Origin of the sequence: Pseudoalteromonas atlantica (assembly GCF_043641955.1) — a bacterium.
GTDB lineage: Bacteria > Pseudomonadota > Gammaproteobacteria > Enterobacterales > Alteromonadaceae > Pseudoalteromonas > Pseudoalteromonas atlantica_A.
Window position 1 is genome coordinate 1 of record NZ_JBHZRV010000009.1, and the last position, 115,343, is coordinate 115,343.

Consider the following 115,343-nt stretch of genomic DNA (forward strand, 5'->3'; position numbering starts at 1 on the left):
GTATCGTACTCAACGTGTGAAGTTGAGATTGTGATACCACGCTCGCGCTCTTCTGGAGCGTTATCGATTGATGCGAAATCTTTAGCAACACCGCCGTATACTTTTGCAAGTACGTTAGTGATTGCTGCAGTTAGGGTTGTTTTACCGTGGTCAACGTGGCCGATTGTACCAACGTTTACATGCGGTTTTACGCGTTCAAACTTTTCTTTTGCCATCTTAAAAAATTCCTATAAAGAAATTAAAGGTCGAGCTCGTTATTGAGCCAAACCAAGCTAAAAATTACTTAAGTGCGAGCTGCAATTATTTTATCTGCAACATTTTTCGCGGCTTCAGCGTACTTCAAAAACTCCATAGAGTATGAGGCACGGCCTTGTGTTGCAGATCGCAGATCAGTTGCATAACCAAACATTTCAGAGAGCGGAACTAAAGCGTTAACTTGTTTAAGTCCACCGAGTGCCTCTTCCATGCCTTCGATCATGCCGCGACGACGGTTTAGGTCGCCAACTACATCACCCATGTTTGCTTCAGGAGTGAGTACTTCAACCTTCATCATTGGCTCTAAAAGTACAGGGTTTGCATCAAGTGCGCCCTGCTTCATTGCCAAAGAACCTGCTATTTTAAATGCCATTTCATTCGAATCTACATCATGGAATGAACCATCATATAAAGTCGCTTTAACGCCAAGTAACGGGTAGCCTGCCAGCACACCTTGAGCCATTTGCTCTTGGATGCCTTTGTCTACCGCAGGGATGTATTCTTTAGGAACAGAGCCACCTACGGTTTCGTTAACGAACTCGTAAATTGGGGCTTCATCATCCGAAATATCCATCGGTTCAAGTTTAAGCCAGACGTGACCATATTGACCACGACCACCTGATTGACGTACGAACTTCCCTTCTACCTTAACGGTATCACGAATAGCTTCACGGTAAGAAACCTGCGGCTTACCAACGTTACATTCAACACTGAATTCACGTTTCATACGGTCGACAATGATATCGAGGTGAAGTTCACCCATACCAGAAATTATAGTCTGGCCTGACTCATCATCAGTTTGTACGCGGAAAGATGGGTCTTCAGCCGCTAGTTTACCTAGTGCGATAGCCATCTTGTCCTGGTCAGCGATTGTGCGAGGCTCAACCGCAACAGAGATTACTGGTTCTGGGAATTCCATACGCTCAAGCGTAATTTTAGAATTCGGATCACACAGTGTCTCACCTGTTGTAACGTCTTTAAGACCAATAGCCGCCGCGATATCGCCTGCGTGGACTTCTTTGATCTCTTCACGTGAGTTTGAATGCATCTGAACGATACGACCAAGGCGCTCACGCTTACTTTTTATTGGGTTGTAAACCGCATCACCCTGTTTAACAGTACCAGAGTAAACACGGAAAAAGGTTAAAGTTCCAACGAACGGGTCTGTTGCAATCTTAAAAGCAAGTGCAGCAAACGGTGCATTGTCATCAGCAGGACGTTCTTCCTCAGTGCCATCTTCAAGGATACCTTGAATTTGTTTCACTTGTGTTGGTGCAGGCATATATTCAATAACGCCATCAAGCACAGCTTGAACGCCTTTATTTTTAAATGCGCTACCACAAGTCATTGGGACGATTTCGTTTGCTAATGTACGCTGACGCAAAGCTGCTTTTATTTCAGCTTCACTCAGGTCTTCACCTTCCAAATACTTATCCATTAGTTCTTCAGAGGCTTCAGCAGCACTTTCAACTAAATGAGAGTGCCATTCTTCAGCGAGCTCTTGAAGATCTGCCGGTATTGCCTCATAAGAGAAAGTCATCCCCTGGTCTTCAGAATTCCAGTTGATCATTTTCATTTTTATGAGGTCAATTACACCTTTAAAGTCGTCTTCAGCGCCAACTGGCAGCTGAATTGGAACAGGCGTTGCTCCAAGACGAGATTTCACCTGGCTAACAACCGTTAAGAAGTCGGCGCCCGTGCGATCCATTTTGTTTACGAAGATCATTCTCGGAACTTCGTATTTGTTCGCTTGACGCCAAACTGTCTCAGTTTGCGGCTGTACACCCGATGAAGCACAAAGAACAACTACCGCACCATCAAGTACACGTAAAGAACGTTCTACTTCGATAGTGAAATCTACGTGTCCTGGAGTATCAATTATATTGATACGATGGTCGTCAAATTGCGCGTCCATCCCTTTCCAGAAACACGTTGTCGCAGCAGAAGTGATTGTGATACCACGCTCTTGTTCCTGCTCCATCCAATCCATAGTTGCGGCGCCATCATGCACTTCACCGATCTTATGAGAAAGACCCGTGTAAAACAGAACACGTTCTGTTGTGGTGGTTTTGCCTGCATCTACGTGAGCAACAATACCGATATTGCGGTAGCGCTCAAGTGGAGTTGTACGTGCCATATGATCCTCTTAAAGGTTAAGGGCAGATTACCAACGGTAATGAGCGAATGCTTTATTCGCTTCAGCCATACGGTGAACGTCTTCACGTTTCTTAACCGCAGTGCCTTTGTTGTCAGCAGCGTCAACGATTTCTTGAGCTAAACGTAAGCCCATAGATTTTTCGCCACGCTTACGTGCAGCGTCTACTAACCAACGCATACCTAATGCGTTGCGACGTACTGGACGTACTTCAACTGGTACTTGATAAGTAGAACCACCAACACGGCGAGATTTAACCTCTACCTGTGGGCGGATGTTATCAAGTGCAGTTTCAAAGATTTCAAGGTGCGATTTGCCTGATTTCTCAGCAGCCACATCTAGCGCACCGTAAACGATTTTTTCAGCAGTAGATTTCTTGCCGTCTAACATTACGATGTTAACGAATTTTGCAAGAAGTTCCGATCCGAACTTAGGATCTGGAAGAATTTTACGTTGACCTATTACGCGTCTTCTAGGCATTTTGTATCTCCGGTTTATTCAGGTTTGCTCTTTCGAGACAATAACCCAAAACAATAATTAATAATATTTAGTGCTTGGCCTTACTAACGGAATACAATTAGCCCTTAGGGCGTTTTGCACCGTATTTAGAACGAGCTTGACGACGGTCGCTTACGCCTGCACAGTCAAGTGCACCACGTACAGTGTGGAAACGCACACCTGGTAAATCTTTAACACGACCACCACGGATTAGGATTACACTGTGCTCTTGAAGGTTATGACCTTCACCACCGATGTATGAAGTTACTTCGAAACCGTTAGTTAAACGTACACGGGCTACTTTACGTAACGCCGAGTTTGGTTTCTTAGGTGTAGTTGTATATACGCGAGTACATACACCACGCTTTTGCGGACACGCTTTAAGCGCAGCTGAGTTACTTTTAGTAACCTTGCTACGACGTGGCTTACGCACTAGCTGGTTAATAGTTGCCATTTAAATAGCTCCTGAAATTAAAATTACTACTGAAAAAATAAAAAAATCCGCCCTTTTTACAAGCTCGTAACAAACGCGCAGGTAAATGGGTGGCGGAATTTTAATGAGCAAAGTTTAACCTGTCAACATAAACCGTTAGCAAGGCAGCAGATAACTGCCTTGCTAAAATCTAATCTATTGATTAGATTAAGTTTATTGATTTCCAGATAAATCAGCGTTTAAAGCGTCTGTTAGTGCTTGAGTCGCCTCTTCTGCACTTACTGTTTGCTCTTCAACAACTAAACTTTGCTTACGACGTGCCATACGCTCTTGGTGATACGCAAAACCGGTACCGGCTGGGATCAAACGACCCACTATTACGTTTTCTTTCAGACCGCGAAGTTCATCGCTCTTACCATTTACAGCGGCTTCTGTTAGGACACGAGTTGTCTCCTGGAACGAGGCTGCCGAGATGAAAGATTCTGTGGCTAGTGATGCTTTAGTGATACCCATTAATTGGATTTCATATTTAGCAGGTAACTTGCCTTGAGCTTCTAAGTCGCGGTTTGCGATATTAACGCGTGCCACTTCAATTTGCTCACCGGCTAAGAATTCACTATGACCGCCGTCAAGGATGGTACATTTACGGATCATCTGACGGATAATTGTTTCAATGTGCTTATCATTGATCTTAACGCCTTGCAAACGGTAAACCTCTTGCACTTCGTTAACGATGTAGTTAGCAACATGAGTCACACCACGTAGGCGTAAGATGTCGTGTGGTGATTCTGGACCATCGGCGATAACCTCACCTTTAGACACTTGTTCACCTTCGAACACGTTAAGTTGACGCCACTTAGGAATCATTTCTTCGTAATGATCGCCTTCAGGTGGAGTAATAACTAAACGTTTCTTACCTTTAGTCTCTTTACCGAAGCTAATAGTACCAGTGATTTCAGCTAAGATAGCTGGCTCTTTTGGTTTACGCGCTTCAAATAAGTCGGCTACGCGTGGTAGACCACCCGTGATATCACGAGTTTTCGAACCTTCTTGCGGGATACGTGCTAACACGTCACCAGGGTTTGCCGTTACGCCGTCTGTTACTTCAATCGTGGTGAATGAAGGAAGACGAGTTTCTTGCAAGCCACGCTCTTCACTTTCGATGATAAGCTTCGGCTCTTTCGCATTCGCTTTAGCAAGATCTTTAACAACAATACGAGTTAAACCGGTTAATTCATCAGTTTGAGTCTCTGTATTCGAGTCATCGATATCGCTGAACGATACTTTTGATTTATGCTCAAGAACGATTGGGTGACTATGCGGGTCCCAAGTAGCAACAATGTCGTTACCTTGAACTTCAGCATTATCTTGAACTGTTAATACCGCACCGTAAGGTACTTTATAACGCTCTTTCTCACGGCCATGACTATCGATGATAGTGATTTCCGTTGAACGTGAAGTAATAACAATCTTACCGTCTGTATTTAATACATACTTAGCATTGTGCAGTTTTAATGTACCGTTAGTTTTAACTTGTACGTTATTCTCTGCTGACGCTCTTGATGCCGCACCACCGATGTGGAATGTACGCATCGTAAGCTGTGTACCCGGCTCACCGATTGATTGTGCTGCAATAACACCGACCGATTCACCTGCATTGATGATATGACCACGTGCAAGGTCACGACCATAACACTTAGCACATACACCAAAATCGTTATCACACGTGATAACTGAGCGTACGCGAACTTCGTCAACTGAATGCTCTTCTAGAAGGTCACACAGTTTTTCATCAAGCATGATATTACGTTCAACAAGTACAGTGTTAGTACCTGGAATAACGATATCTTCAGCAACAACACGACCTAATACACGTTCGCGAAGTGCTTCTACAACGTCACCACCTTCGATAAGCGGTTTCATTGTTAAGCCATCTTCTGTGCCACAATCGTCTTCGTTGATTACCAAATCTTGTGCAACGTCTACTAGACGACGCGTTAGGTAACCCGAGTTCGCTGTTTTCAGTGCTGTATCGGCAAGACCTTTACGCGCACCGTGCGTTGAGATGAAGTACTGAAGTACGTTTAGACCTTCACGGAAGTTAGCCGTGATTGGCGTCTCGATGATTGAACCATCTGGACGTGCCATTAGACCACGCATACCTGCTAGCTGACGGATCTGAGCGGCACTACCACGAGCACCTGAGTCTGCCATCATAAACACTGAGTTAAATGATGGTTGCTCTTCTTCTTCACCTTTCGCATTGATAACCGTGTCTTTTGACAAGTTGGCCATCATTTCACGTGATAAGTTTTCATTTACACGTGACCAGATATCGATAACTTTATTGTACTTTTCACCAGCCGTTACAAGACCTGATTGGAATTGTTGGTTGATTTCAGTTACTTCAGCTTCTGCTGCTTCAATGATTGATGCTTTAACTGGCGGGATAACTAAGTCATCGATACCAATTGAAACACCAGACTTCATCGCGTAGTGGAAACCGGTGTACATAACTTGGTCAGCAAACACAACAGTGTCTTTTAGACCTAGACGACGGTAACACTCATTTAATAAGCTAGAAATCTGCTTTTTACCTAATGCTTGGTTGATTGAATCAAACGGCATACCTTTAGGTAAAATAAGAGACAAAATTGCACGACCTACAGTGGTATCAATAATAGTAATAGTATCTTCTACTACACCATTTTCGTTCTTCACTGATTGGCTAATACGAACTTTTACGCGAGCGTGAAGTTCAGCATTGCCACTACGGTATGCTTTTTCTGCTTCTTTTGGATCTTTAAATACAGTACCTTCGCCTTTCGCATTGATGCGATCACGAGTCATGTAGTAAAGACCTAATACAACGTCCTGTGAAGGAACGATGATTGGCTCACCGTTAGCAGGCGATAAGATGTTGTTTGTCGACATCATTAGCGCACGTGCTTCAAGCTGTGCTTCAATCGTTAACGGTACGTGTACCGCCATTTGGTCACCATCGAAGTCGGCGTTATAGGCCGCACATACTAATGGATGCAAATGAATCGCTTTACCTTCGATAAGCACAGGCTCAAACGCTTGGATACCCAAACGGTGAAGTGTTGGTGCACGGTTAAGTAATACTGGATGTTCACGAATTACTTCGTCTAATACATCCCATACTTCCGGAACTTCACGCTCTACCATTTTCTTAGCAGCTTTGATTGTCGTAGCCATGCCGCGACGCTCTAATTTGCCATAGATAAATGGCTTGAATAGCTCAAGTGCCATCTTCTTAGGAAGACCACATTGGTGAAGCTTAAGTGTAGGACCCACTGTGATTACAGAACGGCCAGAATAATCTACACGCTTACCAAGTAAGTTCTGACGGAAACGACCTTGCTTACCCTTGATCATATCAGCAAGAGATTTAAGCGGACGCTTGTTAGAACCTGTAATTGCACGACCACGACGACCGTTATCAAGTAGCGCATCAACCGCTTCTTGTAACATACGTTTTTCGTTGCGTACGATAATGTCTGGTGCTGCTAAATCTAATAGACGCTTAAGACGGTTATTACGGTTAATAACACGACGGTAAAGGTCATTTAGATCTGAAGTCGCAAAACGGCCACCATCTAGTGGTACTAATGGACGTAAATCAGGTGGCAATACTGGAAGTACTGTCATGATCATCCACTCAGGATTATTACCTGATTGGTGGAACGATTCCATTAGTTTAAGACGTTTAGTGATCTTCTTGCGCTTAGTTTCAGAGTTAATTGTTGGTAACTCTTCACGCATTTCAGCAATTAATTGCGCAAGATCGAGTTCACGAAGCAAGTCTAATACTGCTTCAGCACCCATCTTCGCTTCAAACTCATCACCGTGCTCTTCAAGTGCATCTAGGTATTCTTCTTCACCTAATAGTTGACTACGCTCAAGCGTTGTCATACCAGGCTCAGTTACTACGAATGATTCGAAGTAAAGAACACGTTCAATATCACGAAGCGTCATATCAAGCATTAAGCCGATACGTGACGGTAATGATTTTAAAAACCATATATGTGCAACTGGGCTCGCAAGGTCGATGTGACCCATACGATCACGACGCACTTTAGTGAGTGTTACTTCAACGCCACACTTTTCACAGATCACACCACGGTGTTTAAGACGCTTATATTTACCACATAAGCATTCATAATCTTTCACTGGTCCGAAAATACGGGCACAGAATAAGCCATCGCGCTCAGGCTTGAAAGTACGGTAGTTAATAGTCTCAGGTTTCTTTACTTCACCGTATGACCATGAACGAACCATGTCTGGTGAAGCAAGACCAATGCGAATTGCATCGAATTCTTCGGTCTTATTTTGTTGCTTCAGAAACTTAAGTAAGTCTTTCACCTTAGCTCTCCTGTCGGAGTTAATCTTGAGGACGGGTGTTCTCGTCCCTACATTCTATTCGGCCGTAACAGATGCTACAGGCTAGCTGTAGCACCTAATTGGCTTAATTTTCTTCCAACTCGATGTTGATACCCAGTGAGCGGATTTCTTTCAACAATACGTTGAACGATTCTGGCATACCTGGTTCCATTTTATGGTTACCATCAACGATGTTTTTATACATCTTAGTACGACCGTTCACGTCATCCGATTTCACTGTTAGCATTTCTTGTAGAGTGTAAGCAGCACCGTAAGCTTCAAGTGCCCATACTTCCATCTCACCAAAACGCTGGCCACCGAACTGTGCTTTACCACCCAGCGGCTGCTGAGTAACAAGGCTATAAGAACCAGTTGAACGCGCATGCATTTTGTCATCAACTAAGTGATTCAGTTTCAGCATGTACATGTAACCTACAGTTACTTGACGTTCAAACTGATCGCCAGTACGGCCATCATAAAGTGTAACCTGACCACTTCTTGGGTAGCCACCTAACTCAAGCATGTCTTTGATTTCGCTTTCTTTCGCGCCATCAAATGCAGGAGTAGCAATTGGTAAACCACCTTTTAAGTTTTCAGCTAAACGACGGATTTCGTCATCAGAGAAGCTAGCAATGTCTACTTTTTGGCGACAATCACCAATTTCGTAGGCTTGCTTGATGAATTCACGTAGCTCATGAAGCTCACGCTGCTCTTTCATCATTTCTTCTAGACGTTCACCGATACCACGCGCAGCTAGACCCATATGTGTTTCAAGGATCTGACCGATGTTCATACGTGATGGTACACCTAGTGGATTCAATACGATATCTACCGTACGACCTTTAGCATCGTATGGCATATCTTCTACTGGTACGATAGTCGAGATAACACCTTTGTTACCGTGACGACCCGCCATTTTATCACCCGGTTGGATACGACGTTTAACAGCAAGGTATACTTTAACAATCTTAAGTACGCCTGGCGCTAAGTCATCACCTTGGGTAATTTTACGACGTTTGTTTTCAAACTTCTTATCGTATTCAGCTTTAAGCTCATCGTACTGTGCAGCTAGTTGCTCAAGTTCAGCTTGCTTGTCTTCTTCAGCAAGGCTTTGAGTTAGTAGCTTCTCAGCATTAAGTGTCGCTAATTGTTCTTCGTTTTGACCAGCAGCTACAAGTAACTTGCGAGCGCGGTCTAGAACGCCTGCTTCAAGAATACGGAATTCTTCATTAAAGTCTTTTTTCGCATCACGAAGTTGCATTTCTTCAACTTCTAGCGCGCGCTTGTCTTTTTCAACACCGTCACGGGTGAAAACTTGCACGTCAATTACAGTACCAGTTACAGAGTTTGGTACACGTAATGAGCTGTCTTTAACGTCAGACGCTTTTTCACCGAAGATAGCACGTAGTAGCTTCTCTTCCGGTGTTAATTGCGTTTCGCCTTTCGGAGTCACTTTACCTACTAGGATATCGCCGCCTTTAACTTCAGCACCGATATAAACAACGCCTGATTCATCAAGCTTGCCTAGTGCAGATTCACCGACATTCGGGATATCTGCTGTGATCTCTTCAGGACCTAACTTTGTATCACGGGCGATACACTGTAGTTCTTGAATGTGGATAGTCGTTAGACGATCTTCTTCAACTACGCGCTCTGATAGTAGGATTGAATCCTCGAAGTTATAACCGTTCCATGGCATGAATGCCACGCGAAGGTTTTGACCAAGGGCTAAGTCACCTAAGTCAGTCGAAGGACCATCTGCTAACACATCGCCACGAGTAACCGGTTCACCAACCATACAAGTTGGTTTTTGGTTAATACATGTATTTTGGTTAGAACGGGTGTATTTAGTTAAGTTGTAGATGTCGATACCCGCTTCACCAGGGATGCGTTCTTCTTCATGTACATTAACAACGATGCGACTTGCGTCAGCATACATTACTTCACCACCACGTTTTGCAACAATCGTAACACCAGAATCTTTCGCTAGTGTTAACTCTATACCAGTACCTACTAACGGTTTATCCGCTTTAAGTGTTGGTACTGCTTGACGTTGCATGTTTGAACCCATCAATGCGCGGTTAGCATCATCGTGTTCTAGGAACGGGATAAGTGCGGCCGCTACAGAGATCACCTGTTGTGGTGATACATCCATATATTGCTGGTCCATGCGACCCATAAAGGTTGATTCACCTTTGTGACGACATGGGATTAATTCATCAACAAACTCATTGGTTTCAGTTAAGTTTGAGTTCGCCTGTGCGATAACAAACTGACCTTCTTCAATGGCTGATAAGTAATCAACTTCATCAGTTACAACACCATCTACCACTTTGCGGTAAGGTGTTTCTAAGAAACCATAGTCATTAGTACGTGCGTACGTAGACAATGAGTTAATTAGACCGATGTTTGGACCCTCAGGAGTCTCGATTGGACATACGCGACCATAGTGAGTTACGTGAACGTCACGTACTTCAAAGCCAGCGCGTTCACGTGTAAGACCACCCGGCCCTAATGCAGAAATACGACGTTTGTGCGTTACTTCTGATAGCGGGTTATTTTGGTCCATGAACTGTGATAACTGAGACGAGCCGAAGAACTCTTTAACCGCTGCCGAAATCGGCTTAGCGTTAATTAGATCTTGTGGCATGATCGCATCTAGGTCACCTAAGCTTAAACGCTCACGTACAGCACGCTCAACACGTACTAAGCCTACACGGAATTGGTTCTCAGCCATTTCGCCAACACTACGGATACGACGGTTGCCTAAGTGGTCGATATCATCAACATCGCCTTGACCGTTACGAATAGCAATTAATACTTTCATAACAGACACGATGTCTTCTTTGCTTAATGTGCCAGGGCCTGTGTCAGTGTCATAACCAACACGGCTATTGAACTTCATACGACCTACAGTTGATAAGTCATAGCGTTCTTCTGAGAAGAATAAGTTCTCAAATAAGGCTTCAGCCGCGTCTTTCGTCGGTGGCTCGCCTGGGCGCATCATGCGATAAATTTCTACAAGTGCTTCTAAACGGTTAGTGCTTGAATCGATACGTAAGGTATCTGAAATGTATGCACCGCTGTCAACTTCGTTGATATATAAAGTATCAATCTTAGTGTGACCCGCTTTTACAAGCTCAGCCATTACTTCAAGTGTTAGTTCGTCATTAGCGGTTGCAATGATTTCACCCGTTGACTCGTCAACGTAGTTCTTTGCAATAACACGGCCAATAATGTACTCATGTGGTACTTCTAACTGAGTAATGCCTTTTTTCTCAATGCTCTTGATATGACGCGCAGTAATACGACGGCCACTTTCAACCAGCACATCACCGTCTTCACCTTTGATATCAAAGGCAGCGGTTTCACCACGTAAACGTGAAGGCACAAGTTCCATAAGAACTTTACCGTCAGTTACTTCAAATGCAGTGGTTTCGAAGAACATCTCAAGGATTTCTTCAGTCGTGTACTCAAGTGCACGTAAAATGATAGACGCCGGTAATTTACGACGACGGTCAATACGTACATATAAGTTATCTTTTGCATCAAACTCAAAGTCTAACCACGAACCACGGTAAGGAATTACACGTGCGTTATATAGTACTTTACCCGATGAGTGAGTTTTACCGCGGTCGTTATCAAAGAATACACCAGGGCTACGGTGTAGCTGAGAAACGATAACACGCTCTGTACCATTGATTACAAAGGTACCGGTATCGGTCATGAGCGGAATTTCGCCCATGTAAACTTCTTGCTCTTTAATGTCTTTAACTGTGCCTGGAGCTTCTTTGTCCATTACTACAAGACGCAATTTTACGCGAAGTGGAGCAGAAAAAGTCACACCGCGAATTTGACATTCTTTTACATCGAATACTGGCTCACCAATACGATAACTTACGTATTGAAGCTCAGAATTTCCCGAGTAGCTTTTGATTGGAAACACTGATTGGAAGGCTGCTTCCAAACCGTGATCGCCATCAGCGTCCGGGACTAAGAATTTTTTAAACGATTCTAACTGCGTCGACAGTAAGAAAGGTATATCCAATACTTGTGGACGTTTACCAAAATCCTTACGGATACGTTTCTTTTCAGAATAAGAGTAAGCCATGGGGTTCCTCAGCTTGCTGATCTTTGACCCGACCTGTTCTTGTAAGAACAGACTTAACTGGCATCTATGCCAAGATGTACAACATTTAATTGTTGTTCCGACAGACTCCCATTTCAACACTAGCAAACTATAAAGCGTTGAAATTAAAGAGAAAATCAGATTTTATTTGAGCTATAGGAATACATAACTCTATAGCGCAAAAAGGCCGGTGATTAAATAATCACCAGCCCTTGCCTGATTTCTCAGACAGCGAACCTAGCGCGAGCTAGATTACTTAACCTCAACTTCAGCACCAGCTTCAGTAAGGTCTTTAGCAAGCGCTTCAGCTTCTTCTTTAGAGATACCTTCTTTAACTGGAGTTGGAGCAGCTTCTACAAGAGCTTTCGCTTCTTTAAGGCCTAGGCCAGTTGCGCTACGTACAGCTTTGATTGCCGCAACCTTGTTAGCGCCAGCGCCAGTAAGGATTACGTCAAATTCAGTTTTCTCTTCAGCAGCTTCAGCAGCAGGACCTGCTACCATAGCAGCTGCAGCAGTTACGCCGAATTTTTCTTCCATTGCTTCAACAAGAGCAACAACGTCCATTACTGACATTTCAGCAATTGCGTCAAGGATTTGGTCTTTAGTTACAGACATTACAAATTTCCTAATAATTAACGGACTCAAAGGTCCAAAAAAATTTTACACCGAAAGAAAGTTTAAACAGCTTAAAATTAAGCAGCTTGCTCTTCTTTCTGTACGCGTACTGCTTCAATTGTTTTACACAATTTGCCAGCAGACGCTTCTTTCATAGCGCTCATTAAGCGTGCAACAGCTTCGTCGTATGTAGGTAAAGTTGCAAGCATGCCTGCATCTACTACATTGCCTTCAAAAGCGGCCGTTTTAAGCTCAAATTTCTCATTCTTTTTCGCGAAATCTGAAAAGATACGCGCAGCAGCACCAGGGTGCTCTGATGAGAAAGCGATTAAGCTTGGACCAACGAATGAATCAGAAAGGCACTCAAAATCTGTTCCTTCAAGAGCACGTTTTGCTAAAGTGTTACGGACAACTTTCATCCAAACACCCGCTTCGCGAGCTTCTTTACGAAGGGCAGTAATTGCACCAACTGTTACACCACGAGAATCTGCAACAACTGCAGATAGAGCACCAGTGGCTGCTTCGTTGACTTCAGCAACAATTGCTTTTTTGCCTTGAAGATTTAAAGCCATGGGTGTTACTCCTGGTTTAATGGGTCACCGTTTATCGGCTTCCCTGTTTTACTCTTCCCCATCAATAAAGATGGAGATGCTTTTTACGGCGAGAGCCAGAAGGATTAGGAAAAATCTATCTGGGGATTCACACCGTCTACGTAGGATATTAAGGCCTAAGCCCCCTACGGTCTTGGACGGAAGCCCAATTTATCGCTTTGCCCGAAGGCGCACCGAAATTATGGACTTCAACCCGAATTCTTTACATTGTTGAACAATCAAATTATTCAACAAAATGGCGCGAAATTATAGTACAAATTTCACGCCATGTAAACACTTATTAAGCTACAGTTGTGCTTAATGTGTTTTGGTCAACAGCAACACCTGCGCCCATTGTTGTAGAGATGGTTACTTTCTTAACGTAAACACCTTTTGCTTGTGAAGGTTTAGCCTTCTTAAGCGCAACAATAAGAGATTCAAGGTTTTGTTGAAGTTGCTCAGCTGTGAAATCAACCTTACCAATAGTAGTATGGATGATACCATTTTTGTCATTGCGGTAGCGCACTTGACCAGCTTTAGCATTTTTAACTGCTTCTGCAACGTTAGGTGTTACAGTACCAGTTTTAGGGTTTGGCATTAGACCACGTGGGCCTAAGATTTGACCTAGTTGACCAACAACACGCATAGCGTCTGGTGATGCAACAACAACGTCAAAGTTCATCTCGCCTTTCTTAACTAGATCAGCAAGATCTTCCATACCTACAAGTTCAGCACCGGCTTCTTTCGCAGCTTCTGCGTTAGCGCCTTGTGTGAATACTGCAACGCGAACGTCACGACCAGTACCGTTAGGTAGTACAGTTGCACCACGAACGTTTTGATCAGATTTACGAGCATCAATACCAAGGTTAACAGCAACGTCAACACTTTCTACGAATTTAGCTGTCGCTAACTCTTTTAAAAGAGCAACTGCTTCGTTGATTTCGTAATCTTTAGTTACTTCCACTTTCTCGCGGATAGTACGCATACGTTTAGTTAATTTAGCCATGTTCTTAGTCCTCTACGTTCAAGCCCATCGCACGCGCAGAACCTGCGATAGTGCGAACCGCAGCGTCTAAATCAGCCGCTGTTAGATCAGCTCGTTTAGTCTCAACGATTTCTTCAAGTTGAGCACGAGTAACCGTACCTACTTTTTCAGTGTTAGGACGGCCTGAGCCTGATTTGATGCCTGCAGCTTTCTTAAGTAAGTAAGCAGCCGGTGGCGTTTTCATGTCGAACGTAAATGAACGGTCGCCGTAAACAGAGATCACTACAGGAACTGGAGCGCCTTTTTCGATAGATTCTGTACGTGCGTTAAACGCTTTACAGAATTCCATGATGTTTACACCGTGTTGACCTAGTGCTGGACCTACTGGAGGACTAGGATTAGCCATACCAGCAGCAACTTGTAGCTTGATTAGAGCTTCAACTTTCTTAGCCATTATAAATACCTCATTAGGTGGGTCTTAGCCTTGTGCGCGCGAGGACGCGTACTCTAGCGGCTTCCCAGTTTAAAAATTGGTTTCGTACTTTTTGTAATCAATTCAAGAAACTCTATCCCTGAATACAAAAAGGCCGCTGATTATAAGTTAATCAGCGGCCTTTTTCAAGTACTATGCAAAGTAATAAATCACTTCGCATAAACTATCTAATTTTTATTACTTATCTTGTTCAACTTGACCGAATTCAAGGTCAACTGGCGTAGAACGACCAAAGATAAGTACAGAAACTTTTACGCGACTCTTTTCGTAGTCAACAGCTTCAACCACACCGCTGAAGTCAGCGAATGGACCGTCAACAACACGAACCACTTCACCTGGTTCAAACAATGTAGCAGGTTTAGGTGCTTCAGCGTTCTCTTGTAAGCGATTAAGAATACGATCAGCTTCTTTAGAACTGATTGGCGCTGGGCGGTCAGATGTACCACCGATAAAGCCCATAACACGTGCTGTGCTGTTCACTAGGTGCCAGCTTGCATCGTTCATATCCATTTGTACTAGTACATAACCTGGGAAGAACTTACGCTCAGATTTACGCTTTTGACCAGCGCGCATCTCAACAACTTCTTCTGTAGGTACTAATATTTCACCAAAACTGTCTTCTAAACCTTCAATCTTGATATGTTCAACAAGGGTTTGTGCAACACGCTTCTCATAACCTGAGAAAGCCTGTACTACGTACCAACGTAGTTTCTTTTCGTTGTTCTCATCCGACATGGGATCAGATCTCCAATCCAGTTAAAAAGCCTACTGCGCGGAATAAAATGCCATCTAATCCCCAAAGGATAAGTGCCATAATCACAGTTGCTACCATTACAATAAATGTCGTATGGGTAGTTTCTTGGCGCGTCGGCCACACTACTTTACGTACTTCAATACGCGCTTCTTTTGCAAAAGCAAGGAAGGTACGTCCTTTTTCTGTTACTGCTGCAATGCCTAAACCGGCAGCAACTGCAATAACAACACCAATAGCACGTAATAACACAGACTGATCTGCGTACATATAATTACCAACTACTGCGCCTGCAAGTAGCGCAATTGCCACAAGCCACTTTACTGAATCCATCCCACTTGATGGCGTTTCTACATTCGTGCTCATAATATTATTACCTTAACTACAGACACAACAACCCTACACTACGGCAGGGTTAATCCATTAAAATCTAAACTTAAAAACAGACTTATTTAAACCGATTTTTAACCTAAGACTTTACCCACTCACAAGAAAATTGGCAGGGGCGGAGAGATTCGAACTCCCAACCGTCGGTTTTGGAGACCGCTGTTCTACCAATTGGAACTACGCCCCTGCAAAGTGGATGCCTATTATACTTACGCAATTCATTAACACAAGAGTAAAAGATACCCATTAACTAAAATCTCACCTCATATGAAGTAAAACAATCTTAACTTTAATTAAAAATCAGTTTATGCTTGCTTCAATTAAGGGAACAATAAAAGCGGAAGGGAATCTGTGTCGATAGGTAAAATCATCATTTATGCTGTGATCATAAGCTTTAATGTTTTATTTCCAACCCAATCTAATGCCCAATCCCTTCACTTAGACACTTACTCTACTGAGCAAGGTTTAACACAAAACTCAATCACCTGTGCCATCAACGACAAGCGTGGATTTCATTGGTTTTCCACTCAAGGCGGCCTTAATCGTTTTGATGGCTATGACATAAAACGCTTTAAATCATATCCGATGGACCCGTTAAGCCTTTCCGGGAATTGGATCACAGCATGTGGACATACTAAAAATGGTACCCTTTGGGTTACAACAGCGACACAAGGACTCAGTCTTTTAGATACGCAAACAGGGCAATTTAGCCATATTAATCAAAGCACTGAACTTGCAATTAAAGATAACCGCATTTGGTCAGCAACCGTAGATACAAAGAATACCCTATGGATGGGCCATGAGGATGGCAATTTAACGCAACTTAATATTGAACATAAAACTGCCAATTTTTTTAATTATACCCATCCCGATGCAGGCAATGTAATTTTTAGAGATATAATCACTGGTCATGGCAGCAACATTTGGATTGCTAGCAATGTCGGTTTAATTAAATTTGATAAAAAAACAACACAGTTTGTCCATTATCCTAAGAGCATGCAATCCCTCTGGCGCTTAAAAACCACGCCCAACGGACAGCTATTAATAGCCAGTAAAACTGGCTTGAGTACGTTTAATCCAACGACCGAACAGTTTAAAGATATAGCACAACTAAGTGGTACTTGGATAACAGATATTATGTTCGATAATGAACAAAATCTATGGCTCTCAAGCTATGGAAAAGGGCTTTTTTATCAACCCCATTCTAATAGTGTAAACAATCATTTTGAGCAATATAGGCACTCAGCAAAACAGCAAAATGGCTTAGCAAGTGATTATCTACTTACCTTATACCAAGACCCTCAGAATATTATTTGGATCGGCACGGATGGTCACGGCATCCAACGCTATGATGCATCTCAAAATCAGTTTAACCACCAACAACACCAAGAATCTATAGCCACATCTATAAGCCATAATTTTGTACGTGCTTTATTAAAAGATTCACAAGGTCGGCTATGGGTCGGCACTCGCTCGGGCCTTAATAAGCAAACAAAACACGGATTCATACGCTATACAAAAGATGAAAATGAGCCTTCAAGCTTAACCAATAATAATATTTTTAGCCTCTTTGAGGATGCTAAGCAACGCGTGTGGATTGGTACTTATGGTGGTGGATTACTTCGATACAATCCGCAAAGTGATAACTTTGATGTATTCACAATGCAAAGTCACCAGTTGAGCAGTAATAATATTTACGCCATTACCGGTGATGCTGAGAGTAATTTGTGGCTAGGTGGCAACCAAGGACTCACCCGCTTTAACCCAGACACCTTAGCCGTTAAGCATTTTCAGCATAGTAAAGCGGCCAATAGCTTATCCAACAATACGATTTTTACCCTGCTGTATGACAAGTATGCTAACGCAATATGGGCAGGCACCCGCGTTGGCTTAAATAAATTGCAATTAACGAACGAGCAATTTACCCATTATAAAGCGAATAGTGATACTGCCACTAGCCTGAGTCATAACATGGTCACGTCTATGCACCTTGAGAATGAAAATACGCTTTGGGTAGGCACCATGGGAGGGTTAAACCGCCTTGATAAAAAGACGGGAGTTTCAAGCAGCATCTCAGAGCAAAATGGTTTGCTCAACGATAATATTTTCGCTGTTAAACAAGATAAGCAAGAACGCTTGTGGCTTTCGAGCAATCAGGGGTTAACACGATACGACCCTAAAACAGGGCAAATGCAACATTTTTTACCCAGAGATGGCATCCAACACAACTCATTTATTCTTGGTGCTGCATACCAAGCCGGTGATGGCGAGTTACTCTTTGGCGGGATAAACGGCTTTAACCAATTTTATCCTCGTGAACTATCACGCACCAAGGCAACGCCTGAGCCAATTCTGACAGAATTACTAATTAATAACCAAGCTTCACCAATAAAAAGCTATGCGAGCGAAAATAAAACCAAACTCATTAGTTATACCAACAACCTTACTTTTGATAAGGGTGTAGGGGTAATCGGTTTCACATTTTCAGCGCTAAACAGTAATTCCTCCCCTGATCTTTATCAATACGCGTATAAACTTGTGGGATTAGACAAGCAACTTTTATTTACCGACGCAAAGCAGCGATACATCAACTATTCCCAACTTCCCGCAGGCAGTTACCAGTTGCAATTAAAAGTAAAAGACCAGCATGGAAAGTGGAGTAAACCAAAGGAGCTGATAAACCTCACTATTGTGCCTCCATGGTGGCAATCAACATTTGCTTATATTATTTATACAAGCATGAGCATTTTAATTATCTGGTTAATCATTCATTCAATGTATCGGGCTAAAATTGCAGAACAAAAAAACAAGCAGGCCCAAGAGCTTAATAAACTAAAAAGTGAATTTTTAGATAATATAAGTCACGAATTAAAAACCCCGTTGAGCTTAATTATTGCCCCTTTAGAGTATTTACAAACACACTTTCAAGATAATGCAGCCCAAGTTTATTTATCTACAATCAAACGTAACAGTCAGCACTTACTTACGTTAATAAATCAATTATTACAGCTTAGCCAACGCCCCAGTGCGGCTTTAAACACGGTTTCACCCTACCCAATCTCAACCATCTTCGAACAACTGGTTGAAGACTTTAATATGCTCTTTGTTAAAAAGCAGATTACCTTTTCTATAAAAAAACAAACATCCAATGATTTATTTATTAATGTAGAACCACAGCATACCCTATCTATTATTGGCAATTTACTTAGTAACGCACTCAAGTACACACCTAATCACGGTAGCGTAACAATTACCTTGTCTGAAAATAATCAAATGGTACAAATTAGCGTGCAAGACACGGGTATTGGCATTGAAAAGCATCAACAAGAGAAAATATTTGAGCGATTTAACCGAGTCAATGCAGACAACAATGGTTGTGGTATTGGCTTAGCACTCGTTAAACGACTCACTGAGCAATACAATGGCTCAATAAGCCTTAACAGCGAAAAAACCAAAGGTAGCTGCTTTACGGTGTGTTTACCACTGGTAAAAGCCATGCCACTGCACACGGTAGAGTCTGTAACTGCTATTAACTCGTCACAACATAAAAAAATCCTCCTCGTTGAAGATAATGAAGACATGAGACAACTACTAGTGTCACTGTTTTCACCTAACTACATCTGTATAAGTGCACAAAACGGCGAGCAAGGTGTGATGCTGTGTAAAAGCGACATGCCCGATTTAGTCATTAGCGATGTGATGATGCCTATCATGGATGGCTATGAATTACTCAATACGCTTAGAACCAATATGGCAACAAGCCATATTCCTGTGTTGCTGCTTTCAGCTAAAGCAGATACCCAAAGCCGACTAAAAGGCCTTGATTTACTGGCGGATGACTTTCTAAGTAAACCCTTTGAACCAAAGCTACTTCTGGGTAGAGTACAAGGGTTATTAAATATTAGAGAAGTGCTAAATCGTCATTTGTCGTTGCAACTGTCGAGCCATGAAGAAACGAGTACGAGCGATTCATCGTTTATACAAAACAAAGACTATTCGTTCACTGAGCGATTAAAAAACATTGTTCATAAACATTACCAGCAAGAAAGTTTTACGGTTGAGCTACTGGCTGAACATATGCACATTAGCTCGCGTGCCTTACAGTTAAAGATGAAAGCTATTTTTAATTTAACCCCCACAGACTACATCCGCAATATTCGTTTGGCTCAAGCTGAAAAACTGCTTTTAGAAACAGATCTCGCTGTTGGGTTAATTGCAGATAAAGTCGGCTTTAGTTCGCAAAGCTATTTCGCACGATGCTTTAAAACTAAACACCAGATAACACCAAAGCAGTTTCGCGATAACAATAAAAAAACAGCAACATTTTCGCCTATGTGATGAAACCGTTCGCTTAAGTACTATTTTTAACCAGCTGATTTAAATAAATTAACCTTAATTAAAACGTGCACACTTCTTCGCACTATATTAAGGAAAATAACATGCTAAAAACCACAAAAACGATTCTGTTGAGTTCTTTATTAATAACTGGGCTAGCGGGCTGTCAAAGCACATCAACCAAAGTAACTTCAGAGCAAAACTCTCCGGATATAAACGAAGTCGCTAAGCAGCAATACAACGGCCCAAAAGCCCGAATTGCTGTTGCACGCTTTACTGATAAATCAAATGACTCACGATGGTGGCGTAAAGAATTAGGTGAAGGAATGGCAGATCAACTGACCACCGCACTTGTCAGTACTAACCGTTTTATTGTATTGGAGCGCCAAGCATTAGATGCTGTCCTTTCAGAGCAAGATTTAGCAGTATCAGGCAGAGTGAGCGCACAATCAGGCGCTGCTTATGGCCAAATTGAAGGCGCTGAAATTGTTGTCGTTGCAGCGGTTACCGAGTTTGATGATGATAATTCTGGTGCAAGAGTGGGTTCAGGCGGTTTTATTGGCGATGTGTTTAGCTCTGTTTCAGCTGGCTTTTCTGGGTCGCATATGGCCATTGACCTACGTTTAATTGATACGCGCACTTCACGTATTCTTGCTGCAACCAGCGTTGAAGGTGGCAGCAAAGATTTCGATTTTACCAGCGCAGCAACTAATTTTGGTGGCGCATTGGTTGGTGGCAGCCTTAGTGGTTGGTCAGACACACCAAAAGAAAAAGCACTGCGAGAAGTAATAATCAAAGCGGTGGAGTTTTTAGAAACTAAGGTCCCAGATACCTACTATCGATATAATCAAAACAACACGCTTGCAGCTGGTTATAACGCACCACCACCGCCAAAGGCAGCCAGTAAAAAAGTAGCACCAGCTGCTGTGGTTGTTGATGTGCCGAATCACAGAATGCCACATTATGAAAAAATGGACTTAGCAATGTCTCGCATGAATCTTGTTTGTTTAGGTTATTTAAGAAACCAGCCACATTATGAAGAGTTTGAAACGCAAGATGTTGAATACGACCGTCAAACAGTTATTGCCTTGCGTGAATATCAACAAGAAAAGCAATTAACAGTAACAGGCCTTGCCGATGAAGCAACGAAAAAGCACCTTGATGATTCAAAGTGCATTGCTAAAACGCAAAAGTCAGGACTTGAAAGCTTAGGTAGCATATTTCAGATTGACTAAATTTAAATCAAAAAAAGCGGCTATCCCCTAGCCGCTTTTAATCCACTCGTAATAACTCACCGCGATAAAAATCACACAGTAACCATATTTGTTCAAATTGATGGTTTTTTGGGAAAGCTATTTTTTTGATTGTTGTTTCAAAGTCACTTCTATTCCAGATGGTGCTGGCGTTACGAATTAGCAACCAGGTGCGTTTTGAGTAATAGCGCTTAGTGGCTTTTTGTTTGAGCAATCGTCCTAGTGCTGATTGCAGTCGGTGTTCACTGGGCTGTTGTGCCATGTCAGCTAAGTCACATTGCATTTGTATCGATAATGGCCGGCCTAATACGGCCATTGCCTCGGTTTCGCTGGCGTATAAATGCGCTACTTCTATATCGAGCTGCTCATTTGCTTGATAGCAACTTACATCAGGTCTATTCGGTTCATTATGCCAAATGTGGCGCATATGGATACCGGTTTGCTGTTCGTAACAGCGTAAAAATAACTTAGCAGCCCCATGCTCAAGGGCTACTTTTTCGCGTTCACTGTCACGCTTCATTTAGTACGTTATACACTTGGCTTAATAAACTCGAAGCGCCGAATCTGAATGTTTCCGGGTTTAAGTAATCAGGCCCCATAATATCACTCGCTAGGTGTAAGTAATCACTGGCGTCACTCACCGTTTTAACGCCGCCAGCAGCCTTAAACCCAACCACTTTATTTGAGGCTTTAATCGCTTCTAGCATTACTTTTGTTGCATCAAGCGTCGCGTTAACTGCCACTTTACCGGTGCTGGTTTTAACAAAGTCAGCCCCGCCAGCAATCGCAATTTCTGTTGCTAACTTAATTAACTTTGGTGTTTTAAGCTCACCTGATTCAATGATCACTTTTAATTTTACATGCTCAGGGCATACCGCTTTACTGGCTGTTACATATTCTAGCGCTTTAGCATCATCGCCAGCTGCTAACGCTTTGTAAGGCAGCACCAAGTCAATTTCGTCAGCGCCACGCTCAATGGCAGCTAAGGTTTCGTTAATCACATCACTTAACGCACCATCACCAGATGGAAAGTTGGTTACCGTGGCTACTTTAATGTGGTTTAACTCACGTTGTGCCAGTAATACTTTTGCATCGTCAACAAATTCACTATACACACACACAGCAGCTGGCGTACCCAGCAAAGGCTGGATACTTGCCACTAATTGCGCGATCGTCTGAGTGGTATCAGTGTCATTAAGCGTTGTTAAATCCATAAGGGCAACAGCGCGCGCTGCATCTTTATGTTTTTCATTCATGAATTTACCGCTCTACTCGTATCTAAATTAGTGATCTATATTAGCAAATTATCATAATCTAGCTATATATCATAACTAATCACCATAAGCAGAACAATCCGCTTGAAAGTAGCCGCAATCCCTTGTTAACTAAGCCTTAGGCCAAATTAACACACCCTATATAACTTTTGGTTATATAAACTGGGTTTTAATTATTTTTTACTTCGCTGTACGCGCTATATTCTGCGTTTCTATTAAGCATATATGCTATGACAGTTGTTAAGAGGTGTGACTACAATGCAATATTTACCTATCTTCACCAAGCTAGATAATAAACCCGTACTGGTTGTGGGTGGTGGAGAAGTTGCATTACGCAAATGCCGTGCATTTTTAAAAGCACGCGCCAGTGTAACCTTAGTTGCGCCTTGGTTTTGTGATGAATTAAAAGAGCATGCACAAAACAATGAAGTAACGCTTATCGACGCTTACTTTGAGGAGTCACACCTTGAAGGCAAAATGCTGGTTATCGCAGCTACAGATAATGATGCTGTAAACAACAACGTGTTTGAACTGGCTAATGCAAAAAATGTATTTGTTAATGTGGTGGATGATCAACCTAAATGCACGTTTATATTTCCTTCTATTGTTGACCGTGACCCGATCACCATCGCTATTTCAAGCGCTGGGACAGCCCCAGTACTTGCTCGTCGTTTACGTGAAAAGCTTGAAACACTCATTCCGCAGCATATTGGCCCGTTAGCAACCTTAGTAGGTGGTTTTAGAGACAAAGTTAAACAACGCTTTAAACACTTTGCCGATCGCCGTCAATTTTGGGAAGGCGTATTTGATTCATCCGTGGTTAGCAAAGTTCAAAGTGGTGATACGCAATCAGCCATGGCGCAATTAGAGCAACTACTTGATGCCAAACCAGAACCTGAAGGCGAAGTGTACGTGATTGGTGCAGGCCCAGGTGATCCAGAATTATTGACTTTAAAAGCACTCCAATTGATGCAGCAAGCTGATGTAGTGGTATACGACTACTTAGTGTCAGACGAGATTATGGAACTGGTTCGTCGTGATGCTGATTTAGTCTGTGTCGGTAAACGCTTGGGCGATCACAGTGTAGCCCAAGAAGATACCAATCAAATGCTGGTCGATTTTGCCAAACAAGGTAAAAAAGTATGCCGCATTAAAGGCGGTGACCCGTTTATTTATGGCCGTGGTGGCGAGGAAGTACAAGTGTTGGCTGCTAATCAAGTGAGCTACCAAATTGTACCCGGCATTACCGCAGCCGCAGGTTGCAGTGCTTATGCAGGTATTCCATTAACTCACCGTGACCACGCCCAAGCCATTCAGTTTGTTACCGGCCACTGTAAAAAAGATGGCCAAGAGCTCGATTGGCAATCGCTTGCTAAGCCAAATCAAACCTTAGCAATTTATATGGGAGTGATTAAATCACCACATATTCAAGCGCAGCTACTTAAACATGGCCGTGGCGCAGATACACCTGTCGCAATTATTGAAAACGGCACACGTAAAAACCAACGTGTAGTAACAGGAAAACTAGGTGAATTAGCCGACTTAATTGAAAGTCACAGTATTATTTCACCTGCATTACTGATTATTGGTGAAGTGGCCTCTTTACATGAGCAGCTTCATTGGTTTGGTGAAAAAGCACAAACCAGCAGCTTTGCACAGCCGCTAACCGACGTGGCATAAGAACAGATTTTTATCACTTTAAATTTTTAACTTTAATCATTTTAGTAGGACGACTAACAATGGCTTTAACTCACCTTCAGCAATTAGAAGCTGAAAGTATCAAAATCATGCGCGAAGTCGCCGCTGAGTTTGAGAACCCAGTTATGCTTTACTCTATCGGTAAAGATTCATCGGTGCTTTTACACTTAGCGCGTAAGGCTTTTTACCCAGGTAAAATTCCATTTCCACTGCTCCATGTTGATACCGACTGGAAGTTTAAAGAAATGATTGAGTTTCGTGACCGTTTGTCAAAAGAGTACGGCTTTGACCTAATCGTTCATAAAAATCCTGAAGGCTTAGCTATGGGCGTAGGTCCATTTACTCATGGCTCAGGTAAGCATACAGACATCATGAAAACTCAAGGTTTAAAGCAAGCACTTGATAAGTATGGTTTCGATGCAGCCTTTGGTGGCGCGCGCCGCGATGAAGAAAAATCACGTGCAAAAGAGCGTGTGTACTCGTTCCGTGACAAACACCACAGATGGGACCCTAAAAATCAGCGCCCAGAACTGTGGAACACGTATAACAGCCAAGTAAACCCAGGTGAAAGTATTCGTGTATTCCCACTGTCTAACTGGACCGAACTTGATATTTGGCAATACATCTATCAAGAAAACATCGACATGGTTCCGCTATATCTAGCTAAAGAACGCCCGGTTGTAGAGCGTGATGGCACCTTAATTATGGTTGATGACGAACGCATGCCGCTTGCTGATGGTGAAGTACCACAAATGAAGTCAGTGCGTTTTCGTACATTAGGCTGCTACCCGCTAACGGGGGCTGTAGAGTCAACAGCCAGCACATTAACTGAAATTATCGAAGAAATGCTGTTATCAACATCATCTGAGCGTGAAGGTCGCGTCATTGATCATGATTCAGCAGGTTCAATGGAAAAGAAAAAACGTGAGGGCTATTTCTAATGTCTACTAACACTAACGACACGATTAACGAAGTAAGAGAAATTGGCATCGACGCCTACCTTGCTCGCCAACAAGATAAAAGCTTATTACGTATGTTGACCTGTGGCAGCGTAGATGACGGTAAATCAACCCTGATTGGCCGCCTGTTACACGACAGTCACCAAATTTATGAAGATCAGCTAGCAGCCCTTCATAAAGATAACGAAAAAGTAGGTAACGCAGGTGAAGAACTTGATTTAGCACTACTTGTTGATGGCCTGCAAGCAGAGCGTGAGCAAGGCATTACCATTGACGTAGCGTATCGTTATTTTTCGACCGCTAAACGTAAGTTTATTATTGCTGACACCCCAGGGCACGAGCAATACACCCGCAACATGGTAACCGGCGCATCAACCAGTGATGTAGCTATTATTCTTGTTGATGCGCGCTATGGTGTACAAGTACAAACTAAGCGTCACAGCTTTATTTGTGATTCATTAGGCATTAAACAGTTTGTTGTAGCGATTAACAAAATGGATATCGTTGATTTTGACGAAACCGTTTATGAGCGCATCAAAGCGGATTACCTAAAGTTTGCTGAGCAATTGAATGTATCTAACATCAAGTTTGTACCTATGTCGGCGCTTAAAGGCGATAACGTGGTTACTCGCTCTGCACACACACCATATTACACTGATAAGCCGTTACTTGAGTTACTTGAAGACTCACCAGCTGCTGAAACAGACACAGGCTTTGAAGCGCGTTTCCCAGTGCAATATGTAGTACGTCCTAATTTAAACTTCCGTGGTTTCCAAGGTACATTAACTTCAGGCAAGTTATCTGTTGGCGATGCAGTTAAAGTATTACCATCAGGTAAAACATCAAGTATTAAAGAACTGGTAACGTTTGATGGTAACTTAGACACAGCAGAGGCTGGTCAAGCCATTACTATCTCGCTAAATACTGAAATAGATATTAGCCGTGGCGATGTGATTGTTCCTGCTGATTCTACTGTTGCAGTGACAAACCAAGTACAAGCAAAGTTAGTATGGATGCACGAAGCACCATTAGTGCTTGGCAAAAGCTATAACTTTAAGTTAGGCAGTAAAAATACCTCTGCTATTGTGAAAAAGATTGATCACACCATTGATGTGAACACCCTTGAGCATGGCAGCGCTGACAGCCTACAACTTAATGAAATCGCAATTGTAACGCTTGAGCTAACAGAAACCATTTTAGCTGATGAATATCACAACAATCACGAAACGGGCTCGTTTATTTTAATCGACCGTTTATCTAACTTAACCGTTGCAGCAGGCATGGTAGAGCAAGCACTTGCCAGCCAAGAGCAAAGCGGTGACTTTAGTGATTTTGAAGTTGAATTTAATGCTTTAGTACGCAAGCACTTCCCACATTGGCAAGCGCTTGATATTTCAAAGCTTAAATAACTAACTTTGCCTGTTAAGGACATTTAAAGCATGTATCAACAGCTAGTATTAACAGGCATTATGCTTACTTTAGTCGGATGCCTTTTTGGCACTCGACTAAAGCCAGCATGGCTTTTTGTCGGTGCCATTGGCACCGCCTATTTAGCTGGCCTGATTGAGCTTGAAGACATGTTGGTAAACTACGCCAACCCTTCCCTTATTACTTTGGTTTTATTAGTTTTAGTTTCTATCGCGGTAGAAAAAACCACGCTAGTGCAAAAATTAGCCCAGTCACTTTCAAAGGGTAGCTTAACCAACTCAGTGACAAAACTTGGCCTCTCAACCGCCTTTTTATCATCATTTACTAATAATACAGCGGTGGTTGCGTCATTAATTACCGCAATTAAAGACAGTCCAACCCATTCTCCGTCAAAGCTGTTATTACCTTTATCGTACACCGCCATATTAGGTGGCACGATTACCTTAATTGGTACTTCAACAAATTTAATCGTCAATGGTTTTGCCGTTGATGCGGGTATGGCACCGCTGGGCTTTTTCGATTTTACTTTAGTCGGCTTGGGCGCACTGAGTGTTGGCCTTATCACTATTTTAGTGATGCTAAAATACTTACCCGACAACGGTAAGAACGATCAAGAAGTCGTCCCCTTCTATCTTGAAGGTAAAGTAGAGCCAGGCTCAAAACTGATTGGTAAAAGCGTAGAAGAAAACGGCCTACGCGACCTTAAAGATTTGTTCCTCGCCGAAATTTTACGTGGTGATAGACGCATATGCGCGGTAACCCCGCAACAAGTAATTAAATCTGGCGATGTATTGCTGTTTGTTGGCGATATAAAATCAGTCCCGCTACTGACGCGTTTTGATGGCTTAAAAGTGGTGCATGATAAGCACGAAAAAGACGTAGAACACCTCGTTGAAGTGGTTGTAAGTCAATCATCTAAATTTATTGGCAAAACGGTCAAAGAGATTCGTTTTCGCGAGCAATTCCACGCCGCTGTTATCGCAATTCGCCGTGGTCACGACCGTTTGCAAGGTGGCCTTGGTAAGGTGCAGCTACAAGCCGGCGATTCGCTTATTCTTGCGCCCGGCAAAGACTTTTACACCTTACCTAATTTAAAGCGCGAGTTTGTGTATATTTCAGGGCTTGATTTACAAACCCACCTTGCGCCAAAACAATCTAATTTAGTGCTGGCTAGTTTTGCAGCCGTATTAGGCTTAAGCATTTTTGGTATCGTGCCACTTGTTAAAGGCTTGTTGGTTTTGCTAATCGGTTTAATGCTCACAGGTACAATAAGACTGAACGAAGTAAAGCGCCGTTTTCCTATCGAGTTACTAGCAGTAGTGGGCAGTGCCATTGGCCTTGCCAAACTCATGATCGGCACAGGCCTAGCAGGGCAAATATCTGACGCAATGTTTTATGTCCTCGGTGACTTTGGCCCCTATGGTGCGTTTATCGCCATATTTATAATGACGGTGTTATTCACTGAGCTTATTACAAACAATGCGGCTGCAGCTTTATCATTCCCCGTAGCTTACGCTTTGGCGGTTGGCTTTAATGTAGACCCACTGCCGTTTATTATGGCCGTGGCGTTTGGTGCCTCAGCCAGCTTTATATCGCCGTTTGGTTATCAAACTAACTTAATGGTTTACAGCGCGGGCAACTACCGGCTAAAAGATTACGTATTAATGGGTTTACCGCTTTCTATTATTTATTCAATAACGGTATTAACCCTAATTCCGCTGGTATTCCCGTTTTAACCAGCGTTACTCAAGATTCTATAAGAGAGTATTAAAATGGATGAGAATATTGTTTGGCACAATTATGCCATTACTAAATCACAGCGTAGTGAGCATAAAAGCCATAAACCCGCTATTTTATGGTTTACCGGTTTTTCTGGCTCAGGCAAAAGCACCGTCGCAAACGCCCTTGAAAGCGCACTTAATCAACAAGGTATTCATACTTACCTGCTTGATGGTGACAACGTGCGCCATGGCTTATGTAAAGACTTAGGCTTTAGCGACGAAGACCGCATAGAGAATATCCGCCGCGTTGGTGAAACCGCCAAACTCATGGTTGATGCCGGCCTATTGGTACTCACCGCATTTATTTCACCGTTTCGGGCCGAGCGCGATATGGTCAGAGAATTAGTGGGTGATGGCGAGTTTATTGAAGTGTTTTTAGACACACCATTGGATGTCTGTGAAAGTCGCGACCCTAAAGGCTTGTATAAAAAAGCCCGCGCGGGTGAAATTAAGCATTTCACAGGGATTGATTCAGATTATCAAATACCTCATTCACCTGAAATAATATTAGATACCAGTAAAAACACCCTAGACCGATCGGTGCAAGAGCTGATAGCGTATCTAAAACAACAGCAAATTATTAAAGGTTAAGTCATGAACCAAACGGAACTGCTAGAAGAAGTATTGATCCTCGCCCGCCAAGCCGGTAACGCTATTATGGGGATTTACGAAAAGGACTTTAATGTTGAGTACAAGGCGGATGAAAGCCCAGTAACCGACGCCGATCTAGCAGCCCACAAAGTGATTGCCAATGGTCTAAAACACTTAACCCCAGATGTGCCAGTACTTAGTGAAGAAAGCGCTGATATCAGCTGGGATGTACGTCAAACATGGACTCGCTATTGGTTAGTTGATCCAATTGATGGCACAAAAGAGTTTATTAAAAAGAACGGTGAGTTCACAGTAAACATCGCACTTATCGAAAACGGCAAACCCACGTTAGCCGTGGTTGATGCCCCTGCTCTTGGGGTTTCTTACCTCGCAGCAGAGGCCATCGGCGCATTTAAAGACAAAGGCGATGAACGCATAGAGCTTAAGGTGACCACTAAAGCAAATAAAGGCTTAATTCGTGTTGTCGGCAGCCGCTCACACCCATCTCCTGATTTAGCTGAATTTGTAAAACGATTTGACGACGTTGAAATGGTATCAAAAGGCAGTTCACTAAAACTGTGCTTAGTTGCTGAAGGCAGCGCTGATATTTACCCACGACTCGGCCCAACCTGCGAATGGGACACCGGTGCCGGCCACGCCATTGCTGAAATCGCCGGTGCAAAAGTCACTAAACTCGACGGCAGCCCGCTGTTATATAACACCAAAGATGAATATTTGAATCCGTATTTTATTGTGAGTGCGGTAGAAGAATAAGCGCTTTTAACTGAGTTGAGTGTTGAGACGTAGGCTGGGTAGAGCGAAGCGAAACCCAGCGTTCTAGAGCTTAGTGCTGCAAAAAGGTTTAAAGGATTCTTTTGTAGGTCGGGATTTACCCCGTCACATTTTTCATGCTAAAGCCTGACCTACAAGATAAAAACCGCAAGTCCAAATCCCCGCAGGAAATGGTTCAGCCACGAAAAGCTTTCCGCGTTAAAGTTTCTCGTGCATGCCTCATAACTGTACCTTAAAATGAAAATTCAAATTAATTATAAGGAACAATAATGACGACTGTTGAACAGGCGATTGAATCGGCATATCAAACGCAAATCACTCATTTATATAATGCACTTAGCCATGCTGTATTAGCTGCTAATGGGGAACCAAGTGAAATCAATGCTGCTGAGGTAAGCTTTAAAAAAGGCTTAACTTTTGCTGCGGATATTAGAGCCCGCGCACTTGCTGCGGCGCAATAAGCTGCACTGCTAATGAGCATTTACTTGAATGCTCATTGCTCATAAGCTCTGAGTTTACTATAAAGCCACCTTACCCATTCTGTTGATACAAACTGTATTTCGCCTACTAATTTTGAGTAAAAACTGTCAAGTGAAAGTAAGAAAGCCCATTGAACAATCGAGACACTTTATTGAGTAAGTTAGCAAAAGAATAAAACAGGCTATTTAGCGCTACCTTGTAAAACCAATCAAAGTAAACTAACCTAAAAAACAATTACAAACAATAGCTTATGTGTTGGCGTTAATATGATTGATATAGTGGAAGGTAAATTGAAGAAGCTCTCATTTTTAATAATCTTAGGTGTTTTAATTTATGTCTTTTTACAGCTTACAGGGTTGTTAGATAACAATAGAGACGAAGTTGTTTCAGAAGATAAAAAACGTAGTCACGCCACAACGTTAGAGGTTCGCGAAAAGGTTGCTGATAAGCCACTCTCAAAAGATAAGCCGAATACCGATGACAAAAAAACAGAAATACATCAGAAGATTTTAAACTTAAAAAATATGCCTGCACTTCAAAATGGCAGAGCAGCAGAAGCAATTGCACTCAAAAGCTATATGTTGCGTAAGGCATATACTGATGAAGATCATCTAGCATTTGCAAAGGCTATGCCTGATATAGTCCTTGGACACCCTATTGACGTTAATAGTGACTTATATAAAGGTGTTTTACCAGAGCTTGAAAAAGCTGAGGTTAATACTCATTGTGGTTATCGAAAACGTTCTCTTAGTCGTGACATTAGAACATACTGTGTAGATGATATCGTTTTAGAGAAAGTAGATGAACAGGATAAGGTATTTGCACATTATTTTCTCACCGATGAATTATATAACTCAGGCCTGTTCAGAATATGGTATGAGAATTTAGAAGCGTCATCAGGGCAAAAAATGAAAGAGTTACTCCCTGTAACAGGTGAGCTTTATGGGCTTCATGATAGAGGAAAGTGCTCTAAAAACTTTTGTTTTATTGAAGGCCGATTAGACACGGAGGTGATTAATAGCATAACAAATTACAGCCCTGAGTGCTTAATAAGGTTTGTTTCGACCTCTTTAAGAAAAGCCAAAGATAAAACTGTCTATGAAGTTAAATGTGTATAAGTTAATTGAGCTTTTAGAGAAAATGAACTGTCGCGAACGAAAATTGAAACCACGAATAAAATAATCGCTCAACCCTTTTCTCACTTACCGGCGATTTATCTCAAATTGTTTGTTTATCGCAGTTATTCAGGCATGTTATAAATTAACTAGCCTAAAAATAAAACAATTATGCACCTTACTAAACAACTCATGCTTTGCGTAATCTTGCTGGCCACACTTGTGTTAAGCCCCTTAGCTAAGGGGAATGACGTGCCGACTATTTTATCAATGAAAGAGCGCGCTGCGTTTATCGATAATATCACCGAGCTCAGGGTTAATACATTAATGCCCAGCTTAATGAAACAACACAACATTGATATGTGGCTGCTTATTAGCCGTGAATACAACGAAGACCCGATACTAAAAACCATGCTGCCTGCAACGTGGTTATCGGCAAGGCGCACCACCATTTTACTGTTTGCCAGAAATAAGCAAGGCGGTGTTGATGCCTACGCTATTGCCCCTTATAAAATAGGTAATGTATTTACAAAGGGCTGGGATAAAAAAGCGCAACCAAACCAATGGCAAGCGCTTAATGACATAATTGAACGCTACAAGCCAAGCAACATCGCACTAAATACCTCTAATGATTGGGGTCATGCGGATGGTTTAGTGCTTGGCGATTACAATAACTTAATGGCCAACTTACCCAGTGCTTATAAAAATAAAATAATATCAGCAGAGCCGCTTGCTGTTGCTTGGTTGGAGCAACGCATTCCTCAAGAAGTAGAAATGTATAAGCACATAGTGGCGATTGCGCATGCGATTATTGCTGAGGGCTTTTCCAGCAAAGTTATTACGGTAGGCAAAACAACCAGTGACGATTTAGTCTGGTGGTTTAGAGAACGCGTAAGAGAACTTAAACTACAAACATGGTTTCACCCCAGTATTGCAATACAACGCGCCGACAGTAAATCATTCGATCACGAAGATAGCTTTACCAATGGCTATGCCGATAATGTGATTCAAGCAGGTGATTTACTGCATGTCGATTTTGGTATTACGTATTTGCGCTTAAACACCGACACACAACAACATGCCTATGTGTTAAAACCTAACGAAACACGAGCTCCAGACTACCTTGTCGATGCGTTAAAAAAAGGCAATAAACTACAAGACATTTTTACCGCTGAATTTAGTGAAGGTAGAACAGGTAATCAGGTATTAAAAGCCGCTCGCGAAAAAGCCATTGCACAGGGCTTAAAACCTACTATTTATACGCACCCGCTTGGCTATCATGGCCATGCAGCAGGCACTACATTAGGTATGTGGGATTCTCAACAAGGCGTGCCGGGAGATGGCGATTATCCACTGCATTTAAACACCGCTTATTCAATTGAGCTTAACAATGCTGTGTTTATCAAACCATGGAATAAAGAAATTAGAATTATGCTAGAAGAAGACGCCATTTTCGATAAAACCGGCGTATTGTATTTAAATGGTCGACAAACCGAATTACTGCTTGTCGATTAAGAGCATTTTTAGCCGTTGATGGTTAGGTCTTTTTCAAGCAAAAGTCACAAAAAAGACCTGCCATTCTCTGCCACTTAATTTAGTTAATATAAAAGAGAAACATGCGTTAGCCGTTAAACGTGTACTCACGTTTTATTTCTACCACTTGCACACTGTATGACTCATACCATTTAGAACGGCCAATACCTTGAGCTAGCGCATGCTCTGGATCACGCTTCCAATTTTTGATTGCTTCTTCACTTTCCCAGTACGAAATTGCAATTTCTTGATCGCCCTCTGTCACAGCAACAAAATCCAAGCAACCGTACTTTTCAAATGCAAGCTCTCTCATTTTTGTTACTGTTTTACCGTATTCATCATCCTGAATTCCCGGTTTTGCCCTAAATATGACTGCGAACATAGATACTCCTTCGTTGTATTCACTGTGACTGATGTTTGCCCTAGCGGGTAAGACTCAATAAAAAAAGCCAGTGCGCAAATTTTCATGTACTGGCTTTTTATTAAACATAATGAGTCATTAACTACAGGGTTTCATCTAGCCACTTAAAGAATTCACGTTGCCATACAATCCCGTTTTGCGGTGTTAGCACCCAGTGGTTTTCTTCAGGGAAGTATAAAAAGCGGCTCTGCAAGCCACGTAATTTGGCGGCCTGAAAAGCGGCAATACCTTGCTCTAGCGGTACACGGTAATCTTTTCCACCGTGAATCACAAACATCGGGGCATCCCACTTATCTACATAGCTTACTGGGTTAAACTGACCGTATGATTTTTTAGTCGCGGCATTTTCTTCCCAGTATGCGCCGCCTAATTCGTTATTTACAAAAAATAACTCTTCAGTTGTGCCGTACATGCTACGTAAATCGAAAATTCCACAGTGGGCAATAAAGGTTTTAAAGCGGCCGTCGTGGTTACCTGCTAAATAAAATGCAGAGTAACCGCCATAACTTGCGCCAATTGCACCAATGCGAGACGTATCTATATAGGATTCTTTTGCTACATCATCAATGGCATCAAGGTAATCTTGCATTACCTTACCACCCCAATCTTGGCTTATGTCTTCATTCCATTGAACTCCATGACCCGGCATACCACGGCGATTAGGTGCTACCACAATATAACCTTGCGAGGCCATTACTTGGAAGTTCCACCGAAAAGAGTAAAACTGCGACAGTGCAGACTGAGGGCCACCTTGTAAATACAATAAAGTTGGGTATTTTTTGCTTTTATCGAAATTAGGCGGGTAGATAACCCACGTCAGCATGTCTTGGCCGTCTTTGGTTTTTACCATACGTTTTTCAACATTAGGTAACTCAAGGTTAGCATAAAACACGTTGTTCTCTTTGGTCAATGCAACAAGTTTTTTGCTCTTTAAATCAAGTCGGTAAATTTCTCTTGCGGCATTCATGCTGTTACGCGTAATCACTAATTGATTGTCTAACACCGCAACAATGCTGTTTACATCAAACTGGCCATTGGTAAGTTGTTTTATTTTCGGCTTGGCTTTGGTTTTCGTATTTACAGAGACTTGAAATAGCTGAATTGTGCCATCAGTTGGCGCCACAAAATATATGTGCTTACCGTCATGGCTCCATTTAAAGCTGTTTACTGTGCCATCCCAGTGCGCTGTTAAGTTAAATTCACGGTTTTTAACTTTAACAATGATATCGTTCTTATCCGCTTCATTGCCTGGCTCATCCATTTGCAACCACGCTAAATGACCTTTTGGTGAGAACGCAGGGTATTTATCATAGCCTAAGTTACTTTGTGTTATGTTTGTGGTTTTTTTGCTAGCAAGGTTATAACGATAAATATCGGTATTGGTGCTTTTTACATACTCAGTGCCTGTGAACTTTTTGCTCACATAGTAAATATTCTCACCTTTTGGGCCCCAGGTATAATCAGCAGCTCCACCAAATGGTGACGTTGGACTGTCGAACGCCATTCCCTTCATGATGTCGACTTTTTCTTCGCTTTTTAAATCTTGATAAAATACATGTTTAAAGCTGCCGTCCTTCCATGTATCCCAATGGCGATAGTTTAAATCATCAAACACATATGCATTAGCCTGACCAAGCTCTTTATATCTATCGGATGCTAATACGTTTTCTAGTTTCACTTTTTCATGAAACAGTTTTTTGCTGCCATCAGGGGATACACTGCGATCAATCAAAAGACCTTGGTAGGCTTCTAATAACTGAGATTCACCGCCTTTAAGTGGCACTTGGTAAACTTTGCTATTGAAGTCGTTGTTTTCAACACTCGGCGTGGTCACTTTATAAATTACATGGGTTTTGTCTTGATTTAAACCCAGCGCACTAACGCGCTTTACTTGCCAAAGCTTTTCTGGGGTCATTACTTCGCTGGCATATGCGCCCATACTGACCGCTAATCCCAAGCTTACAGATAACATTGTTCGCAACATGGCGAAACTCCTTTAAAAATTAGACTCGATCATGCTACATAAAATAGGCACAAGTTAAAAGAAAGTAGCGATTAACTGACTTCCACCATTTTATAACCCCCAAACTTGGGATGCTGACAGCGCTATAGACAAAACCAGTCCTATAAAAGCCAAGAAATTATAAAACTTCCAATGCCCTTTATGCTTTTTTAAAACTTGATAGAAAGTAAAAATAAAACCTGTAATAGAAGCCAATACCAGTAATACCAACTTTTGCATTAATGGTGACCATATAACATTTCCAGCCCCGATATGATGGTTAAAAAAAGCGGCAAACCACAACAACAGCAGAGCTATAAATAAAAGATAGTACTCTTTCAGCCCAAATCGGCTTTGAGAAGCGCCACAAAACGGGCAAAAATAAGCGGCAGATTTACCTGCCCCAACTATTTTAGGTAAAATTTTGCTTTTACACTTTTTACACGTAGTCATAAAACACGAATGTCTTTGAAGTTATTTGCTAAACTAAGCAAAAAATACAGTTAAACTAATCTGCGCGATACGCGAGGCCAACTGTTAGTTTTATTTGGCCCTGAGAATACGAACCATCTACCTTTAATTAGCTACAGGCTAATTTTGTTTGTTGTTTACAAGCCTGTTCAGCTTGCTCAATAGACTCACCACCAATGCAAAAATCTAACCTTAAGACTCTCTTTTCTGAAGCCGTCTCTGTTGCTGCAGGCACCCACTTCCATTTTTTCAACATTTTGCGAGAATATTTACCTATGTGTTTTTTAGGCAAAGCATTAATAACCTCAACATTTTCGGTTTTACCAGAGTCAGAGATATTAAAGGCCAAAACAGCGCAGCCTCTTATTCCAGAGCGAGCTAGCTCGACTGGGTATTTAGGTGTATTTTGATTTGCCCGTTGCCAAATAAAGTCACTGGTAGGGTCAACATCTGTAACCTGTATGTCTGCATAAGTAGTTTTATTTTTAGCTACAGCACCTGTACTGGCAAAGGCAACGAATAAAGGGATTAATAACGAAACTTTCATATACACTCCATTGTTGGGATATCCATATAACAACCTACCCTATCTCATTTTGATGATTGATAACAACACCCTGCGCCAGTTAATAGTGCCATCAGACAACAGCACGGTTTATAGCACCAAAGGCTGTGACGCAGGTAGCTTTCACCTTAAACTCATCACTAAGAGACAATAATACAATAGGAACGCCAAGCCAATGACGCCCCCTTTAAGTGCTTTACTTGAAAAATATCGTCTGAGTGAAATACACTGGAACGCCTAGGGTATTGGATTTGGCAGGAATAAAATCTTGTTTTGACATCGCTTTAACTCCCGCATAATCCCAAATACCTGCAGGTACTGACTCGATGATTTCTGGGTCAAATGTATTGCCATTGGAGTCTATGAGAAAACGTAAAGTAACATGCCCTTCTTCAAGCTTTTTTGGGGCCCGTTTTAGAGGTAAATTAAAACTAAAACTTTTATTTTTTAGTACCCAGTATTGACGAACGTTATCATTTGTTACTTCAACTGGCTCTTGGTTTAAAACGACTTCCGGGGTTGAAGTACATCCTAAAACCAAAATTGAAAAGAAAATTAGCGAGAGTGTTTTCATAAAATATCCCTATATGTTTAATTAAAATGAGTACATAACCATGTTGTCTGCGACATTTGCCGTTTTATAAACGGATAAATATTCATATATGACAATACATTAACATTATCTATTAAATGCAATTTTGTAAACAATTAGTTACCCAATGTTCAGGCTGTATAAGTTCAAATAGACATAAAAATGGGAAGGAGCTGTCATATTGGACAAAAACGTCATAACCCAAACTGACTGCATAAATTACAATAATTAGTGACTGTGAGATTATCGCTCATATAGCAGCGTATGATTAACTCAAACTAGTAAAGCTATATGAGCAGATATGATAATTAAGGCACGCTGTGTCCTGTAGAGCCCTGCCAAATACGGTACCACTGTTCGCGGTTAAGTTTTAACTGCTTGGCGGCTACTGCCGATTCAATACGTTTGATATTACCTGTACCGAGTACTACCGATGGCGCGCTTGGGTGCATTAGCAGCCATGCGTACACCACTTGATCAATCGAACTTGCGCCAATTTCACTCGCTACTTGTTCAAGCACATGGCGTAAACGTATCGCTTTCTCATCGCTGTCTGAAAATAGACGCCCGCCAGCAAGCGGTGACCAAAACATGGGTTTAATATCAAGTAGCTGGCATTGATCTAAAGTACCATCATCAAGGGCTTTCATTTCATAGGGTGAGCATTCAATCTGGTTAGTCACCAATTCAAAGTCTAAACGCGACTGTAATAAACTTAGTTGTGAAGGGGTAAAGTTAGAAACACCAAATTCCAGCACATCACCATTTTGCTTTAGGGTATTAAAGGCGTGTGCCATTTCATCGGCATGCATTAAATAATCTGGGCGATGAATAAGCAATACATCTAAGCGGTCTGTATTAAAATGCTTAAGTGATTGCTGCGCAGAGGCAATAATGTGCTGTGCACTTGAGTCGTAGTGGTTGGCTTTACCCTCAAGGCCTAAACTAGGAAAAGCTGGTTTAATACCACACTTAGTAATTATTTTAATTTCATCACGAATGCTTGGCTTAAGTGCCAAAGCTTTACCAAACTCAGCCTCACAACCATATTGCCCGTAGATATCGGCGTGATCAGTGTCTGTTACACCTGCTTCAATCGCTTGCTCAAGAAAAGTTAAACATTGCTGCGGTGAGATATTCCAATCTAGTAACCGCCAAAATCCAAGAACTAATTCATCTATTTTTCGTTCAGAGCTGGTCATTATTTCTGCCTCATTCCATTTATTATTCAATTAACTCCCATACGTTAATAGGTTGTTACACTATTATCATGTACAGATACTGATTATGCTTTATTCTACCTACATAATAAGGTATTAATAGCCTTAAGATTTGTACCTAAATGTCCAATCCACCTCAAGATGCAGAGTGCAGCGTTTACAGGGGCTTGGGTATAAAACACTTAATAAAGGAATAATAATAATGAAATCAACCAATGCCCTATCTGCGTGTGTCGATATTTTTATCACACCGACTAAAGCCTTCAATGGCCTAAAAGAAGCCAAAGGTTGGTCTTGGCTTGCGTTTGCGCTGATTATAACGGCACTTGTTGCCAGTAGTTATTTGTTTTACAGCAAAGCTGATCCGCAATTTCTCTTAGAACAACAAGTCGCCGCGGCCACGGTTGATGCCACCATTGGCGAAAAGAAGATGATTCGTCAAAGTATGGAGCAAGGTATAGATAACCAAGTTTGGTTTGCTATTGGTGGAGGTATTTTCGGTATTATTATTATCAACGCACTTATTTCTGGATATTACTTATTAGTGTCAAAACAAGACCCTGAAGCAAATTACGGCTATGGTGCATGGTATGGCTTTGGTTTGTGGACCATGATGCCCATGATTATTTCAAGCTTAGGTGTCATCGCATTAGTGTTGACGGCAAGCACAAATGAACTTTCAATCAATTTATTTAGTTACGCTTCTGTAAACCAATTAATGCTTGGCTTAGAACTAGGTCACCCGTTTTATACCATGACTGAAAGTTTAAATATTTTTAGCCTTTGGGGCATTGCCTTAGCAGCTATTGGCTTAACGTGCTGGACTAATTTTAGCTTCAACAAAGCACTCCTTTTTGCAGCTCTGCCAAGCGTTGTAATCTACGGAATATGGACTGTAATAGCCCTCGTTTAAAGTGCGTGGGTAATTAGCGTTACCCACAAAACACACGGAAATAACAATGAAAAAAGCCATTATCATCACCCTTGCGATTGCTGCGTTTGTTGCCTTAATTGTGTCAAAGCAAATCACTGGCAGTAAAGACGCGCCAGAAGTTAATATCGCACAGGTTGAACAAGGTAGTATTGCCGACTCTATTTTAGCCTCGGGTAACTTAGTGTTTAATACGCAAGTACAACTGCGTTCTGAAGTAACTGGTCGCGTAGACAAAGTGTTTGTAGAAGAAGGCCAAAGTGTGAAGCAAGGCGATATTTTAATGCGCCTTGATACCACCGCATTTGAATCTGAAGTCAATCGTAATAAAGCGGTTTTACGTGCCAGCGAAATTGAAATTAAGCACAGCAAAACACGCCTCAAAAATATTGAACGACAATTAAAACGTCAAAAAGAACTCTACGATGTTGGCCTTGCCGGCCAAGAAGTGTATGAAAACCTGCAAAATGCCCGTGACCTTGCCAAAATTGATATAGAAGCCCGCGGTGAAGCCTATAACCAAGCTAAAGCTTCGCTCTCTATTGCAGAAGATAGACTCAGTAAAAGCGTTTTTCGCGCACCAATGAGTGGTTTGCTGGCCTCGGTTAACATTAAAGAAGGCGAAACCGTTATAGCGGGCACCACCAATATTATTGGCTCTGACTTAATGCTGGTTGCCGATCCGAGCGCTATTTTGGCAGAGCTCAGGGTTGATGAAACCGATATTGCTGGCATCAAACTTGATCAACACACCGATATTTATGCCGCTGCTTATCCAAATCAACCCTTCACAGGCAAAGTGATTAACATCGGCACATCGGCTAAAAACCAGCCTGGTTCTCAGGGATTATCGTTTCGTGTAAAAGTGCTGCTTGATAACACCGACAGACAACTTTATGCCGGCATGAGTTGCCGTGCGGAAATTGCGACGAGTATTGCTGTGGATGGTTTAAAACTCCCCATAGAAGCAGTGCAAAAAGAGGGTGATAAATTTTTTGTATGGCGCTTAAACGACGATAACACAGTCAGCAAAGCGTATGTCGAAGTGGGAATTTCATCCGACATAGAGCAAGCCATCACCAAAGGCTTAACTAAAGATGAGCGCGTTGTTATTGGCCCTGCTCGTCCAGTCAGTAAGTTAAAAGAAAACGACACTGTAAAAGTAAAGCAGCCTATTAATGAGGATGCGTAATAATGTCGGCGGTTATTAGGCTTGAACACATAAACAAACAATACAAAATGGGTGAGCAAATATTTAAAGCTCTCGATGATGTAAACGTTGTTATTGATGAAAACGAATATGTAGCGATCATTGGTCCGTCCGGCTCAGGTAAATCTACTTTAATGAATTTACTCGGCTGTTTAGACACCCCAACCAGTGGCGATTATTTTTTAAAAGATAAACTCGTAAAAAGCATGACTGAGACGGAGCTAGCCCATCAGCGCAATGAGAGCGTGGGGTTTATTTTTCAGAGCTTTAATTTATTGCCACGTGCCTCTGCACTTGAGAACGTGATGCAACCGCTGGTGTATCGTTTTATCCCTGCTAAGCAGCGTAAACAAAAAGCACTTGAAGCTCTCAAGCGTGTAGGCCTGGGTGATAAAGTTGATCATCTATCAAGTCAGTTGTCGGGTGGCCAACGCCAGCGGGTTGCAATTGCCCGTGCACTAGTAACTAAACCACATATTTTATTAGGTGATGAACCTACCGGTAACCTCGATAGCAAAACCACCACCGAGATCATGGCGTTATTTGATGAGCTGCATAACGAAGGCCACACCATTATTTTAGTAACTCACGAGCAAGACATTGCCGATCATTGCCAGCGAGTAATTCGTTTAGTAGATGGAAAAGTGGTTAGTGATGTGCGCAAAGGTGAAGGAGACAAACAACATGTTTAAATCTGCCATTGCGATAATGGAAGGCACTAAAGCGGCACTCATGGCTATTAAAGCCAACGCCATGCGCAGCGCTTTAACATGCTTAGGTATTATTATTGGGGTAGCTGCAGTAATAACTGTGGTTGCGGTAATGCAGGGTTTTACCAAACAAATAAACGATCAGCTTGCTGATATGGCACCTGATGTTACCTCTATCAAACCATTTACCAGCATTGAACAAGAAATGGTGGGGAAAAATGCAAAGCTCACCTACAGCGATTTTTTAACCTTAAAAGCTCGGGTAAAAGAAGCGGAAACTTTTACTGCACTTATGTTTACTTGGCGTTTTTCTGGTGGCGCTGAGTACGGTAATAAAAGTCATTCATCACGCGTGATGGGCACCGAACAAGATTATCAAAAAGCATACCGCACATTCCCCGAACTCGGTCGTTTTATTCGCGCTGAAGATGACGAGAAACGCCGCCGCGTTGCCTTTATTGGCCCTTCAATTATCGAAAAATTAAACCTCCCTGATAACCCCGTAGGTGAATACATAAAACTGGGTGGCGAATGGTTTAGAATCATTGGCGTGGCTGAAAAGCAAGGCAGTTTACTGGGATTTGATCAAGACGATTATATTAATATTCCTATCAGTACCATGAGCGCACTTGAAGGGGCTAGCAGTACCAGCAACGTACAAATTATGTTTAGATTAAAAGAAAGCAGTGACGAAGAGTTAGTGCTTGCCAAAATTACCCGTATTCTGCGTCAACTACATAAGTTAGAAGACGGTGAAGAGAACGATTTTGAGTTTGAAACCGCAGAAAAAGCCCGCGCCAATGTCGATAAGTTCACTGGCAGTGCAACCGCTATCACCGCGGGTATTGTGGGTATTAGTTTAGTCGTAGGTGGCATCGGTGTTATGAATATTATGCTGGTATCGGTTACCGAACGTACCCGTGTTATTGGCACATTAAAAGCACTTGGCGCAACACCTGGGTTTATCATGCTGCAATTTTTAGTTGAAGCGGTGGTGTTATCGCTCTTTGGTGGGTTAATTGGTCTGGCGATTGGCTATGGCGCTGCGGCGCTTATTTCGCTCTCGGTGCCGAGTATGCCTGATGCCTATATACCTGGTTGGGCTATTATGTTGTCGTTTGGTTTTACGTCATTAATCGGTATTGTATTTGGCTTAGCCCCCGCTATTAAAGCTGCAAGGCTAAACCCTATTGACGCACTACGCTACGAATAATTATTGCACGCTATAAGGTACCTTAGCACAGCTGACCTCTACAGTTTTAGGGTACCAAATAGGGCCTAAGTCGTTTACTACTAACTCGGCCAAGCCATTAGTAAATGATTTATATGTCTGTACACTTTGCCACTGCGAGTCAGGGCAAACTTCAGATAAATTAACCGCGTCAGAACCTTCATATAATGCAGCTGCAAAGTTATGATGCCATTGCTCACTTTTATGGTTATTGGCTAAATCATCATACTCGCCATTATCAAAGTGAATATTTGTGCATCCGGTTAAAACCAATATCAATAGGCACAACGTAAACAAGCTTAGATTTTTCATATTCCTTCTCCTGCAGCAAAATGCTCAGCGCACCAAACCTTAATGGTATGCGGCGCATAAATACCTAAAGTCACCAACTCTAACGCTCCGTCAGTAAATGTTTGTTGTGACTGCATTTGGACAACAGTTTGATCGCCACATACTTTTTTAACATCAACACGCTCTTCACCGACTAGCCCCCACATAAAAAATGGGCGGCTATCTTGGTAACTTGGCTTTGAACTCAGCTTAGTGATTTGCTGTGGTTGAATTGTTACCGACGAGCAAGCACTGAGCACAAGTAACGCTGAACAAGTTAATAACGCTCTCATTGTTATATCCTTTTATGTATTGATTAAGAGCTGTAAGTGTATATTCAAAATGTTCACTAAAAGGTAAGAAACTGTTATAACTTTGTAGGCAAATAGTAGACTTTTTTACATGGACTTAATCAGGTAATGGTTATCTTAAAATGGTATCTACGTTAACTAAAAATAAGACTCCTCAATGTTCAAGAATATGCATTACCTACATCGGCTTTGCATTACCTTGTTCGTATTATGTAGCCAATTTAGTCACGCAAGTGAAATCGATAAAGAGGTTAACCACCTCATCAAGCTTATTGCACAAAGCAATACCCTATTTATTCGTAATGGGGATAAGCACACCAATAATGAAGCCGCAGAGCACTTAACCATGAAGTACCACAAAAGGGTAAGCGTTATGCCAAAACAGCGGATGACTTTATAGAAAATTTAGCAAGTAAGGAAAAGGCCCCGCAAGAGGCCTTTTGTATTTATAGTGCTTTGATATTATCTCCGCTTTTCTTGTCTATTAATTTGATAAATGGGTCAACACCAGCAAATTTAGGTAACTCTTTTACCTTTAATGTAATGGTATTTTCACCTGTTTTAATCTCGTGTTTTTGCATGTAAATAACAGTATCCCCTTCCTGAATTTCATTTGGATCTGCGCTAAACAAAGCAACATCGATCATTTGCGCTAATGGAATATCTTCTTCATTTCCTTCACCATCAGCATGTTTTTTCGCTGCTGAGATTGTTAGCGTAATGATATGCTCGCCATCAACAGATTTAGCCTCTTGAACATCAACTTCACTGAGCTTTAACTCATACAATGTAATGGCATTAAACTGATCTTCAATGAATGCTTGCTCTTGCTCACTCGCCCCTTGCTTTAGATAGGCAATAAAGTCTAACGTAGTAGGGTAACGCTCTTGCGCATATTGGTAATCTTGTAAAAACGCTCGTAAAACGGCATTTAAACGTTGTTCACCTAACAGATCATGGATGGCCATCATAACTACAGACCCTTTGTTATAATGGATGTATTGCTGCCATACTGTACGAGCAAGAGTCCTCTCCTCATAAGGCTCAGTCGTTCGTCCGAGCAAATAACGATCGAGCTCATACTTTAAAAATTTACGAAGATTGTTTTCACCGTATCTCTCTTTCATCACCATAATTGCTGCATATTGAGAGAGCATTTCAGATAATATATTCGACCCCTCAACGTTCGCACCAATCACCTGATGTGCCCACCACTGGTGTGCTAATTCATGGGCGGTAACGTAGTAAGGAAGATTAATGTTATCAGGATCGCGTATATCGGTAATAAATCCCAAATTTTCAGAGAATGGGACTGTATTAGCAAAACTCTGCGCAAAACCACGATAGCGAGGATACTCTATAATACGCATTTGCTTATGCTGATAGGGACTAAACTCTTTGGAAAAATAATCTAAAGAATCTTTAGTAGATTGAATCATCGAATCTACGTTCCAAGCATGATCTTTGTGATGATACACCTCAATATTTACACCATTGTGCTGCTCTTTTTTCACCTCAAGCTCCATAGAGAGCAAGGTGTAAAAATGTAACATAGGTGCATCCATTTCGTATACAAACGTAGTACGGCCATCTTTAGTACTTTGTGATTGCAAGTAACCTGGAACCATCGCAACTTGCGACTCATCGGTAGTAATTGTGGCAGCAAAGCTAACATAATTATCCGCAAATAAAGGCTGAGCATGGTATTGCGTTTCTTCAATTTTATTGCCGCGTTTTAACTCTGGTAAACCTCTTTGACGACGCTCATTTTTATCTTGCAATTGTTTACCAAAGGAATAACCAAAGGTTGGAAACAGTGCAGTGTTATCTATAAATGTACCGTTATATAAAAGTTGTTCATCACTACCTCTATCTACGAAACCTTTAGTATAGCGCTCTACGCTCATTACAATTTCACGGCTTTCATTTGGTTGCATTGGCTCTGTAAACTCTAACCATGCATGACGATGCTGCTCATTTAACTCGCCCAGTTGCGCACCATCTACCTCAACACTCCAGTTATGAGTATGATTAGGCTTATTGACTAATACACCTGTAATCGGTTGCTGCGATTTGTTTTCTACTTGCATAACTACGCTTGCATTAATACGTCGCTCTTGAGGGTAGATATCTGCAGTAACAACAACATCTGTTGGTATAGGGACAGCCGCATCGGCAAATTGACCAAACTCACGTTCATATTGCTCTTTCAAGTCTTCACGCTGATCACTAGTAATAAATGGGTTAATCACTGTTGTGTTGTAGTAAATATAACTGCCTGCGCCTACAAAAATAAGTGCACCGCACACTATAATCACTTTACCTGAGTTACCTAGCTGATAGCCAATTAGCTTTACGCGTGCTTTTAAACCCTGCCCAGCCCCACGCGGCCAAAGTGCATAGCTAAGTGCGGCAATGATCACACTAAAGCCAAACCAGTATAAGTTATACCAATGCACTGCCGTTAAAAAGTGGCCGTATCCATTAATATCTGAATAAGGCGCATATGGAGTGGCACCTATTTTAAACATTTTATGCTCAAAGCCATAGTTACTCATAACCTGAGTAGTAATAAAGTACAGTACATATAACCCCATACCGACGTATTTATTAGGGCTAATTACTTGTAATAAAAAAGCAAAGCCGCCTTGAAAAATAAGCATGAGTACAAATAAATAACCAAGCCTGATTACATATTGTGCAATATCAAAGTTCTCCATACCCATAATCATTTGATAAAACAGTGTCACCAAAGAGCCAAATGCACATAACAATAATAAAACAGCACTCAGAGCTACATATTTAGAGCCCCAGAACACCCAATTTACAACAGGGTAAGCATCAACAATGTCTGCCACACGTGATTCACGATCGTGCCATACAAGTTCACCGCAATAATAAACCAGTACAATAATCATCAATACGCTAAAGCTTTCTTGAATTAGCTCAACCATTCTAAAAGTAACTGGCCAAACATCAGTTCCGTATGCACCCATTGAACCTACTAACGCAGGAATTAATGTCGCTAAAGATAAAATAAGCAAAATACCAAACGAATAGCTTTTTATAACTTGTTTGACCTCAAAAACAGTCCGCGTTAAAAACTGCGACCATGCATTACTTCCCGTCGCCTTTGCCTTTATATTAAAACCAAGAGCAGTTGCAGAATTAGTATTACTATCTTTATTGGCCCTGCCTTTCACTTTTTGCTTTTGCATTAAGTGGTGGGATGTATTTAGCACTGTGGTTGCTAATGCCACCAAAGCAACACCGACCCAAATTAATCTATTGTGTAATAGCTGATCAGTTAACGTAATTTGCATCACGTTGCGATCAGCTATTGTCCAATATTCCATTTGGATTCCCATAGCAGACAGAGCAAACATATCTAAATAAGCTGAGATTTCGCGATATTGAATATCAGAGAAGATATTCGATCCAACCAAATAACTAATAAGTAAGGCAACGGCGACTAGATACAGTGCCACCATGCTGCGAAAGCGCATTGCTACAGCATTGATTAATGAAGAGATAACAAATAAAGAAGGAACAGCAATATAAAAGAAAGGTACTAAATAATAGCTTAGTTTATTTTCACCAACCATTTCACTATCTAACCAGCCCATTAAACTACCAAAACCACTGCCAATCCACACTCCCAACATAGTAGTTGAAAATACCAATAGAGTGACCAAATAAGCCCCGATAAATCTGCCCGCTCTATACTGGGCGATGTTTAGTGGCTTACTCAAAACTAATTCGTTGAGTTTACTCACGTCATCACGAATAGCGGAGCTACCGACAAAATTAACCACTAAAAAAATAGCAAATACAGACATAATCGCAATGACTTGCAAAATTGCGTAAGGAGAATTTACATTTACATTACTGCTTCCACCTATTTGCACAGTGTCAGAAACAGACGCCATAAAAGTAAGGAAAAACAAAATAAGAGACGTTATATAGAAAGAAGGCTGACGCATAAAATAGCGCAGCTCAAATTGCAACATTTTAAACAACATGATCAGTATCCTTATGCTGCTTTATTGCGATGTTTATGCAATGTTGAAAAATAGACATCTTCTAAATCAGCGGGCTTTGCTTCAAAACCTTGCGGGGCGTCGTCAGCAAATACGCTGAGTAATGTTTTGCCTGCAAATAAACGTTTTGCGATCACAGGTAATGACTTTTCGAGTTCGACAGCTTCGGCCTGACTCATCGCCTTGTGCCATATTTTGCCCTGTAGCGTATTAGTCAGCTCAATTGGATTGCCTTCTAGCAAAATTTGTCCACTTGCTAACACAGCCATATTTGGGCAAAGCTCAGATACATCTTCAACTATGTGGGTTGATAAGATCACTACTTTACTTTCACCTAAACCAACTAATAAATTATGAAAACGATTGCGCTCTTCAGGATCAAGCCCTGCCGTTGGCTCATCTACAATCAGTAAATCAGGGTCGCCTAATAAAGCTTGTGCAATACCAAAACGCTGACGCATCCCGCCCGAAAAACCACTCACCGCATTTTTTCTGTGGTCGTATAAATTAGTTTGCGCGAGCAACCCTTCAACGGCCTCTTTACGCTCAGCTTTGTTGTTTAAGCCTTTTAAAATAGCCATATGATCAAGTAAGTCATAAGCACTTACGCGTTGGTATACACCAAAATCTTGTGGTAAATAACCTAAACGCTCACGTAAACTTTTTGGCTGTGATAAAACATCAACCCCGTCAAACTCTATACTACCGCTATCTGCTGATTGCAGTGTTGCAATTGTACGCATCAATGAAGATTTACCCGCACCATTTGGCCCAAGTAAACCAAACATCCCTTTAGGAATATTTAGGTCGACACCTTGTAGAGCGTGTACACCGTTGTCATAGGTTTTTGATAACCCTTTTATTGATAGCATTTTTACTTCCTTGAATTGTAAGTATTATTTTTGTACTGCTTTATAGCACAATAAAAATGGGAACATAAGTTATTAACTAGTTAACTTTGTAAAAATAAATAAACGGAAATTCACTCTAATAACACTTGATTAGAAGTAAGCCTCTCGGTATAAAAGCCAAACACTCTAAAAATAAGAAGCGAAAAGCCATGCAGCAACACGACAAACAACCTCTTAATGACTTTAATGAATACCCACAAGAAATTATGCTTGAACGCGCAAAGGAGTTTTTAACCACTAGCCAGCGTCGTCACAGTATTCGTAACTTTAGCGATCGGCCTGTACCAAAAGAGATTATAGAAACCTGTATCAAAGCCGCAGGGACCGCCCCAAGTGGAGCGAATCATCAGCCGTGGCATTTTGTCGCGATTCATTCTAGTGACGTTAAAAAACAGATTAGAGAGGCCGCAGAAAAATTAGAGCGCTCTTTTTATGAAGGACGCGCGGGCGAAGAGTGGCTTGATGCTCTTAAACCATTAGGTACTGATGCCAGTAAACCTTATCTAGAGCATGCCCCTTGGTTAATTGCTGTATTTAGTCAAAAGAAAGGTGGGTTAAGCACCGATGACAAAAACACCAATTATTATGTGCATGAATCAGTGGGGCTCGCGACAGGCTTTTTAATTCAAGCGCTACACCGAGCAGGCCTTGCAACGCTAACGCACACCCCTAAGCCAATGAGTTTTTTAACCGATATTTGTGGCAGAGACAAAGACAATGAACGCCCTTATATGCTTTTAGTGGCTGGTTACCCCAGTGATGAAGCAACCGTACCAAATCATGCGCTGGTGAAAAAATCACTCGACGAAATAGCCACCTTTATTTAAAAAGAGTCGGCTTATAATCAGCCGCAAGTTTGTCGCCGGGGTTTAGCCCCGCGACAACATGCACGTTTGTACCCTGCACCTCGCCTAAGCGCACAAAGCGACGTTCAACAACATTATTATTAATCACATACACCATATTTAATTGGCCAAACTCATGCACCCAATCAGTTGCAACCATCACACCTTGTTGTGCGTGTAATGGCAATTGTAACTGCGCGTATAATCCAGGCATCAACGTGCTGTCTGACTCTATATCCAAACGAATTAATAAACTGCGTGCGGCGCTGTCTGCTACTGGCACAATTTCAGTCACTATTGCTTCAGTGCTTATATTTAATGTGGGTAAACTGACTTGCAGCATTTGCCCTAATCGCAGCTTAACTGCTTGGCGTTCACGAACATTAAATTCAAGTTGAAGTTGCTGGGGATTATACAAGGCAAGTAGTGGTTTCCCCGGAGTGGCTGTGTCACCGGGTTCGACTAACCGCTCGACCACAACACCCGAAATTGGCGCTTTAATACGGGTAAACTCAAGGGCTACTTGAGCTTGCGTTTGTTGCTGCTGCGCAATCGCTAAATTAGCTGTTGCATTATCGAACTTGGCTTTTGCATCATCAAGATCACTGACCGAGACTAAGCCTTGTGAATATAAATCACTGATGCGTTTAAGCTGTTTCTCAGCTTGTGTTAGCTGCGCTTGAATCGCCTTTATTTGCGCACCACTTTGTGCCAATTGTGCTTTAAAGTCATTTTGTTCCAAACTGATAAGTACGTCACCTCGAGTTACACTATCACCTGCTCGTACATTTAAACGCTCTACCTGCGCCATAACTCGTGATGAAATTTGTGTATTTTGTTTTGAAATCACACTGCCTGGCACCAACTCGTTACGTGCAATGGCTGAAGTATTAACCACAATCACTCGGCCTGCGTAATCAGATGCGGGGATCACTTTATTTCCAGCAGCCTGCTTATCTGAAAAACTCCCAGCCATATAAAGTACTGAACCAATAATCACCACCAACGCGATGATTGAGCCAAACAGTTTTGATTTACCTTGCATGAGCATCATCCTCAGTTGCTTGTGTGTTTGAAAAAACTAAAAAATAAACTAACGGCACGACAAATAGTGAAAAGACAGTCGATGCCACAATGCCAAAGATTATGGCAATCGCTAAGCCACTAAAAACGGGGTCGAGGGTGATCACTAAGTTGCCAAGTAAAGTGGTGCCTGCTGTCAGTAGCACTGGGCGCAAGCGTGTTGTTCCAGCGGCAATTAAAGCATCTTTAATTACCATGCCGTGCGCTCTGGATTGATTGATAAACTCAACGAGAATAAGCGAGTTACGTATAACAATCCCGGCTAATGCGATCATGCCTATCATGGCTGTTGCGGTGAATAAAACCGGTTCTGGAGCACCTGCAATGCTTCGCTCACCAAACTGATTAAGCAGCCAAAAGCCAGGCATTATACCTATCACCGTTAAAGGAATCGCCGACATGATGATCAACGATAAGCTTGCTGATTGTGTTTGAATGCGCAAAATAATAAAGATCGCGGTTAAAGCGAATGCAAATGCAATTCCCATATCACGAAATACATCAATCGTGATTCGCCATTCCCCTTCACCACTAAACGTAACGTGTGTACCTTCGGGTAGTTGCCAAGCTGCGGTGCCACCGTTATTGAAAAAGTGCCTACTTAACCAATCTGTTTGAGTAAACTCATTACTACTTGCATTTAAATCAGCACTTACATCGGCAATAATTTCTGCTGGTGTGCGGCCATTTAGCTCAGCCATGACATAAACGACATCGCGTTGGTCTTTGCGCATAATAGGTTTAGCTACGTTTAATGATGAAAACTCACCGAGCTCTGACAAGGACACTAGCGGACGAGGTGCGCTCGATAATCCATATTCATCCATGGTTTTTGCCAGTTCACGATCACCACGTACTTGCATAGCAAGCAGCGTTGCTAACTGATTTCGCTGCTGATACGGCAACTGCATTTTAATGTCAATTGGTTGCGTTTCACCACTGACGTACATAACACCCACACGCTTACCCGCAGAGGCGATAGACAGTGTATTGGCAATGTCGTCGGTTGACACACCTGATAGTGCCGCTTTTGTTTTATCGCTAATAAAGCGTTGTAAAGGAGCTGGCGCGGCAATACTGGTATCCACTTCCACAACGTGTGGCTCTTGCCTCAAGCGCTCTGCAACATTGCGTGCGGCTTGATGGAAAGTCGCAGTATCAACAAATGCGTCACGGTATACTTCAGCGACAAGGGTGCTTAAAACAGGTGGCCCCGGCGGCACTTCTACGACCTTAATGACAATACCGTTAACAGCGAGAGGTGCAAGTTGTTTACGCAAACGCATGACTATGCCATGCGATTGTTGCTCTCGCTCTGCTTTATCTAATAACAGCACTCTTAACTCGGCCAGATGTGAAGCTTCACGACGGTAATACCCGCGCACCATGCCATTAAAGTCCATACTTGATGGCTGACCAACATAAGCGGCTATTTCGCTCACCTCGTTTAGTTGCCACGTTACAGCCTGCACTTTTCGGGTAACAAGGGCTGTTTGCTCTAAGCTTGTTCCCTCTGGCATATCAATCAGAACTTGCACTTCATTTTTATTATCAAAGGGTAATAGCTTCAGCGGAACCGCGCGCATCACTGGCAATAAAGCACTGATGACAAAAAGGGCTAAGGTTATCCATAGAACGAACTTTGCTCTGCTTTTTGATGCTAACAATGGTGTTAGCATACGCTCATAAATACCCGCTTTTTGTATCACCGCTACAGGCGGTTCAGCCCCCGTCTCTTTTAATAATTTCATGGCAAGCCATGGGGTAACAAAAAACGCGACTATGGTAGAAACCGCCACACTTAACGGAACATTGAATGCCATTGGTGCCATATAAGGCCCCATCATGCCAGTGATATAAGCCAGTGGTATAAATGCCACCATAATGGTCAAGGTAGACATTAACAGTGCACCGCGTATTTCACTCATCGCGGCTACGATTTGTTGCTTTTTATTGCCCTTTTTTTGTAAAAAACGACTGATATTGTCGATGCCCGTTATAGGGTCATCCACCAGCAAACCCAGGGATAAAATCAATGCAAAAAGTGTCACCCTATTAATGGTGTAGCCAAAAGCAAAATCTAAACTCAGGGTAATGCCATAACAAATAGGCACCGCAAGACCCACCACTATCGCGGGGCGCCAGCCTAAAAATACCCCAACAAAAATAACCACTGTAAATACAGCAAACACCAAGCTTGACACTAAGTTATTCACTTTTTCATCTGCCGTTTGGCCGTAATCCCGCAGTGTGGTGTAGTCTATTTCAGGGGGTAAAAAGTCGGCTTTAAGCTCAGTCATCATCTGATGCACGTCGTTAGCAACTGCAACAGCGTTGGTGCCTGCTTTTTTGGCAATACTGAGGGTCACTAATGGCTGATCTTGATTGTCATTAGATTTTGCTAACCACTGATAGTTATCAGGCTCACTTGGCCCATCAAGGACATGAGCCACATCGCTTAAATAAACCGTTTTGCCATTAATGACATTAACCACTAACTGTTCTATTGCGGTTTTTGACCGAAGTACATCTCCGGCCTGTAGCGTTATTTGCTGCGCGACATCGACAACACTGCCAACGTGCGTGAGCTGGTTTGATACGCTTAAGGCATAATATACATCTGCCAACGTTGTTTGATGCGCCGCCAATGCGCTGGCATCTAAGTTAACAGTTAAGGTGCGTGTGCGCCCTGCAATAACTTTTACTTCACTGGTGTTTTCAATACGCTGAAGGCTGTTTGCAATTTCATACGCAAAACGGGTTAACTCAAAATCACTGTAGAGTTTTGGATCTTTACTGAATAGGCCAAGCATCACAATTGGCACGTCGTTCACTTCCACCGGTCTCACTTGCCATGCACTAATAATTGATGCCATGGTATGTTGATAACTATAAAGTTTTGCGTATGTATCTAAAATGGCTTGCTCGCGATCATGCCCCACTTCAAAGCGAAGCGTAACAACGGTGCTATTACTGTGTGTAGTTGAGTAAATATGTTCGACACCACGCAGTTGTGCTAACAGTTTTTCTAGAGGTTGGGTGACTAACCGTGCGACTTGTGGCGCTTCAACGTTCGGAGCCGATACATATATATCAAGCATGGGAACCACAATTTGCGGTTCTTCCTCTCGTGGGGTCTGTTGTAACGCCATAATGCCGAGCAATACAGCCATCACAAAAATAATCACAGGAACACGGCCATTGAGGCTATTTTTTACTGCGCTATCAAGCGTAGACATCATCTTATTCCTTACAAAATAAGCCATATAATGTGGCCAACATCGCTTGCGCATGCTGATCCACTACACGGTAATAAATTGTTTGCCCCTCTCGACGCGTATCAACTATGTTGGCTTTACGCAGAGCTGCTAAATGCTGCGATAAGGCTGATTGTGCTAAAGGGACAGCTTCATTAAGTGCAGATACACTCATCTCTGTATCTTGTAATGAGCACAAAATCATTAAACGGTTTTTATTGGCTAATATCTTTAATAGCTTTTCAGCACGCTCTACATTGTTAGCCATAGCAGCAAAATCGATAGTCATAAGTTCACTCTTATATTCAAAGTACCAAAATAGTATAGGTTGTTATATTAGAAAAGTCTAATATTAGAATTTACTAATGTAGTTTTTTCTAATATATTTATTACATATTCACATTGTGTTGAGGTTAAAATGAAACTAAACGACTTACTCCGCCTTATTGCAGGCATCATGGTTGGCATTTCATTGTTGTTACAACAATTCCACGATCCATTATGGATTTGGTTTACTGTATTTATTGCCCTAAACTTAATTCAGTCAGCATTTAGCAAATGGTGCCCAATGATCACTATCTTAAAAAAACTTGGTTTTGAGGAATAACATGCTTACATCTATCCCTGATTTAATGAAAATAATTACACCCAGCCAACGTCGTATCGAAGCAGAACAAGCAAAGCAAGAGCTTGAGCAAAACCACGGCTTATTAATTGATGTTCGCGAGCCTGCCGAACATGCTACAAAGGCAGCAACGGGTGCAATCAACATCCCACGTGGTTTACTGGAAATGAAGTTAATGGAGATAGAAAAAGACCCTGCACGCCCTATTTATTTGCATTGTGCTAGCGGCGCACGTGCAACACTCAGTGCTGAAGCACTCACGCGTGTTGGTTACGAAAACGTGACGGTTATTACCTGTAAAGCGGATACTATCTGCCAAGTATTTTAATAGCGCAAATGATGAAATCGGCGAACAAAAGGTTCGCCGATTTAACATGATTCCTTTATAAAAACGCTAATGTTGGATTGTTAAAATTACTTAAGTTTGGAAATATATCGACAAGCTCAGAACTTGGTACACCAAACCACTTAGCTAAAGTAGCGAAGTATTGCTCATTTGCAACACTTGGAATTAAGCGCCCTGAGCCAACATCTTGCGGACCATCTAAATGCTGAGTAAGTAACTCACCGTAAATATCCCCGCCTTTGACTGCACCGCCCATCACAATTTGATTACCTGCCCAGCCATGATCAGTACCATCTCCATTTGACGTTAAAGTACGGCCAAAGTCAGACATGGTAAATGTTGTTACATTATCAGCCATATTCAGCTCTTTCATTGCACTATCAAACTCAGCCAGCCCTTGAGCGAGTGTGTTAAGTAATAGTGGATGGGTCTCTAACTGATCATCATGGGTATCAAAGCCACCCATAGAAACAAAAAACACCTGTCTTTGTGTACTCAACCTTGATTGAACACTAATTGCTTTGGCAACCGCTGCTAGCTGCTCTGATAAAGATGTTTCACTGAACACAGTTGAAAATTCAACGCCCGATTCCAGCGCTGCGTTCATTGTTTGGGTATTATTAATCGCTGAATTAAAGCTGTTTGCATATGCAGTCGTCAGAGGGTGCTGAGTATTACCCATCAAACGATTCATAATACTTGTCACATGCTCTGAGCGAGGCTGATAACCACCAAAAGCATTAATTTTACTGATACCGCTTTTGTTCAATGCAAATGCTTTTGTTTGATCGCCCGTTTGCCAAAGGTTAGTTCCATCCAATGAGATATTTGCGGCAAACTGGTCTTGCTGCCCTAAACGCTCTAACAAGCGTGCTCCCCATCCACTGTTTAATGACTGTTTTTCGCGTCCATACATCCATGATGCTTGTTGATCATTGTGTGAGAATAAATGCTTAGGTAGTGCGGTAGTTTTATTTTTGTAGTCATTGTAAGTGGTTGGTGTAAGCAAAGTACCAACACCGCCAACAAACGCTAAATTGGCAGAATCAAATACATTCTTTATTGCACTTAAAGAAGGGTGTAACCCCACCCCACCGGCAAAATTTGTTGGGGTATTTAATGCCACAGGTGAAGCTACCGCAAGGTTTTGTCGGCTTTGTTCGTACAGTACACGTTGCTCACCTTCTAATGGAACGAGCATATTCAGTGAATCATTACCGCCATATAAAAACACACACACCAACGCTTTGTAGTCAGTTAATTGTGCTGTATTTATTGAGCCGGTGAGCGCTTGTAACTGCAAACTTGTCAACGCGGCTGCTGATACTCCACCTTTTAAACATAATGATAAAAATTGTCGTCTATTTAAGCTCATTATATTTCTCCTAATACTGCAGGTTAAATTCAGGTGAAATGGCAATCATATACAGTAAGTACGATACTCTTTCTGGGTACTGGTCATCATCAAAATAAGCGTCTAAATCCCGTAAAGCTTGGCGTGTATGGTCACTCATAGAGCCAGCGTAATACACAACATTGTACTGATCTAGTAATGCCTCAATGCCATTGCTTTGTAGTATGTTCATATCGTTTTGAAGGTAAACATAAATGCTACTCGACTTTAACTCTGTTTGCCTCTCTGCGACACTCCACACTAGCTCAGAGTAGTGCTCGTTCATGGTACCAATTAATGTTGCATCACCTGCAATCTGCAGCTCTGGGGCTTGCAAACCATCAGCACGTAATTGAGCCGGTTGATAATCAGGCCTAAAAAAGTTAAATACCGAAGGTGAGCGCATTGGACCTTGGCCTAACTTGTCAAAGATATCCCACGTTCTGTACTCGTCATCTAATGATCTTGCATCAAGGTTGCGCCAAAACTGTACTACTTTAAGTATTGGTTCTTTAATCTTACCTTGATAGTTTAAAACAGCACCAAAATGGCGCGCTTCATCATCTAAATAAATGGCTTTTACAACGGCTGCTAAATCACCTCTTACCCCCTGACCATTATCATTAAATACGCTAGCAACGCGTTCAACATATTGCGATGTTGGATTAGAGGTTATCAAACGCTGAATAAGTTGCTTAGTAATGAACGGGGCAACATTAGGGTGGTTAAATAAGTTATCGAGTGCGATATCAAGCGATTCTTGAGGTCCATACCCTTGCGGGATAACTTGGCCGTTTAACAACACCTTTTGCTTATTTGAATGGTACTCTGCAAAGGCCTTCATAGGCTTAATGTAATTGCGATTTTTGCGCTTAAATGTTTCATTATCGGCGTATGTCCAACCGGTAAACACCCGAGCAAAACCTTCTATCTCTTCTTGAGAGTAAGTAGCAATGCTATTGCCTTGGGCATCGAGTTTTAACGTGCCATTAAGGTTTAGCTGATCTAACCCGATAGTGAATAGCTGCATTACCTCGCGAGCGTAGTTTTCATCAGGGCGAATGTTAAGTGTTTCATCCGCTTTTTCATTGCCTAAATGACTTAAATACGTTCCCATTACAGGAGAAAGTGTCACCGCTTCAAGCAAGTCCCTGTAATTACCAAATGCATGTTCAAGGAGTAAATCATAGTAGCCAACCATTGCTTCTGGCTCTGAGCGCAAACCATTATTAGCATCAGATACCACCAGAATTTCACTCAATGCAAATGCTACTCGCTGCCTAAGTTGGTCATCACTTCGCATGACCGCCTTCCACCAAGCGTCCACACGATTGATGTAGCCAAACTCATCTTCACCTGGACTTTTTGTTAAGTAATTGCGGTGATATCCGATTGGTAAGGCAATTTGCTGATCAAGCCACTGCTGCTCACTTAGCCCTTGTGCTTGACGTATTTCATTGAGTGTTGGTCCCATACTGCCTTGGTGCAATAATCGCGAACTGGCAAATTGGTCCATGCGATTAAACGCGGTGAAGCGGATACTTTGGGTTACAGCTGCCCCCTGATTATCCGTTGCAGTCACCGTAAAAACATACTCTTTTGGCGTAAAGCTAGACGCTGGGGCAAGATCAAGTGTTATTGAGTTAGCATTGGTAGGCTCAGCAAGCACTACTTGCCCTGCTGTTTGCTGCCATATAACACTTGCAATGCTACCATCTTCATCACTGGCTGTTGCAGTTAATGCAAGCGATTGCCCTTTAGCAACCTCACTAGGAGCGTTGGCAACAGAAATGGAAGGGGGTTTATTTTGCGTGACAACAGGTGCAACTTCGCTTTCGCTGTTACCGCCTCCTCCGCCACAACCACTGATTATACCGGCAATACTGAGTATCAAAAATAATCTATAATGCATATTAGTTCGACACCTCTAAACAAACGACGCCTATTTACAATGTAGCTATGACACCATTAAAACACAAACCAACACTAACAGCCCTAAGGCGTTTGTCGGGTATTTAAACGGCTGAAACGTTAGGCACGCAACAAGCTGTAAGAAAAATAATTACCTGTCTGTTTATTTGGTGCTTAGCTGATTAAAATACATGTTTAATATTTATACGATACGGGGCCGATAACGATCAGGTAAGGGGCTCAAATTGTATTGATACCCCTGCGTTCGTATGGCAGTTAAGGCTGGGAGTGTAGGATGTTTTCAGCTTTTATTTGTCTACTTATACCACTTAGCGATTGAAGTATTTACTTTTTTTCGTCCAGTAGTGTAACCATCATTTGCTCAATATTTTTTACGCTATAAGTTAATGCGCGCAGTAATTCTAACTGACTATCTGGCTCACTATTTTGTACAGTGCTCGGTTGTGAAGACGTTAGGTTATCTTTTTGCGTTAAAATCGCTTCACGAAATTCACTAGCATCAACCACACCCAATAACGATACTAATGCCCCTTGTCCAGATTGCCCCGCCGTTTCAAAGCTCAAGCGGTACAAACCAAATAAGCGCATTAGCGGGCCTTGGCTTAATCCAACATCGGTTATTTTTTCTAGCGGAATCGATTTTTCTACTTTAAAAAATACGCCACGCTTTACCACCAGCTTACGTTCTAAAAGTTCAGCCGACATAGCCGCTAAAATGCGACCACTGACAAGCCAAACAATCAACACAATAATGGGAATTAAAGGGATGCTGACAATACTGATTGTACTTATGCATAGTGCAAACACTAACCAGTAAGACTTTATTTTAGGATCAAATGCGGCAGTTTTTAAAACAGACTCAGACATCATAGTAATTTCCATATTTATTTTTAAATTTAAGATACGCTAAGTCGATGCTGACTGCAATTAGCACATAAAAAAGCCGAGCACCCAAACGGCTCGGCTTTTTAAGTTTATCTTTAAGATTGATTAGTTCTTAGTAATAAGCACTTTAACGTTGTCGCGATCTGGGCCTATCACAGTGAAAGTATAATTACCTTGCTCTGCTATAGAGAGGTTTATATTTGCACCAACCGCTTCTAGAGCAGCTTGTTCACCTATCATCACTACAGGTGACTCACCTGCACCGCCATAATCAATAGTACTCCAATCTTCTGAGGCTATTTTAAATTCATAATCGCCTACAGCTAAGTCGAGTGACGTGCTATACATCGCATTATCTTGATACATCAGTGGATTATCAGTGCCCCATCCGTTCAAACTACCGCGTAAAAACACCTGTGTATCAGCAAACATTTGCGCATCAAATACACTCAAAGTTGGCTCATCTAAGTTACTAGCATCAAACACAAATTGGTAATCACCGTCACTGGCAATATCAATCATCATATTTGCGCCTTTAACAGCGAGTAACTTTGCTTTAGCCACAGTCACAAGCGCATCAGACTCACCAGAGCCAAAATCAATTGTCTCCCAATCCTCAGAGGCTATTTTGAACTCGTAGCTGCCTGCGCTAAGTGTTTTAGTGAAAGTGTAAATACCTTTACCTTGGTACATTAACTCATCACTGGTACCCCATTCATTTAAACTACCTCTTACAAATACTGGCGTTCCTACAAACGGTTCTTCGTTATACACTTTAAGCGTGGGGCTTTCTTTATCACTGGCATCAAATGAGAACACGTACGTTGCATCTATAGCCGCTGTAAAGGTCATATTTGCCCCACTACGTGTTAATGCCTCAGGTTGGTTCTCTAGCACTTCTTTGTCTGCATCAGTGAGCGCACCAAAATCAACAGTTGCCCAGTCTTCAGAAGCTATTTTAAACTCGTAGTCACCCGCAGTAAGTGTAACAGCTACGCGGTATTCACCGTCGCCCATATACTCAAAGCTATCAGCTGTGCCCCAGTCATTAAGACTGCCACGCACATAAACTGTGGTACTACCAAATGGTACAACATCAGGTGCGCCAACCGTTGCATTAGCACTTAAACCTGCGCCTTGTGTATCACCTTGCGGTTTCACAAACACTGCCATCGTGTAAGCTGGCACAGTAAACGTGCCGTCAGTTTCGTTAGCACTAAAACTAACACCAGCCATATTGCTATCTACGCTGTTTTGCAGAGTTGGGTGTAATTCAAACCCTGTTGCTGTTGCAATTGTGTGTGATAGAACTTGCTCTGTCGCATTAATAACAACCACTAAAGCATCAAAGTTACTGTCTAGGTCAGTAAGACCTTGGCCATCATCCAAACTCATTACGATTAAGCCGTGTTGCTGGTTTTTACCCACATTATGAAAACCGACACGGTCGATAACATCTTGTTCAGTTGTTAATCTAAATAACGGACTTGCGCTTCGAATAGCCAGAAACTCTTGGAATACATCACCTGCATAGGCAATGTCTTGTGGCATTGCCTGTGCATCTGCATTAGCAGAGATAGGCATAATTTCAGACCATTTTTCTTGGTTCTTCTCTGCGTTAGGTAGACCAATGTTCCAGTTATTATTCTCTTTGGTTAAATCAACAGCATTAAACCAATCACCGGCATTATAACTATCACGATCCATTGACTTAGAACGCAGTAAATCAGCGCCCAGTTGCATAAACGGAATGCCTTGGCTCATTAGTGGAATAGACAATGCCATATTGTGCGCACGCACACGTTGCTCAATGCTCATGCTCGATGCATGCTTATATTGCAACTGATCCCACAGCGTTTCATTATCATGCTTTGATACGTAGTTAATGCTATCTGCTGGGTCTAATGCATACGCTGTTGGTTGCGTGTTCCAGCTAAAGCTATTACCTTTTGCCGAATTACCTTTAAAGTCTTTAAGAATGTAATTTTGTAAGTTACCTGCCAGCGATAAACGTAACGTATCTTGCTCCGCTAGGTTGCCATCTGTCGGGTTATTACTAAACATTGCACCACCACGCACGGCTTCACGAATACGGTCGTTAAATGTACCAACCTCTGAGCCAGCCATATCTGCCTGTTTAGCTTGGGTGAATAAACGATTGTTAGCTACTTCACCAAAATCCCAGCCTTCACCATAAAAATAATTATCAGGGTCGACAGCTTGCACTGCTTCACGCGCAGCTAATATTGATGATTTAGGCATGTGCCCCATTACATCAAAACGGAAGCTGTCATAACCAAAGTCACGAGCAAGAATAACCATTGAATCACTAACAAACTTATCCATCATCACATGTTCAGTTGCTGTGTTTTCACAGCACGTTGAGCGTTCAATCGCCCCAGATACTTCGTTATAACGGTGGTAATAACCAGGCACTAGTTTGTCGAAGACTGATTTTTCCCAAATACCTGATGACGTTGTGTGGTTATAGACCACATCAAGTACTACACGAAGTCCTACTTCTTGTAGTGATTGCACCATGGCGCGTGTTTCAAGTACACGAGCAATGCCTTCGCTGCTTGATGCATATGAACCTTCAGGCGCAATAAAGTGATGAGGGTCATAACCCCAGTTAAAGCCGTCTAAATCACGCATCGCACTGGCTAGTGCTTGTGCATCATCTGAGCCAGGTAGGTAACTTTGCATAATATCGACAATGGTGCTGTTTTTATCTTCAATTTTACATGCATCCGCTTCATCGTTGATACGCTCACACAATTTACCTAAGGTGTCTGTAATTTCCACACGCTCTGAAGCATCTTCTTCAATGGTGCCAATATCAGTCACTGGAAGTAAATGAAAGTGTGTTAAGCCTTTATCAGCTAATTGCTTAAGATGCTGCATTGGCACGCTTTCAAGTTCAGTGAATGCAAGGTATTTACCGCGGTTTGCTTCGCTCACTGACTGATCGCGAACACTAAAATCACGTACATGGCCTTCATAAATAACCGCATCTTCTGGGTTAGTAATAGTAGGCACAATACGCTCATCCCAACCTTCTGGTTTAGTGTCGTCATCGCTCAAGTTAATTAGCTGTGAATAAAGCCCATTACTCGATACATTGAGTGAGTAAGGGTCGGTACTCCATAAGCTTTCAATTGCTTTAGTGGTTGGGTGATAAACATCAAATGCAAAACGGAAATAATGGCGGTCGTATTTACTATCTAAACTGATAGACCAAATACCTGTGTTGCTATCAAAAGTCATCGCACTGCTATCAACTTGCGTTTTATCTGCATCAAAAACCGTGATCATCATATTATTTGCAGTGGGTGCCCAAACCGATACATCGATTGCATTGTTATTATAATGCACACCTAGCATGGCTTCATTCGCGTCGCTTTCGCCTTGAGTGTAAAGTGCGTCTAATGCTTTTGCTGATTGTACAAAGGTCGCTTCTAGTAGCTTGCCTTCGGCATCGTAGCCTGCAACAACAAGCTGTTGCTTTATAAGCTGCTTTGCAGCGTCCGCATCCCAACTACCTTGATAAGCGGTCCAATCCGTTAAGTGTGGTACTTTTGCAGCTTGCTCATCACTTAACTCGGTTGCAGTCAGCTCAACGGTTTCACCATTTAGCCCAGTGTCTAAATCAACCACCAAGTCAGCAGTTGCAGAAGAGTGCAACTTAATGATTTGTGTAAGCTCATTACTTGGCTTATACAATACTGTATTTAAATCAATCCAATGTGCTGATGCTCCATCAATCGCAACAGGGCGTTCACCTAGGCTTGCAACTGGAAATTCAAAAACTGAAGGCTCACCATCAAAAGTAAAGTTCATACGTACAAAGCGTTCATCGTCTTGCATCAATGGCATGGTTAAATCCACATCACCATATGCTTTACCATCGCCATCCGTACCAATGTGAACAATAAAGTTAGCGCATTCGGTATAACCTTCTTTCAGCGCTACAATCCAGTAAGCACCATAGTTAGGATCAACACCATCATACTCATGTCCGTCAGCCCAATCGGTTGCATCAAACGGCGGCGCGTAGGCATCACAGCCATCGGTATTCCAAGAGTGTAAACGGTAGCCTTCGTATCCTTCATTTTCAGGGCGTTTATAAAATAATATCGCCTCACCCTCACCTGCAAATACAACTGGGTCTGGTAAGTCAGGGTTATAGCCATTGATGCAGCTTTCGTTATTTGCATCTGGAAATAACGGTGCATCGCAAGAAATAGGCTCAGGGTCAACGCATTGTGTTCCCTCTGCATTAGGGACTTGTGGTACATCGCAAGTTAATAAAGTTTGTCCTGCTTTGACATCGCTACTGCCTGCGCCACCGCAGCCAAAAAGTAGCGTTAAACTCACTGCCAATAGCAAATGAGTTACTTTAGTTATTATGTTCATTATTCGTGCTCCAATTTGCTATTAGTGACTATAGGTAAAACCTAAATAAACCTGACGGCCAAAATATTGGGTTGTCCCGGTGATACTTTCATTGCCAAAGTAACTCTGGGTTGGTTCATCAGTGAGGTTATTGACCTGTAGCAACATGCCAAATGAATCAGTAAATTGGTAAGAGGTTTGAAAATCGACTACGGTTTCAGCATCGAAATTAACTACCTGTTCGTTAATAGCCACTTGCTCTGATACAAAGTCAGAGCGATAACGCACATTAAGACGAGTTTCAAAGTTATCTAGACTGTAGAACAAGGTGCCGTTTAGTACGTTTTTAGACAAACCAGGTAAACCTTGCGTCACCGTATCACCACCTAAGCTGGTAATAGATTCAACTTCACTTTCTGTGTATGAGTAGCTGCCGTTGAAACCTAAGCCATCAAATGGTGCTGGCAACGATGAAAACACCTGCGTATAGGCAAGCTCAATACCGCGAATGTAACCACCGTTCGCGTTATTAACCGCTGTTGTGTATGTACCATTAGTGGTCGCAACTTGCTCACCACTGACTGGGTTTTCAATAAAGTCCGGCACATTGAAGCCATTACCTTTAAAGTCGAACCCTTCAATAGCAATAGTATCGATAAATGAATCAATATTTTTATAAAACGCAGCTAAGACTAGCGCCCCATCTGACTCATCAAAATAATACTCATAGGATACATCGTACTGATCGGCATAAAATGGTTTCAAGAATGGGTTATTAGTACTTGAACCATTAATTTTTCCTGAGGTTTTATCTGCTTGTGCACTGGCATCCCCTGCTAAACGATTAATAGGTGGACGCGACATTACTTTCGCAGCAGCAAAACGCAATTGCGTGTTGTCAGACAGCTGGAAGTTTAAGTTCAGTGACGGCAGGTAATCAACGTAATCAGTCCCTAGCACATTAGGTAAATAGTTTTGATTCACAATACCGATACTGTCGGTAATATTTTGTGCTCCGAGGGCTAAATCACCATTCACGTTTTCTAAAATAGTAGCGGATTGATCGGTATCTACCCGACGAACACCGATATTACCTAGTACTGGCATATCGCCAATTTCAGCGTTAATGTTAAGCATTGCATAGGCTGAAAACACTTCTTCATACACTGAGCCACTTTGCAGCATAGTCCATGAGTAATTCGTTTTATAACCTTGTGGATCAACCACACCATCTGCATTACCCCACGTGGTAACTGGCTGAGGAACACCTTGCGGGAACCACGCATTCAAGGCTTTGTCTAAATCAACTGCCAAATAAGATGGGAAATAACTAAACTCGCCCTGCCAATCAACAACATCAACCATATCATCGGTTAATTTAAGTGGCGGCTCGCTCGCTGAAAACGCACCATCATCTCCATACTCAAACACCGAGCGATTATTGCTGTATTCGCGGTCAGAATAACGTGCACCAAATTCAACAGAGCTAAACCAGCTGTTATCTAATTCATACTTAAAATCTAGGCGATACGCTTTAACTTCATCTTCATTTTTAAAAGGATAAATACCGTATTTACTCACCATCACACGATCAATGTCGCTAAATGCAGCCGCTTGATTAAAACCTACATCTGGTAAGTTCAATCCGTTGAGTTGATAATTTATTGATACGTTATTATCAAGAACAGGCTCTTGTGCGTTGGCATCTTCTGCCACTAACGCCCACAATAAGCCATTACGGAAATTACTTTTTGCGCTCGACAGTGATACGTCCATATTAACGTTTAAGCGATCTGTGACTTGCCAATCAGCATTGATCCCGTAACTATCCACTTCATCAAAGTCTTGATTGTCGTCGTTTACAATTTCGACGCGCGTATAGCTTTTTGAGGTACGGTTAACTGAAGCACCGATTACTGAGTTGCCTTCTAATTGCGCATTCGCATAGCTTGCGCTGGGGCCACCTAATTTAACCCGAAAACCACGGGCAAACGATTCAGTATCAAAACGAGATAAAAACACATCACCTTTAAGCTTAAAATTATCTACCGGAGCCCATTCAATAGCAGCCATGTAGCCATTTCGAGTTTCTTCACCGCCTAAATGCTGAAGCTCAAAGCCTTCACTGATATATTCGTTTTCAGGTTTAAGCTCTGGGCCATTGGTGTCATTTGCGAGTCCATCCACATCTTTATTATCGTTATAAGCAAGGCCAATAAATTGCGTTGCAACGCTTGGTTGAAATAAACGCGCATAGCCCAGTGCAACACCTAACGTGTCATCAAGGTACTTACCCTGATACGAAAAACTAATGCGATCACCATATTCAGTGGCATCATTAACCTCGGATGCACGGTCATTAAACATACCTCGAGCATTAACCACAAACTTATGTTTTTTATCATTGCTTAATGGACTGGCTGTTTGCAGCTCAACAGTACCTGCAACACCGCCTTCAATAAGTGATGCTTTAGGTGATTTATACACAGCTGCAGAGCTAATCAGCTCTGATGGATACTGATCAAACTCAATGCTACGGCTACCACTGGTCGAAACCTGTTCGCGGCCATTTAAAGTCGAAAATACAAAACCTCCAGACATACCACGAATGTTTATTTCCGCAGCCTGCCCGCCTGTTCGTACCGCTGAAATACCGGGTAATCGCGTTAATGCATCAGCCATTGATACATCAGGCAATGCGCCTAAGTCATCGGCTGATAGCTGCTCAGATACCGTGTCTGTAAAACGCTTTTGATTTAATGATTGAATTAAACTACGACTAAAACCAGTGACCTCAATCACTTCTAAGTCATCATCTAATTTTGGCTTTACTGCTGCTTTTTCATCGTTTTCAGCTGCAGCTAATGCACTACTTGCGGCAAACATTGCGAGCATTAATGCACTCAGTTTGAATTTCCCCATGAGCTTCCTACCCTATTAATATTATAGTTGTGTGCTGTTTATTTCTAATTGGTGGATAAAATAGAACCAACAAAGTGTAACTAAAAAGTAAATTAAGTGTGATGAATACGTATGCATAAATAAGGACAATAGCTACAAAGGAGATGCATTTAGTAACTAAGTGCTGCGATCGTGTAGATAACGTCAAATGAATCCACTTAGTAACAAAAGATTCAGTTTCACGTCTTTATTTCAAGGAGGAATTTAGTATTGCTAAAAGCAGCTTTTAGAGTAGGTGGTAAGGATTAGTAAAAATTAATAATCTACATCATTAGAACTACTCTTATTGCTAGCCCTATAAAAACTACAGCCAATATTTTATCAAGCCAAGGGGAGGGTTTTGTAAAAGCAAAGCGCTTTTTTGAAAGCTCAGTCAACGCTGCAACAATCACATACCAACCAGTATCAATGATAAACACAGTGAAACACATGATCATGCCAACCTTGAGATTCAAGTTTTCAGGGTCAATAAACTGTGAAAACAAGGCTAAAAAGAAGACCGCTAATTTAGGGTTTAAAAATGCTATAGCAAAACCATCTTGCATTGCATGTTTTGCACTGCCGCTTTGCTGAGCTACTTGTAGTTCATCATCACAGGGTTTTGCTAATAAGATTTTAAGGCCTAGGTATGCTAAATAAGCTGCCCCTAAATAGACTAATGCTTGATATACAATAGGAAATTGTAACATTAGTGTACCGAGACCAAGTAATGATGCAGCGGCATAAAAACCCACTCCAATACCGTGGCTAAGTGCCGACAACATGCCATTTTTCATACTGCCATGAATGCTGTGTTTTAATACCACAGCAAGGCTGGGCCCAGGCGACATCGCGCCCATCATACAAATAGCCACAAGGCCTAACCACGTAGAGAGTGTCATTTACAGCTCGTCAATTTCAATAAATAATGTATAACCATGCACTTGCCCATAGAAACCTGTTATAGGTACTGCGCTAATTACTTTCCAGCCATCTTGGTTTAATTCCTGTATGCGATCATTCAACGCCGCTATATTTACCCCACCCAGAAAACGGGTTTTCCTAAATTCGATTACTTTTTGCATTTCAGTCCTTGTGTACCTTATAACGTGTATTGAAAATCGTAGTGATGAACACCGTTTTCAATACGTATTTTCATACTGCCAGCTAATCCTTCTAGCTCATCAGCACCCGAGTCGGGAATTACATTTAAAATTAGGCTGTCTTGTCCTTTATCCATAGTACCAAAATGCTGTAATACAAAGCTGCCTTGTTTGCCTGTAAGCGTGCCAACCACTTGCTCAATTGCCACATAACCGGCACTGCCTTGAGTGGCGGTCATGGCACTGAGCATTTCGCCAGTGCTGCTTGCTTCAAGTTCACCGCTAAAGGTTTTATCAATCGACATACGACCTAAATTGATACCATCGATTCCTTTTGCATAGCCTTCAATAGGATTAAGTTTAACGCTAAATTCGCCCGATACCTTTTCAATTGCCATGGTTAGTCCCTTCGTTATTGAAATTATGATTTAAGTAACCATATCTATACCTTATCCATCAAAAAGAATCCAGCATGAGCACCAGCAAAGCCGAACCTAAAGACAAAGCTGCTTTTAGTAGTTTAATCCCGATTTTTCAGTTTATTAAGCCTTATAAATGGGTGGTTTTTTCGGCCCTTATGGCACTCTTTGTAACAGCCGGAGTTAATTTATCGCTCGGACAAGGCGTTAAATTTGTTATTGACCACGGCTTTATAGCAGGTTCACAAGAGCAACTTAAGCAGGCCGTGTTTGTGCTTATTGGCCTGATAAGTTTATTAGCAATAGGCACATTTAGTCGTTTTTACTTAATGTCATGGATTGGTGAGCGCGTCAGTAACGATATCCGCAAAGCCGTATTTGATCGCATAGTTACCCTACACCCGAGTTACTTTGAAGAAAACCGCAGTGGTGAGCTGATGTCACGCTTAACGACAGATACCACGTTGTTGCAATCCATCATTGGCTCGTCATTCTCTATGGCATTACGCAGTGCGTTAATGCTTATCGGCGGCTTAGCGATGTTACTTATCACAAATCTCAAACTTACTTTGGTCGTGATTGCCTGTGTGCCATTAGTGTTAGTGCCCATGATGGTTTTTGGTAAAAAGGTGCGCAAACTTGCCAGCTCAAGCCAAGATGCAATAGCAGATATCAGCACCTACGCTGGAGAAATTATTCAAAATATTAAAGTTGTACAAAGTTACAGTCACGAACAACGTGAACAACACGCTTTTGCGCTTGAAACGGATAAAGCGTTTGCTGTCGCGAAAAGCCGTATTAAACAACGCTCATTTTTAATTGCCGCTGTCATTTTCTTAACGTTCAGTGCGATTAGCATCATGCTGTGGGTAGGTGGTAATGATGTACTTGCAGGTACTATGACAGGCGGTGAATTAGGTGCCTTTGTGTTTTACGCTATTATGGTCGCTATGTCAGTGGCGACCGTTGCCGAAGTGTATGGTGAATTACAACGTGCGGCTGGAGCTGCGGCCAGATTACTTGAATTATTAGCAGTGAAAAGTGAAATAGTTAACCCAACGCACCCACAGGATGACACATTACATTCTAATCCTCAGTCGTCAGCTATTGAGCTTAATAATGTGACTTTTAATTATCCGTCTCGCCCTGATGTCAGCGCACTAAAAAACGTTTCATTACGTATACAAAAAGGGCAAACTGTCGCGATTGTTGGGCCCTCTGGTGCAGGCAAAACAACCCTTTTCGAATTACTGCAACGTTTTTATGACCCAGCCAATGGTGATATTAAATTTCATGATATTAATATTAAAGACTTGTCTCTGAAAACACTTAGGGACAGCATGGGCATGGTTGCACAAAACCCAATTTTATTTAGCTCAGATGTCATGCACAATATTCGATATGGCAACCCTGACGCCTCAGACGAGCAGGTCTATCAAGCCGCTAAATATGCCCATGCAGATGAGTTTATTACTAGTTTACCAAATGGTTATGAGAGCTTTTTAGGTGAACAGGGTGTGCGTTTATCTGGCGGTCAAAAACAACGCATAGTATTAGCACGAGCAATATTAAAAGACCCTGCAATACTGCTACTTGATGAAGCAACGAGCGCTTTAGACGCACAAAGCGAGCAACATGTTCAAGCCGCGCTTGAGCATTTAATGCAAAACCGCACCACACTGATCATTGCGCATCGTTTAGCAACGGTAAAACATGCTGATGTGATTGTTGTCATGGAACAAGGAAAAATTATTGCTACAGGCACTCATCAACAGCTCATTGAGACTAACCCGCTTTACAAACAACTGTGTGAACTGCAATTTAATAAAGATTAGGGTCTGTTGACCTTTGCAGATTAAAATTTGTTCAAACTAGGGGCGGTTTAATCGCGGCGCGAGGTTTGTAACCTAGTGGGCTAAGTCAAAACCGAGCAAAGCTTCCGCGTCCTGCTCACGCCCCTTACCTATATCCATGTAGGCAACAAAGAGTAAATCGCCCCTAGGCAGAACCCGAAGGGCAGCGCCTGTTTGGCATTGATGCTGCGTTATCACCTATTTATGGGGAATAACCACACTACATAGGCGCTGCCTTGCCTAAATACCAAACAGACTGCTGTAAATTTAACCTTGAAAGGTCAACAGACCCTAAAACATGACCGCACACTGTGCGGTCAAATATACTAAATTATTTTTTTGTATTCGGTACTATTTGAATCTCAACACGGCGATTTTGTGCGCGACCATTAGCACTTTCGTTACTTGCGATAGGCTGTGTTTCACCATAGCCTCGCGTGCTGATACGCGCGGCTAGAATTTGCTGGTTTACTAAGTAGCCTTTTACGCTTTGCGCGCGTTGCTCTGACAGCGTCATATTGTAGCTATCTTTACCTGTGCTATCAGTGTGGCCTTCAATACTAAGATACGTTTTTTCGTATTTATTCATTACTTTTGCAATGGCATCAAGGGTGTTGTGAAAACCAGATGAAATATACGATTGATCAGTAGCAAAGGTAATGTTAGATGGCATAACTAAGCGTAAATTATCTCCCTCACGCACCACTTCAACACCAGAGCCTGCAAGTTCATCACGAAACGCTTCTTCTTGCTTATCCATGTAATCACCTACAGCAGCCCCGGCTAATGCACCAATTGCTGCGCCGATAAAGATACGCTTATCATCATGATCGCCTGTTGCTTTTCCAAGAACAGCGCCTGTAGCAGCCCCTATTGCAGCACCTGTGCCAGTATTATTCGTTTCACAGCCCGTGAGTAATACGCCGATGATTGTTGCAGATAAAAGTGATTTAGTTAATGTCATGCTTTGTCCTTGGAGATTAATTCGATTAGCTATGAGATTAGCAAGGCGTCCATGAACAAAAAATGAAGTACGTATTAAAAGTCCAGCATTTGTGAAGTGATAGGAGGTAGTTTGTACGGAGCAACAAGCTGGGTTAGCTGACCACTTAATGCCATTTGTTGCATTTGAATTTGGAGCTTTTGAGCAATCGGGCTTCTCGCAAAGTCTTTATTAAACGCAAGGTAGCCAAAAATGGTATCTTTATAACGATAGTCCATCTTGACTAATTTGTTGGAGGGTTGATTTAACACACTCATAGCATGATCAGCCGTATCTTCTACTGCAATCACTAAATCTACTCGCTCTTTTAATAACAAGTCCATAGCCGTTTGCTCTGTAAGCACTGGAACTTTTGTTAATTTTTCATCCTCGTTAAAGCGCTTAAAATAAGCGGCGCCTCGCATAACCGCTATTTTTTTCCCGTAGAGTTCGTCATAGTTGGCTATATTTAACTGACTTTTATGGCGCGCATAAAAAACAAATGACGATGACAAGGCCATATAAGCAGGCTTAACAAACACCATCTTTTGTTGGCGCTCAGGCGTTAATATTAGTCCCCCCATCGCATCAACTTCACCGTGTTCTAACATGCGTATGCAACGTGAAAATGGGCAACCAACTAATTCTATTTTGAATGACAGACGTGTTTGCATTGCTCTGACAATGTCAACAACTGCTCCACTGATCTCTCCATCTGGGGTAATTTGGCTGTAAGGTGGCGCATGATCAACAGCGATTGACACTTTAGGCGCTTTTGTTTGAGCATGAGACTCTACCGCAGTTAAGCAGGATGCTAAAAAGAAAAAAGTAACAAGAATATAACCAATAAATCGCATAGCTTATTAAATTTAATTAAACCTTTATTACATTGTAGACAGGTACAGGGTTTAAAAACCATTAAATGTCACATAAATTTGTCATAATGAAATAAAAGAGTCATAAGGGAAAATAGATCTATTATGTTATTTGCTATTTTTAAACAGTTTTTTTTACTTGGCTGTATGAGTTTTGGAGGACCTGCGGCACATTTAGGTTACTTTAAAAACCACTTTGTTGATAATTTGAAATGGTTAAATAATCAACGTTATGCACAGCTGATCAGCTTAAGTCAGGCACTCCCTGGGCCTGGCTCTAGCCAAGTTGGGTTTGCCATTGGTGTTGAGCGACACGGCTTGTCTGGTGGTCTTGCAGCCTTTATTGGGTTTACGTTGCCTTCATTGTTGATTATGCTGTTATTAGCACTCAGTGCACACCAGTTTGACAGCATTTACTTTGCTGTAGTGACAGGCCTTAAACTTTTTGCTGTGGTAATTGTGGCAGATGCAACTTTGAGCATGGCAAAGAGCTTTTGCACAAGCTGGGTATTAAAAGCATTAGCCTTAGCAAGTACAATACTGCTGCTAGTGCAACCTAACCTGATTAGTCAAATTGCTGTGCTTGTTATCGCTGCTACCATTGGCGCAATTTGGCCTTTACTAAAATTACCCAAAGATGTTGATACTCCGCCTTCAACAACCAGCCACATTAATTGGGTCGCATTGGGCTTATTTTCACTGTTGTTGGTACTGAGCTTTATACCTTTAAACGACCAAGCCGAACTGTTTGCGCCATTTTATCAAGCTGGTGCAATGGTGTTTGGTGGCGGTCATGTAGTTTTACCTATACTACAAGCAGGGGTTACAAACCTTAGCACAGAACAATTCTTAAGTGCGTATGCTAGTGCTCAGGCTGTACCCGGCCCCATGTTCACTATAGCCACTTATTTAGGTACGCAATTTTCTGACGTTAACCCAATTGTAGGCGCTTTGCTTGCTACGGTGCTTATTTTCTTACCAGGCTTATTACTGATGTTTGCGCTGCAAAAAAGTTGGTTGCAATTGGCTCAACGCCCTCGTTTTGCCAGTAGTATTGCCGCACTCAATGCAGCTGTAGTCGGTTTTCTAGCGGCGGCGCTGTACTCACCAATTTGGACTTCAGCGGTTCATAATATATGGCACATTGCACTTGTTGTTATTGCATTTGCCTGGTTGCGATTAGCAAAGCCACCTATATGGTGGCTACTTATCGGTTTTATTTTGGTTGGGCTTGGTCAGCAGTATTTGTCACTTTGATCGACGGTTTTGAACTATTCGGCTGTGTTGCAGGGCTAAACTGCCCTGTAACACTTTGATAAGGTCGTAAGTCAAACAGAGGTAACACTGCTAATAGATGATCCATAATTTCTGCTTGTAGATGCTCAAACGATATCCAGCGCTTATCTTGACTAAAGCAGTAAAACTCTATCGGCAAACCATGATTTAATGGCTGTAACTCACGCACCATCAGCGTCAAAGACGTGTTTATTTTTTCATGTTGTTTTAAGTACCCTTCAGCATAGCGACGAAACAGCCCTAAGTTTGATACTGGATCGGGTAATGTGCTTAACTTAATGAAATCTTTTAACACAATGGCTTGTCCCAATATGTTAGTGAGCTCATCATCTACAAGCCGAATGCTATTCATATCAATATTTAATGAGCGTTTTATACGGCGTCCGCCTGACTCCTGCATTCCACGCCAATTTTTAAATGACCCGGCCACCAGCATATAGGTTGGAATGGTGGTAATAGTATTATCCCAGTTACGCACTTTAACGGTGTTTAAACCCAGATCGATTACTTCACCATCGGCGCCATAATTTTCGACTTGGATCCAATCACCATAAGTTACCAAACGGTTTGCGGCAATTTGAATACTCGCAACAAACCCTAAAATGGTGTCTTTAAAAACAAGTAATGTCACTGCGGCAATTGCACCAAACCCAGAAAGAATATAAGTCGGTGATTTTTCAAGTATGATACTCACGATCAAGATTGCACAAATCATAAAGGTGATCAATTTAACAACTTGGATCAACCCTTGAATAGGCACTTCACGGGCAAACTCAAGCTGATTATAAATCCCACCCGCAATACTCACTATGCTACTGATAATAAAACCGATATGGATGATTAGCAGTGTTTGCCCGATGATTTTAAAAACTTCAGCTGAAAATTCACCGACTGGGTAAATGCTATCAAACGTGGCTAAAAACAAAACGCAACATAACATACCAGCAAAACGACGATTCAGCTTAGTTAGCATAGGTGCAAGTAAGCCAATTCGCTCTGGCGATAACTTAGTCACCACAGCTTGAATACCCGGCAACATTAAACGCCCAGTAAACAAATAAACCAAAAGTAGTGAACATACACCAATAGCAGTGGCACTCAGCGCACTGAGAACTGCAGCATCTGGAACGCCTTCAAACCAAGGCATAATGAGTTGCTGTAAATGCGTTTGTTTAGTCACTGTATTTTTATCTCCTTATCATCCATTACTACTGGGTCAGTATTGTACTGTGCATATGCGTGAGCTAACTCACTGTCTTTTGTCATCCATAACTGGTTAATGCTTTTTTGAAATTGCTCTCGAAACGCTGTGTCTTGCTGGTAATTACCTAATAAATTTGGACTTACAGGTGTTAATGTAATGCCAACTGTTATCTTTTTTAACTGTCCACGCAGAAAGCTAGCACAAATATGGTCACTTTTAGCGTTATACACCAAAGTGGTGTTGAGTATGGCATCAAATTGCTCCCCGAGCACTTCTAATGCAAAGGCAACGCCACCCGCTTTAGGTTTAAGCAAGTGTTTAAAGGGGCTGCTTTGAGCCTGATGCTTTAAAACAGTAAAACGCGTGCCTTCAACAAAATTAATGATCGTTGTTGGGTGACTACGGAAATTTCGACAACTGCGTTTTGTGCGTTCTACATCGAGCCCTTTTAATTGCGGGTTACGTGCAATCTGTGCTTTCGACACGCGCTTCATAAATGGCATACCCATTGCCCATGCACCTGAGCCAATCAAAGGTACATACTTCAACTCATCCTTTAAAAAGAATTTTGGCGCAGGCAGCGCATCTATTGCACTTAATACGACGATATCAAGCCAACTTAAGTGGTTTGAAACTAACAAGTACCAGCCATGCTTGTTTACATCACCTGCAATCTTGATATCAAGCTGCGCATTACTTAAATTTAAGCCAATTCGGTTTCCACTACACCACCCTCGATAAGCACAGTGTAATAAGTCACTTACCCATGCAAAAGGTAATACAAGCTTTATGACACCTAGTATTAAAACTAATATGCCCCACAGCAAAGTATTGCTAAATAGTACCGTGCCTACAAGCAGGCCGTTTAGCCAATTCGGTATGATTTTATTTAGCATATAAACTCGCTTTTTATAATCACTTAGATTGCTGCTCTAATTTGATAATTTGCTGTTCTTTTTCTTCCCACAATCGGTTTAACTCCGACTGAAAGCGCACTCTAAACTCATTATCAGCGGTGTAATCCCCGATTAACTCAGGGCTGACTGGCAACACTTCAACATGAACATTGATATTTTTTACACGCCCGCTGGCAAAGTCGACAAAAGTAGGAATACCATCGGGGTACTGAATAGTCACATTAACCACTTTTGATATTTGCTCTCCCATCGCCTGCATCACAAATGCAATACCACCGGCTTTAGGTTTAAGTAAATGTGGAAACGGGCTTTTTTGACGCTGATGCTTTTCCTGAGTGAAACGTGTCCCTTCTACAAAGTTTACGATGCTCACAGGCATTTCTTTAAACTTCTCGCAGGCTTTACGGGTTGTTTCTAAGTCTTTACCACGCAATTTAGGGTTCTTTTTAAGTTGGCTTTTACTGGTGCGGGTCATAAATGGAAAATCTAAAGCCCACCAAGCCAAACCAAGCACAGGCACATAGATAAGCTCCTTCTTCAAAAAGAAATTTAAAAACGGAATTCTGCGATTTAATAAGCGCTGCAATACTAGGATATCGACCCAGCTTTGGTGGTTAGCAATAATCAAATACCAGTCTTTGAGCTTAACTTGCTCAAGACCGGTCACATTTAGTTGATACGGTGTAAATACATTTTGATTGAGTGAGTTGCAGGTCACCCACATAGTGGCGCATTTTTTAGCTGCCCAACTCATGGCTTTTTGCAATGGTTTAATTGGCAGTAATTTTATTAAGCCAAAAATAAAAATGGGAATAAACCAAATCACAGTATTTAGGGCGTAAAAAAACATACTAAAAACACAGCGGATCATAGACATTACGACTTAATTCCTTTCATTAAATTGTCTGATATTAATCTTCAAAATAGGTGTAACCAGCTAACCCTGCATTTAGCTCAACTAAATACTGCGCTTTCTCTGCGTCACTAACGGTTAATTCTGCAATCGTGTTGGCAAAGTTCTCAGCTAAAATTGCGCTATCATAGTCAACAAACTTTAATACATCCTTAACGCTATCACCTTTTATTGCGTTGGTTAATTGGTAACCTTGTTCGTTCAGCTCCACATGCACTGAGTCTGTATCGCCAAACAAATTATGTAAATCTCCTAAAATCTCTTGGTACGCGCCAACCATAAACATAGCAATATGGTATTGCTGGCCAGGCTGATACTGAGGAATAGGTAAACTTGTTTCAATGCCTGCACCTTCGACATATTCACGAATTTGACCGTCTGAATCACAAGTTATATCTTGAATAATCGCCCGTTGTGTTAATGGTTTATTCAAGTTTTCTATTGGCATTACAGGAAATAGTTGTTGGATACCCCAAACATCTGGCAGTGATTGAAACAATGAAAAGTTCACAAATAATTTATCTGCTAGCTTTTCATTTAAATCATCTAATACTTCGCGGTGAGCACGAGCATTGCTTAAAGACGCGCGAACGCGATGTAGAATAGTGAAATACAGCTGCTCTATTTTCGCCCACTCCATCATACTCACTAACCCATGTACGTATTGATCATGTGCTTCGCTGAATAGATGCATTGCATCGTGGTAGATTTCTAAAGCCATACGTGGAGTTAAACGTTGTAAACATTGCCACATTTCATCCAACACTAACACGCTATTTGGCTCTGGAGCGCTTGGGTTAGCGTAATTAGGGGCGGTTTCAACATCAATCACATCCGTAATCAAAACGGCGTGATGGGCTGTGAGTGCACGGCCTGACTCAGTAATAATAGCGGGATGAGTAAGCGTATGTTGCTCACACACTTCTGCGAATGCATTAACCACATTCCTAGCGTACTCATCAACTGTGTAATTCATAGAGCATGCACTGCGTGAGCCTGAGCCTTCATAATCAACACCTAAGCCGCCACCCACATCAACGGTGTTCAGTGGCACACCTAATTGGGTCAGTTCAGCAAAGTGACGAGCGCACTCGCGTAACGCCCGATGAATGTCGCGAATATTGGCAATCTGAGAACCAATATGAAAATGTACCATTTGCATCAAATGCAATTTATTATGCTGCTTAAGCACTTCAACAGCACTTAACACTTGTCCTGCTGTTAAGCCAAACTTACCTTTTTCTCCACCGGTATTTTGCCACTTGCCTTTACCAACCGAATTCAAACGGATGCGGATGCCAATTGCAGGTTCAATGCCTAAATCTTCAATTTCAGCCAGTAAAGTGGTTAATTCCGATAGTTTTTCGACCACTATTTTGACTTTGTGCCCCATCGCCTGACCAATACACGCAAGTCGTAAAAACTCACTGTCTTTGTAACCATTGCAGACAATTGTAATCGGTGAGGTGGCAACGCCAAGTATAGCCATAAGCTCGGGCTTTGAACCTGCTTCAAGACCCACTAAGCCACTTGGGTGTGCTAATAACTTACTTACAACCGAACGCTGTTGATTTACTTTAATTGGATATACACACGTATACTGACCTTGATAGTCGCGAGCACCACGTGCTTTACAAAATGCACTAGTGAGCGTGTCTACTCGATTTTGTAAGATATCAGTAAATCGCACCAGTACGGGTAGCGTTAACCCTTGCTTTTTAAATTGCTCTGTTAATTCGCTTAACGAAATTGCCGTTTTAGTTTGATCGCCATCAGGATAAGCGACCAACTCGCCTTGGCTGTTTATATCAAAATAACCGTCACTCCAATGTGCAACGTTATAAGTAGCGCGTGCTGTGTCTAAACCCCAAGTCATGGCAAATCTTCTTAAGTTAACTGTTTGGCGGAATCGGTTATTTTAATACGTCATAACATCCTACGCTAACAAAAATTAACCTTTAAGCCAAAGTGGGAAGAAAATATTCGCTATACTATAAAAATTTCATTGAGCAAACCGCCAACCACTGGCAGAATTGCCCCCTTTTTCTTACTCAACTAAAAGTGTAGCTAGCGACATGGCAAATTTAGATCAAAGCAAATGGTTTACCGAAATCAGTGAACGCGACGGCAGTGCGTTTTCTCTACGTATTAATAAAAAATTAGACGAGAAACAATCTCCTTTTCAAAAAGTTGAGATGTTCGAAACCACTGATTTTGGCAACTTAATGATTATTGATGGTTGCACAATGGTAAGCAGTCGTGAAAACTTCTTTTATCATGAAATGATCAGCCACCCAGCTTTATTAGCACATCCAAATCCTAAAAATGTAGTTATTATTGGTGGCGGTGACTGCGGTACGCTACGTGAAGTACTAAAACACACAGGTGTTGAGTCAGTGACACAAATTGATATCGACGAAGTAGTTACACAAATGTCACTTAAGTATTTTCCTGAACTGTGCGAAGCAAACCAAGACCCACGTGCCACAGTGATGTTTGATGATGGAATTAAATACATGCGCGAAGCGGCGCCTGAGTCAATCGATATTGTAATCGTTGATGGCACAGACCCCGTAGGTCCGGGTGAAGGCTTATTTAATCACGCCTTTTACACCAGCTGCCTAAAAGCATTACGCCCTGGCGGGATAATGGTACAACAAAGTGAATCACCTCTAATGCATATGCCTTTACTTGTTGAAATGCGTGATGCAATGACTGAGGTGGGCTTTAACGACTTACAAACATTACCATTCCCGCAACCTATTTACCCAAGTGGCTTATGGTCGGTAACACTCGCGCGTAAAGATGAAGAATTTGCAGGATTTAGGGAAGATGCAGCTACTGACCTTGCAAAGAGTACAGAGTATTACAACAGTGGGATTCATTATGGTGCGCTTGCAACACCAAACTTTATGAAGCGCGCATTCGATAAAAAATAAGCAGATAACCCTCGAAGTTGATTTGAATTTAAATGTCGTGAAATAGGGGCTTAGTAGCCCCTTTTTACTTTAATACGCCCAAACCACCTAAAGGTGCCAGTTTCAGTTGAAATTAAAAGCGATTCAGGCAAGGCATTAATTGCAAGTAATAGTGGTTCTATTGTTAAAATTAATAACGCAGTATAAATCGTTTTTAAACCTTAAAACGTTTCACTAAATTGCTTAACTCACCTGTAAGTTGATTCATCCTAAGTGCCACATCTTCTGTTGAGCGAGCAAGCTCTCCACCTTGTAATGTTTGATCATTGAGCGATGATAAATTGTGACTTATTTCTTCAGCAACAGTTGTTTGCTCATCCGTTGCATGCGCTGTTTGCATCGCCATTTCATTAACTTTAATAGATGAGCTCTGCATAGCATTGAGTACATCCTTAGTTTGGCTAAATGATGCCACAGCATCATCTGCAAGTCCTTTACCACTATTAATAGCCGTTAAGGACTGCTCTACACTACTCGCAAACTGTTCGACCATATTTTGAATATCATTGGTGCTTTCTTGAGTGCGCGTTGCCAACGTTCGAACTTCATCAGCCACTACAGCAAACCCACGCCCTTGCTCACCAGCTCGGGCCGCTTCAATTGCAGCGTTCAGTGCAAGCAGATTAGTTTGCTCTGCAATTGCACGTATTACCTCTAAAACCTTGGCTATGTTGTCAGAGCTTTGCTGTAACTCTGTTGATTTATTACTAGCGTGTTCCATGTTTTCAGACAACGCGATAATTTTATTACTAGAGCTGGCGACGGCACTAAGCCCATCCTTAGCTAAAGCTTGCGAGTTATCGGCCTCTTTGGACGATTGCTGTGCTACACCCGCAACCTCACGACTGGCAACACTCATTTGATGGACTGCACTGACAATAGACTCTGATGCTTGGTTAAGTTTTTGGTTAACATTACTGTTTTGGTTTGCAAACTGGCTTAAATCCCCGCCCAAGGTGTTTAATTCATTCGCTTGCACTAAAATATCGCGTATAAGCTGCTGCAAATTATCTAAAAAGCGGTTAAATGCGGTAGCAAGCTCAGAAAATTCATCTTGGCTCTTGATTGATATTCGCCCAGTCAAATCACCATCGCCTGACGCTATTTCATTGATTCTATTAGTGACATAATTCATTTGTTTGGTTAATTGACGCGGAATTTGGTAACTAAACCACCCTGCGATTAGTAAGATTAGTGCGCTCATCAAAAGTAACAGCCACTTAGTGCTGCTAACCTTATCAATGAGCTTTTGCTTTTCAATTTTAGATACCGACTCAGCGCGCTCTCCTGCCTTATCTAAAATATCACGCAAAGCATTAAACTCACTATCAGCCGCCTGCCTTAGAGATTTGTTTTGGGGTGCGTTTATAAATGCCTCTGAAGCGGATAACCAACGAGAAAATGCCGTATCAAAATTATTAAAACTAGCGGTGATTTCTGGATAAACCGACAGGTAGCTTAAGTATTGATTAAAACGATCTGCAACCTGCTGCGCATTTTCACTGTGGCTTTGTAACTCTTCTGTGTCACCTTGTTTATTGGTAACTAAATTTAACTCCGCTACTTTAGCTTGATAAAGGTCTCTATCAGCATTTAAAACAACCGAAATTGCATTTAAAAAGCGCTCAGATTGGGCTTCAAGCGCAACTTTTTGCAAGTTAATTAAATAAGTATAACCTGCAATTAATACTATAATAGCAATACCTAACAGCACGATAGGTAATGAACTTTTGACACGAATGCTTTGTAACTTCACTTATCACCTCAGCATACTCATGAGCTTAAAGTATAAAGATAGTAGATAAACTTCGTATTGCCTAAAATCAGAATCGCCATTGCGCATTTAATGCAATTTGTTGTTGTGAAATAAGTGGTGATAACCCCATTGACGGGCGATTATCTGCTTGGCTGCGTAACGCAGAAGCTTCGACTCCCAATTGCCATTGCTGATTTAGTTGGTAGCGCCAAGTGGCTGTAATGCTCTCTCCGTGGCTAGCATTAGGGTCAAACGCCCAATCATCTTTATCAGTGACTTCAAAATAGTCATAACGTATAGAAAGTCGGTGTTGCGCTAATTTATGACTTAACAAAACAAAGTGACTATAAAATCGATTATCAACTCCGCGCTTGGCCCCCATTGCTGTGCGGCCTGACATCAGCTGTGTAATTAGTCGCGTTTTGCTAGTGAACTTGTAAAGCCATGCGGCACTTGAAAAGCGCGTATCCCATGCGTATTGCCCAGTGCTGTAATTAATCGCAGCAGGATCACCATTATTATCATAATAATAAAACCTAAACTGAGATTGCTTTAAATAATCCCAATGCATGCCAACATAGTAACCGTAACGTCCATCCACTTCTTCAAATGGTAATACCTGATTAGCTTGAAACTGAAGCTGCGGTGTATTTAGTGAAGTAACAGGCGCAAATGCAATACTTTCGTTAAATGTTGTTTGCCTGTCATGCAGTGCAAAGCCTCGCCAAGCCAATAAGGTGCCGGCAGGATCATTTCCTTTAAATGTTGCACCAATAAATGAAAAGCTATGAGCACTGTTAAAGCTGCGCCCTGGACGTTTTATTGTAGCTTCAACGCCCAGTGTGCGGAGCTCTTCACCTACCCATGAGTTAATGGCTGAATTGGTATAATTATAAGGAGACAACCATCCCATGTCTGGATTTTCAAGTGAGAGTAATGGGTAAAACCCACCGACTCGAAGGTGCCATTTATATTTGCTCTGTGTCAGCGGCTTGTACTGTAAATAAGCTTGCGTAAAACCCAGCGTAGGTTCCGGGTCTTGATAAGCATTTATTACACCATGAGCAGACCATGCAGTGGTTAAATCGGTGCGAAAATCAAGCAGCCCCTGTGATAGCAGTAATCCATCGGTGTCACTATCAAAGCGATATAAGCCAACACCACCTTCCTGCCAACTTGCTTGCGAGTCACCCTTAACAGCACTAACTTGCAACAACCCTTTTATTTGTGCGCTTGCATTAAAAGCAGCAACTGCACCTAGTATCATAATGGCACGTAAGGAGTGTTTAATAATCATCATATTCATCTACACCAATTGCAATGCGCGGTATTAACACTTGCTTGAGTTGATAGCGTGTAGTGTCACTATTTACCATTATTTGCTGGGACTCAGTAGAGCTAATATCACTAAATCCCTCATGCCATGCAGTCAAAGTGTAATCACCTTGTGGAATATCTAACGTCAATTGACCTTGTTCATCAGTAATGCCGTAGTATGGGCTATCAACAACCACAATATAGCCCAGCATCCAATCATGTATGTTACACCCAAGCTCAACAACGCCTGTTTGCTCAAACTTAATTGGATCTTGAGGTTGCTCGCGATAAAGCTTGAGTTCAAACGACTTACTTTTAGAAAACGAGTATACGTGGTGCATAATCGAATCTGCATTAGGGAAATCAACGAGGCCATTTTGTTCAACAACTAAAATATGTGGCGTGAATTGGCGATCTTTTTGCCCCATAATAAATTTAGTTTCTGGCTGACGAGGCTCAATAATCGGGGTCTTTGGGTGCAACCATACTACAACGTTGGGTTGTATTTGTTGACTTTGATTATAAACAGTAAGGGTGACTGCTTGGCTACTGAACGCTAACAACATTAATAAAATAATACTAAGGAGCTTCATCTGGGTGACAATATTATTATTTGATTTATTTTATTATAGGCATATTTAAGTCGTATTTTCAGATATTTTAATAATTGATTAATAAGTGCCCGCCAATTGAATACGTATGCAGCTACCTCGTAAAACCTCTCTTGGTCATTTATTCTATCTGTGCACCGATCAAACCAATTGGACACACAATGCGATTCTCTCTACTACTATTAGTTTTACTTTCCAGCAGCAGCTTTGCCAAGCAAGCTATTGTTGAATCCCCAAATAAGAAAATAAAAATAACCATTTCAGATCAAGACTCTGCACCTCATTACTCAATTAGCTTTAACAATAAAAATGTTATTGAAAACTCGTCCCTAGGGTTTGAGTTTAAGCAGCAAGCTGCATTTGACGAAGGCTTCACAATCACCGATATTACAAATAATCAGGTCCAGAGCCAATGGCAACAGCCATGGGGAGAACGACAGACCGTTGTTGATCATCATAATGAAGTAGCGGTCACTTTTAGTAAGCCAGCTCCTCATGGTGGGACATACACTGTACGCTTTAGAGCATTTGATAGTGGCGTAGGGTTTCGCTATGAAGTACCAAAGCAAACAGGTTTTGAAGATATACAAATAACCAAAGAGCTTACCGAATTTGCAATAACTGCCGCAGATAAAGCGACAGCTTGGTGGATCCCCGCGCGCGGCTGGAATCGCTACGAATATGTTTACAACACAACACCTTTGCAAGACGCGGCATTAGCGCACACACCATTTACATTTAAAAATGCTGATGGCGTGCACGTTAGTATTCATGAAGCAGCATTAGTTGATTACGCAGGTATGGTACTGAACCAACGTCGACCTGGTACTTTGCAAGCAGATTTAACACCATGGTCAGATGGCATAGCCGTTAAAAAACAAGGGGCATTCACTACTCCTTGGCGTACAGTGCAAATAGGTGAGAAAGCCATTGATTTAATCAACTCTGACATTATCTTAAACCTAAACGAGCCGAATAAATTAGGCGATGTTTCCTGGGTAAAACCGGGCAAGTACGTTGGTATTTGGTGGGGTATGCATATAAACGAAACCACATGGGGTAGCGGTGAAAAACACGGTGCCACCACGCAAAATACCAAATATTATATGGATTTTGCCGCTCAATATGGCTTTGACGGCGTATTAGTCGAGGGCTGGAATCTTGGCTGGGACGGAGATTGGTTCTTTAACGGCGATGTATTTAGCTTTACTCAGCCTTACGATGACTTTGATATTAAAGAGCTGACTCGTTACGGTAAGCAAAAAGGCGTGCAGTTAATTGGTCACCATGAAACCTCTGGTAATGTGACAAACTACCGTAATCAAATGGAAGATGCTTACGCCTTATATGAAAAATCTAACGTTAGCCAAATAAAAACGGGTTACGTTGCTGATGGCGGTAACATCAAGCGTATTGATGAAAATGGCATTATTAGAAAAGAATGGCATGACGGCCAATTTATGGTTAACGAATACCTGCACAGTATAAAACTGGCTGCTAAACACAAACTCAGCATCAATACTCATGAACCAATTAAAGACACCGGCCTGCGCCGAACTTACCCTAATTGGATTGCTCGTGAAGGTGCTCGAGGCCAAGAGTTTAATGCATGGGGCACACCTCCTAATCCACCAGAACATATTCCGATGCTTGCTTTTACTCGCATGTTAGCTGGCCCAATGGATTTTACTCCGGGCATATTTGACATGGGATTTAATGGCTTAGGCGCTGATACTAACCGCCCGCAAACTACCCTAGCTAAGCAACTGGCTTTGTATGTGGTGATGTATAGCCCAATTCAAATGGCCGCAGATCTACCGCGTAATTATTTAGCCAAACCAGATGCATTTCAGTTCATTCAAGACGTACCCACTGATTGGCAACAAAGTATCGCATTAGCAGGTGAAGTTGGCGACTACGTAGTGTTTGCCCGTAAAGAACGTAAACGTGATAACTACTCAGGAAATGATTGGTATTTAGGCGCTGTGACTGATGAGCATGCACGTACGATTGATATCAAACTCGACTTTTTAGAGCCCGGTAAAGTATTTGAAGCACAAATCTACAAAGATGGCGATAAGGCGGAGTGGAAAAACACCCCTTACGATATCAAGATAGAACAACGAATCGTAACAGCCAAAGATACGTTATCGCTAAAGTTAGCGACGAGTGGCGGCACTGCAATTAGGTTTAAAGCTATTTAAAATGAGAGATACGTTTAAGGCGCAGTTAACACAGCGCCTTAAACACTTGAACTGAATAGAAAGAGTCACTCACTTAAGTGATACTGAACTACGCTCATTTACAGCCTTGGCATATTGTTTACCTAAGTAAGACCACATATAAAGTCCCCAAAACAAACCTCCTATTGGGAACAAAATAAGCGAGAGCGATAATACATCTAAAAAAGCAACTTCGCCTAAAAAAGCTTGTAGTAGCGAAAATAAAATAGCTGTCGAAACACCCCAACCAAGCACACCATACACAAAGATATAAGGCCACTTACCTTTGTCCATTAGCTGCTTTAATTTAGTAAATTTACCATCGTCCATTTTGTATACAACTCCTATATATACTTGAGTACTACATCAGGTTACTCAACCTGAGTTTAAATCACTTATTTAAAAGGGAGAAAAACCTGTGCACTTAATCCCCCTTCCGGGCGATTTACTAACTTTACTTTACCACTATGCATATCAATTATTCGTTTGATAATAGCTAAACCAAGCCCACTGCCTTCACTGCCTCGGGCGGCATCACCTTGTTTAAAGGGCTCAAATACTGTTTCAAGTTCACTTTCTGGAATACCTGGGCCATAGTCGTTAACCATTACAATGGCATACTTTTTATCATGACTCAGCGCGGTTTGAACCTCTATATCGCCGTCAGAATAACGAATGGCATTTTCAATCATATTGGTTATTACGCGCTTAATTGCCACCATACTTAACGGCACATTATCGAGATTTATATCTTCAATAAAACGAATACTACGTTGATGCTTTTGTTCAGAATGTACCACTTCAGAAACAATCGCGTTTAAGTCCTCTAAAGCCAACTCTTCACGCTTATGATGACGTAAATATTCGATAAATTGATCGATAATGGCATTCATATCCTCAATGTCGTAAATTATGCCCTCGCGCAGATAGTCCTCTTCTGCTGACATCATCTCGGTGGCAAGACGAATGCGTGTAAGTGGTGTGCGTAAATCATGCGATACGCCCGCCATCAATAAGCGTCGGTCGTTTTCAAGCGCAGCTATACCGCGCGACATTTGGTTAAAAGCTCTAGTTACTTCCATAACTTCGGTCGAACCATGCTCTTCAAGCTTAGTCGAAAAGTCTCCAACACCCACCTTTACCGCAGCTTGCTGTAACTCTTTTAATGGGCGATTTAAGTGCCTTGCAAATAGCCACCCACCTAACACACTTAAAAAGCCAATACTTGATAAGTAGAAAGTTAAAAATTCGAGGTTGTTATCTTTAAATCCTGTAAGCGGTACTTTTACCCAATAGCCAGGGGCTTGCGGTGCCTCAACCCAATAAACCAAAGGGCCTATTTGACTGATCCGCACTCTGGCCGAGCCGTTTAACTGCTCAGACATACTTCGCGACAGCATCGGGTATTCACGAGTTTGTCCTAACCCCTCGCTCATAGCTTGGCGCTGAGTCATCACTTCTATACCTGTGATCTCGAAAAACTTATTCGATACTTCATTGCTAATTTCTACACCGTCTTCCCAGTCAATAAACACTGTTTTAACTTGTTTAGCTAGGATAAGATTTACCTGCTCGATCGTCGGTTTAACGACATACAGACTCACCGTGATGTAGGACACAACTTGGTTTATAAGCAGTAATGCCGCCACCAAAAACACCGTTTGACCAAATGCACTTTTGGGAAACATACTCATAAAAGGTTATTTTTCACCGTCTGGAACAAACACATAACCTAACCCCCACACAGTTTGGATATAACGAGGATTAGCAGCGTCTTCTTCAATCATTCGACGCAACCGTGACACTTGTACATCAATGCTACGCTCAAGCGCACTATAATCTCGGCCTCTCGCTAAGTTCATTAATTTATCACGGCTAAGCGGTTCTCTTGGGTGAGTAACTAAGGCCTTCAATACTGCAAACTCACCACTGGTTAACGACATCGTTTTGTCGCCATGAGTCATTTCTCGTGTGGCAAGGTTTAGTGCAAAATCACCAAAACTAATTTCATTTTCTTCAGCGGCAGGGGCTCCGGGCACTTCTTTTGCGCGGCGACGTAAAATTGCTTTAATACGTGCCAGTAATTCACGTGGATTAAACGGCTTTGGGATATAATCATCAGCGCCGAGCTCTAATCCTATAATACGATCAACCTCGTCACCTTTAGCTGTTAGCATAACAATAGGAATTTCATTCTCTTTTTGGCGCAGACGCTGGCAAATAGATAAGCCATCTTCACCAGGCAGCATTAAATCAAGTACCATTAAATGAAAGTTTTCACGCTCTAGAAGCCTATCCATTTGCTCTGAATTAGCTGCACTACGGACAATAAATCCTTGCTCAACTAAGTAACGCTCTAATAAACTGCGCAACCGCATATCATCATCGACGACTAATACTTTTGTGGTTTCGTGTCCCATAACTTTCATTCTTGTTGTTTTTGACTTGTTAATAGTTAATATAAATGAAACTTTACGAATAAAAAACAAATTGCTGAATTAGATTGTTACACAACATTTCAAACACCTAGATAAGATGTGAACAAGCAAGGAGGTTTGTTTACCTTTTGGCTTAAATAATTTGAGAATAAACAGTGAAAACTAACTTAATCACCCGCGAAGGGTACGCACAATTACAACAAGAACATGACCACCTTTGGAATGTTAAGCGCCCAGAAGTCACTAAGATTGTTAGCTGGGCTGCAAGCTTAGGAGACCGTTCTGAAAATGCAGATTACCAATATAATAAACGATTACTTAGACAAATAGACCGCCGAGTACGTTATTTACGAAAGCGCATGCCAGATTTGCAAATCATTGATTATTCCCCGCAACAAGCCGGTAAAGTGTTCTTTGGCGCATGGGTAGAAGTCGAAAACGAACAAGGTGAAGTATTAAAGTTTAGAATTGTCGGTCCTGACGAAATTTATGACCGCAAAGACTATATTTCTATCGACTCTCCAATGGCACGAGCTTTACTAAAAAAACAAGTGGATGATGAGTTTTACGTCACTACCCCACAAGGTAAAAAAGAATGGTACGTCAATCATATTGAGTATCCGGGAGAAAAGTAAGCAAGCTAATCGTTGTCTAGGATAATTCAGATAAGGTTAATAATTGATTGTATAAAGTGTGTTAGTGGACTATAAATAAGGTTACTCAAGTAAAGCATTTTGCACTTGATGTTGTTATCGAAAGGTCGTGTTATGTCAAACTTAATACATCGCATAGTTAGTAATGCCGTGTTATTTACGCTCTTAATGAGTGTGAGTTTGTCTATCTTTGCTCACGATTTTAATGACTCTGAAAGATCAACCACCCACTCAATACAACTTATTGCTTGTGATATTCCCGACCAAGCAAATCTTGACGTTGACATTGATACACATGCCAACGGACTCAATTTAGGGGCGCTTCAACCACCTCCTGAATTAACACTTTCGAATTATGTGAAGCCTCAATTAGCTACACTTTTTAATCGCGCCTCAGTACGAGGGCCGCCAAGTCATTTAATTTAGTTAATCACTTTTCTCACTAACAAATTAAATAAACTTAAATGGTGGCTATTATGTCAAATTTTAAAGAATTACGTACCCAAGATGTATCTAAAGGCGTGTTATCTCATGTTTACAGCGAAACACAACCGCTTATTGATTTAACCTCTCCAGCGCTAGAAATGGTTAATAACTTTACGCAAAAAGATCCCCTACGTGCTCACTTCGATACCAGCATTATCGATGCTCTATATCAAACAAGCAGCCAGCACACTGACTTTATTTTGGTTGTTGATGACAATGAAAAACTCATAGGGCTAGTATCTAGTGCTGATTTGCAAAGCGCTAAAATTATGATGCTTGCACAGCGTTTAAATGTTAATCGTGCTGATGTTAGCTTACGCTATGTGATGACCCCTATTTCTCACTTAACAGGCGTTAGCATGCAAAGTTTAAGCTATGCCTGTATTGGTGATGCTCTGCAAACTATGGAACATCACGGCGTTATGTTCTTATTAGTAACGACAGCAAACAATGAAATTTGCGGCTTAATTTCAGCCAGAGAAATTACTAAAACATTTTCAATCCCATTGCACATTAGCCCGATTGCACATACTTTTAGTGAAGTATTAGAGCAAGTGGATCACCCACATTAACAACTCTTTTTGTGCGTTGTGACAGTGATTTTAATAAGGCCTTAAAAGCTCAGCTTTTAAGGCCTTTCCATTGCTTAGTACTGTGATATTATTCAACCAGTCTATTGTGCCAGTAGAGTAATACTGGCTTTATTTTTCGTTTGAAAAGGTTTATGCATGAGCACACTCTCTGCACGTTTAGCCACTGAGCTAAATGCTCAACAGCAACAAGTTGTTGCTGCAATAAAGTTACTTGATGAAGGCGCGACTGTGCCTTTTATTGCACGCTATCGTAAAGAAGTAACCGGTGGCTTAGATGACACCCAATTACGTTTATTAGAACAGCGCCTATCTTATTTACGCGAGCTTGAAGAGCGAAGAACGTTTATATTAGCTACCATTAAATCGCAGGATAAACTCAGCGCTAACCTTGAAGCTGATATCAATAATGCAGATAGTAAAACTGAGCTTGAAGACCTTTATCTTCCTTACAAGCCAAAGCGTCGTACTAAAGGTCAAATTGCCATTGAAGCGGGTATTGAGCCACTCGCTGAGGGCCTATTTAAAGATGCATCACTAAACCCTGAACAACAAGCAGAGCAATTTATTAATAGTGATGCAGGGTTTGCAGACACCAAGGCTGTGCTCGAAGGCGCGAAATTTATTCTGATGGAGCGCTTTGCTGAAGATGCAAAACTGCTGGCAAAGTTTCGTAGCCACATTAGCCAACATGGTCAAATTGAAGCTCGCGTTATTAAAGGGCAAGAACAAGCTGGCGCAAAGTACCGTGATTACTTTGAACACCAAGAGCCACTAAAGAAAACTCCTTCTCATCGCGCACTTGCTATGCTGCGTGCACGCAATGAAGGTATTTTACAACTAAGTATTAATCCTGAACCAAGCGCCGAAGATGCAGCGATTGTTTGCGCCATCATGATTGCTGATCATTATCGCTTAGATATAAAAAACCAAGCGGCCAGTGCTTGGTTAATGACAGTAGTGCAATGGGCATGGAAAATTAAGCTGAGCTTACATTTAGAAAACGAGTTTTTAGCTGCTATGCGTGAAAAAGCAGAAACCGGTGCGATTGATGTTTTTGCTAAAAATTTAAAAGACTTACTAATGGCTGCACCTGCGGGAGCACGCACAACACTTGGACTTGATCCTGGCCTTCGTACTGGTTGTAAGGTCGCGGTGGTTGATAGCACAGGTAAATTACTTGCTTCGCAAACTATTTTTCCTCATGCGCCACAAAATCATTGGGACAAATCACTACGTACTTTAGAGCAATTGTGTCGTCAACATAAAGTAGAGCTTATTGCGATAGGCAACGGTACGGCTTCTCGTGAGTCAGATAAATTGGTTGCTGAATTAATCAAAGCCAACACCGAGTTGAAGTTAAATAAGATTATTGTTAGCGAAGCCGGCGCATCAGTTTATTCAGCGTCTGAATTTGCGGCAAAAGAGTTTCCTGATTTGGATGTATCTATCCGTGGTGCGGTTTCTATCGCCCGCCGCTTACAAGACCCATTAGCAGAGCTTGTAAAAATTGAGCCTAAATCAATTGGTGTAGGCCAATATCAACACGATGTTTCACAAAGTCAATTAGGTCAAACGCTAACGGCTGTTGTTGAAGACTGTGTAAACACGGTCGGCGTTGATTTAAACATGGCGTCAGTTCCTTTGCTGACCCGTGTATCTGGATTAAATAAAACGCTTGCGCAAAATATTGTAAATTACCGTGATGCTAATGGCTCATTCGCTAAACGTTCAGAGCTTAAAAAAGTTGAGCGTTTAGGACCTAAGGCATTTGAGCAAGCGGCGGGTTTCTTAAAAATAAGTAACGGTAAAGACCCTCTGGATAACTCATCTGTGCACCCTGAAGCTTATCCTGTTGTAAAGCGAATTAGTGAGCAAAGTAATTTAGATGTACACAGCCTTATTGGTAATTCTGAAGTACTCAATAAGCTAGTTGCAAATGATTATATTGATGACAAATTCGGCCTACCCACCGTCACTGATATTATCAGCGAGCTCGATAAACCCGGCCGTGATCCACGCCCTGAATTTAAAACTGCTGAGTTTAAAGCCGGTGTTGAAAAAATCTCTGACTTAAAACCCGGTATGATCTTAGAAGGTGTTGTATCAAACGTAGCTAACTTTGGCGCATTTGTTGATGTAGGCGTGCATCAAGATGGCCTAGTGCATATTTCAGCAATTACGAATAAGTTTATTTCTGATCCACGCGAAGTTGTTAAAGCTGGTGATATTGTAAAAGTAAAAGTCGTTGAGGTAGATGCTGCGCGAAAACGTATTAGCTTTACCATGCGCTTAGACGATGACATTGACACTAGTAATAAGCCGGCACCTGCAGCGAAGCAAAAGCCACAAAGTAATGCTCGAGGCAATAATCACCAGCCTCGGGCTGCCAAACCAAAACGCGATACGGGTAATGCCATGATGGGCAATGCGTTCGCCGATGCGTTTGCTAACGCTAAAGTGAAAAAGTAAACCAAAAATGCCGCAACATAAGTTGCGGCATTTTAAAAAATTTAAACGCGTTGTTTATGCATTAAAAATTATAACGTAGCGTTACACTCAAATCAGAATACTCATTAACATTGCGATATGCCGCACCTACGATTGCTTTTTCAGTAAATGCGTAGTTAAAGCCAGCTTTAAGCACAAGGTTATTATCACTTTCTTCATCATGTAAACGCTCGTAGCCTAAGCCTGCATTCACTTCGAACTGGTCAGTTAATAAATGCCTTACTTGTACATTCGCAGAAAGAATATCTGCGCTATTTGAGTCCGAACCGCCATCAGAGTATGAATCAAATACTGCCCCGTTAAACCTTTCTTCAAATAAATAAGTATTGTCCGATTCAAACTTCAGTCTGCCCAACTTAATACTGTAATCTACATTAGTCACTGTTGATAACTGCTGGGTATACCCTAGACCAAGCTCTAAGCGTGTAATTTCAATGTCTAAACCTGATTCTGTATACAAGGTTGAAGTGCCAACATAATCACCATTTTGATAAAGATCGCGATAATCCATCGATTCGCTCTCGAAAAGATCATCTGATGTACTGGCGTATAAACCTGTTAGGTACCAATTATCACTCACTTGCTTGCTAAGCTTTACAACATAGCCATCAAAGCTAAGCTCATCAATATCATCTACGTCCATTTTAGCGTAGCCCGCTTCAACATAATCATAGCTTAAAAGTGATGTTTCATTTGCTGCGGCGGTGATTGAGAAAAGTGATAAAGCGCCCACGATTACTGCATATTTCATTTGATTGTCTTCCATAATAAAAATCGCAGGAAAAATAACAATTTGATGATATTTTAACAACTGAATATGCACTAAAACGTAAACAAATGTGAAATTATACCTATTCGCTTAATTAAGCGATCTATTTTGAGGGTAGAAAGACATATTAATAGCAAGGCAAAAATTCGCTATTTAGTTGTTCTTAATGAGAGTTTTTTAACGAATGTAGCGACACGTTTAGCCCCACAAAATGATTAAGTATTATTGCGGATTGGTATTAACTAAAAATGAGGATATTTAATAAAGAAAATTGAAGGGCTATTTTTGGCTTATATAGTAGCTGAAAACCCTGACTGCCCATAAGGTGAAGTGGCTCCTTGATAAAACTGCGCGACTCTTACCGCACGAGCATCGACATCGGCGTCACGTTTTGCAGTCGCGGTTTCAGGGCTAGAAGTTTTGATAGCTTGGTCGTCATCCGTTAATGCGCTATCAACTTTAAACGTTGCACCACCTTGCTCGCTTTCGTCATTATTAGATTTACTTGTAAGCTCAACCTGTGCTGCTGAGAGCTTTTGTGTGGCATCAGCGGCAATGGCTCTGTCAGCACCTGAAGGCTCTGCTGGTGCCAGTGCTGCTGCTCGGACTGTTTGCATTTTTTCGATAGTTGCTTGAGGATCACCTTCAATTTCTGCAACATCAATTTGCACCTCACCACCAACAGCATAACTTTGACCATCAGGACCACGCTGATACTCATAGCTTGGTGAGCCTGCATATTGCCCACCCACAGAGGCATGAGCTTGCTCATGCACCCGCACTTCGGTGTCACGTGCTTTTAATTCTTTAATTTGTGCGGCATCAAGCTCTTCTTGTTCTGCAGCTTGCTGCTCTTTTTTATCTTCTTTTTGCTGCTCTTTGCTTTGCTGCTCATTATCATCAGGGCTTTGCTCACCTTGCTGACGCTCCTGAATAACGCTTTCATCAGCTATTTTACCTTTAGCATCATAGGTCGCATTATCAGCAGAGCCTGGTAGCTTTGCCTTTTCGTTATCACCGAGTGCTTTGTTTTCGGCATTACTTGGTTTTGTTGCAGCTGGGGGAGGAATGATTTCGCGGAGCTGATTGTCACGCCGAGCGCTTTCCGTATAAACATTTGCGCTGTTTATATTTACATTAGGAAATGGCGTGACAATGTTCATACGTAACTAAACTCGTACATCGATAAGCGTGCCTAAAACTTCATCTGCTGTTTGTATCGATTGAGTATTCGCCTTAGCATTAAACTCTTCAACTTTAAGGCTTACTAATGCTTCATCTATACGAGCAGGTTGAGACACAGGTGCTGTGACGGCCTCTTCAGGGCGTGCAGCTTGCAATTGACGTTGCTGAGCGAGTTGCGCATCATCTTGTTGCTCAATACTGGCACGGTTAATCTCCGCACTCGCCTTTTCAATACCTTGGCTGGCACGGTTAAACCCTTCTACCCCATTATTAAATACAGATCCGATTGGCATATTACACCTCCACCAATGATAGACTTAACTTAATTATCGCTCATAAAACAAACAAAATAAAGTATAAAACCCTTATATTTACTGGGTCATAGCGGTTAAATTTTAAAGCATTGATTTGATGGCAGATAAAAACTCATCTTTGTGTGAGATAAATGGCGCATGTGATGCTTTATCTAACACTTCGTATTCAAAGTCATCGTTCAATGCCTTAATTTTACTGATTACACGATACGGAACCAACGCATCAAGACGACCAAATACACCTTTTAAGGGTACTGAGATATCTTTAAATAAATCGCGTAAATCATCTTGTTGTAAAATATCAAGTCCAGCAGTTAGCGCGGCATCTCTAGGCGCAGGAAGCTCATTTAATAGTTGTTTTAGTTTTTTTATATCATCGCGGGCGCTATTACTACCCATCGCTTGAATTGCTAAAAATCGTTCAATGGTTTTTTCTCGATGCGTCACTAATTGCTCTTTAAAGGCATTCAACACATCCGGTTTAATACCTGGCCAGTCCGCTTGCTCAGCGAAAAAAGGGGTTGATGCAACTAAAATAACCTTCGCGACTTTGTCAGGCCAATGTTTTGCAATATACAGCGCAAATAAGCCGCCTAACGACCACCCCATTAAGGTTGTGTTTTGTGCTAACTGATCACTTATTTGTTTAGCTGCTTCATGAAGAGTATAAGGCGACGGGCAAAGCTGATTTTCACCATAACCAGGTAAATCAATACATCTAACGGTCCCGCCATGTAAAAATTCTAACTCAGGTAAGATGACTTGCCATACACCTTGGTTCATCCCCCAACCATGCAATAACACTAGCTCATTTTGCATTTTCACCATTCCTCATCCAAACTTAGCGCTCATAATAGCGTTTAAAGGAATGAATGCAATGACAAGCTTAAAGAGGCAAGCAACCGGCATCCTTGATTGGTTTTTTCCGTCTTTTTGTGTGCAATGCGAAACCCCCGTTAATACTCACGTCGGGATTTGCCAATACTGCCTATCTGATTTACCGCTACTGGATTTAAATAAGCATCCCAATTTACTCTACCGGCCAGATATAGCAGAGCTATTTCCAGACTGTCAGTTTGATCACTTGATCGCCTGCGCATGGTATCGCCCGCCCTTTGATGGTTGGTTAAGTCAACTAAAGTTTAGTAATCAAGTTTTTTATAAAAACGTACTACAACAAATAATTACTCAACAATTGAGTACGGTGAGAGCGCATTGTGAAAAATGGCCTGAGCTATTTATTATTATGCCGCTGCACCGCGAACGCTTTATACAGCGAGGTTATAATCAAGTTGCTCAAACATGGGTTAACTGTTTACCCGATGAAAACGTCAAACTTGACTACTTAGTAAGGCACAAAAGAACCAACGCACAGTCTTCACTAACCAAAGCGAGGCGCATTAAAAACCTGCAGGGTGCATTTATTTGCCATCAAAATTTAGCAGGGAAAACGGTGGCGATTGTAGATGATGTAATGACCACTGGTGCAACACTCAATGCTGCAACAGTGGCATTAAAAAAAGCGGGCGCTAAACAAGTTTGGGCATTTGTTACTTGTTTAACGCCACTTGGTCGCTAGCTTACTCGCTGCTGGCTCTAAATGCATGGCCAAAGAACAGCGCATTACTTAATAAACGACTAGTGCCATACCAGTACCCACGAAATACAGGGTTATCTGTCATACCAATAACATTACCACGACCGTATGAGTGCGCTACAAGACCTGCTGCACCCGCAACCTGCTCAATATTAATATCATCGGTAAAACCAGCTAATAGAGGCTTTTGAGTATACTGTAGAACGTTTACGAATGGTGCTTTAGAGGTTTCTAATAACCAAGTGCTATTTTTAAATACAGGTAGTGTATTACGCTCTAATGAATAAGTAAGAGGATGAGTCAAATCAACATTCGTGTTAAAAATAGCGCCTGCAATACGCTGCCTACCAGCTAAGTCATCTTTATCACCATAACTGAGTCCATCAGTTTTAAACGCGCTCGCAACGTCTTGGCGAGACAGGTAGCTTGTTTTTAATAATTGCTGATCAACTAAAAACTTAGCGCCACCTTTGTGGCCCCAGATAACGCCACCTTTTCGTACCCATGTTTTAATAGCTACCTTGTCCGCATCGCTCAAGCTATTATAGTTACCATGTGCCAGAACTATATGACTGTAATCACTAAGCTCTAAACGACCTAAACGTTGCATTTCAACAATGGTAGGCGCAACCCCAACAAAACGGTCTAGGTAATACCACACTTCACCTACTTCATATTGGCTAGTCCCTCTGCCACCCACTAATAACACTTTAGGTGCTTTAACAACCGCCAGTGAGCGCGAGCCCAAATCGGCGCCTTTTGAAGTTAGTCCAGAGGTAATGGGGGTTATTTCAATACCAAATTCATTTTGCGCTGCATTTAATAATTCAACCCAATTATCTTGATCCTGAATACCTGCAGGAACAATAATGCTGCCTGCTGAAAAATCGACACTGCTGGACACTGATTTAGCCGATAATGGGTTAAGTGCTACACGTGCCTTCACGCCTTGGCTTAATAGCGTATTAAGCATTTTCGGTGCTAAATAGTTATCCCACTTAAAACCAAACGCATACTGCTTAGTTAGCGGAGAAAAAGTCGCTTTGTCTTGTTGCTGCCACGCGGTAGTCCCTACATCAAGCCCCCAGCTGCTTTTAACGGCTGCAAACTCAAGGTTAAAAGCGTGTGCTAGTGTCCAACCCGATACGTCATAAAAGGTATTATCAACGAAGCGTTTTTGCTCACTAAATACCGCCTTCACTAAACGAAATTGCGACTGTGCTAAAGGAATAAAATAACTTTGCTCAGAAAAGCGCTTACCTTCAACTTTTAGTGCTTTATTAAGTGGGTAGGCAGTAATTTGATGTTGCTTTAAAAGATCTAAAAAGAGTGAGAAACGTGCAGCGTCTTTACCTGCGTCAACAACATACCCTTTAAAGTCTTCTTCATTTGCGAGATCCACGGCCTGATTATAAAACTTAGCTTGATAGTCGAGTAGCGCTTTACGATTATCAATAGCGGCTTCGAACGTAGACATACTCGTTAGTAGCTGGTTTTTAATAGTAAAAGGGAAAGTTAAAGTACCATTTTGTGTTTCTTGCACGTGACCACGAGAGCTTGCTTGCTCAAATAAAATGCCTACACCGCCATTTACATCTGGATAAGTAGAGCCTTTGCCGTAGTAAAAGTCATCGAAGCTTTCCTCTGTGAAATACAATGCATTGTTTTCATCTAAGGTTTTTGCATGATAATTAGCAATCGCTTTGGTTAAGCTGACATTCTCATCAGGGGTAATAGGGTGTTTACGAGTTGGAATGCCTGGTTGGAAAAAGTAGGTACTATTTGGGCCCATCTCATGAAAGTCAGTTAAAATGTTAGGTTTCCAATGGTGGAATTTAGCAATACGTGCGCGCGATTCAGGGTGTTGTAACAACAACCAGTCACGATTTAAATCAAACCAATAATGGTTTGTGCGGCTACTTGGCCAACTTTCTACGTGCTCACGAGTCTGTGGGTCTGACGATAAGTTCATTCCACGATTACTGTTAGCCCAATTCGCAAAACGTGCGAGGCCATCAGGGTTAAGAGATGGATCTAGTAGAATAACCGTGTTGTCTAACAAGGTCTCAACTTCTTTGCCTTGTGCAGCAGCTAGATAATAAGCCACAAGTAACGCTGTATTACTGCCTGATGATTCATTACCGTGAACACTATAACCCATCCATACAACAGCAGGCTGATCTACATCTGCTGTTTGCTTACCTTTTAAACGTGCTAGATGCGCTTGGCGAGTCTGCTCTACGCTAGCCAATTTATCTGCCGCGGTAATGGTTAACATTACCAAGGGGCGTTGCTCATGGGTGCGGCCAATGACCTCAAAATTAATACGGTCACTTTTTTCTGCTACCACTTCCATATAACGAACAAGTTGATCATGGCGAACATGCCACTCACCCACTTCATAGCCCAACACTTCTTTTGGCGTTGGAATTGCGGGGTCAAATTTTACGTCGTCTTCAAAATAATACGACAGGGGCTGGGCTACACTCGCAAAGCTTAAAAGTAGTGTAAAGATTGTTATTATCAAACGCATATAAAACACTCATAAAATGATCAATGTTTGCACGCTAACATTGCTTAAATTAGATGCCAACTTTTTACGCTCAACACTGGCGACAACGCGATGAGCGGAGTATGATACTCAGTATCCGAGTAATTTAGTCAAGTATAGTTGTTTTATGATATCTATTTCCGAAACCGCACAATCACATTTTGCAAAATTATTAGCTGACCAAGCTGAACAAACTAATATTCGCGTATTTGTTGTTAACCCTGGTACATCACAAGCTGAATGTGGTGTTTCTTACTGCCCAGAAGATGCTGTTGAAGCGAGTGATATTCGCCTTCCTTTTAATGGCTTTGATGCTGTGGTTGACGCAGAAAGCGCCCCATTTTTAGAAGAAGCAGAAATTGATTTTGTTACTGACAATATGGGTACGCAGTTAACTCTTAAAGCCCCGAATGCTAAAGCACGTAAAATTGGCGATGACGCCAGCCTTAATGAGCGCATTCAGCATATGTTAGAGACCGAAGTAAACCCACAACTTGCAAACCATGGTGGCCAGGTAAGTTTGGTTGAAGTAACAGCTGAAGGTATTGCTGTTCTACAATTTGGTGGCGGTTGTAATGGCTGCTCTATGATCGATGTCACTTTAAAAGAAGGCATTGAAAAAGAAATGCTCGCTAAATTTGAAGAAATCACTGGCGTCGCTGATATTACAGATCACCAAGCTGGCGATCACTCTTACTACTAAGTATTGTGATAAAGCCGCTGATATATCGTTTAGGCTCCAATCCTAAGCTCAGCTTAAAGCGCTTTTTACGCGGCCTAGCACTGTTTGTGCTGGCCGTTATATTTATAGCGCTGGGCTACTTTAGCCACTACACTCTTCAAGTCATTGGTTTGGTTATTCTTCTTGTCGCCCTGTTTTTTGCAGCTTGGGGGTACGTTGGAATATTTGCCAATCGTTTTTCACAAGTCTTAAATAAAACCACGTCTAAACATGAAGACCCCGATCTTTGGAAATAGTCTTCGCTATCCTTTTTCATACCCGGTATTTCAATTAACTATTTTGTAACATTGTTCCTATAAGGTATATTGGTATTGCTCATTTAGAGCAACAATCACAACTGTATTTTATTCAGTTGTTCCAACCACGTTACAAGGAATAATTATGTTACACGGGACATATAAAAAAAATACCCTTGCTGCAGCGCTATTATTAACAACAATACCAAGCTACGCGGTAGTTTCTAACGGGAGCTTCGAAGATTGGACTGGTAATACACCCAATAATTGGAGCACCATTGATTCAGGTATCACTGTATCAGCAGCCAGTAATATTGTTAATACAGACACGCTTGCTGCAAGAGTTGTTGTTACAACTGGCAGTCAAAGCAACACCGATTTATTGCAAAATGTGCAATTAGAATCAGGCCAAAGCTATACCTTTTCAACTTGGGTCTATCACACTGAGGGAGGTGTTAAGGCTCGCTTATTGGTTAATGGCTATCAAGGATACTCAAATCCTGCATTATTGAATCAATGGCAAAAAGTCAGTTATCAATATACAGCCTCTGCAAATGAAACAATTGCTGTTGGGCTTCGCTTTTATGATGTTACAGGTTTTGATGGCAACGAAACCGTTTACGTTGATAGCTTTAATCCAAGTGTTATGTCCAACCCACCCAGTAATGGCTGCACTGATAACACTGTTGATATATCATTACTCACTGATAATTATGGCGAAGAAACCAGCTGGCAAATAACCGACAGCCAAAATATAAATGTTGCCACTGGTAATGACTACAGTGCTAACACTCAATATGAAGAGCAAGCTTGCTTAACTGATGGGAATTACACCTTTACTATTTTTGATAGCTATGGGGATGGTATATGTTGTACTTATGGCAATGGTAACTATGCACTAACCAGCAATTCAAAAGTACTGGCTAACGGAGCTAGCTTTCAAAGCTCAGAATCAACCCCATTTACTCTCGGCTCTGGTGGTGGTACTACGCCCACAGAACCTACAGGCTATTATGTTACTGCTCAAGGCTTAACTGGGTACGCTTTAAAAACAGAGCTGTATAACATCATTAAAGGTCATAACTCACAAGGCTACTCAGCTATTTGGAATTTTTACGATAGCTCATCGCGCGATACATCGTTTGAAAACGACAATTCAATCCTCGATCGCTATTCAGAAAACCCAACTGGACAAGATAGCTTTAGTTATGCCGCAGTGAGCGATCAATGCGGTACATATAGTAACGAAGGTGATTGTTATAACCGCGAGCATTCGTTCCCTAAAAGTTGGTTTGGTGGCACAAATGAGCCGATGAATTCAGATGTACATCATATTTTTGCAACTGATGGCTATGTAAACTCTAAACGCAGTAACTTTCCATTTGGTGATGTAGCTAGCGCAACTTACACTTCAAGCAACGGTAGTAAACTAGGTACCGCAACGAGTTCATTAAATTACTCTGGTACTGTATTTGAACCGATTGATGAATTTAAAGGTGATTTTGCTCGTGCATATTTCTACATGGCTACACGCTATGAGAATGTCATTGGTAGCTGGCAAAATAATACCACTTACAGCAACGCAGTACTTAATGGAACTAGCACTCAAGTATTTGAAAACTGGGTGGTGAGCATGCTTGTTCAATGGCATACAAATGATCCTGTAAGCCAAGTAGAGCTTAACCGTAACCAAGCGGCCTTTGAACATCAAGGCAACCGCAATCCATTTATCGACCATCCTGAATTTGTAGAGATGATTTGGTAACACTATTCATTAAGCCCTCTTTTATAGGGGGCTTTCTTTACTAACGTATTGATTAAATAGCGCAGCTACTTGCTATTGTTTCTTGTTCCACTTTTCCATTATCTTATTGAATAAAATACCATCGTTATCTTTACATGGTCTTGGTGACCCTTGTGGTAAACCTACTTTGCCCATCACACCATTGAAGTCAATTTTGTAGCACATACCTTTATACATTTCCATGCGCTTACTCCCATCAGCACTTTGCCATAATATATCTGATTTAAATGAACTTGAGTGCTCTTTTGGGACTGTAACACGCTGAAACTCTTTACCACTTTGCGATATGGTTGCCTGTGAGTAATCAAAGGATATACCAGCCTTATTTGAAGGCATAAGCTGCGGTATTGGTGCGTATGGATTGAGCTTTTTAAATGGCTTTTTTACAGCTTTATGGTTTAAATCTACTTGTTGATTTTTTACCATAGCCTCATTGGTATTTAGTACTTTGCTCTCATCGCGTGTTTGGGATTTAACGGATGAATTTAGTTTGACGACACTCTCAGTCACATTAACTGTCGTTTGAGTTTCTTGTTTTCGTCTCTGTTTTTGAAATTGTTCAGCCCGTTGCTCAACGGTATCATGCTCGGTTTTATTTGCAGTGTCAGAGGGAGTGAACTTTGCATGACTTTGAAACTCAGGGAGTGGTGCAAGATCAACCATCACATATGCTTGCATGGCATCAGTGGATTCAGGCTTTTTAAGTTCGATTGTTTGCCTTGAAACAAAATAAATAACAATGACATGAAGGCCAATAGAAATAGTCCATGCCTTATAATTATTTTTAAACACTTGAACTCCCTGTAAACAGTTTGCTTTATGAGTGCTTATGTCAGATTTAGTTCATTAAGTGTATAATTTTTATGGTTAAGTCTTAGTCTTTATCCAGGTATAAATATGATTGCAGGATATTTTTGGCGTTTTTTTCTCTAATTTTATAACCCAGCTTATGCAATAAAAGTATCATTAAAGCCTCTCTATTTGTCATCGCTGAAGTAAGCTTGTGTTGAGCAGCCCATGTTAACGCAGCAACTGCAAATTCACTGTTATTTGCAATTGAGCGATCCACCGCTCGACCAAGCTTCACAACTTGCAAGATAGATTGTCTATATTCGGTAAGGCCTAAGCTTAAAAGGTAATTCTGAATCGGACACATAGCATTTTATCTGAGAGAAAAAATACAGCATAAAAGCTCAAGCTAGGTTAAGGTCAAGTAGTTTTATTAGGGAGATTTATCGAAGTTCATGTTTGTGGTGAGAGTTTATATCTTCGTAGCCTTGACGTTCTTTTCTCATGATATATACCTGCTCTTATATTCTTGGCATTTTTCCTCCTCGCATTTTGCAATACTCAACTCAAGCTACGGGGCTTTTTAAAAACAAAAAGCCCCGGCTAATGCCAGGGCTTTTTAGTAAAGTAAACTTAATTAAAAATTAAGCTTTCTTTGGACGCTCAACAACGTCTACTAAAGTCCAAGATTTGTTCTTAGAAATAGGAGCACACTCACGGATAGTAACTACGTCACCAGCCTGAGCTGTATTGCTTTCGTCATGTACGTGTAACTTAGTCGTACGTTTGATGAATTTCCCATAGATTGGGTGCTTCACGTAACGTGCGATAGCAACAGTGAAAGATTTTTCCATCTTGTCGCTGATTACACGGCCTTGAAGAGTACGGATTTTATCGCTCATTATTGACCTGCCTTCTGGTTAATAATTGTTTTTACACGCGCGATATCGCGACGTACTGTTCTTAGCGTGTGAGTTTGAGCTAACTGACCAGTGCTTGCTTGCATGCGCAGGTTAAACTGCTCACGAAGAAGTCCTAGAAGTTCAGCGTTAAGCTCTTCTACGCTTTTGTCTTTTAGTTCGCTAGCTTTCATTACATCACCGTCCGAGTTACGAAAGTTGTTTTGAATGGTAATTTACGTGCAGCAAGGTTAAACGCTTCACGAGCAAGCTCTTCAGAAACACCTTCCATTTCGTAAAGTACTTTACCAGGCTGAATTTCAGCAACCCAATATTCAACAGAACCTTTACCTTTACCCATACGAACTTCAAGCGGTTTGTTTGTAATTGGCTTGTCTGGGAATACACGAATCCAGATTTTACCTTGACGCTTGACGTGACGTGTCATAGCTCGACGAGCTGCTTCGATTTGACGAGCAGTCATGCGGCCACGACCAGTAGCTTTCAAACCGAAAGTACCGAAGCTTACTTTGTTACCGTTTTGCGCAAGACCACGGTTGCGGCCTTTATGCGTTTTACGGAATTTTGTACGTTTTGGCTGTAACATTACTCGCTACCTCTACTTAGCACTTTTCTTGGCTTTCTTTGGTGCGCGTTTAGCTGGCTTCTCTTGCTCTTGTACTAGTGGTAAACCACCAATAACTTCGCCTTTGAAGATCCAAACTTTAACACCAATGATACCGTAAGTGGTTAAGGCTTCAGAAGTTGCGTAGTCGATATCAGCACGAAGAGTATGTAGAGGTACACGACCTTCACGATACCATTCTGAACGTGCGATTTCTGCGCCGCCAAGACGACCGCTAACTTCAACTTTGATCCCTTTAGAACCGATGCGCATTGCATTTTGTACCGAACGCTTCATAGCGCGACGGAACATAACACGACGCTCTAGCTGAGAGGCAATGCCGTCTGCTACTAGTTGTGCATCTAATTCTGGTTTACGTACTTCAGAAATATTAATCTGAGCAGGTACACCTGCGATCTTAGTTACCGCTTGACGTAGCTTTTCAACGTCTTCGCCTTTTTTACCGATAACAACACCCGGACGAGCCGTGTGGATTGTTACGCGGATTGATTTTGCTGGACGCTCAATAACGATTTTAGACACAGAAGCCGCTTTTAATTCCTTTGTAAGGAAAGTACGTACTTTGTGATCGCCAAAAAGCTGATCAGAGAAATCTTTAGAACTCGCGTACCAGGTAGAAACCCAAGGTTTAGATATACCTAGGCGAATACCAGTAGGATGAACTTTTTGTCCCATTACTTATACTCCTAGCTATCTGAAACCACAACAGTGATGTGGCTTGTACGCTTAAGGATGCGGTCTGCGCGTCCTTTAGCACGTGGCATAATACGCTTCATTGTAGGACCATCGTCCACAAAAATCGTGCTTACGCGAAGCTCATCAATGTCAGCACCTTCGTTATGCTCTGCGTTAGCAATAGCAGACTCAAGTACTTTTTTAACTAATACAGCCGCTTTCTTTGGGCTGTACGCCAGGATTTCTAGAGCGCGATCGACAGGTAACCCGCGGATCTGATCTGCAACTAGACGAGCTTTTTGCGCCGAACCAGAGGCGAATTTATGTTTAGCTAATGCTTGCATTTATCATTCCCCTCTTAACGTTTCTTCGCTTTCTTATCCGCAGCATGGCCACGGTAAGTGCGAGTTGGTGCAAATTCACCTAGTTTGTGACCGATCATTTCGTCAGAAACGAAAACTGGTACATGCTGGCGACCATTATGGACAGCAATGGTCAATCCGATCATGTTAGGTATGATCATTGAACGACGGCTCCAAGTTTTAATTGGCTTCTTTTCACCGCTTTCCAAAGCTTTCTCTACCTTCTTCAGCAAGTGTAGGTCTATAAAAGGACCCTTCTTGAGAGAGCGTGGCATGGCTATTCCTCAATATTACTTAGTACGACGACGTACTATAAATTTATCCGTACGCTTGTTCTTACGCGTCTTAGCACCTTTAGTAGGCTTACCCCATGGAGACACAGGATGACGACCACCAGATGTACGACCTTCACCACCACCGTGTGGGTGATCTACCGGGTTCATGGCAACACCACGAACTGTCGGACGAATACCACGCCAGCGATTTGCACCTGCTTTACCAAGTGAACGAAGCATATGCTCAGCATTGCCTACTTCACCTAGTGTTGCACGACAATCAGATTGTACTTTACGTACTTCGCCAGAACGAAGACGTAGAGTTACGTATTGACCATCACGCGCAAGGATTTGAACGTATGCACCAGCAGAACGTGCGATTTGAGCACCTTTACCTGGTTTTAATTCTACGTTGTGAACAGTCGAACCTACAGGCATGTTACGCATAGGTAATGCATTACCAGGCTTGATTGGTGCATCAACACCAGACTGGATTGCATCGCCAGCTTTTAAGCCTTTAGGTGCGATAATGTAACGACGCTCACCGTCTGCATATAATACAAGAGCGATGTTTGCGCTACGGTTTGGATCATATTCCAAACGCTCAACAGTGGCTGGAATGCCATCTTTAGTACGTTTAAAATCGATTAAACGGTAATGATGCTTATGACCACCACCGATATGACGAACCGTAATACGACCATTGTTATTACGACCACCTGATTTAGAGTTTTTCTCTAATAGTGGTGCGTAAGGTTTACCCTTATGTAAATCTGGGTTAACCACTTTAACTAGGTGACGACGACCCGCAGAAGTTGGTTTACACTTTTGAAGTGCCATAATTCTAACTCCCCTTATTACTCGGCGCCGCCGACAAAGTCTAGCTCGCTACCTTCTTTAAGAGTAACGTAAGCTTTTTTCCAGTCGCTACGACGACCGAAACGTGCGCCAGTACGTTTTGTTTTACCCTTAACGTTTAGTGTGCGAACACCAGTTACTTCCACTTCAAAAAGCTTCTCAACAGCTGATTTGATCTCAGCTTTAGTTGCGTCATTTGTTACTTTGAAAACAATCGTGTTGTTTTCTTCAGCAGCAATTGTGCTCTTTTCAGAGATATGTGGAGCAAGGATCACTTTTAAAAGACGTTCTTCACGGATCATGCTAGCGTCTCCTCAAGTTGCTTAACAGCAGCAGCTGTAATAAGTACCTTGTCGAAAGCGATTAAGCTTACAGGATCGATACCAGCTACATCGCGCGTGTCAACCTTGTACAGGTTACGTGCCGATAAGAATAGATTTTCATCTACTTCTTCAGTCACGATAAGAACATCTTTAAGCTCAAGTTCTTTAAGCTTAGAAACTAGTTCTTTAGTTTTTGGTGCTTCAAGACCAAAACTTTCAACAACGATTAAACGCTCTTGACGAACTAATTCAGATAAGATGCTTTTGATCGCACCGCGGTACATTTTACGGTTTACTTTTTGGCTGTGGTCTTGTGGTTTAGCTGCGAAGCTAACGCCACCTGAACGCCAAATTGGACTACGGATTGTACCAGCACGTGCACGGCCAGTACCTTTTTGAGCCCATGGTTTTTTACCACCACCGCTTACTTCAGAACGTGTCTTCTGAGCACGAGTACCTTGACGAGCACCTGCTGCGTATGCAACAACTACTTGGTGTACTAATGCTTCGTTAAACTCACGTCCAAAAGTAGCTTCAGAAACTTCAAGAGCGCCAGAAGCGTCTTTAATTGCTAATTCCATCACTAAATCTCCAGGACTTATGCTTTAACAGCTGGTTTAACGATAACGTCACCGCCGATAGCGCCAGGTACTGCACCTTTAACTAAAAGCAAATTACGCTCAGCGTCAACGCGAACTAGTTCTAGGTTTTGAGTAGTTACTTGCTCATTACCCATTTGACCGGCCATTTTCTTACCTTTAAACACCTTACCAGGTGATTGGTTTTGACCGATTGAACCAGGAGCACGGTGAGATAGAGAGTTACCATGTGTAGCGTCTTGCATGCTGAAATTCCAGCGCTTAACACCACCTTGGAAACCTTTACCTTTAGAAGTACCGGTTACGTCAACTTTGTTGATTTCGTTGAATAATTCAACAGTAAGCTCTGCGCCTACTTCAAAATCGCCTTCACCACCATTTAGGCGGAATTCCCACAGACCGCGACCCGCTTCAACACCAGCTTTAGCGAAATGACCCGCTGCTGCTTTGTTTACACGGCTTGCTTTTTTAGTGCCTGCGGTTACTTGAAGTGAGTTATAACCGTCTGTTGCTTCAGATTTGATCTGAGCAATGCGGTTAGGTGTCGCTTCAATAACTGTCACAGGGATAGATACACCATCTTCAGTGAAGATACGTGTCATACCCACTTTACGACCGACTAGACCTAATGCCATTTTCCTAAAACCTCTCTAATCTTCCGATTAACCCAGGCTGATTTGAACATCAACACCAGCAGCAAGATCTAAACGCATAAGAGCGTCAACAGTCTTGTCAGTTGGTTCTACGATGTCGATCAGACGTTTATGGGTGCGGATCTCGTACTGATCACGCGCGTCTTTATTAACGTGCGGTGAAGTAAGTACAGTAAAACGTTCAAAGCGTGTAGGTAGTGGAATTGGACCACGTACTTGTGCGCCAGTGCGTTTCGCAGTTTCCACGATTTCCGCCGTTGATTGGTCAATCAAACGGTGGTCAAAAGCTTTTAGGCGAATACGAATGCGTTGATTTGACATTCTTAAACCTCAATATAAAGAGCATTTAAAAGAGCATAAAAAAACGACCGAAACAATCTTAATAATTAAGATGCCGGTTGTTGATTTATATCTACGTTGAGTTCCAAATCGGAACTCCTGTTTTATTAGCTTGAAATCCAAGCTTAATGTTCCTTCCAAGTTCCCGGGGGAATTTTGAAAGCCTGCGTATTATAGTGATATTGGTGATAAATGCAACAACTATTTCAATATTACCCCTACCATATTAAATTGTTCATTAAAAACACAATAAACTCAACGAAGTATTGGCTATAATAGATACGAGTAATAACTATCTTAATGGTCAGTCCAGTTATAACTTGGTATTATCCGCGCTTATTTTGCTTTTTAACCCTCTAACTTTGGTGAGTTGATGCGTATTTTTAGTCATTGTTTAAACTTTTTCTCTATGGTGATGAACCGCTTACTGGTTAAAAGTAAGGTGTTGCCTGAAAACCCAATCGAACAATATAATCTCGACCCGTCATCGCCCACTTTTTATATTGTTAAACTCAATGCGCGCTCTGATCTAGCCGCACTTGCTCGCGTTTGTAAAAAACATGGCTTGCCCAACCCAACCGAGCAACAGTTATTAGGTAGTACTGAGCTTGACCGCTTTATAGGACTGCAAAATCCACCACCATTATTTGGTGATAAAGCAAAACCAACCGATGCCTTGCAAAAAGGCAAACTAATTATTGAGCAGCTGATTGCCAGTAACGAGCAAAACGTACAAGTTATCCCTGTCACTATCTTATGGGGCCGCAACCCTGGTAAAGAAAAACCAGGTTTAGGGACTTTAGTATCTCATTCGTTAACACCAAGCTGGTTTCGTAAGTTTTTTGTTCTGTTGTTCTCAGGGCGTGATAACTTCGTAAGGTTTAGTCAACCTCTCGACTTATCGTTGCTTGTAAATGAAAAAGCGGATGTTGATGAGCTACCACATAAACTACTGCGCGTAGCGCGCGTTCATTTTCGCCGGCAAAAACTTGCGGCTACGGGGCCAAAAATGCCCTCTCGTGAACAACTATTTAGTTCGTTACTCGCTTCACCAACCATCAAAAAAGCTATTCAAACAGAAGCAAAAGAGAAGAACATTAGCCATGAACAAGCTCGTCAAAATGCGTTAAAACTACTTGATGAAATTGCCGCAAACTACAGTGATGCCACAATTAGAGTTGCAGACCGCGTACTTACTTGGCTTTGGAATAAACTGTATAACGGTATTGATATAAAATATACCGAGCAACTGCATGATTTAACCAATAAAGGCCATGAAATAATTTACATGCCGTGTCATCGCAGCCATATGGATTATTTATTGCTTACCTACTCTATTTACCACTTAGGCTTAGTACCACCGCATATAGCAGCAGGTATTAACCTTAACTTTTTCCCGGCAGGTGGCATATTCCGCCGCAGTGGGGCGTTTTTCATTCGTCGCTCTTTTGCCGGCAATAAACTTTACTCTGCGGTATTTAAAGAATATTTAAGCCAGCTATTTATTAAAGGGTATTCAGTTAAGTTTTATACTGAAGGCGGCCGTAGCCGAACTGGGCGCTTGTTGCCGCCAAAAACAGGTATGCTGGCAATGACTTTGCAAGCTATGATGCGCGGAATTGATCGCCCCATTTCCATAGTGCCTGTGTATATTGGCTACGAGCACGTAATGGAAATTAATACCTATCTTAAAGAGCTGGCTGGCAATGATAAAAAAGGCGAGTCTATATTTGGTATATTTAAAGCGATTAAAAACCTTAAGAACTATGGCCGAGGCTACTTAAATTTTGGCGACCCTATTTCTGTTAATCAATATCTAAACGAGCATCAACCTGATTGGCGTGAGTCAATTCACCCTACCGATGTACAAAAACCACAATGGCTCGGTCCGCAAGTTGCGAATTTAGCAGATAAAGTAATGGTAAACATCAACAGCGCAGCTGCACTGAACGCGGTAAATTTATTGGCAATGATTTTACTCGTCAATGACAAACAAGCATTGAGCAAACCAAAACTATTAGCGCAGCTAAACTTCTATTTAAACCTGCAAAGAAGTGCCAGCTATAGCGATAAAATTAGTGCTCCTGATGAAAATGCAGAGCAATTATTAAACCATGCTTTAAAGCTCAATAAATTTGATGTAATAAGTGATGAGTTCGGTGAAATCATAGCGATTAATGATAAAGAAAAAACACTCTTTAATTACTACCGTAATAACATTTTGCATGTGTTTGCCGTGCCGAGTTTACTTGCACTACATATATTTAAAAGCCATAAAACCACACTTAGTCAATGCCAAGAGTTGATCAGTCGCTTCTATCCATTATTCGCTAAAGAGTGGTTTTTAAATGAACTGGACGAAAATTATATCTCTCGCATATTGGCAAGCTTTGTTGATCAAGAGCTAATTGAAATAAGTGGTGATGAGATAAAAATTACGAACAGCAATGACTGCCTAGCAAAACTTGAGATGTTGGGTCGTGCCCTTAGTTTAACTTTGCAACGTTACGCTATCGTCATTGGCTTTATTCAAACAAGTAAAGGGATTGATCGTGCTGAGCTTGAGCGTGAAAGCCAAGTATTAGCTCAACGATTAGGTACATTGCATGGCATTAAAAGCCCTGAGTTTTTCGATAAGAAAGTGTTGATTGGTTTTATTGGTAATCTTCGACAGCAAGCTCTTATTAGCGAGTCAGATGCTGGACTGCAAGGCAGTAATGAGCTGTGTGAAGTTTATATGCATCTAAAAGCATTGTTGCCTGCACGCATTTGGCAATCAATTACTGATATTGTACAAAGCCAAAGTAACTAAAGTTTATAGGGTTAGGTGTTGTTGCACCTAACCTTAAATTCAGCGTATTGGTTGAGCGTTCTTAACGCTGGCGCATTACACCTTCTTGGATTGTTGAAGCGACTAAATTTCCTTGGCGGTCAAAAAACTGCCCGCGCACTAAACCTCGCCCCGAACTCGCACTTGGGCTATCGATAGTATATAAAATCCAGTCATCCAATCTAAATGGGCGGTGAAACCACATTGCATGGTCAATGGTAGCAACCTGCATATTCGGTTGCATAAATGACACGCCATGCGGTTGTAGCGCAGTAGGTAAAAACTCAAAATCAGACGCATACGCCAATAAGTAATTATGAATACGCTGGTCATCGGGCATATCGCCATTGGCTTTAAACCAAATATGTTTAACCGGCTCCATCACCTCCGGCTTAAACGGATTGTGAAATGTCACTGGGCGCATATCTATAGGTACTTCACGAATAAATTTATTTCGGATAGCTTCAGGGATATGATTGGCATTTGCTTGATAGAATTCCAGCGATGATTTGAGCTCTTCGGGTGCTGGTACATCAGGCATAGTGGCTTGATGTGAAAGCCCTTCTTCAACACCTTGAAAAGAAGCAGTCATGTAAAAGATAGGCTTACCATATTGAATGGCTTTAACACGACGGGTGCTAAAACTTTTGCCATCGCGAATCGTTTCAACGTCATAAACAATCGGCTTTGCGGCATCGCCTGGGCGTAAAAAATAAGAATGCAGAGAGTGTACAATACGTCCTTGCGGTAGTGTTTCTTTAGCCGCAGAAAGTGCTTGCCCCATAACTTGGCCACCAAACACAGCACCAAAACCTAAATCTTGGCTTTGCCCACGATACAAGCCTTGTTCAATTTCTTCTAGTGCTAATAACGATAGTAAATCATCTAAAACTTGGCTCATTTGTATATCCTCAATCCCGACAAGGCTCACATAATACTATAGACTATAATTATGTAAATCTTAGGGAGATAACAATGGCTTATTGGCTATTTAAAACTGAACCCGATGCATTCTCAATTGATGACCTAAAAAACGCACCTAAACAAACCTCGATGTGGGAAGGGGTACGTAACTACCAAGCACGCAACTTTATGCGCGACAAGGTTAAGGTGGGCGATCAAGTGATGATTTATCATTCTAGCTGCAAACATATTGGTGTCGCAGGATTAGCAACTGTTACACGCGAGGCCTACCCCGATCCTACTCAGTTTGATTTAAGTAGTGATTATTATGACGCAAAAGCCACAGCTGAAAATCCGCGCTGGTTTGTGGTTGACGTTACCTACAAGCAGCACTTAAAGAGTCTCGTTAGCCTAAAAACTATAAAAGCAAATGATGCCATCACTGACATTGCATTGAAAAAAGGGGGGCGCTTATCAGTAATGCCCGTGTCTTCAAATGACTGGCAACAAATACTCGCTATGGCAAGTAGTTAGGTTATGGTTTAACAGCGATTTTTCAAACCTTTGTTATTTTGCTACACTACCGCCCGATTTTTTATGGGGGGTGTAAATGAAACTATTATATTGGCTTGATGAATGGTTAACTCATCCCCGCGACGAGCAACAAGGTAAGCTACCAATGGCCGGGGGGGACTTACTTGGTGACGTATTTGTTAAGTACCATTTCACCGATCTCGACAAACCGCTGTTATTTACTTTTTCTCCAGCGGGTACTGATTATCAAGAGCACGACCTTCATGAAGCGTTTTCTCCATGGGGCTTTAACTTAGCAAAAAAGCAAAATGTGAACATTATTGCTTTTCAGCATTTAGGTAAGAGTAATTGGTTTAGAAATCGTAATTTAATCTTTTTCCTAGAACAGCTTGCTGACTTGCTAGTCCCCTTTAAACGTCGTATTGGATATGGTCTTAGTCGTGGTGGCTTTGCCGTAGGTGCATTTGCTAACTTGCTAAAATTGAATGAAGTATTGCTCTTTCACCCTGTCAGTACAAAGAACAAAAGCTTGGTTCCATGGGACGACCGTTCCAGTACCGATTTAGCACAACAATTTGATTGGCAAAGTGATTACCACGACCTCGATTTAGGCCACGCTAAAGGCTATATTATTTATGATCCCACCAATCATATTGACCGCATGCACGCTAAGCGCTACCCACAATTGACCCACTTACGGGTGTTTGGCATGGGTCATGGCACGCATGCCAGCTATCTAAATAAATTTGGTTTCTACAAACAAGTGGCGGTAGACTTTATCGGGCATCAAGCCATAGATATTGCCCTGTTCCGTCAACAAACTAGAACGCTGCGCTTTAAAGAAGATTACTATCAGTGTCTTAACAAAGCTAATACCCACTCAAATCATCGTCTTGAATTACTCAGTACTGCACACAACATTTTAATTGATGAAAAGCAGGCTCATATGCAAGAGCAAAAAGACAAAATTGATGTACAACCACTGATTGATGTAGCTATTAGCCATCAAGATGAACATCCAAATGACGCCATTAAATTACTGGAAGTCGCGCAACAACTTGCTCCTAAAGATCCTTTAATCGACCATAAGCTTAAGCAATTAAAATAAGTGCTCATAACAATTAATTACTAAACGAAAGGCTGCTAATAGACACACTAACCTTTCGCTTTTTTCTTACTGCCTTTCTTTTTGTGACCGTGCTTAGGCACGATGGCAAAGTACATAACGAGCGCCAACCATGAAAAGAAAATAATACCGATTAACCAGCCATTCTTTTCATGTCCTTGCGTTCGTTTGCTGTTTAATACCATTACTATAGGCAAAATATATGCGCTTAATAAAATAATTAGAAACGCGACTTCACTCATTATTATGTCAACTTCTGCCAATCAACCTCATTACTTAACACTCGATCAATCGCTATGTAATGAAGTATATCGCCACTATTTACCGGGTAATTGAGCGGCGGATTTAAATCCATATTTTTAGCACTTAAGTTGTGTGCAACGCCGAGTAAAATAGCATCATGATCATGTTTAAAATGATGAAACAATTTACCAAATTCCATTTGCGCTAAATCAGCGGGTATCACTAAGCTAAATTGTGTATCACCATGCAATGTTGATAACAGCTCTTCTTGCACTCGGCTTGAGCCTGGGTCTTGCATTGAACGCACTAAAATTTCTGCTGACTTTGCACTTGAGCATTCCACATTGTGGCAATGCTCTAATAGCATTTCGACTTTGCTCTCATCGTTAAAGTGCGCACTAATATGCCCTCCATCCTTAACCAGTTTGCTAATACGTAATGCCGTGGTAAAGGTTTGATCATCATCTTGGCCATCAATAATCACTTTATCCGCATGGCTGATAGCCACTCTTTCAAGTTGTGTGCAATCAGTAAAACTGCTTAAACGAACAAAGTCGACATGTTCATTAGTCAAAAATGGGTGCTCCATTTGCTCTGTCACTGCTAATAAAATCCGTCTTTGCGTGCGTTTTTGATCTGCTAAAATGTAATCAATCATCTTTTTTGTTCGTGTTTGGTGCCAACCAAAAATAATAATGTGATTATTAAAATGCGAAAAGTTTTTATCACCTGTCATAGCGCGCCTAATTAAATATGTCACTGTTTGCCCTGTTTTACCCAACAGAACGCCAAATAAAGCTAACCCAAAAGGGATTTGTACCAGTGCAACAACCCACCGCCCTAGATCCGTAGTGGCGCTAAAGTCGCCATACCCTACCGTTGATGTTGTTACTATATAGTAATACACAAACGTACTGATTGGAGTGAGTGCCCCTTCACCAGCAAAAATAAGTAGTAACCAAGTCAGTGCCATGTGTATCAAAGTAGCCAAAGCGACCGCCTGCCAACTAACTTGATCAATGTGACTTCTTACCAATAAAAAAAATCGTTTAAATATAAAAGGCATGCCCACACTTGGTAATTCTGCTATTAATTATTTGATAAGTTACTGTAATGGCGAAATGATGGCAATGGTTGAAGCAGGTATAAAGGCGAAGATTATTTTCTAGGCTGCTTTTTTAAAGCAGAACAGTGTAAGCTATACTTGTTTTATAAATTACAAAGACGGGTGTGTTATGTCGGGTGTATTAGCTTCTGTAGATCAACGAACTCAGCTGGTCGGCGAAAATCGTCTTGAGCTGTTGCTATTTTATTTACATAGCCGTCATCTTTTTGCGCTTAATGTATTTAAAATTAAGGAGGTTGTGAAACTTCCTCACTTAAATATAATTCCCCACGCTCACCCTAAAATATCTGGGGTTGCCAATATACGCGGCGAATCTATTCCTGTTATAGATTTACGACAGGCGATTTGCATGCCAGCTGCAAAAAATATCGAAGACAGTAATTTGGTTATCACCGAATATAACCGTACTGTGCAAGGCTTTTTAATCGGTAAAGTTGACCAAATAATGAATATGACATGGTCAGATATCATGCCGCCCCCTACATCAGTTGGCAAAAACCATTACCTAACTGCACTGACAAAAATTCAGCGTGATGGGCAAGAGCAGCTCGTTGAAATTATAGATGTAGAAAAAGTGCTGGCCGAAATTGTTGAATATGAAATCCACATATCGGATGAAGTATTAGATAAAACAATTGTTGATGAATTCGCAGGCCGTAAAATTTTACATGCTGACGACTCCCCAACTGCGCGTAAACAAGTAAGCGATACATTGTCCCAGCTAGGCATTGAAATTATTCCCGCAACAAATGGCCTTGAGGCATTAAATATGTTGAAAAGCTGGGCTGATAGAGGTGATAACGTAGAGCAAGACTTACTTATGGTGATCACTGATGCTGAAATGCCTGCAATGGATGGGTATCGCTTAACACATGAAATTCGCAATGATGACCGCCTGAAGAATTTACACGTTGTGCTAAATACATCGTTAAGCGGCAGCTTTAACCAAGCCTTAGTTGAAAAGGTAGGCTGTAACGCCTTTTTATCTAAATTCCAACCCGACTTACTTGTTGAAGAGGTTCAAAATCGCTTAAAAGCAGTATTAGATAAAAGCAGCTAATACATTGACCTACTTGCCAATTAAGACCTTTCATGCTTAATTGGCACTATGTGACCATAACAACAATACTCTCTCACTATGCTAAATCGTGTTGCCAAACCCTTTACTCAATTAGTTGAGCGCTACCTACCCGACCCTTTTATATTTGTTATTCTATTGACTCTGCTTAGCTTTGTAATTGCGAGTTTATCTACTCCAGCAACACCAGTAGAAGTACTCGATGCCTGGGGGAGTGGTTTTTGGAACTTACTACAATTTGCCATGCAAATGCTATTGGTACTACTCACCGGTTATATGCTAGCAAGCACGCCTATTGTTAGCCGAATACTCGCTAAGTTAGCCCGTATTGCCAATACTCCCGCCAAAGCTATTATTTGGGTCACACTAGTAGCACTATTGGGAAGCTGGCTTAACTGGGGATTTGGCCTAGTAATAGGGGCTTTATTCGCCAAAGCAATAGCAAGGCAAACACAGGTAGATTATAGATTATTAGTGGCCAGTGCATATTCTGGTTTCATTGTTTGGCATGGTGGTTTGGCAGGCTCTGTACCTTTGACAATTGCCACCACGGGGCATTTTTCAGAGCAAAGCATGGGAGTCATAAGTACTGCTGATACGTTATTCTCAAGTTTTAATATCGCTATCGTGGTTGGCTTATTTATCATTATGCCGCTGGTAAACCGCGCTATGCTCCCTAATGATCAAGACAGTGTGTATGTTGATAAAAACAAACTCATAGAGCCTAAAAATAAAGAAGTCACATTTACCCGCCCAGCTGATCATATAGAACACAGCCGCGTGTTAGGTATAACCACAGGCTTACTTGGCCTTGCATATTTAACGTATTATTTTATTTTTAATAATGGCTCACTTAATCTAAACAGTGTGATAGGGCTGTTTTTATTTGCCGCTATTTTACTGCATCAAACACCCTCTAACTTACTAGCGAGCTTGCAACAAGCTATTCCCAGCGGCGCAGGTATTGTCATTCAGTTTCCGTTTTATGCCGGCATAATGGCGATAATGGTTGATACCGGTTTAGCACAGCAGATTTCACAAGGGTTTATCGCAATCGCCAGCGCTGATTCATTACCATTTTGGAGCTTTTTAAGTGCAGGGCTGGTGAATATATTTGTACCATCAGGTGGTGGTCAATGGGCTGTGCAAGCCCCCATTGTTATACCCGCTGCCGAGGCATTAG

103 protein-coding genes and 1 tRNA gene (1 of these 104 running past the window's edge) are annotated in these 115,343 nt (G+C 41.7%); 36 read left to right on the plus strand and 68 right to left on the minus strand.

Features of this window, described 5'->3' with window-relative positions:
• The 13 genes from ACHUE3_RS15900 to ACHUE3_RS15960 form a co-directional block, all read right to left on the minus strand.
• Positions 1 to 215: GTP-binding protein (locus ACHUE3_RS15900; RefSeq protein WP_021033140.1), on the minus strand; the 215-nt coding region annotated here is incomplete at its 3' end.
• A gap of 68 nt (positions 216 to 283) precedes the next feature.
• Complete coding sequence (gene fusA, locus ACHUE3_RS15905) at positions 284 to 2,392, minus strand: elongation factor G (protein ID WP_394193344.1); 2,109 nt, start codon at positions 2,390 to 2,392, stop codon at positions 284 to 286.
• Positions 2,393 to 2,419: 27 nt separating this feature from the next.
• Positions 2,420 to 2,890 (minus strand): 30S ribosomal protein S7, encoded by a 471-nt coding sequence (gene rpsG, locus ACHUE3_RS15910; RefSeq protein ID WP_010392135.1) that lies wholly within the window; start codon positions 2,888 to 2,890, stop codon positions 2,420 to 2,422.
• 97 nt (positions 2,891 to 2,987) lie between these two features.
• Positions 2,988 to 3,362 (minus strand): 30S ribosomal protein S12, encoded by a 375-nt coding sequence (gene rpsL, locus ACHUE3_RS15915; protein ID WP_002958885.1) that lies wholly within the window; start codon positions 3,360 to 3,362, stop codon positions 2,988 to 2,990.
• Positions 3,363 to 3,554: 192 nt separating this feature from the next.
• Positions 3,555 to 7,727, minus strand: coding sequence for a DNA-directed RNA polymerase subunit beta' (gene rpoC / locus ACHUE3_RS15920; RefSeq protein ID WP_394193345.1), 4,173 nt, complete (start codon positions 7,725 to 7,727; stop codon positions 3,555 to 3,557).
• Positions 7,728 to 7,830: 103 nt separating this feature from the next.
• On the minus strand, positions 7,831 to 11,856 hold the full coding sequence (rpoB, locus tag ACHUE3_RS15925) for a DNA-directed RNA polymerase subunit beta (RefSeq protein ID WP_394193346.1): 4,026 nt from the start codon (positions 11,854 to 11,856) through the stop codon (positions 7,831 to 7,833).
• Between the two features lie 270 nt (positions 11,857 to 12,126).
• A complete protein-coding gene (gene rplL / locus ACHUE3_RS15930) occupies positions 12,127 to 12,489 on the minus strand; it encodes a 50S ribosomal protein L7/L12 (RefSeq protein ID WP_099295626.1) in 363 nt (120 codons plus the stop codon).
• A 77-nt stretch (positions 12,490 to 12,566) separates the two neighbouring features.
• The gene (gene rplJ / locus ACHUE3_RS15935; RefSeq protein WP_099295625.1) at positions 12,567 to 13,061 is read right to left on the minus strand and encodes a 50S ribosomal protein L10; all 495 of its coding nucleotides are present in this window, start codon (positions 13,059 to 13,061) and stop codon (positions 12,567 to 12,569) included.
• A 319-nt stretch (positions 13,062 to 13,380) separates the two neighbouring features.
• On the minus strand, positions 13,381 to 14,085 hold the full coding sequence (gene rplA / locus ACHUE3_RS15940; protein ID WP_394193347.1) for a 50S ribosomal protein L1: 705 nt from the start codon (positions 14,083 to 14,085) through the stop codon (positions 13,381 to 13,383).
• A gap of 4 nt (positions 14,086 to 14,089) precedes the next feature.
• On the minus strand, positions 14,090 to 14,518 hold the full coding sequence (rplK, locus tag ACHUE3_RS15945) for a 50S ribosomal protein L11 (RefSeq protein WP_338365786.1): 429 nt from the start codon (positions 14,516 to 14,518) through the stop codon (positions 14,090 to 14,092).
• Positions 14,519 to 14,734: 216 nt separating this feature from the next.
• Entirely contained in the window at positions 14,735 to 15,292 is a 558-nt protein-coding gene (nusG, locus tag ACHUE3_RS15950; protein ID WP_394193348.1) for a transcription termination/antitermination protein NusG, read from the minus strand.
• A 4-nt stretch (positions 15,293 to 15,296) separates the two neighbouring features.
• Positions 15,297 to 15,674: a preprotein translocase subunit SecE gene (secE, locus tag ACHUE3_RS15955; protein ID WP_099295623.1), complete on the minus strand. Its 378-nt coding sequence runs from the start codon at positions 15,672 to 15,674 to the stop codon at positions 15,297 to 15,299.
• A 131-nt stretch (positions 15,675 to 15,805) separates the two neighbouring features.
• Positions 15,806 to 15,882: transfer RNA gene (locus tag ACHUE3_RS15960), tRNA-Trp, on the minus strand.
• Positions 15,883 to 16,046: 164 nt separating this feature from the next.
• Between ACHUE3_RS15960 and ACHUE3_RS15965 the strand changes: the two genes are divergently transcribed.
• Together ACHUE3_RS15965 and ACHUE3_RS15970 are read left to right on the plus strand one after the other, a co-directional pair.
• On the plus strand, positions 16,047 to 20,033 hold the full coding sequence (locus ACHUE3_RS15965) for a hybrid sensor histidine kinase/response regulator transcription factor (RefSeq protein WP_394193349.1): 3,987 nt from the start codon (positions 16,047 to 16,049) through the stop codon (positions 20,031 to 20,033).
• A gap of 101 nt (positions 20,034 to 20,134) precedes the next feature.
• Positions 20,135 to 21,265 (plus strand): CsgG/HfaB family protein, encoded by a 1,131-nt coding sequence (locus ACHUE3_RS15970; protein ID WP_394193350.1) that lies wholly within the window; start codon positions 20,135 to 20,137, stop codon positions 21,263 to 21,265.
• Positions 21,266 to 21,302: 37 nt separating this feature from the next.
• Here ACHUE3_RS15970 and ACHUE3_RS15975 read toward each other — a convergent pair whose 3' ends face one another.
• Both ACHUE3_RS15975 and deoC read right to left on the minus strand, forming a co-directional pair.
• On the minus strand, positions 21,303 to 21,803 hold the full coding sequence (locus ACHUE3_RS15975) for a hypothetical protein (protein ID WP_394193351.1): 501 nt from the start codon (positions 21,801 to 21,803) through the stop codon (positions 21,303 to 21,305).
• Complete coding sequence (gene deoC, locus ACHUE3_RS15980; RefSeq protein WP_394193352.1) at positions 21,793 to 22,539, minus strand: deoxyribose-phosphate aldolase; 747 nt, start codon at positions 22,537 to 22,539, stop codon at positions 21,793 to 21,795. The genes ACHUE3_RS15975 and deoC overlap by 11 nt, the downstream gene beginning before the upstream one ends.
• A gap of 276 nt (positions 22,540 to 22,815) precedes the next feature.
• Here deoC and cysG point away from each other — a divergent pair, with 276 nt between their 5' ends.
• From cysG to ACHUE3_RS16025, 9 genes are all read left to right on the plus strand, one after another.
• The gene (cysG, locus tag ACHUE3_RS15985) at positions 22,816 to 24,237 is read left to right on the plus strand and encodes a siroheme synthase CysG (RefSeq protein ID WP_394193353.1); all 1,422 of its coding nucleotides are present in this window, start codon (positions 22,816 to 22,818) and stop codon (positions 24,235 to 24,237) included.
• Positions 24,238 to 24,296: 59 nt separating this feature from the next.
• Positions 24,297 to 25,196 carry a sulfate adenylyltransferase subunit CysD gene (gene cysD / locus ACHUE3_RS15990; protein WP_394193354.1) on the plus strand — a complete coding sequence of 300 codons (900 nt, stop codon included), beginning with the start codon at positions 24,297 to 24,299 and terminating at the stop codon, positions 25,194 to 25,196.
• Positions 25,196 to 26,623: a sulfate adenylyltransferase subunit CysN gene (gene cysN, locus ACHUE3_RS15995; RefSeq protein WP_394193355.1), complete on the plus strand. Its 1,428-nt coding sequence runs from the start codon at positions 25,196 to 25,198 to the stop codon at positions 26,621 to 26,623. Before cysD ends, cysN begins: the two co-directional genes overlap by 1 nt.
• Positions 26,624 to 26,653: 30 nt before the next feature.
• A complete protein-coding gene (locus tag ACHUE3_RS16000; RefSeq protein WP_394193356.1) occupies positions 26,654 to 28,378 on the plus strand; it encodes an SLC13 family permease in 1,725 nt (574 codons plus the stop codon).
• 36 nt (positions 28,379 to 28,414) lie between these two features.
• The gene (gene cysC / locus ACHUE3_RS16005; RefSeq protein ID WP_058561357.1) at positions 28,415 to 29,014 is read left to right on the plus strand and encodes an adenylyl-sulfate kinase; all 600 of its coding nucleotides are present in this window, start codon (positions 28,415 to 28,417) and stop codon (positions 29,012 to 29,014) included.
• Positions 29,015 to 29,017: 3 nt separating this feature from the next.
• The gene (gene cysQ / locus ACHUE3_RS16010; protein ID WP_394193357.1) at positions 29,018 to 29,788 is read left to right on the plus strand and encodes a 3'(2'),5'-bisphosphate nucleotidase CysQ; all 771 of its coding nucleotides are present in this window, start codon (positions 29,018 to 29,020) and stop codon (positions 29,786 to 29,788) included.
• 287 nt (positions 29,789 to 30,075) lie between these two features.
• Positions 30,076 to 30,267, plus strand: coding sequence for a hypothetical protein (locus ACHUE3_RS16015; RefSeq protein WP_394193358.1), 192 nt, complete (start codon positions 30,076 to 30,078; stop codon positions 30,265 to 30,267).
• A gap of 285 nt (positions 30,268 to 30,552) precedes the next feature.
• The gene (locus tag ACHUE3_RS16020; protein ID WP_394193359.1) at positions 30,553 to 31,404 is read left to right on the plus strand and encodes a hypothetical protein; all 852 of its coding nucleotides are present in this window, start codon (positions 30,553 to 30,555) and stop codon (positions 31,402 to 31,404) included.
• A 168-nt stretch (positions 31,405 to 31,572) separates the two neighbouring features.
• Positions 31,573 to 32,916, plus strand: a complete 1,344-nt coding sequence (locus ACHUE3_RS16025) for a M24 family metallopeptidase (protein WP_394193360.1) — start codon at positions 31,573 to 31,575, stop codon at positions 32,914 to 32,916.
• Between the two features lie 106 nt (positions 32,917 to 33,022).
• Here the strand turns inward: ACHUE3_RS16025 and ACHUE3_RS16030 are convergent, their stop codons facing one another.
• The 6 genes from ACHUE3_RS16030 to ACHUE3_RS16055 form a co-directional block, all read right to left on the minus strand.
• The gene (locus ACHUE3_RS16030) at positions 33,023 to 33,316 is read right to left on the minus strand and encodes an antibiotic biosynthesis monooxygenase family protein (RefSeq protein WP_058561363.1); all 294 of its coding nucleotides are present in this window, start codon (positions 33,314 to 33,316) and stop codon (positions 33,023 to 33,025) included.
• Positions 33,317 to 33,437: 121 nt separating this feature from the next.
• Positions 33,438 to 35,339: a S9 family peptidase gene (locus ACHUE3_RS16035; protein ID WP_394193361.1), complete on the minus strand. Its 1,902-nt coding sequence runs from the start codon at positions 35,337 to 35,339 to the stop codon at positions 33,438 to 33,440.
• A 90-nt stretch (positions 35,340 to 35,429) separates the two neighbouring features.
• Positions 35,430 to 35,810 carry a hypothetical protein gene (locus ACHUE3_RS16040; protein ID WP_394193362.1) on the minus strand — a complete coding sequence of 127 codons (381 nt, stop codon included), beginning with the start codon at positions 35,808 to 35,810 and terminating at the stop codon, positions 35,430 to 35,432.
• A gap of 127 nt (positions 35,811 to 35,937) precedes the next feature.
• On the minus strand, positions 35,938 to 36,375 hold the full coding sequence (locus ACHUE3_RS16045) for a TonB family protein (protein ID WP_394193363.1): 438 nt from the start codon (positions 36,373 to 36,375) through the stop codon (positions 35,938 to 35,940).
• 214 nt (positions 36,376 to 36,589) lie between these two features.
• A complete protein-coding gene (locus tag ACHUE3_RS16050) occupies positions 36,590 to 36,967 on the minus strand; it encodes an energy transducer TonB (protein WP_394193364.1) in 378 nt (125 codons plus the stop codon).
• A 326-nt stretch (positions 36,968 to 37,293) separates the two neighbouring features.
• Entirely contained in the window at positions 37,294 to 38,187 is an 894-nt protein-coding gene (locus ACHUE3_RS16055; RefSeq protein WP_394193484.1) for an aldo/keto reductase, read from the minus strand.
• A gap of 220 nt (positions 38,188 to 38,407) precedes the next feature.
• Here ACHUE3_RS16055 and ACHUE3_RS16060 point away from each other — a divergent pair, with 220 nt between their 5' ends.
• Genes ACHUE3_RS16060 through ACHUE3_RS16075 form a run of 4 tightly spaced genes read left to right on the plus strand, consistent with a single transcriptional unit; the run spans position 38,408 to position 42,269 of the window.
• Positions 38,408 to 39,118 (plus strand): YIP1 family protein, encoded by a 711-nt coding sequence (locus tag ACHUE3_RS16060; protein WP_394193365.1) that lies wholly within the window; start codon positions 38,408 to 38,410, stop codon positions 39,116 to 39,118.
• A 46-nt stretch (positions 39,119 to 39,164) separates the two neighbouring features.
• On the plus strand, positions 39,165 to 40,328 hold the full coding sequence (locus tag ACHUE3_RS16065) for an efflux RND transporter periplasmic adaptor subunit (protein WP_394193366.1): 1,164 nt from the start codon (positions 39,165 to 39,167) through the stop codon (positions 40,326 to 40,328).
• A 2-nt stretch (positions 40,329 to 40,330) separates the two neighbouring features.
• Positions 40,331 to 41,038, plus strand: coding sequence for an ABC transporter ATP-binding protein (locus tag ACHUE3_RS16070; protein WP_058561371.1), 708 nt, complete (start codon positions 40,331 to 40,333; stop codon positions 41,036 to 41,038).
• Positions 41,031 to 42,269, plus strand: a complete 1,239-nt coding sequence (locus ACHUE3_RS16075; RefSeq protein ID WP_394193367.1) for an ABC transporter permease — start codon at positions 41,031 to 41,033, stop codon at positions 42,267 to 42,269. Before ACHUE3_RS16070 ends, ACHUE3_RS16075 begins: the two co-directional genes overlap by 8 nt.
• Here the strand turns inward: ACHUE3_RS16075 and ACHUE3_RS16080 are convergent, their stop codons facing one another.
• Positions 42,270 to 42,599 (minus strand): Bor/Iss family lipoprotein, encoded by a 330-nt coding sequence (locus ACHUE3_RS16080; protein WP_394193368.1) that lies wholly within the window; start codon positions 42,597 to 42,599, stop codon positions 42,270 to 42,272.
• Positions 42,596 to 42,910, minus strand: coding sequence for a Bor family protein (locus tag ACHUE3_RS16085; RefSeq protein WP_394193369.1), 315 nt, complete (start codon positions 42,908 to 42,910; stop codon positions 42,596 to 42,598). The genes ACHUE3_RS16080 and ACHUE3_RS16085 overlap by 4 nt, the downstream gene beginning before the upstream one ends.
• A gap of 175 nt (positions 42,911 to 43,085) precedes the next feature.
• On the opposite strand from ACHUE3_RS16085, the gene ACHUE3_RS16090 reads away from it, so the two are divergent.
• On the plus strand, positions 43,086 to 43,328 hold the full coding sequence (locus ACHUE3_RS16090) for a DUF5329 family protein (protein ID WP_394193370.1): 243 nt from the start codon (positions 43,086 to 43,088) through the stop codon (positions 43,326 to 43,328).
• A 46-nt stretch (positions 43,329 to 43,374) separates the two neighbouring features.
• Here ACHUE3_RS16090 and ACHUE3_RS16095 read toward each other — a convergent pair whose 3' ends face one another.
• Positions 43,375 to 46,950 carry a M1 family aminopeptidase gene (locus ACHUE3_RS16095; protein ID WP_394193371.1) on the minus strand — a complete coding sequence of 1,192 codons (3,576 nt, stop codon included), beginning with the start codon at positions 46,948 to 46,950 and terminating at the stop codon, positions 43,375 to 43,377.
• 11 nt (positions 46,951 to 46,961) lie between these two features.
• A complete protein-coding gene (locus ACHUE3_RS16100) occupies positions 46,962 to 47,840 on the minus strand; it encodes an ABC transporter ATP-binding protein (protein ID WP_394193372.1) in 879 nt (292 codons plus the stop codon).
• A 188-nt stretch (positions 47,841 to 48,028) separates the two neighbouring features.
• Between ACHUE3_RS16100 and ACHUE3_RS16105 the strand changes: the two genes are divergently transcribed.
• Complete coding sequence (locus ACHUE3_RS16105; protein ID WP_394193373.1) at positions 48,029 to 48,706, plus strand: nitroreductase family protein; 678 nt, start codon at positions 48,029 to 48,031, stop codon at positions 48,704 to 48,706.
• Here ACHUE3_RS16105 and ACHUE3_RS16110 read toward each other — a convergent pair.
• The 3 genes from ACHUE3_RS16110 to ACHUE3_RS16120 are packed head-to-tail and all read right to left on the minus strand — an operon-like array spanning position 48,699 to position 53,353.
• Positions 48,699 to 49,769 carry an efflux RND transporter periplasmic adaptor subunit gene (locus ACHUE3_RS16110; protein WP_394193374.1) on the minus strand — a complete coding sequence of 357 codons (1,071 nt, stop codon included), beginning with the start codon at positions 49,767 to 49,769 and terminating at the stop codon, positions 48,699 to 48,701. The two genes, ACHUE3_RS16105 and ACHUE3_RS16110, sit on opposite strands and share 8 nt — an antisense overlap.
• Positions 49,759 to 53,046, minus strand: coding sequence for an efflux RND transporter permease subunit (locus ACHUE3_RS16115; RefSeq protein WP_394193485.1), 3,288 nt, complete (start codon positions 53,044 to 53,046; stop codon positions 49,759 to 49,761). The genes ACHUE3_RS16110 and ACHUE3_RS16115 overlap by 11 nt, the downstream gene beginning before the upstream one ends.
• Positions 53,047 to 53,050: 4 nt before the next feature.
• Positions 53,051 to 53,353 carry an ArsR/SmtB family transcription factor gene (locus tag ACHUE3_RS16120; protein WP_394193375.1) on the minus strand — a complete coding sequence of 101 codons (303 nt, stop codon included), beginning with the start codon at positions 53,351 to 53,353 and terminating at the stop codon, positions 53,051 to 53,053.
• 129 nt (positions 53,354 to 53,482) lie between these two features.
• Here ACHUE3_RS16120 and ACHUE3_RS16125 point away from each other — a divergent pair, with 129 nt between their 5' ends.
• Positions 53,483 to 53,671: a YgaP family membrane protein gene (locus ACHUE3_RS16125; RefSeq protein ID WP_394193376.1), complete on the plus strand. Its 189-nt coding sequence runs from the start codon at positions 53,483 to 53,485 to the stop codon at positions 53,669 to 53,671.
• 1 nt (position 53,672) lies between these two features.
• Complete coding sequence (locus tag ACHUE3_RS16130; protein ID WP_394193377.1) at positions 53,673 to 54,017, plus strand: rhodanese-like domain-containing protein; 345 nt, start codon at positions 53,673 to 53,675, stop codon at positions 54,015 to 54,017.
• 55 nt (positions 54,018 to 54,072) lie between these two features.
• On the opposite strand, the gene ACHUE3_RS16135 is transcribed toward ACHUE3_RS16130, so the two are convergent.
• The 8 genes from ACHUE3_RS16135 to ACHUE3_RS16170 all read right to left on the minus strand — a co-directional run bounded on the left by ACHUE3_RS16135 (position 54,073) and on the right by ACHUE3_RS16170 (position 67,081).
• Positions 54,073 to 55,410 carry a DUF1501 domain-containing protein gene (locus ACHUE3_RS16135; protein WP_394193378.1) on the minus strand — a complete coding sequence of 446 codons (1,338 nt, stop codon included), beginning with the start codon at positions 55,408 to 55,410 and terminating at the stop codon, positions 54,073 to 54,075.
• A 10-nt stretch (positions 55,411 to 55,420) separates the two neighbouring features.
• A complete protein-coding gene (locus ACHUE3_RS16140; RefSeq protein WP_394193379.1) occupies positions 55,421 to 57,340 on the minus strand; it encodes a DUF1800 domain-containing protein in 1,920 nt (639 codons plus the stop codon).
• Positions 57,341 to 57,684: 344 nt separating this feature from the next.
• On the minus strand, positions 57,685 to 58,227 hold the full coding sequence (locus tag ACHUE3_RS16145; RefSeq protein ID WP_394193486.1) for a PH domain-containing protein: 543 nt from the start codon (positions 58,225 to 58,227) through the stop codon (positions 57,685 to 57,687).
• A 123-nt stretch (positions 58,228 to 58,350) separates the two neighbouring features.
• The gene (pulA, locus tag ACHUE3_RS16150; protein WP_394193380.1) at positions 58,351 to 62,661 is read right to left on the minus strand and encodes a pullulanase-type alpha-1,6-glucosidase; all 4,311 of its coding nucleotides are present in this window, start codon (positions 62,659 to 62,661) and stop codon (positions 58,351 to 58,353) included.
• A gap of 21 nt (positions 62,662 to 62,682) precedes the next feature.
• Positions 62,683 to 65,562 carry a TonB-dependent receptor gene (locus tag ACHUE3_RS16155; protein ID WP_394193381.1) on the minus strand — a complete coding sequence of 960 codons (2,880 nt, stop codon included), beginning with the start codon at positions 65,560 to 65,562 and terminating at the stop codon, positions 62,683 to 62,685.
• Between the two features lie 302 nt (positions 65,563 to 65,864).
• Positions 65,865 to 66,482: a LysE family translocator gene (locus ACHUE3_RS16160; protein ID WP_394193382.1), complete on the minus strand. Its 618-nt coding sequence runs from the start codon at positions 66,480 to 66,482 to the stop codon at positions 65,865 to 65,867.
• A complete protein-coding gene (locus ACHUE3_RS16165) occupies positions 66,483 to 66,665 on the minus strand; it encodes a hypothetical protein (RefSeq protein ID WP_394193383.1) in 183 nt (60 codons plus the stop codon).
• A 17-nt stretch (positions 66,666 to 66,682) separates the two neighbouring features.
• Entirely contained in the window at positions 66,683 to 67,081 is a 399-nt protein-coding gene (locus ACHUE3_RS16170) for a DUF3224 domain-containing protein (protein WP_394193384.1), read from the minus strand.
• A gap of 74 nt (positions 67,082 to 67,155) precedes the next feature.
• Here ACHUE3_RS16170 and ACHUE3_RS16175 point away from each other — a divergent pair, with 74 nt between their 5' ends.
• On the plus strand, positions 67,156 to 68,937 hold the full coding sequence (locus tag ACHUE3_RS16175) for an ABC transporter transmembrane domain-containing protein (RefSeq protein ID WP_394193385.1): 1,782 nt from the start codon (positions 67,156 to 67,158) through the stop codon (positions 68,935 to 68,937).
• Positions 68,938 to 69,286: 349 nt separating this feature from the next.
• Here the strand turns inward: ACHUE3_RS16175 and ACHUE3_RS16180 are convergent, their stop codons facing one another.
• The gene (locus ACHUE3_RS16180; RefSeq protein ID WP_394193386.1) at positions 69,287 to 69,919 is read right to left on the minus strand and encodes a YiaD family glycine zipper/OmpA-like lipoprotein; all 633 of its coding nucleotides are present in this window, start codon (positions 69,917 to 69,919) and stop codon (positions 69,287 to 69,289) included.
• Positions 69,920 to 69,993: 74 nt separating this feature from the next.
• On the minus strand, positions 69,994 to 70,794 hold the full coding sequence (locus ACHUE3_RS16185; protein WP_394193387.1) for a substrate-binding periplasmic protein: 801 nt from the start codon (positions 70,792 to 70,794) through the stop codon (positions 69,994 to 69,996).
• A 123-nt stretch (positions 70,795 to 70,917) separates the two neighbouring features.
• Here ACHUE3_RS16185 and chrA point away from each other — a divergent pair, with 123 nt between their 5' ends.
• A complete protein-coding gene (gene chrA, locus ACHUE3_RS16190) occupies positions 70,918 to 72,069 on the plus strand; it encodes a chromate efflux transporter (protein ID WP_394193388.1) in 1,152 nt (383 codons plus the stop codon).
• Here chrA and ACHUE3_RS16195 read toward each other — a convergent pair.
• The 4 genes from ACHUE3_RS16195 to speA are packed head-to-tail and all read right to left on the minus strand — an operon-like array spanning position 72,029 to position 77,018.
• Entirely contained in the window at positions 72,029 to 73,255 is a 1,227-nt protein-coding gene (locus ACHUE3_RS16195; RefSeq protein ID WP_394193487.1) for a mechanosensitive ion channel family protein, read from the minus strand. The two genes, chrA and ACHUE3_RS16195, sit on opposite strands and share 41 nt — an antisense overlap.
• 29 nt (positions 73,256 to 73,284) lie before the next feature.
• Positions 73,285 to 74,208 carry an acyltransferase gene (locus ACHUE3_RS16200; protein ID WP_394193389.1) on the minus strand — a complete coding sequence of 308 codons (924 nt, stop codon included), beginning with the start codon at positions 74,206 to 74,208 and terminating at the stop codon, positions 73,285 to 73,287.
• A 19-nt stretch (positions 74,209 to 74,227) separates the two neighbouring features.
• The gene (locus ACHUE3_RS16205; protein WP_394193390.1) at positions 74,228 to 75,106 is read right to left on the minus strand and encodes an acyltransferase; all 879 of its coding nucleotides are present in this window, start codon (positions 75,104 to 75,106) and stop codon (positions 74,228 to 74,230) included.
• A 34-nt stretch (positions 75,107 to 75,140) separates the two neighbouring features.
• Entirely contained in the window at positions 75,141 to 77,018 is a 1,878-nt protein-coding gene (gene speA, locus ACHUE3_RS16210; protein WP_394193391.1) for a biosynthetic arginine decarboxylase, read from the minus strand.
• 199 nt (positions 77,019 to 77,217) lie between these two features.
• Here speA and speE point away from each other — a divergent pair, with 199 nt between their 5' ends.
• Complete coding sequence (speE, locus tag ACHUE3_RS16215) at positions 77,218 to 78,081, plus strand: polyamine aminopropyltransferase (RefSeq protein ID WP_394193392.1); 864 nt, start codon at positions 77,218 to 77,220, stop codon at positions 78,079 to 78,081.
• Between the two features lie 193 nt (positions 78,082 to 78,274).
• Here the strand turns inward: speE and ACHUE3_RS16220 are convergent, their stop codons facing one another.
• The 3 genes from ACHUE3_RS16220 to ACHUE3_RS16230 form a co-directional block, all read right to left on the minus strand.
• Positions 78,275 to 79,876 carry a methyl-accepting chemotaxis protein gene (locus ACHUE3_RS16220; RefSeq protein ID WP_394193393.1) on the minus strand — a complete coding sequence of 534 codons (1,602 nt, stop codon included), beginning with the start codon at positions 79,874 to 79,876 and terminating at the stop codon, positions 78,275 to 78,277.
• A gap of 67 nt (positions 79,877 to 79,943) precedes the next feature.
• On the minus strand, positions 79,944 to 81,173 hold the full coding sequence (locus ACHUE3_RS16225; RefSeq protein WP_394193488.1) for a hypothetical protein: 1,230 nt from the start codon (positions 81,171 to 81,173) through the stop codon (positions 79,944 to 79,946).
• Entirely contained in the window at positions 81,163 to 81,786 is a 624-nt protein-coding gene (locus ACHUE3_RS16230) for a methylamine utilization protein (protein ID WP_394193394.1), read from the minus strand. Before ACHUE3_RS16230 ends, ACHUE3_RS16225 begins: the two co-directional genes overlap by 11 nt.
• Before the next feature lie 179 nt (positions 81,787 to 81,965).
• Here ACHUE3_RS16230 and ACHUE3_RS16235 point away from each other — a divergent pair, with 179 nt between their 5' ends.
• Positions 81,966 to 84,008, plus strand: a complete 2,043-nt coding sequence (locus ACHUE3_RS16235) for a glycoside hydrolase family 97 protein (RefSeq protein WP_394193395.1) — start codon at positions 81,966 to 81,968, stop codon at positions 84,006 to 84,008.
• Positions 84,009 to 84,077: 69 nt separating this feature from the next.
• On the opposite strand, the gene ACHUE3_RS16240 is transcribed toward ACHUE3_RS16235, so the two are convergent.
• The 3 genes from ACHUE3_RS16240 to ompR form a co-directional block, all read right to left on the minus strand.
• Complete coding sequence (locus tag ACHUE3_RS16240; RefSeq protein WP_394193396.1) at positions 84,078 to 84,356, minus strand: hypothetical protein; 279 nt, start codon at positions 84,354 to 84,356, stop codon at positions 84,078 to 84,080.
• Positions 84,357 to 84,421: 65 nt separating this feature from the next.
• On the minus strand, positions 84,422 to 85,720 hold the full coding sequence (envZ, locus tag ACHUE3_RS16245; RefSeq protein WP_394193397.1) for a two-component system sensor histidine kinase EnvZ: 1,299 nt from the start codon (positions 85,718 to 85,720) through the stop codon (positions 84,422 to 84,424).
• A 6-nt stretch (positions 85,721 to 85,726) separates the two neighbouring features.
• Positions 85,727 to 86,446, minus strand: a complete 720-nt coding sequence (gene ompR / locus ACHUE3_RS16250) for an osmolarity response regulator transcription factor OmpR (RefSeq protein WP_394193398.1) — start codon at positions 86,444 to 86,446, stop codon at positions 85,727 to 85,729.
• A 173-nt stretch (positions 86,447 to 86,619) separates the two neighbouring features.
• On the opposite strand from ompR, the gene greB reads away from it, so the two are divergent.
• The 4 genes from greB to ACHUE3_RS16270 all read left to right on the plus strand — a co-directional run bounded on the left by greB (position 86,620) and on the right by ACHUE3_RS16270 (position 90,665).
• Positions 86,620 to 87,099, plus strand: a complete 480-nt coding sequence (gene greB, locus ACHUE3_RS16255) for a transcription elongation factor GreB (protein ID WP_394193399.1) — start codon at positions 86,620 to 86,622, stop codon at positions 87,097 to 87,099.
• Between the two features lie 132 nt (positions 87,100 to 87,231).
• A complete protein-coding gene (locus ACHUE3_RS16260; RefSeq protein ID WP_394193400.1) occupies positions 87,232 to 87,543 on the plus strand; it encodes a hypothetical protein in 312 nt (103 codons plus the stop codon).
• A 50-nt stretch (positions 87,544 to 87,593) separates the two neighbouring features.
• Positions 87,594 to 88,175, plus strand: a complete 582-nt coding sequence (locus tag ACHUE3_RS16265; RefSeq protein ID WP_394193401.1) for a CBS domain-containing protein — start codon at positions 87,594 to 87,596, stop codon at positions 88,173 to 88,175.
• Positions 88,176 to 88,331: 156 nt separating this feature from the next.
• A complete protein-coding gene (locus tag ACHUE3_RS16270; protein ID WP_394193402.1) occupies positions 88,332 to 90,665 on the plus strand; it encodes a Tex family protein in 2,334 nt (777 codons plus the stop codon).
• Positions 90,666 to 90,726: 61 nt separating this feature from the next.
• Here ACHUE3_RS16270 and ACHUE3_RS16275 read toward each other — a convergent pair whose 3' ends face one another.
• The 4 genes from ACHUE3_RS16275 to bioH form a co-directional block, all read right to left on the minus strand.
• Entirely contained in the window at positions 90,727 to 91,455 is a 729-nt protein-coding gene (locus ACHUE3_RS16275; RefSeq protein ID WP_394193403.1) for a hypothetical protein, read from the minus strand.
• Between the two features lie 308 nt (positions 91,456 to 91,763).
• A complete protein-coding gene (locus tag ACHUE3_RS16280) occupies positions 91,764 to 92,636 on the minus strand; it encodes a putative metalloprotease CJM1_0395 family protein (protein ID WP_394193404.1) in 873 nt (290 codons plus the stop codon).
• 6 nt (positions 92,637 to 92,642) lie between these two features.
• Positions 92,643 to 92,951: a hypothetical protein gene (locus ACHUE3_RS16285; RefSeq protein WP_394193405.1), complete on the minus strand. Its 309-nt coding sequence runs from the start codon at positions 92,949 to 92,951 to the stop codon at positions 92,643 to 92,645.
• Positions 92,952 to 93,053: 102 nt separating this feature from the next.
• Entirely contained in the window at positions 93,054 to 93,791 is a 738-nt protein-coding gene (bioH, locus tag ACHUE3_RS16290) for a pimeloyl-ACP methyl ester esterase BioH (RefSeq protein WP_394193406.1), read from the minus strand.
• Between the two features lie 58 nt (positions 93,792 to 93,849).
• Here bioH and ACHUE3_RS16295 point away from each other — a divergent pair, with 58 nt between their 5' ends.
• Positions 93,850 to 94,551 (plus strand): ComF family protein, encoded by a 702-nt coding sequence (locus tag ACHUE3_RS16295; protein ID WP_394193407.1) that lies wholly within the window; start codon positions 93,850 to 93,852, stop codon positions 94,549 to 94,551.
• A gap of 1 nt (position 94,552) precedes the next feature.
• Here the strand turns inward: ACHUE3_RS16295 and ACHUE3_RS16300 are convergent, their stop codons facing one another.
• A complete protein-coding gene (locus ACHUE3_RS16300; RefSeq protein ID WP_394193408.1) occupies positions 94,553 to 97,102 on the minus strand; it encodes a M14 metallopeptidase family protein in 2,550 nt (849 codons plus the stop codon).
• A 145-nt stretch (positions 97,103 to 97,247) separates the two neighbouring features.
• Between ACHUE3_RS16300 and nfuA the strand changes: the two genes are divergently transcribed.
• The 3 genes from nfuA to ACHUE3_RS16315 all read left to right on the plus strand — a co-directional run bounded on the left by nfuA (position 97,248) and on the right by ACHUE3_RS16315 (position 99,863).
• A complete protein-coding gene (gene nfuA, locus ACHUE3_RS16305) occupies positions 97,248 to 97,823 on the plus strand; it encodes a Fe-S biogenesis protein NfuA (protein ID WP_394193409.1) in 576 nt (191 codons plus the stop codon).
• A gap of 5 nt (positions 97,824 to 97,828) precedes the next feature.
• Positions 97,829 to 98,098: a hypothetical protein gene (locus tag ACHUE3_RS16310; protein ID WP_135475356.1), complete on the plus strand. Its 270-nt coding sequence runs from the start codon at positions 97,829 to 97,831 to the stop codon at positions 98,096 to 98,098.
• Positions 98,099 to 98,243: 145 nt separating this feature from the next.
• Positions 98,244 to 99,863: an endonuclease gene (locus tag ACHUE3_RS16315; RefSeq protein ID WP_394193410.1), complete on the plus strand. Its 1,620-nt coding sequence runs from the start codon at positions 98,244 to 98,246 to the stop codon at positions 99,861 to 99,863.
• Positions 99,864 to 99,935: 72 nt separating this feature from the next.
• Here the strand turns inward: ACHUE3_RS16315 and ACHUE3_RS16320 are convergent, their stop codons facing one another.
• From ACHUE3_RS16320 to rpsJ, 12 genes are all read right to left on the minus strand, one after another.
• A complete protein-coding gene (locus tag ACHUE3_RS16320; RefSeq protein ID WP_394193411.1) occupies positions 99,936 to 100,694 on the minus strand; it encodes a hypothetical protein in 759 nt (252 codons plus the stop codon).
• A gap of 641 nt (positions 100,695 to 101,335) precedes the next feature.
• A complete protein-coding gene (rpsQ, locus tag ACHUE3_RS16325) occupies positions 101,336 to 101,593 on the minus strand; it encodes a 30S ribosomal protein S17 (protein ID WP_058561414.1) in 258 nt (85 codons plus the stop codon).
• Entirely contained in the window at positions 101,593 to 101,784 is a 192-nt protein-coding gene (rpmC, locus tag ACHUE3_RS16330) for a 50S ribosomal protein L29 (protein WP_004588692.1), read from the minus strand. The genes rpsQ and rpmC overlap by 1 nt, the downstream gene beginning before the upstream one ends.
• The gene (gene rplP, locus ACHUE3_RS16335) at positions 101,784 to 102,197 is read right to left on the minus strand and encodes a 50S ribosomal protein L16 (RefSeq protein WP_054206129.1); all 414 of its coding nucleotides are present in this window, start codon (positions 102,195 to 102,197) and stop codon (positions 101,784 to 101,786) included. Before rplP ends, rpmC begins: the two co-directional genes overlap by 1 nt.
• 12 nt (positions 102,198 to 102,209) lie before the next feature.
• Positions 102,210 to 102,911, minus strand: coding sequence for a 30S ribosomal protein S3 (gene rpsC, locus ACHUE3_RS16340; protein WP_004588691.1), 702 nt, complete (start codon positions 102,909 to 102,911; stop codon positions 102,210 to 102,212).
• A gap of 11 nt (positions 102,912 to 102,922) precedes the next feature.
• A complete protein-coding gene (gene rplV, locus ACHUE3_RS16345) occupies positions 102,923 to 103,255 on the minus strand; it encodes a 50S ribosomal protein L22 (RefSeq protein ID WP_087532558.1) in 333 nt (110 codons plus the stop codon).
• Between the two features lie 14 nt (positions 103,256 to 103,269).
• A complete protein-coding gene (rpsS, locus tag ACHUE3_RS16350; protein ID WP_004588689.1) occupies positions 103,270 to 103,548 on the minus strand; it encodes a 30S ribosomal protein S19 in 279 nt (92 codons plus the stop codon).
• Positions 103,549 to 103,563: 15 nt separating this feature from the next.
• A complete protein-coding gene (rplB, locus tag ACHUE3_RS16355) occupies positions 103,564 to 104,388 on the minus strand; it encodes a 50S ribosomal protein L2 (RefSeq protein ID WP_004588688.1) in 825 nt (274 codons plus the stop codon).
• A 17-nt stretch (positions 104,389 to 104,405) separates the two neighbouring features.
• Positions 104,406 to 104,708 carry a 50S ribosomal protein L23 gene (rplW, locus tag ACHUE3_RS16360; protein WP_099295563.1) on the minus strand — a complete coding sequence of 101 codons (303 nt, stop codon included), beginning with the start codon at positions 104,706 to 104,708 and terminating at the stop codon, positions 104,406 to 104,408.
• Positions 104,705 to 105,310, minus strand: coding sequence for a 50S ribosomal protein L4 (gene rplD, locus ACHUE3_RS16365; RefSeq protein WP_058561416.1), 606 nt, complete (start codon positions 105,308 to 105,310; stop codon positions 104,705 to 104,707). Before rplD ends, rplW begins: the two co-directional genes overlap by 4 nt.
• Positions 105,311 to 105,327: 17 nt before the next feature.
• Positions 105,328 to 105,963, minus strand: coding sequence for a 50S ribosomal protein L3 (rplC, locus tag ACHUE3_RS16370; protein ID WP_058561417.1), 636 nt, complete (start codon positions 105,961 to 105,963; stop codon positions 105,328 to 105,330).
• Positions 105,964 to 105,990: 27 nt separating this feature from the next.
• Positions 105,991 to 106,302: a 30S ribosomal protein S10 gene (gene rpsJ, locus ACHUE3_RS16375; RefSeq protein WP_002957900.1), complete on the minus strand. Its 312-nt coding sequence runs from the start codon at positions 106,300 to 106,302 to the stop codon at positions 105,991 to 105,993.
• Between the two features lie 391 nt (positions 106,303 to 106,693).
• Here rpsJ and plsB point away from each other — a divergent pair, with 391 nt between their 5' ends.
• Entirely contained in the window at positions 106,694 to 109,132 is a 2,439-nt protein-coding gene (gene plsB / locus ACHUE3_RS16380) for a glycerol-3-phosphate 1-O-acyltransferase PlsB (protein WP_394193412.1), read from the plus strand.
• Positions 109,133 to 109,193: 61 nt separating this feature from the next.
• On the opposite strand, the gene tesB is transcribed toward plsB, so the two are convergent.
• Positions 109,194 to 110,051, minus strand: a complete 858-nt coding sequence (gene tesB / locus ACHUE3_RS16385; protein ID WP_394193413.1) for an acyl-CoA thioesterase II — start codon at positions 110,049 to 110,051, stop codon at positions 109,194 to 109,196.
• Between the two features lie 74 nt (positions 110,052 to 110,125).
• Here tesB and ACHUE3_RS16390 point away from each other — a divergent pair, with 74 nt between their 5' ends.
• Together ACHUE3_RS16390 and ACHUE3_RS16395 are read left to right on the plus strand one after the other, a co-directional pair.
• The gene (locus tag ACHUE3_RS16390) at positions 110,126 to 110,587 is read left to right on the plus strand and encodes an EVE domain-containing protein (RefSeq protein ID WP_394193414.1); all 462 of its coding nucleotides are present in this window, start codon (positions 110,126 to 110,128) and stop codon (positions 110,585 to 110,587) included.
• A 76-nt stretch (positions 110,588 to 110,663) separates the two neighbouring features.
• Positions 110,664 to 111,695, plus strand: a complete 1,032-nt coding sequence (locus ACHUE3_RS16395) for a cytosolic protein (RefSeq protein WP_394193415.1) — start codon at positions 110,664 to 110,666, stop codon at positions 111,693 to 111,695.
• A 47-nt stretch (positions 111,696 to 111,742) separates the two neighbouring features.
• Here the strand turns inward: ACHUE3_RS16395 and ACHUE3_RS16400 are convergent, their stop codons facing one another.
• Positions 111,743 to 111,955, minus strand: coding sequence for a hypothetical protein (locus tag ACHUE3_RS16400; RefSeq protein ID WP_394193416.1), 213 nt, complete (start codon positions 111,953 to 111,955; stop codon positions 111,743 to 111,745).
• Between the two features lie 2 nt (positions 111,956 to 111,957).
• Positions 111,958 to 113,022 carry a potassium channel family protein gene (locus ACHUE3_RS16405; RefSeq protein ID WP_394193417.1) on the minus strand — a complete coding sequence of 355 codons (1,065 nt, stop codon included), beginning with the start codon at positions 113,020 to 113,022 and terminating at the stop codon, positions 111,958 to 111,960.
• Positions 113,023 to 113,191: 169 nt separating this feature from the next.
• Here ACHUE3_RS16405 and ACHUE3_RS16410 point away from each other — a divergent pair, with 169 nt between their 5' ends.
• Together ACHUE3_RS16410 and ACHUE3_RS16415 are read left to right on the plus strand one after the other, a co-directional pair.
• Positions 113,192 to 114,142, plus strand: a complete 951-nt coding sequence (locus ACHUE3_RS16410; RefSeq protein WP_394193418.1) for a chemotaxis protein CheV — start codon at positions 113,192 to 113,194, stop codon at positions 114,140 to 114,142.
• A gap of 78 nt (positions 114,143 to 114,220) precedes the next feature.
• A protein-coding gene (locus ACHUE3_RS16415; protein ID WP_394193419.1) for a short-chain fatty acid transporter crosses the window boundary here: on the plus strand, positions 114,221 to 115,343 show its 5' portion. It continues 191 nt past the right edge of the window; the window shows 1,123 of its 1,314 coding nt (coding positions 1–1,123); it begins with the start codon at positions 114,221 to 114,223; its stop codon lies off the right edge, out of view.

What these genes read in the sequence shown, in the direction of transcription:
- fusA (WP_394193344.1), bottom strand. Translation starts at nt 2,392, where the DNA reads ATGGCACGTACAACTCCACTTGAGCGCTACCGCAATATCGGTATTGTT.
- rpsG (WP_010392135.1), bottom strand. Translation starts at nt 2,890, where the DNA reads ATGCCTAGAAGACGCGTAATAGGTCAACGTAAAATTCTTCCAGATCCT.
- rpsL (WP_002958885.1), bottom strand. Translation starts at nt 3,362, where the DNA reads ATGGCAACTATTAACCAGCTAGTGCGTAAGCCACGTCGTAGCAAGGTT.
- rpoB (WP_394193346.1), bottom strand. Translation starts at nt 11,856, where the DNA reads ATGGCTTACTCTTATTCTGAAAAGAAACGTATCCGTAAGGATTTTGGT.
- rplL (WP_099295626.1), bottom strand. Translation starts at nt 12,489, where the DNA reads ATGTCTGTAACTAAAGACCAAATCCTTGACGCAATTGCTGAAATGTCA.
- rplJ (WP_099295625.1), bottom strand. Translation starts at nt 13,061, where the DNA reads ATGGCTTTAAATCTTCAAGGCAAAAAAGCAATTGTTGCTGAAGTCAAC.
- rplA (WP_394193347.1), bottom strand. Translation starts at nt 14,085, where the DNA reads ATGGCTAAATTAACTAAACGTATGCGTACTATCCGCGAGAAAGTGGAA.
- rplK (WP_338365786.1), bottom strand. Translation starts at nt 14,518, where the DNA reads ATGGCTAAGAAAGTTGAAGCTCTAATCAAGCTACAAGTTGCTGCTGGT.
- nusG (WP_394193348.1), bottom strand. Translation starts at nt 15,292, where the DNA reads ATGTCGGATGAGAACAACGAAAAGAAACTACGTTGGTACGTAGTACAG.
- secE (WP_099295623.1), bottom strand. Translation starts at nt 15,674, where the DNA reads ATGAGCACGAATGTAGAAACGCCATCAAGTGGGATGGATTCAGTAAAG.
- ACHUE3_RS15970 (WP_394193350.1), top strand. Translation starts at nt 20,135, where the DNA reads ATGCTAAAAACCACAAAAACGATTCTGTTGAGTTCTTTATTAATAACT.
- ACHUE3_RS15975 (WP_394193351.1), bottom strand. Translation starts at nt 21,803, where the DNA reads ATGAAGCGTGACAGTGAACGCGAAAAAGTAGCCCTTGAGCATGGGGCT.
- deoC (WP_394193352.1), bottom strand. Translation starts at nt 22,539, where the DNA reads ATGAATGAAAAACATAAAGATGCAGCGCGCGCTGTTGCCCTTATGGAT.
- cysG (WP_394193353.1), top strand. Translation starts at nt 22,816, where the DNA reads ATGCAATATTTACCTATCTTCACCAAGCTAGATAATAAACCCGTACTG.
- cysD (WP_394193354.1), top strand. Translation starts at nt 24,297, where the DNA reads ATGGCTTTAACTCACCTTCAGCAATTAGAAGCTGAAAGTATCAAAATC.
- cysN (WP_394193355.1), top strand. Translation starts at nt 25,196, where the DNA reads ATGTCTACTAACACTAACGACACGATTAACGAAGTAAGAGAAATTGGC.
- ACHUE3_RS16000 (WP_394193356.1), top strand. Translation starts at nt 26,654, where the DNA reads ATGTATCAACAGCTAGTATTAACAGGCATTATGCTTACTTTAGTCGGA.
- cysC (WP_058561357.1), top strand. Translation starts at nt 28,415, where the DNA reads ATGGATGAGAATATTGTTTGGCACAATTATGCCATTACTAAATCACAG.
- cysQ (WP_394193357.1), top strand. Translation starts at nt 29,018, where the DNA reads ATGAACCAAACGGAACTGCTAGAAGAAGTATTGATCCTCGCCCGCCAA.
- ACHUE3_RS16015 (WP_394193358.1), top strand. Translation starts at nt 30,076, where the DNA reads ATGACGACTGTTGAACAGGCGATTGAATCGGCATATCAAACGCAAATC.
- ACHUE3_RS16020 (WP_394193359.1), top strand. Translation starts at nt 30,553, where the DNA reads ATGATTGATATAGTGGAAGGTAAATTGAAGAAGCTCTCATTTTTAATA.
- ACHUE3_RS16025 (WP_394193360.1), top strand. Translation starts at nt 31,573, where the DNA reads ATGCACCTTACTAAACAACTCATGCTTTGCGTAATCTTGCTGGCCACA.
- ACHUE3_RS16030 (WP_058561363.1), bottom strand. Translation starts at nt 33,316, where the DNA reads ATGTTCGCAGTCATATTTAGGGCAAAACCGGGAATTCAGGATGATGAA.
- ACHUE3_RS16035 (WP_394193361.1), bottom strand. Translation starts at nt 35,339, where the DNA reads ATGTTGCGAACAATGTTATCTGTAAGCTTGGGATTAGCGGTCAGTATG.
- ACHUE3_RS16040 (WP_394193362.1), bottom strand. Translation starts at nt 35,810, where the DNA reads ATGACTACGTGTAAAAAGTGTAAAAGCAAAATTTTACCTAAAATAGTT.
- ACHUE3_RS16045 (WP_394193363.1), bottom strand. Translation starts at nt 36,375, where the DNA reads ATGAAAGTTTCGTTATTAATCCCTTTATTCGTTGCCTTTGCCAGTACA.
- ACHUE3_RS16050 (WP_394193364.1), bottom strand. Translation starts at nt 36,967, where the DNA reads ATGAAAACACTCTCGCTAATTTTCTTTTCAATTTTGGTTTTAGGATGT.
- ACHUE3_RS16055 (WP_394193484.1), bottom strand. Translation starts at nt 38,187, where the DNA reads ATGACCAGCTCTGAACGAAAAATAGATGAATTAGTTCTTGGATTTTGG.
- ACHUE3_RS16060 (WP_394193365.1), top strand. Translation starts at nt 38,408, where the DNA reads ATGAAATCAACCAATGCCCTATCTGCGTGTGTCGATATTTTTATCACA.
- ACHUE3_RS16065 (WP_394193366.1), top strand. Translation starts at nt 39,165, where the DNA reads ATGAAAAAAGCCATTATCATCACCCTTGCGATTGCTGCGTTTGTTGCC.
- ACHUE3_RS16070 (WP_058561371.1), top strand. Translation starts at nt 40,331, where the DNA reads ATGTCGGCGGTTATTAGGCTTGAACACATAAACAAACAATACAAAATG.
- ACHUE3_RS16075 (WP_394193367.1), top strand. Translation starts at nt 41,031, where the DNA reads ATGTTTAAATCTGCCATTGCGATAATGGAAGGCACTAAAGCGGCACTC.
- ACHUE3_RS16080 (WP_394193368.1), bottom strand. Translation starts at nt 42,599, where the DNA reads ATGAAAAATCTAAGCTTGTTTACGTTGTGCCTATTGATATTGGTTTTA.
- ACHUE3_RS16085 (WP_394193369.1), bottom strand. Translation starts at nt 42,910, where the DNA reads ATGAGAGCGTTATTAACTTGTTCAGCGTTACTTGTGCTCAGTGCTTGC.
- ACHUE3_RS16090 (WP_394193370.1), top strand. Translation starts at nt 43,086, where the DNA reads ATGTTCAAGAATATGCATTACCTACATCGGCTTTGCATTACCTTGTTC.
- ACHUE3_RS16095 (WP_394193371.1), bottom strand. Translation starts at nt 46,950, where the DNA reads ATGTTGTTTAAAATGTTGCAATTTGAGCTGCGCTATTTTATGCGTCAG.
- ACHUE3_RS16100 (WP_394193372.1), bottom strand. Translation starts at nt 47,840, where the DNA reads ATGCTATCAATAAAAGGGTTATCAAAAACCTATGACAACGGTGTACAC.
- ACHUE3_RS16105 (WP_394193373.1), top strand. Translation starts at nt 48,029, where the DNA reads ATGCAGCAACACGACAAACAACCTCTTAATGACTTTAATGAATACCCA.
- ACHUE3_RS16110 (WP_394193374.1), bottom strand. Translation starts at nt 49,769, where the DNA reads ATGCAAGGTAAATCAAAACTGTTTGGCTCAATCATCGCGTTGGTGGTG.
- ACHUE3_RS16115 (WP_394193485.1), bottom strand. Translation starts at nt 53,046, where the DNA reads ATGTCTACGCTTGATAGCGCAGTAAAAAATAGCCTCAATGGCCGTGTT.
- ACHUE3_RS16120 (WP_394193375.1), bottom strand. Translation starts at nt 53,353, where the DNA reads ATGACTATCGATTTTGCTGCTATGGCTAACAATGTAGAGCGTGCTGAA.
- ACHUE3_RS16125 (WP_394193376.1), top strand. Translation starts at nt 53,483, where the DNA reads ATGAAACTAAACGACTTACTCCGCCTTATTGCAGGCATCATGGTTGGC.
- ACHUE3_RS16130 (WP_394193377.1), top strand. Translation starts at nt 53,673, where the DNA reads ATGCTTACATCTATCCCTGATTTAATGAAAATAATTACACCCAGCCAA.
- ACHUE3_RS16135 (WP_394193378.1), bottom strand. Translation starts at nt 55,410, where the DNA reads ATGAGCTTAAATAGACGACAATTTTTATCATTATGTTTAAAAGGTGGA.
- ACHUE3_RS16140 (WP_394193379.1), bottom strand. Translation starts at nt 57,340, where the DNA reads ATGCATTATAGATTATTTTTGATACTCAGTATTGCCGGTATAATCAGT.
- ACHUE3_RS16145 (WP_394193486.1), bottom strand. Translation starts at nt 58,227, where the DNA reads ATGTCTGAGTCTGTTTTAAAAACTGCCGCATTTGATCCTAAAATAAAG.
- pulA (WP_394193380.1), bottom strand. Translation starts at nt 62,661, where the DNA reads ATGAACATAATAACTAAAGTAACTCATTTGCTATTGGCAGTGAGTTTA.
- ACHUE3_RS16155 (WP_394193381.1), bottom strand. Translation starts at nt 65,562, where the DNA reads ATGGGGAAATTCAAACTGAGTGCATTAATGCTCGCAATGTTTGCCGCA.
- ACHUE3_RS16160 (WP_394193382.1), bottom strand. Translation starts at nt 66,482, where the DNA reads ATGACACTCTCTACGTGGTTAGGCCTTGTGGCTATTTGTATGATGGGC.
- ACHUE3_RS16165 (WP_394193383.1), bottom strand. Translation starts at nt 66,665, where the DNA reads ATGCAAAAAGTAATCGAATTTAGGAAAACCCGTTTTCTGGGTGGGGTA.
- ACHUE3_RS16170 (WP_394193384.1), bottom strand. Translation starts at nt 67,081, where the DNA reads ATGGCAATTGAAAAGGTATCGGGCGAATTTAGCGTTAAACTTAATCCT.
- ACHUE3_RS16175 (WP_394193385.1), top strand. Translation starts at nt 67,156, where the DNA reads ATGAGCACCAGCAAAGCCGAACCTAAAGACAAAGCTGCTTTTAGTAGT.
- ACHUE3_RS16180 (WP_394193386.1), bottom strand. Translation starts at nt 69,919, where the DNA reads ATGACATTAACTAAATCACTTTTATCTGCAACAATCATCGGCGTATTA.
- ACHUE3_RS16185 (WP_394193387.1), bottom strand. Translation starts at nt 70,794, where the DNA reads ATGCGATTTATTGGTTATATTCTTGTTACTTTTTTCTTTTTAGCATCC.
- chrA (WP_394193388.1), top strand. Translation starts at nt 70,918, where the DNA reads ATGTTATTTGCTATTTTTAAACAGTTTTTTTTACTTGGCTGTATGAGT.
- ACHUE3_RS16195 (WP_394193487.1), bottom strand. Translation starts at nt 73,255, where the DNA reads ATGCCTTGGTTTGAAGGCGTTCCAGATGCTGCAGTTCTCAGTGCGCTG.
- ACHUE3_RS16200 (WP_394193389.1), bottom strand. Translation starts at nt 74,208, where the DNA reads ATGCTAAATAAAATCATACCGAATTGGCTAAACGGCCTGCTTGTAGGC.
- ACHUE3_RS16205 (WP_394193390.1), bottom strand. Translation starts at nt 75,106, where the DNA reads ATGTCTATGATCCGCTGTGTTTTTAGTATGTTTTTTTACGCCCTAAAT.
- speA (WP_394193391.1), bottom strand. Translation starts at nt 77,018, where the DNA reads ATGACTTGGGGTTTAGACACAGCACGCGCTACTTATAACGTTGCACAT.
- speE (WP_394193392.1), top strand. Translation starts at nt 77,218, where the DNA reads ATGGCAAATTTAGATCAAAGCAAATGGTTTACCGAAATCAGTGAACGC.
- ACHUE3_RS16225 (WP_394193488.1), bottom strand. Translation starts at nt 81,173, where the DNA reads ATGATTATTAAACACTCCTTACGTGCCATTATGATACTAGGTGCAGTT.
- ACHUE3_RS16230 (WP_394193394.1), bottom strand. Translation starts at nt 81,786, where the DNA reads ATGAAGCTCCTTAGTATTATTTTATTAATGTTGTTAGCGTTCAGTAGC.
- ACHUE3_RS16235 (WP_394193395.1), top strand. Translation starts at nt 81,966, where the DNA reads ATGCGATTCTCTCTACTACTATTAGTTTTACTTTCCAGCAGCAGCTTT.
- ACHUE3_RS16240 (WP_394193396.1), bottom strand. Translation starts at nt 84,356, where the DNA reads ATGGACGATGGTAAATTTACTAAATTAAAGCAGCTAATGGACAAAGGT.
- envZ (WP_394193397.1), bottom strand. Translation starts at nt 85,720, where the DNA reads ATGAGTATGTTTCCCAAAAGTGCATTTGGTCAAACGGTGTTTTTGGTG.
- ompR (WP_394193398.1), bottom strand. Translation starts at nt 86,446, where the DNA reads ATGGGACACGAAACCACAAAAGTATTAGTCGTCGATGATGATATGCGG.
- ACHUE3_RS16260 (WP_394193400.1), top strand. Translation starts at nt 87,232, where the DNA reads ATGTCAAACTTAATACATCGCATAGTTAGTAATGCCGTGTTATTTACG.
- ACHUE3_RS16265 (WP_394193401.1), top strand. Translation starts at nt 87,594, where the DNA reads ATGTCAAATTTTAAAGAATTACGTACCCAAGATGTATCTAAAGGCGTG.
- ACHUE3_RS16270 (WP_394193402.1), top strand. Translation starts at nt 88,332, where the DNA reads ATGAGCACACTCTCTGCACGTTTAGCCACTGAGCTAAATGCTCAACAG.
- ACHUE3_RS16275 (WP_394193403.1), bottom strand. Translation starts at nt 91,455, where the DNA reads ATGAAATATGCAGTAATCGTGGGCGCTTTATCACTTTTCTCAATCACC.
- ACHUE3_RS16280 (WP_394193404.1), bottom strand. Translation starts at nt 92,636, where the DNA reads ATGAACATTGTCACGCCATTTCCTAATGTAAATATAAACAGCGCAAAT.
- ACHUE3_RS16285 (WP_394193405.1), bottom strand. Translation starts at nt 92,951, where the DNA reads ATGCCAATCGGATCTGTATTTAATAATGGGGTAGAAGGGTTTAACCGT.
- bioH (WP_394193406.1), bottom strand. Translation starts at nt 93,791, where the DNA reads ATGCAAAATGAGCTAGTGTTATTGCATGGTTGGGGGATGAACCAAGGT.
- ACHUE3_RS16295 (WP_394193407.1), top strand. Translation starts at nt 93,850, where the DNA reads ATGACAAGCTTAAAGAGGCAAGCAACCGGCATCCTTGATTGGTTTTTT.
- ACHUE3_RS16300 (WP_394193408.1), bottom strand. Translation starts at nt 97,102, where the DNA reads ATGCGTTTGATAATAACAATCTTTACACTACTTTTAAGCTTTGCGAGT.
- nfuA (WP_394193409.1), top strand. Translation starts at nt 97,248, where the DNA reads ATGATATCTATTTCCGAAACCGCACAATCACATTTTGCAAAATTATTA.
- ACHUE3_RS16315 (WP_394193410.1), top strand. Translation starts at nt 98,244, where the DNA reads ATGTTACACGGGACATATAAAAAAAATACCCTTGCTGCAGCGCTATTA.
- rpsQ (WP_058561414.1), bottom strand. Translation starts at nt 101,593, where the DNA reads ATGAGCGATAAAATCCGTACTCTTCAAGGCCGTGTAATCAGCGACAAG.
- rpmC (WP_004588692.1), bottom strand. Translation starts at nt 101,784, where the DNA reads ATGAAAGCTAGCGAACTAAAAGACAAAAGCGTAGAAGAGCTTAACGCT.
- rplP (WP_054206129.1), bottom strand. Translation starts at nt 102,197, where the DNA reads ATGTTACAGCCAAAACGTACAAAATTCCGTAAAACGCATAAAGGCCGC.
- rpsC (WP_004588691.1), bottom strand. Translation starts at nt 102,911, where the DNA reads ATGGGACAAAAAGTTCATCCTACTGGTATTCGCCTAGGTATATCTAAA.
- rplV (WP_087532558.1), bottom strand. Translation starts at nt 103,255, where the DNA reads ATGCAAGCATTAGCTAAACATAAATTCGCCTCTGGTTCGGCGCAAAAA.
- rpsS (WP_004588689.1), bottom strand. Translation starts at nt 103,548, where the DNA reads ATGCCACGCTCTCTCAAGAAGGGTCCTTTTATAGACCTACACTTGCTG.
- rplB (WP_004588688.1), bottom strand. Translation starts at nt 104,388, where the DNA reads ATGGCACTTCAAAAGTGTAAACCAACTTCTGCGGGTCGTCGTCACCTA.
- rplW (WP_099295563.1), bottom strand. Translation starts at nt 104,708, where the DNA reads ATGATCCGTGAAGAACGTCTTTTAAAAGTGATCCTTGCTCCACATATC.
- rplD (WP_058561416.1), bottom strand. Translation starts at nt 105,310, where the DNA reads ATGGAATTAGCAATTAAAGACGCTTCTGGCGCTCTTGAAGTTTCTGAA.
- rplC (WP_058561417.1), bottom strand. Translation starts at nt 105,963, where the DNA reads ATGGCATTAGGTCTAGTCGGTCGTAAAGTGGGTATGACACGTATCTTC.
- rpsJ (WP_002957900.1), bottom strand. Translation starts at nt 106,302, where the DNA reads ATGTCAAATCAACGCATTCGTATTCGCCTAAAAGCTTTTGACCACCGT.
- plsB (WP_394193412.1), top strand. Translation starts at nt 106,694, where the DNA reads ATGCGTATTTTTAGTCATTGTTTAAACTTTTTCTCTATGGTGATGAAC.
- tesB (WP_394193413.1), bottom strand. Translation starts at nt 110,051, where the DNA reads ATGAGCCAAGTTTTAGATGATTTACTATCGTTATTAGCACTAGAAGAA.
- ACHUE3_RS16390 (WP_394193414.1), top strand. Translation starts at nt 110,126, where the DNA reads ATGGCTTATTGGCTATTTAAAACTGAACCCGATGCATTCTCAATTGAT.
- ACHUE3_RS16395 (WP_394193415.1), top strand. Translation starts at nt 110,664, where the DNA reads ATGAAACTATTATATTGGCTTGATGAATGGTTAACTCATCCCCGCGAC.
- ACHUE3_RS16400 (WP_394193416.1), bottom strand. Translation starts at nt 111,955, where the DNA reads ATGAGTGAAGTCGCGTTTCTAATTATTTTATTAAGCGCATATATTTTG.
- ACHUE3_RS16405 (WP_394193417.1), bottom strand. Translation starts at nt 113,022, where the DNA reads ATGCCTTTTATATTTAAACGATTTTTTTTATTGGTAAGAAGTCACATT.
- ACHUE3_RS16410 (WP_394193418.1), top strand. Translation starts at nt 113,192, where the DNA reads ATGTCGGGTGTATTAGCTTCTGTAGATCAACGAACTCAGCTGGTCGGC.